At 71.6% G+C, this 112,029-nt stretch carries 110 protein-coding genes, 1 tRNA gene and 3 pseudogenes (1 of these 114 only partly in view); 65 read left to right on the plus strand and 49 right to left on the minus strand.

Going from position 1 to position 112,029, the window contains the following annotated elements; all coding sequences use genetic code 11:
* Positions 1-258 precede the first annotated feature (258 nt).
* The 3 genes from AB0J06_RS08180 to AB0J06_RS08190 form a co-directional block, all read right to left on the minus strand.
* On the minus strand, positions 259-1,143 hold the full coding sequence (locus tag AB0J06_RS08180) for a type IV toxin-antitoxin system AbiEi family antitoxin (RefSeq protein WP_357425997.1): 885 nt from the start codon (positions 1,141-1,143) through the stop codon (positions 259-261).
* 134 nt (positions 1,144-1,277) lie between these two features.
* On the minus strand, positions 1,278-2,087 hold the full coding sequence (locus AB0J06_RS08185; RefSeq protein WP_357425999.1) for a class I SAM-dependent methyltransferase: 810 nt from the start codon (positions 2,085-2,087) through the stop codon (positions 1,278-1,280).
* A gap of 4 nt (positions 2,088-2,091) precedes the next feature.
* The gene (locus AB0J06_RS08190) at positions 2,092-2,871 is read right to left on the minus strand and encodes an SDR family NAD(P)-dependent oxidoreductase (protein WP_357426001.1); all 780 of its coding nucleotides are present in this window, start codon (positions 2,869-2,871) and stop codon (positions 2,092-2,094) included.
* A 167-nt stretch (positions 2,872-3,038) separates the two neighbouring features.
* On the opposite strand from AB0J06_RS08190, the gene mshA reads away from it, so the two are divergent.
* The 4 genes from mshA to AB0J06_RS08210 all read left to right on the plus strand — a co-directional run bounded on the left by mshA (position 3,039) and on the right by AB0J06_RS08210 (position 7,155).
* Positions 3,039-4,430, plus strand: coding sequence for a D-inositol-3-phosphate glycosyltransferase (gene mshA, locus AB0J06_RS08195; RefSeq protein ID WP_357426003.1), 1,392 nt, complete (start codon positions 3,039-3,041; stop codon positions 4,428-4,430).
* Complete coding sequence (locus tag AB0J06_RS08200; protein ID WP_357426241.1) at positions 4,427-4,951, plus strand: YbjN domain-containing protein; 525 nt, start codon at positions 4,427-4,429, stop codon at positions 4,949-4,951. The genes mshA and AB0J06_RS08200 overlap by 4 nt, the downstream gene beginning before the upstream one ends.
* Before the next feature lie 87 nt (positions 4,952-5,038).
* Positions 5,039-5,695, plus strand: a complete 657-nt coding sequence (locus AB0J06_RS08205; RefSeq protein WP_357426005.1) for a hypothetical protein — start codon at positions 5,039-5,041, stop codon at positions 5,693-5,695.
* Positions 5,696-6,009: 314 nt separating this feature from the next.
* A complete protein-coding gene (locus AB0J06_RS08210) occupies positions 6,010-7,155 on the plus strand; it encodes a CaiB/BaiF CoA-transferase family protein (RefSeq protein WP_357426007.1) in 1,146 nt (381 codons plus the stop codon).
* 64 nt (positions 7,156-7,219) lie between these two features.
* Here the strand turns inward: AB0J06_RS08210 and AB0J06_RS08215 are convergent, their stop codons facing one another.
* A complete protein-coding gene (locus tag AB0J06_RS08215; protein ID WP_357426009.1) occupies positions 7,220-8,497 on the minus strand; it encodes an MFS transporter in 1,278 nt (425 codons plus the stop codon).
* 86 nt (positions 8,498-8,583) lie between these two features.
* A complete protein-coding gene (locus tag AB0J06_RS08220) occupies positions 8,584-10,011 on the minus strand; it encodes an MFS transporter (RefSeq protein WP_357426011.1) in 1,428 nt (475 codons plus the stop codon).
* Positions 10,012-10,165: 154 nt separating this feature from the next.
* On the opposite strand from AB0J06_RS08220, the gene AB0J06_RS08225 reads away from it, so the two are divergent.
* Positions 10,166-10,915: a phosphoglyceromutase gene (locus AB0J06_RS08225; RefSeq protein ID WP_357426013.1), complete on the plus strand. Its 750-nt coding sequence runs from the start codon at positions 10,166-10,168 to the stop codon at positions 10,913-10,915.
* Between the two features lie 45 nt (positions 10,916-10,960).
* Here the strand turns inward: AB0J06_RS08225 and phoU are convergent, their stop codons facing one another.
* A complete protein-coding gene (gene phoU, locus AB0J06_RS08230; protein WP_357426015.1) occupies positions 10,961-11,608 on the minus strand; it encodes a phosphate signaling complex protein PhoU in 648 nt (215 codons plus the stop codon).
* A gap of 209 nt (positions 11,609-11,817) precedes the next feature.
* Between phoU and AB0J06_RS08235 the strand changes: the two genes are divergently transcribed.
* Both AB0J06_RS08235 and AB0J06_RS08240 read left to right on the plus strand, forming a co-directional pair.
* A complete protein-coding gene (locus AB0J06_RS08235) occupies positions 11,818-13,122 on the plus strand; it encodes an ATP-binding protein (protein WP_357426017.1) in 1,305 nt (434 codons plus the stop codon).
* Positions 13,123-13,158: 36 nt separating this feature from the next.
* Complete coding sequence (locus tag AB0J06_RS08240; RefSeq protein WP_357426019.1) at positions 13,159-13,842, plus strand: response regulator transcription factor; 684 nt, start codon at positions 13,159-13,161, stop codon at positions 13,840-13,842.
* A 58-nt stretch (positions 13,843-13,900) separates the two neighbouring features.
* Here AB0J06_RS08240 and AB0J06_RS08245 read toward each other — a convergent pair whose 3' ends face one another.
* Positions 13,901-14,764 (minus strand): hypothetical protein, encoded by an 864-nt coding sequence (locus AB0J06_RS08245; RefSeq protein WP_357426021.1) that lies wholly within the window; start codon positions 14,762-14,764, stop codon positions 13,901-13,903.
* Positions 14,765-14,842: 78 nt separating this feature from the next.
* Between AB0J06_RS08245 and AB0J06_RS08250 the strand changes: the two genes are divergently transcribed.
* Together AB0J06_RS08250 and AB0J06_RS08255 are read left to right on the plus strand one after the other, a co-directional pair.
* Positions 14,843-15,787: a Ppx/GppA phosphatase family protein gene (locus AB0J06_RS08250; RefSeq protein ID WP_357426023.1), complete on the plus strand. Its 945-nt coding sequence runs from the start codon at positions 14,843-14,845 to the stop codon at positions 15,785-15,787.
* A 75-nt stretch (positions 15,788-15,862) separates the two neighbouring features.
* Positions 15,863-16,666 carry a sugar phosphate isomerase/epimerase gene (locus AB0J06_RS08255; RefSeq protein WP_357426025.1) on the plus strand — a complete coding sequence of 268 codons (804 nt, stop codon included), beginning with the start codon at positions 15,863-15,865 and terminating at the stop codon, positions 16,664-16,666.
* 95 nt (positions 16,667-16,761) lie between these two features.
* Here AB0J06_RS08255 and AB0J06_RS08260 read toward each other — a convergent pair whose 3' ends face one another.
* Positions 16,762-17,310, minus strand: a complete 549-nt coding sequence (locus tag AB0J06_RS08260) for a CGNR zinc finger domain-containing protein (RefSeq protein ID WP_357426027.1) — start codon at positions 17,308-17,310, stop codon at positions 16,762-16,764.
* A gap of 164 nt (positions 17,311-17,474) precedes the next feature.
* On the opposite strand from AB0J06_RS08260, the gene AB0J06_RS08265 reads away from it, so the two are divergent.
* The 6 genes from AB0J06_RS08265 (at position 17,475) to AB0J06_RS08290 (ending at position 22,880) form a co-directional block, all read left to right on the plus strand.
* On the plus strand, positions 17,475-18,395 hold the full coding sequence (locus tag AB0J06_RS08265; protein ID WP_357426029.1) for a proline dehydrogenase family protein: 921 nt from the start codon (positions 17,475-17,477) through the stop codon (positions 18,393-18,395).
* A 56-nt stretch (positions 18,396-18,451) separates the two neighbouring features.
* Positions 18,452-19,768 (plus strand): hypothetical protein, encoded by a 1,317-nt coding sequence (locus AB0J06_RS08270; RefSeq protein ID WP_357426031.1) that lies wholly within the window; start codon positions 18,452-18,454, stop codon positions 19,766-19,768.
* Positions 19,769-20,109: 341 nt separating this feature from the next.
* Positions 20,110-20,322, plus strand: a complete 213-nt coding sequence (locus AB0J06_RS08275) for a helix-turn-helix domain-containing protein (protein WP_357426033.1) — start codon at positions 20,110-20,112, stop codon at positions 20,320-20,322.
* A 235-nt stretch (positions 20,323-20,557) separates the two neighbouring features.
* Complete coding sequence (locus AB0J06_RS08280) at positions 20,558-20,659, plus strand: AURKAIP1/COX24 domain-containing protein (protein ID WP_007465623.1); 102 nt, start codon at positions 20,558-20,560, stop codon at positions 20,657-20,659.
* A gap of 92 nt (positions 20,660-20,751) precedes the next feature.
* Positions 20,752-21,849 (plus strand): NAD-dependent epimerase/dehydratase family protein, encoded by a 1,098-nt coding sequence (locus tag AB0J06_RS08285; RefSeq protein ID WP_357426035.1) that lies wholly within the window; start codon positions 20,752-20,754, stop codon positions 21,847-21,849.
* Entirely contained in the window at positions 21,846-22,880 is a 1,035-nt protein-coding gene (locus AB0J06_RS08290; protein WP_357426038.1) for a lysophospholipid acyltransferase family protein, read from the plus strand. The genes AB0J06_RS08285 and AB0J06_RS08290 overlap by 4 nt, the downstream gene beginning before the upstream one ends.
* 47 nt (positions 22,881-22,927) lie before the next feature.
* On the opposite strand, the gene AB0J06_RS08295 is transcribed toward AB0J06_RS08290, so the two are convergent.
* From AB0J06_RS08295 to AB0J06_RS08310, 4 genes and pseudogenes are all read right to left on the minus strand, one after another.
* Complete coding sequence (locus tag AB0J06_RS08295; protein ID WP_357426040.1) at positions 22,928-24,082, minus strand: hypothetical protein; 1,155 nt, start codon at positions 24,080-24,082, stop codon at positions 22,928-22,930.
* Positions 24,079-24,957, minus strand: coding sequence for an HAD-IB family hydrolase (locus AB0J06_RS08300; RefSeq protein ID WP_357426042.1), 879 nt, complete (start codon positions 24,955-24,957; stop codon positions 24,079-24,081). Before AB0J06_RS08300 ends, AB0J06_RS08295 begins: the two co-directional genes overlap by 4 nt.
* Before the next feature lie 409 nt (positions 24,958-25,366).
* Positions 25,367-26,236 (minus strand): annotated as a pseudogene (locus tag AB0J06_RS08305) (DUF5667 domain-containing protein); the annotation flags it as partial.
* Positions 26,237-26,482: 246 nt separating this feature from the next.
* The gene (locus AB0J06_RS08310) at positions 26,483-27,367 is read right to left on the minus strand and encodes an ECF subfamily RNA polymerase sigma factor, BldN family (RefSeq protein WP_357426243.1); all 885 of its coding nucleotides are present in this window, start codon (positions 27,365-27,367) and stop codon (positions 26,483-26,485) included.
* Positions 27,368-27,946: 579 nt separating this feature from the next.
* Between AB0J06_RS08310 and AB0J06_RS08315 the strand changes: the two genes are divergently transcribed.
* Genes AB0J06_RS08315 through AB0J06_RS08325 form a run of 3 tightly spaced genes read left to right on the plus strand, consistent with a single transcriptional unit; the run spans position 27,947 to position 30,517 of the window.
* Complete coding sequence (locus AB0J06_RS08315) at positions 27,947-29,581, plus strand: AMP-binding protein (RefSeq protein WP_357426044.1); 1,635 nt, start codon at positions 27,947-27,949, stop codon at positions 29,579-29,581.
* Positions 29,574-29,828 (plus strand): glutaredoxin family protein, encoded by a 255-nt coding sequence (locus AB0J06_RS08320; protein WP_357426046.1) that lies wholly within the window; start codon positions 29,574-29,576, stop codon positions 29,826-29,828. The genes AB0J06_RS08315 and AB0J06_RS08320 overlap by 8 nt, the downstream gene beginning before the upstream one ends.
* Before the next feature lie 32 nt (positions 29,829-29,860).
* Positions 29,861-30,517: an HAD hydrolase-like protein gene (locus AB0J06_RS08325; protein ID WP_357426048.1), complete on the plus strand. Its 657-nt coding sequence runs from the start codon at positions 29,861-29,863 to the stop codon at positions 30,515-30,517.
* Here AB0J06_RS08325 and AB0J06_RS08330 read toward each other — a convergent pair.
* Positions 30,502-30,597: pseudogene (locus tag AB0J06_RS08330) on the minus strand (DNA-binding response regulator); the annotation flags it as partial. The gene AB0J06_RS08325 and the pseudogene AB0J06_RS08330 sit on opposite strands and share 16 nt — an antisense overlap.
* 453 nt (positions 30,598-31,050) lie before the next feature.
* Between AB0J06_RS08330 and AB0J06_RS08335 the strand changes: the two are divergent.
* The 5 genes from AB0J06_RS08335 to hemB are packed head-to-tail and all read left to right on the plus strand — an operon-like array spanning position 31,051 to position 36,749.
* Entirely contained in the window at positions 31,051-31,845 is a 795-nt protein-coding gene (locus AB0J06_RS08335; protein ID WP_357426050.1) for a redox-sensing transcriptional repressor Rex, read from the plus strand.
* Positions 31,842-33,176 carry a glutamyl-tRNA reductase gene (locus AB0J06_RS08340; RefSeq protein WP_357426052.1) on the plus strand — a complete coding sequence of 445 codons (1,335 nt, stop codon included), beginning with the start codon at positions 31,842-31,844 and terminating at the stop codon, positions 33,174-33,176. The genes AB0J06_RS08335 and AB0J06_RS08340 overlap by 4 nt, the downstream gene beginning before the upstream one ends.
* Positions 33,173-34,138 carry a hydroxymethylbilane synthase gene (gene hemC / locus AB0J06_RS08345; protein WP_357426054.1) on the plus strand — a complete coding sequence of 322 codons (966 nt, stop codon included), beginning with the start codon at positions 33,173-33,175 and terminating at the stop codon, positions 34,136-34,138. Before AB0J06_RS08340 ends, hemC begins: the two co-directional genes overlap by 4 nt.
* Complete coding sequence (locus AB0J06_RS08350) at positions 34,135-35,715, plus strand: uroporphyrinogen-III synthase (RefSeq protein ID WP_357426056.1); 1,581 nt, start codon at positions 34,135-34,137, stop codon at positions 35,713-35,715. Before hemC ends, AB0J06_RS08350 begins: the two co-directional genes overlap by 4 nt.
* Positions 35,716-35,765: 50 nt before the next feature.
* On the plus strand, positions 35,766-36,749 hold the full coding sequence (gene hemB, locus AB0J06_RS08355) for a porphobilinogen synthase (RefSeq protein ID WP_357426058.1): 984 nt from the start codon (positions 35,766-35,768) through the stop codon (positions 36,747-36,749).
* A 163-nt stretch (positions 36,750-36,912) separates the two neighbouring features.
* On the opposite strand, the gene AB0J06_RS08360 is transcribed toward hemB, so the two are convergent.
* The 3 genes from AB0J06_RS08360 to AB0J06_RS08370 form a co-directional block, all read right to left on the minus strand.
* Entirely contained in the window at positions 36,913-40,158 is a 3,246-nt protein-coding gene (locus AB0J06_RS08360; protein WP_357426245.1) for a lamin tail domain-containing protein, read from the minus strand.
* A gap of 218 nt (positions 40,159-40,376) precedes the next feature.
* Positions 40,377-41,408 carry a GNAT family N-acetyltransferase gene (locus AB0J06_RS08365; RefSeq protein WP_357426247.1) on the minus strand — a complete coding sequence of 344 codons (1,032 nt, stop codon included), beginning with the start codon at positions 41,406-41,408 and terminating at the stop codon, positions 40,377-40,379.
* Positions 41,409-41,480: 72 nt separating this feature from the next.
* Positions 41,481-42,755 (minus strand): lytic murein transglycosylase, encoded by a 1,275-nt coding sequence (locus tag AB0J06_RS08370; RefSeq protein WP_357426060.1) that lies wholly within the window; start codon positions 42,753-42,755, stop codon positions 41,481-41,483.
* A 56-nt stretch (positions 42,756-42,811) separates the two neighbouring features.
* Here AB0J06_RS08370 and AB0J06_RS08375 point away from each other — a divergent pair, with 56 nt between their 5' ends.
* On the plus strand, positions 42,812-43,030 hold the full coding sequence (locus tag AB0J06_RS08375) for a zinc ribbon domain-containing protein (RefSeq protein ID WP_357426062.1): 219 nt from the start codon (positions 42,812-42,814) through the stop codon (positions 43,028-43,030).
* Between the two features lie 295 nt (positions 43,031-43,325).
* Positions 43,326-46,535 carry an adenylate/guanylate cyclase domain-containing protein gene (locus AB0J06_RS08380; protein WP_357426063.1) on the plus strand — a complete coding sequence of 1,070 codons (3,210 nt, stop codon included), beginning with the start codon at positions 43,326-43,328 and terminating at the stop codon, positions 46,533-46,535.
* 59 nt (positions 46,536-46,594) lie between these two features.
* On the opposite strand, the gene AB0J06_RS08385 is transcribed toward AB0J06_RS08380, so the two are convergent.
* Both AB0J06_RS08385 and AB0J06_RS08390 read right to left on the minus strand, forming a co-directional pair.
* Positions 46,595-47,125 carry a phospholipase gene (locus AB0J06_RS08385; protein ID WP_357426065.1) on the minus strand — a complete coding sequence of 177 codons (531 nt, stop codon included), beginning with the start codon at positions 47,123-47,125 and terminating at the stop codon, positions 46,595-46,597.
* A gap of 198 nt (positions 47,126-47,323) precedes the next feature.
* On the minus strand, positions 47,324-48,982 hold the full coding sequence (locus tag AB0J06_RS08390) for a family 10 glycosylhydrolase (RefSeq protein WP_357426067.1): 1,659 nt from the start codon (positions 48,980-48,982) through the stop codon (positions 47,324-47,326).
* Between the two features lie 227 nt (positions 48,983-49,209).
* Here AB0J06_RS08390 and AB0J06_RS08395 point away from each other — a divergent pair, with 227 nt between their 5' ends.
* Positions 49,210-50,223, plus strand: coding sequence for a potassium channel family protein (locus AB0J06_RS08395; protein ID WP_357426069.1), 1,014 nt, complete (start codon positions 49,210-49,212; stop codon positions 50,221-50,223).
* 119 nt (positions 50,224-50,342) lie between these two features.
* Here the strand turns inward: AB0J06_RS08395 and AB0J06_RS08400 are convergent, their stop codons facing one another.
* The 3 genes from AB0J06_RS08400 to AB0J06_RS08410 form a co-directional block, all read right to left on the minus strand.
* Entirely contained in the window at positions 50,343-51,407 is a 1,065-nt protein-coding gene (locus AB0J06_RS08400; protein WP_357426071.1) for a 2-oxoacid:ferredoxin oxidoreductase subunit beta, read from the minus strand.
* On the minus strand, positions 51,400-53,247 hold the full coding sequence (locus AB0J06_RS08405; RefSeq protein ID WP_357426073.1) for a 2-oxoacid:acceptor oxidoreductase subunit alpha: 1,848 nt from the start codon (positions 53,245-53,247) through the stop codon (positions 51,400-51,402). Before AB0J06_RS08405 ends, AB0J06_RS08400 begins: the two co-directional genes overlap by 8 nt.
* A gap of 242 nt (positions 53,248-53,489) precedes the next feature.
* On the minus strand, positions 53,490-54,209 hold the full coding sequence (locus tag AB0J06_RS08410) for a hypothetical protein (protein WP_357426075.1): 720 nt from the start codon (positions 54,207-54,209) through the stop codon (positions 53,490-53,492).
* Between the two features lie 175 nt (positions 54,210-54,384).
* On the opposite strand from AB0J06_RS08410, the gene AB0J06_RS08415 reads away from it, so the two are divergent.
* Entirely contained in the window at positions 54,385-54,762 is a 378-nt protein-coding gene (locus tag AB0J06_RS08415; RefSeq protein WP_357426077.1) for an NADH-quinone oxidoreductase subunit A, read from the plus strand.
* Between the two features lie 28 nt (positions 54,763-54,790).
* On the opposite strand, the gene folP is transcribed toward AB0J06_RS08415, so the two are convergent.
* On the minus strand, positions 54,791-55,660 hold the full coding sequence (gene folP / locus AB0J06_RS08420; protein ID WP_357426079.1) for a dihydropteroate synthase: 870 nt from the start codon (positions 55,658-55,660) through the stop codon (positions 54,791-54,793).
* A 163-nt stretch (positions 55,661-55,823) separates the two neighbouring features.
* Between folP and AB0J06_RS08425 the strand changes: the two are divergent.
* The 4 genes and pseudogenes from AB0J06_RS08425 to AB0J06_RS08440 form a co-directional block, all read left to right on the plus strand.
* Positions 55,824-56,171: pseudogene (locus tag AB0J06_RS08425) on the plus strand (DivIVA domain-containing protein); the annotation flags it as partial.
* 671 nt (positions 56,172-56,842) lie between these two features.
* Positions 56,843-57,340: an SRPBCC family protein gene (locus AB0J06_RS08430; RefSeq protein ID WP_357426249.1), complete on the plus strand. Its 498-nt coding sequence runs from the start codon at positions 56,843-56,845 to the stop codon at positions 57,338-57,340.
* Between the two features lie 61 nt (positions 57,341-57,401).
* Complete coding sequence (locus AB0J06_RS08435; RefSeq protein ID WP_357426081.1) at positions 57,402-57,992, plus strand: DNA-3-methyladenine glycosylase I; 591 nt, start codon at positions 57,402-57,404, stop codon at positions 57,990-57,992.
* A gap of 5 nt (positions 57,993-57,997) precedes the next feature.
* Positions 57,998-58,642 (plus strand): hypothetical protein, encoded by a 645-nt coding sequence (locus tag AB0J06_RS08440; RefSeq protein WP_357426083.1) that lies wholly within the window; start codon positions 57,998-58,000, stop codon positions 58,640-58,642.
* Between the two features lie 47 nt (positions 58,643-58,689).
* On the opposite strand, the gene AB0J06_RS08445 is transcribed toward AB0J06_RS08440, so the two are convergent.
* Together AB0J06_RS08445 and AB0J06_RS08450 are read right to left on the minus strand one after the other, a co-directional pair.
* A complete protein-coding gene (locus tag AB0J06_RS08445) occupies positions 58,690-59,481 on the minus strand; it encodes an enoyl-CoA hydratase-related protein (protein ID WP_357426085.1) in 792 nt (263 codons plus the stop codon).
* A complete protein-coding gene (locus tag AB0J06_RS08450; RefSeq protein WP_357426087.1) occupies positions 59,478-60,302 on the minus strand; it encodes a PaaX family transcriptional regulator C-terminal domain-containing protein in 825 nt (274 codons plus the stop codon). The genes AB0J06_RS08445 and AB0J06_RS08450 overlap by 4 nt, the downstream gene beginning before the upstream one ends.
* Before the next feature lie 188 nt (positions 60,303-60,490).
* Here AB0J06_RS08450 and AB0J06_RS08455 point away from each other — a divergent pair, with 188 nt between their 5' ends.
* Both AB0J06_RS08455 and AB0J06_RS08460 read left to right on the plus strand, forming a co-directional pair.
* On the plus strand, positions 60,491-60,658 hold the full coding sequence (locus tag AB0J06_RS08455) for a DUF3117 domain-containing protein (protein WP_007455245.1): 168 nt from the start codon (positions 60,491-60,493) through the stop codon (positions 60,656-60,658).
* 137 nt (positions 60,659-60,795) lie between these two features.
* Positions 60,796-62,274 (plus strand): leucyl aminopeptidase, encoded by a 1,479-nt coding sequence (locus AB0J06_RS08460; protein ID WP_357426251.1) that lies wholly within the window; start codon positions 60,796-60,798, stop codon positions 62,272-62,274.
* On the opposite strand, the gene AB0J06_RS08465 is transcribed toward AB0J06_RS08460, so the two are convergent.
* A complete protein-coding gene (locus AB0J06_RS08465) occupies positions 62,264-62,884 on the minus strand; it encodes an O-methyltransferase (protein WP_357426253.1) in 621 nt (206 codons plus the stop codon). The genes AB0J06_RS08460 and AB0J06_RS08465 overlap by 11 nt on opposite strands.
* A 323-nt stretch (positions 62,885-63,207) precedes the next feature.
* On the opposite strand from AB0J06_RS08465, the gene AB0J06_RS08470 reads away from it, so the two are divergent.
* Both AB0J06_RS08470 and AB0J06_RS08475 read left to right on the plus strand, forming a co-directional pair.
* Positions 63,208-64,527 carry a trypsin-like peptidase domain-containing protein gene (locus AB0J06_RS08470; RefSeq protein ID WP_357426089.1) on the plus strand — a complete coding sequence of 440 codons (1,320 nt, stop codon included), beginning with the start codon at positions 63,208-63,210 and terminating at the stop codon, positions 64,525-64,527.
* Between the two features lie 72 nt (positions 64,528-64,599).
* Positions 64,600-65,037, plus strand: coding sequence for a preprotein translocase subunit TatB (locus AB0J06_RS08475; protein WP_357426091.1), 438 nt, complete (start codon positions 64,600-64,602; stop codon positions 65,035-65,037).
* Between the two features lie 144 nt (positions 65,038-65,181).
* Here the strand turns inward: AB0J06_RS08475 and AB0J06_RS08480 are convergent, their stop codons facing one another.
* The 3 genes from AB0J06_RS08480 to AB0J06_RS08490 form a co-directional block, all read right to left on the minus strand.
* On the minus strand, positions 65,182-66,330 hold the full coding sequence (locus AB0J06_RS08480; RefSeq protein ID WP_357426093.1) for an Mrp/NBP35 family ATP-binding protein: 1,149 nt from the start codon (positions 66,328-66,330) through the stop codon (positions 65,182-65,184).
* Between the two features lie 257 nt (positions 66,331-66,587).
* Positions 66,588-67,175 carry a DUF1003 domain-containing protein gene (locus tag AB0J06_RS08485; protein WP_357426095.1) on the minus strand — a complete coding sequence of 196 codons (588 nt, stop codon included), beginning with the start codon at positions 67,173-67,175 and terminating at the stop codon, positions 66,588-66,590.
* The gene (locus AB0J06_RS08490; RefSeq protein ID WP_357426097.1) at positions 67,168-68,451 is read right to left on the minus strand and encodes a CBS domain-containing protein; all 1,284 of its coding nucleotides are present in this window, start codon (positions 68,449-68,451) and stop codon (positions 67,168-67,170) included. Before AB0J06_RS08490 ends, AB0J06_RS08485 begins: the two co-directional genes overlap by 8 nt.
* Before the next feature lie 32 nt (positions 68,452-68,483).
* Between AB0J06_RS08490 and AB0J06_RS08495 the strand changes: the two genes are divergently transcribed.
* Entirely contained in the window at positions 68,484-69,356 is an 873-nt protein-coding gene (locus tag AB0J06_RS08495) for a PhzF family phenazine biosynthesis protein (protein ID WP_357426099.1), read from the plus strand.
* A gap of 16 nt (positions 69,357-69,372) precedes the next feature.
* Here AB0J06_RS08495 and AB0J06_RS08500 read toward each other — a convergent pair whose 3' ends face one another.
* Positions 69,373-69,888: a hypothetical protein gene (locus tag AB0J06_RS08500; RefSeq protein ID WP_357426101.1), complete on the minus strand. Its 516-nt coding sequence runs from the start codon at positions 69,886-69,888 to the stop codon at positions 69,373-69,375.
* Between the two features lie 54 nt (positions 69,889-69,942).
* The gene (locus AB0J06_RS08505) at positions 69,943-70,641 is read right to left on the minus strand and encodes an HAD family hydrolase (RefSeq protein WP_357426103.1); all 699 of its coding nucleotides are present in this window, start codon (positions 70,639-70,641) and stop codon (positions 69,943-69,945) included.
* A 145-nt stretch (positions 70,642-70,786) separates the two neighbouring features.
* Between AB0J06_RS08505 and AB0J06_RS08510 the strand changes: the two genes are divergently transcribed.
* Positions 70,787-71,764 (plus strand): DMT family transporter, encoded by a 978-nt coding sequence (locus AB0J06_RS08510; RefSeq protein ID WP_357426105.1) that lies wholly within the window; start codon positions 70,787-70,789, stop codon positions 71,762-71,764.
* Between the two features lie 70 nt (positions 71,765-71,834).
* Here the strand turns inward: AB0J06_RS08510 and AB0J06_RS08515 are convergent, their stop codons facing one another.
* A complete protein-coding gene (locus AB0J06_RS08515) occupies positions 71,835-72,707 on the minus strand; it encodes an SDR family NAD(P)-dependent oxidoreductase (protein ID WP_357426107.1) in 873 nt (290 codons plus the stop codon).
* A gap of 87 nt (positions 72,708-72,794) precedes the next feature.
* On the opposite strand from AB0J06_RS08515, the gene AB0J06_RS08520 reads away from it, so the two are divergent.
* Positions 72,795-73,751, plus strand: coding sequence for a CoA ester lyase (locus AB0J06_RS08520; protein WP_357426109.1), 957 nt, complete (start codon positions 72,795-72,797; stop codon positions 73,749-73,751).
* 195 nt (positions 73,752-73,946) lie between these two features.
* On the opposite strand, the gene AB0J06_RS08525 is transcribed toward AB0J06_RS08520, so the two are convergent.
* The gene (locus AB0J06_RS08525; RefSeq protein WP_357426111.1) at positions 73,947-74,558 is read right to left on the minus strand and encodes a DUF4190 domain-containing protein; all 612 of its coding nucleotides are present in this window, start codon (positions 74,556-74,558) and stop codon (positions 73,947-73,949) included.
* Between the two features lie 140 nt (positions 74,559-74,698).
* Here AB0J06_RS08525 and AB0J06_RS08530 point away from each other — a divergent pair, with 140 nt between their 5' ends.
* The gene (locus AB0J06_RS08530) at positions 74,699-75,565 is read left to right on the plus strand and encodes an SDR family NAD(P)-dependent oxidoreductase (RefSeq protein WP_357426113.1); all 867 of its coding nucleotides are present in this window, start codon (positions 74,699-74,701) and stop codon (positions 75,563-75,565) included.
* A 22-nt stretch (positions 75,566-75,587) separates the two neighbouring features.
* Here AB0J06_RS08530 and AB0J06_RS08535 read toward each other — a convergent pair whose 3' ends face one another.
* Positions 75,588-76,085 (minus strand): DUF4190 domain-containing protein, encoded by a 498-nt coding sequence (locus AB0J06_RS08535; RefSeq protein ID WP_357426115.1) that lies wholly within the window; start codon positions 76,083-76,085, stop codon positions 75,588-75,590.
* 158 nt (positions 76,086-76,243) lie between these two features.
* On the opposite strand from AB0J06_RS08535, the gene AB0J06_RS08540 reads away from it, so the two are divergent.
* The gene (locus AB0J06_RS08540; protein WP_357426117.1) at positions 76,244-77,443 is read left to right on the plus strand and encodes an acyl-CoA dehydrogenase family protein; all 1,200 of its coding nucleotides are present in this window, start codon (positions 76,244-76,246) and stop codon (positions 77,441-77,443) included.
* Between the two features lie 95 nt (positions 77,444-77,538).
* A complete protein-coding gene (locus AB0J06_RS08545; RefSeq protein WP_357426119.1) occupies positions 77,539-78,729 on the plus strand; it encodes a serine hydrolase domain-containing protein in 1,191 nt (396 codons plus the stop codon).
* Between the two features lie 22 nt (positions 78,730-78,751).
* Here AB0J06_RS08545 and AB0J06_RS08550 read toward each other — a convergent pair whose 3' ends face one another.
* From AB0J06_RS08550 to AB0J06_RS08560, 3 genes are all read right to left on the minus strand, one after another.
* Positions 78,752-79,159: a CoA-binding protein gene (locus AB0J06_RS08550; protein ID WP_357426121.1), complete on the minus strand. Its 408-nt coding sequence runs from the start codon at positions 79,157-79,159 to the stop codon at positions 78,752-78,754.
* 51 nt (positions 79,160-79,210) lie between these two features.
* On the minus strand, positions 79,211-80,296 hold the full coding sequence (locus tag AB0J06_RS08555) for an Rv2578c family radical SAM protein (protein ID WP_357426123.1): 1,086 nt from the start codon (positions 80,294-80,296) through the stop codon (positions 79,211-79,213).
* 65 nt (positions 80,297-80,361) lie between these two features.
* A complete protein-coding gene (locus AB0J06_RS08560; RefSeq protein ID WP_357426125.1) occupies positions 80,362-81,384 on the minus strand; it encodes a LacI family DNA-binding transcriptional regulator in 1,023 nt (340 codons plus the stop codon).
* 154 nt (positions 81,385-81,538) lie between these two features.
* Between AB0J06_RS08560 and AB0J06_RS08565 the strand changes: the two genes are divergently transcribed.
* The 3 genes from AB0J06_RS08565 to AB0J06_RS08575 are packed head-to-tail and all read left to right on the plus strand — an operon-like array spanning position 81,539 to position 84,653.
* Positions 81,539-82,690, plus strand: a complete 1,152-nt coding sequence (locus AB0J06_RS08565) for a Gfo/Idh/MocA family oxidoreductase (protein ID WP_357426127.1) — start codon at positions 81,539-81,541, stop codon at positions 82,688-82,690.
* Positions 82,691-82,722: 32 nt separating this feature from the next.
* The gene (locus AB0J06_RS08570) at positions 82,723-83,838 is read left to right on the plus strand and encodes a dihydrodipicolinate synthase family protein (protein WP_357426255.1); all 1,116 of its coding nucleotides are present in this window, start codon (positions 82,723-82,725) and stop codon (positions 83,836-83,838) included.
* A gap of 11 nt (positions 83,839-83,849) precedes the next feature.
* Entirely contained in the window at positions 83,850-84,653 is an 804-nt protein-coding gene (locus tag AB0J06_RS08575) for a sugar phosphate isomerase/epimerase family protein (protein WP_357426129.1), read from the plus strand.
* A gap of 91 nt (positions 84,654-84,744) precedes the next feature.
* Here the strand turns inward: AB0J06_RS08575 and trxA are convergent, their stop codons facing one another.
* Positions 84,745-85,107 carry a thioredoxin gene (trxA, locus tag AB0J06_RS08580; RefSeq protein ID WP_357426131.1) on the minus strand — a complete coding sequence of 121 codons (363 nt, stop codon included), beginning with the start codon at positions 85,105-85,107 and terminating at the stop codon, positions 84,745-84,747.
* A gap of 565 nt (positions 85,108-85,672) precedes the next feature.
* Between trxA and AB0J06_RS08585 the strand changes: the two genes are divergently transcribed.
* The 12 genes from AB0J06_RS08585 (at position 85,673) to AB0J06_RS08640 (ending at position 95,454) form a co-directional block, all read left to right on the plus strand.
* Positions 85,673-86,191: a MaoC family dehydratase gene (locus tag AB0J06_RS08585; RefSeq protein WP_357426257.1), complete on the plus strand. Its 519-nt coding sequence runs from the start codon at positions 85,673-85,675 to the stop codon at positions 86,189-86,191.
* A gap of 109 nt (positions 86,192-86,300) precedes the next feature.
* Positions 86,301-86,834 carry a hypothetical protein gene (locus AB0J06_RS08590; RefSeq protein ID WP_357426133.1) on the plus strand — a complete coding sequence of 178 codons (534 nt, stop codon included), beginning with the start codon at positions 86,301-86,303 and terminating at the stop codon, positions 86,832-86,834.
* Between the two features lie 114 nt (positions 86,835-86,948).
* Complete coding sequence (locus tag AB0J06_RS08595; RefSeq protein ID WP_357426135.1) at positions 86,949-87,572, plus strand: RNA methyltransferase; 624 nt, start codon at positions 86,949-86,951, stop codon at positions 87,570-87,572.
* Positions 87,573-87,695: 123 nt separating this feature from the next.
* On the plus strand, positions 87,696-88,382 hold the full coding sequence (locus AB0J06_RS08600; protein WP_357426259.1) for a DUF6758 family protein: 687 nt from the start codon (positions 87,696-87,698) through the stop codon (positions 88,380-88,382).
* A gap of 104 nt (positions 88,383-88,486) precedes the next feature.
* Positions 88,487-88,645, plus strand: a complete 159-nt coding sequence (locus AB0J06_RS08605) for a hypothetical protein (protein WP_175543471.1) — start codon at positions 88,487-88,489, stop codon at positions 88,643-88,645.
* 6 nt (positions 88,646-88,651) lie between these two features.
* Positions 88,652-89,527 (plus strand): PH domain-containing protein, encoded by an 876-nt coding sequence (locus AB0J06_RS08610; protein WP_357426137.1) that lies wholly within the window; start codon positions 88,652-88,654, stop codon positions 89,525-89,527.
* Positions 89,528-89,634: 107 nt separating this feature from the next.
* On the plus strand, positions 89,635-90,324 hold the full coding sequence (locus AB0J06_RS08615) for a SigE family RNA polymerase sigma factor (RefSeq protein ID WP_357426139.1): 690 nt from the start codon (positions 89,635-89,637) through the stop codon (positions 90,322-90,324).
* Positions 90,321-91,496, plus strand: a complete 1,176-nt coding sequence (locus AB0J06_RS08620; protein WP_357426141.1) for a hypothetical protein — start codon at positions 90,321-90,323, stop codon at positions 91,494-91,496. Before AB0J06_RS08615 ends, AB0J06_RS08620 begins: the two co-directional genes overlap by 4 nt.
* A gap of 59 nt (positions 91,497-91,555) precedes the next feature.
* The gene (locus tag AB0J06_RS08625) at positions 91,556-92,851 is read left to right on the plus strand and encodes a hypothetical protein (RefSeq protein WP_357426143.1); all 1,296 of its coding nucleotides are present in this window, start codon (positions 91,556-91,558) and stop codon (positions 92,849-92,851) included.
* A gap of 34 nt (positions 92,852-92,885) precedes the next feature.
* Entirely contained in the window at positions 92,886-93,770 is an 885-nt protein-coding gene (locus tag AB0J06_RS08630; protein ID WP_357426145.1) for a PHP domain-containing protein, read from the plus strand.
* Positions 93,771-93,844: 74 nt separating this feature from the next.
* Positions 93,845-94,459, plus strand: a complete 615-nt coding sequence (locus AB0J06_RS08635) for a MarC family protein (protein ID WP_357426147.1) — start codon at positions 93,845-93,847, stop codon at positions 94,457-94,459.
* Positions 94,460-94,608: 149 nt separating this feature from the next.
* Positions 94,609-95,454 (plus strand): PD-(D/E)XK nuclease family protein, encoded by an 846-nt coding sequence (locus AB0J06_RS08640; RefSeq protein ID WP_357426261.1) that lies wholly within the window; start codon positions 94,609-94,611, stop codon positions 95,452-95,454.
* A gap of 72 nt (positions 95,455-95,526) precedes the next feature.
* Here the strand turns inward: AB0J06_RS08640 and AB0J06_RS08645 are convergent, their stop codons facing one another.
* Together AB0J06_RS08645 and AB0J06_RS08650 are read right to left on the minus strand one after the other, a co-directional pair.
* Positions 95,527-96,396: an oxygenase MpaB family protein gene (locus AB0J06_RS08645; RefSeq protein WP_357426149.1), complete on the minus strand. Its 870-nt coding sequence runs from the start codon at positions 96,394-96,396 to the stop codon at positions 95,527-95,529.
* 43 nt (positions 96,397-96,439) lie between these two features.
* Positions 96,440-96,865: a Fur family transcriptional regulator gene (locus tag AB0J06_RS08650; protein ID WP_357426151.1), complete on the minus strand. Its 426-nt coding sequence runs from the start codon at positions 96,863-96,865 to the stop codon at positions 96,440-96,442.
* Positions 96,866-97,087: 222 nt separating this feature from the next.
* Between AB0J06_RS08650 and AB0J06_RS08655 the strand changes: the two genes are divergently transcribed.
* Complete coding sequence (locus AB0J06_RS08655; RefSeq protein ID WP_357426153.1) at positions 97,088-97,567, plus strand: DUF2231 domain-containing protein; 480 nt, start codon at positions 97,088-97,090, stop codon at positions 97,565-97,567.
* Between the two features lie 9 nt (positions 97,568-97,576).
* Here AB0J06_RS08655 and AB0J06_RS08660 read toward each other — a convergent pair whose 3' ends face one another.
* Positions 97,577-97,897 carry a translation initiation factor 2 gene (locus AB0J06_RS08660; RefSeq protein WP_357426155.1) on the minus strand — a complete coding sequence of 107 codons (321 nt, stop codon included), beginning with the start codon at positions 97,895-97,897 and terminating at the stop codon, positions 97,577-97,579.
* Positions 97,898-97,984: 87 nt separating this feature from the next.
* Between AB0J06_RS08660 and AB0J06_RS08665 the strand changes: the two genes are divergently transcribed.
* On the plus strand, positions 97,985-98,164 hold the full coding sequence (locus AB0J06_RS08665; RefSeq protein ID WP_357426263.1) for a hypothetical protein: 180 nt from the start codon (positions 97,985-97,987) through the stop codon (positions 98,162-98,164).
* Here the strand turns inward: AB0J06_RS08665 and AB0J06_RS08670 are convergent.
* The 3 genes from AB0J06_RS08670 to AB0J06_RS08680 form a co-directional block, all read right to left on the minus strand.
* Complete coding sequence (locus tag AB0J06_RS08670) at positions 98,161-98,649, minus strand: flagellar biosynthesis protein FlgA (RefSeq protein WP_357426157.1); 489 nt, start codon at positions 98,647-98,649, stop codon at positions 98,161-98,163. The genes AB0J06_RS08665 and AB0J06_RS08670 overlap by 4 nt on opposite strands.
* A gap of 151 nt (positions 98,650-98,800) precedes the next feature.
* Positions 98,801-99,145 carry an FmdB family zinc ribbon protein gene (locus AB0J06_RS08675; RefSeq protein ID WP_357426159.1) on the minus strand — a complete coding sequence of 115 codons (345 nt, stop codon included), beginning with the start codon at positions 99,143-99,145 and terminating at the stop codon, positions 98,801-98,803.
* Between the two features lie 106 nt (positions 99,146-99,251).
* Complete coding sequence (locus tag AB0J06_RS08680; RefSeq protein WP_357426161.1) at positions 99,252-99,866, minus strand: 5-formyltetrahydrofolate cyclo-ligase; 615 nt, start codon at positions 99,864-99,866, stop codon at positions 99,252-99,254.
* Between the two features lie 85 nt (positions 99,867-99,951).
* On the opposite strand from AB0J06_RS08680, the gene AB0J06_RS08685 reads away from it, so the two are divergent.
* From AB0J06_RS08685 to AB0J06_RS08710, 6 genes are all read left to right on the plus strand, one after another.
* Entirely contained in the window at positions 99,952-102,204 is a 2,253-nt protein-coding gene (locus tag AB0J06_RS08685; RefSeq protein ID WP_357426163.1) for a diguanylate cyclase, read from the plus strand.
* Positions 102,205-102,213: 9 nt separating this feature from the next.
* Entirely contained in the window at positions 102,214-103,176 is a 963-nt protein-coding gene (locus tag AB0J06_RS08690) for a UTP--glucose-1-phosphate uridylyltransferase (RefSeq protein ID WP_357426165.1), read from the plus strand.
* Positions 103,173-104,492 carry a gephyrin-like molybdotransferase Glp gene (glp, locus tag AB0J06_RS08695; RefSeq protein ID WP_357426167.1) on the plus strand — a complete coding sequence of 440 codons (1,320 nt, stop codon included), beginning with the start codon at positions 103,173-103,175 and terminating at the stop codon, positions 104,490-104,492. The genes AB0J06_RS08690 and glp overlap by 4 nt, the downstream gene beginning before the upstream one ends.
* The gene (locus AB0J06_RS08700) at positions 104,492-105,127 is read left to right on the plus strand and encodes a GNAT family protein (protein ID WP_357426169.1); all 636 of its coding nucleotides are present in this window, start codon (positions 104,492-104,494) and stop codon (positions 105,125-105,127) included. The genes glp and AB0J06_RS08700 overlap by 1 nt, the downstream gene beginning before the upstream one ends.
* A 166-nt stretch (positions 105,128-105,293) precedes the next feature.
* A complete protein-coding gene (locus AB0J06_RS08705; protein WP_357426171.1) occupies positions 105,294-106,118 on the plus strand; it encodes a hypothetical protein in 825 nt (274 codons plus the stop codon).
* Between the two features lie 307 nt (positions 106,119-106,425).
* Positions 106,426-106,499, plus strand: a tRNA-Ala gene (locus tag AB0J06_RS08710).
* 358 nt (positions 106,500-106,857) lie between these two features.
* Here AB0J06_RS08710 and AB0J06_RS08715 read toward each other — a convergent pair.
* The 5 genes from AB0J06_RS08715 to AB0J06_RS08735 form a co-directional block, all read right to left on the minus strand.
* On the minus strand, positions 106,858-107,472 hold the full coding sequence (locus tag AB0J06_RS08715; RefSeq protein WP_357426173.1) for a PGPGW domain-containing protein: 615 nt from the start codon (positions 107,470-107,472) through the stop codon (positions 106,858-106,860).
* Between the two features lie 500 nt (positions 107,473-107,972).
* The gene (locus AB0J06_RS08720) at positions 107,973-108,125 is read right to left on the minus strand and encodes a hypothetical protein (RefSeq protein WP_357426175.1); all 153 of its coding nucleotides are present in this window, start codon (positions 108,123-108,125) and stop codon (positions 107,973-107,975) included.
* Positions 108,126-108,518: 393 nt separating this feature from the next.
* Positions 108,519-109,019, minus strand: coding sequence for a hypothetical protein (locus AB0J06_RS08725; RefSeq protein WP_357426177.1), 501 nt, complete (start codon positions 109,017-109,019; stop codon positions 108,519-108,521).
* Between the two features lie 178 nt (positions 109,020-109,197).
* Positions 109,198-110,019 carry a poly-gamma-glutamate hydrolase family protein gene (locus tag AB0J06_RS08730; RefSeq protein WP_357426179.1) on the minus strand — a complete coding sequence of 274 codons (822 nt, stop codon included), beginning with the start codon at positions 110,017-110,019 and terminating at the stop codon, positions 109,198-109,200.
* 58 nt (positions 110,020-110,077) lie between these two features.
* On the minus strand, positions 110,078-110,674 hold the full coding sequence (locus tag AB0J06_RS08735; protein ID WP_357426181.1) for a hypothetical protein: 597 nt from the start codon (positions 110,672-110,674) through the stop codon (positions 110,078-110,080).
* A gap of 417 nt (positions 110,675-111,091) precedes the next feature.
* Between AB0J06_RS08735 and AB0J06_RS08740 the strand changes: the two genes are divergently transcribed.
* On the plus strand, positions 111,092-111,397 hold the full coding sequence (locus AB0J06_RS08740; protein ID WP_357426183.1) for a hypothetical protein: 306 nt from the start codon (positions 111,092-111,094) through the stop codon (positions 111,395-111,397).
* A gap of 249 nt (positions 111,398-111,646) precedes the next feature.
* Here AB0J06_RS08740 and AB0J06_RS08745 read toward each other — a convergent pair whose 3' ends face one another.
* Positions 111,647-112,029 carry the 3' portion of an HNH endonuclease family protein gene (locus AB0J06_RS08745; RefSeq protein WP_357426185.1) on the minus strand. Its footprint extends 271 nt past the window's final position, so only the last 383 of its 654 coding nucleotides appear in the window; its start codon lies beyond the right edge, outside the window; its stop codon occupies positions 111,647-111,649.

Consider the following 112,029-nt stretch of genomic DNA (forward strand, 5'->3'; position numbering starts at 1 on the left):
TTGGGTGTCCGGGCCACCCACTCCGCCCTCGGCGCCGCCGCCGGCGAGGTCGATGGGCCCGAGCTGACCTGGCTCGATGGGGCCCTCCCGCCCCCGCCCCCCCCCGGCCTCCCTGCCCCCTCCTCTCGTTGATCATGGTCAAACGCGCCATCGCGATGCCCGATCTGTCGCGAGTATCCCCATGATCAACGGGGCGGGGCGGGGCGGGGCGGGACGGGACGGGACGGGACGGGGCGGGGCGGGGCGGGGCGGGAGGGATCACCAGGAGAGGCCGCGACTGCGTAGCGCGGCACCGACGCGGTCGATCAGGACGCGGCTGCCACCGCTCAGATCGCTGGACCCGGCGCGCAGCAGAAGCCAGCCTCGCGCGGCGAAGGCGGAATAGCGGTCGATGTCGCGGAGGAACTGATCCCTCGCCGCGTGTTGCCGTCCCTCGTACTCCAGCGCGACCCGGGCTTCGGGCCATCCGAGATCCGCGTGCGCGATGTAGTTGTCGAGTTCGACCGGGCACTGCGGCACGGCCGGCGGAAGGCCGGCGGCGTGGAACCGGAGCCGCAGAATGCTCTCCGGCGGGGACTGGGCCGCATCGGTGAGGAAGGGCAGCAGTTCCCGGGCGATCCGTACCCCGCGAGCCCGCTGTGCGGCCGCGACCCGCTCGCGGAGCACCTCCGGTGTGACAAGACGGGCCCTGAGCATCGCGTCGCCGACGATCACCAGTCGCTCCCGGTCGCCGGCCCGCGCGATGTCGAGGAAGGTGCGCGCCGGCGAGGTCACCATCAGGGCGCGGACGTTCCAGTAGTCGTCGGGCGGTAGGGCCGCCACGTGGATCACGAAGTCCTTGCGTTGCAGCCAGTATCCGGGTGGCACGGTGACGTGGGGGCGACGTGGGTTGTGGTCGCGGTGCGGCGGTAGCCCGTACCACCAGACAGCCGTCTCGTGGCTCGCGGCCGACGCTCCCGGGGTGGCGGTCATGAGCATCCGCAGCCACTCCGCCGTGTCCGCCGGCGCCTCTTCCGCCGGCACCCAGAGATTGTGCGCGACGCTGACGAAAGCCCGGCGTCGGACGCCGGCGCGGACGCGATCGAGTCCGAGAAGTTCGTTCGGCATCGGCACCGGGATCGGCGGGAACGGGAAGTCGGCCACGACGCCGATAGTCGTCGATTCCCGAACCCCCCACACCCCCTCACACCCACCCTGTGGATAACTCCCGCTCCACCGCGTTGATCATGGGCATACGCGCGATCAGTGAGTCCCAATTGTCGCGCGTATCCCCATGATCAACGCGGTGGAGGGGCGGGGGCGACAGTCGGCCAGGGGACGGTCAGCTCACCGAGCCGCCATCGCGCCGGGCGGTCCAGCACGGGCCAGCCCGCGTCGCGGAGCGCGGCGACGGCGCGCAGCCACCGTTGCCGGGGACCGAACGTGGCGTACGGCGCGGCCGCACGCCAGGCGTCGTCGAGCGCGCGGATCAGGCCGTGCACCGGCTCGCCGGGCACGTTGCGGTGGATGAGCGCCTTGGGCAGCCGCTCGGCCAGCGCCGCGGGGCTCTCCAGCGTCGAGAGCCTGGCGGCGAGGGTGAGGGTGCGCGGCCCCGACGCGTCGAGCAGCACCCAGGAGGCGACCCGACCCAACTCGTCGCAGGTGCCTTCGACCAGCAGCCCGCCGGGCGTCAGCGCGGACGTCATCGTCGACCACGCCGCGGCCACCTCCGCCTCGTCGTACTGGCGCAGCACGTTGAACGCCCGCACGAGCACCGGACGCAGCCCGGCGAGCTCGAAACCACCGCGGGCGAAGGTGAGCCACGGTGGGTCGGCGGCGGGCGCCGCGGCGGCGACGCGTACCGGATCGATCTCCAGCCCGACCACCCGGACGTCGGGGCGGACGGCGCCGGCCAGCCGGGCCCGAAGCTCGATCGCGGTGATCGGCGTGGCGCCGTAGCCGAGGTCGACCACGAGTGGATCGGGGGCGTCGATGATTACGTCATGGCAGGTCGCGGCGATCCAGTTGTCCACCCGGCGGAGCCGGTTGGGGTTGGTCGTGCCCCGGGTGACGACCCCCTGTGGGCGACGCGGCGCGGGAGGGGGCACTGGATCATTCCGCGGTGGCGGCGGTCACCCGGTGCACCTTGTGCTGCGCCGCCTGCGCGAGCGGGCGGACCACCAGCCGGTCCACGTTGACGTGGTGGGGGCGGGTGGCGCACCAGGCGATGCAGTCGGCGACGTCGTCGGCGACGAGGGGCTCCGCCACGCCCTCGTAGACGGCCGCGGCCCGGCCCGCGTCGCCGGCGAAGCGCACCAGCCCGAACTCGTCGGTGCGGACCATCCCCGGATCGATCTCGATCACCCGGACCGGCCGGCCCGACAGTTCCAGCCGGAGCGTGCCGGTGAGCGCCGTCTGCCCGTGCTTCGCCGCGGTGTAGCCGCCGCCGCCCTCGTAGACGGTGAAGCCGGCGGTAGAGCTGACCACGACGACCGTCCCGGCGCCCGAGGCGTCGAGCGCCGGCAGCAGCGCCTGCGTCACGCGCAGCGTGCCGAGGACGTTCACCTCGTACATCCACTGCCAGTCGGCGACGGAGCCGGACGCCACCGGGTCCAGTCCGCGCGCGCCGCCCGCGTTGTTCACCAGCAGGGTGACCGGCCCGGGAAGCGCGGCGACGGCGTCGGCCAGCCCCGCCACGGACTCGTCGGACGTCACGTCGCAGGGTACGGCGGTGGCCGTGCCGCCGGCCCCGGCGATCTCCGCGACCAGGGCGGTGAGCCGCTCCACCCGGCGGGCCGCGGCGACGACGTGGAAGCCCTCGGTGGCCAGCCGGCGCGCGGTGGCCGCGCCGATCCCGCTGGAAGCGCCGGTGACGATCGCGATGGGGGTCATCCCGCCATTCTTTCCCAGCCTCGCGGCAGCACCGGGAGAGAGGTGGGTCACGTCCCGTATGCAAGTCGGGTTCGTGATCGGGAAGATGTGACGCGGTCTGACGGTTGTTGCCGGAAGCCCACTGTGCCGCGGTCCCTTCGCGGCCCGAAGCCCGGGCCTCTACCGTCATGGCGGAAGGAGCAAATGTGGCGGATGTGCAGAGCGGCCGGATCTGGCCTGGACGCGCGCAGTCCTGGCCCACCCCGCGGCGCATCGCAACACTCTCCGTACACACCTCGCCACTGGATCAGCCGGGCACCGGCGACGCCGGCGGGATGAACGTGTACATCGTGGAGGTGGCCCGACGCCTGGCCCGGGCGGGCGTCGAGGTGGAGATCTTCACCCGCGCCACCGCCGGTGGCCTGCCCCCCGTCGTGGAGATGGCGCCCGGCGTGCACGTCCGGCACGTGATCTCGGGTCCGCTGGAGCCGTTGGCGAAGGAGGATCTCCCCGCCCAGCTCTGTGCCTTCACCACGGGGGTGCTCCGCGCCGAGGCGGCCCGTGCTCCCGGCTTCTACGACCTGATCCACTCGCACTACTGGCTGTCCGGGCAGGTCGGCTGGCTCGCCAAGGAGCGATGGGGCGTGCCGCTCGTGCACACCGCGCACACGCTGGCCAAGGTGAAGAACGCCCAGCTCGCCGCCGGGGACCGCCCGGAACCCAAGGCGCGGGTCATCGGCGAGGAGCAGGTGGTCGCCGAGGCGGACCGGCTGGTCGCCAACACCCAGGTCGAGGCACATGACCTGATGGCGAGCTACGACGCCGACCCCGAGCGGGTCGCGGTGGTGGAGCCGGGTGTGGACCTGGATCGTTTCCAGCCGGCCGCCGCCGGTCGCGAGACGGCGGCCCGGCTCGCCGCCCGCCGCCGGCTCGGCCTGCGCGAGCAGGGGTACGTGGTCGTGTTCGTCGGGCGGATCCAGCCGCTCAAGGCCCCGGACGTGCTCCTGCACGCCGTCGCGGCGCTGCGCGCCCGGGACCCCCGGCTCGCCGAGCAGATGACCCTCCTCGTCGTGGGGGGCCCGAGCGGCAGCGGGCTCGACCGCCCGTCCGCGCTGATCGATCTCGCCGCGACGCTCGGCGTCTCCGACGCGGTCCGGTTCCTGCCGCCGCAGACCGGTGACGACCTCGCCGCCCTCTACCGGGCGGCCGATCTGGTAGCCGTCCCCTCGCACAACGAGTCCTTCGGACTGGTCGCGCTCGAGGCGCAGGCCTGTGGCACCCCCGTGGTGGCGGCCGCCGTCGGGGGCCTGGTGACCGCGGTGCGGGACCAGACGAGCGGGGTGCTCATCGACGGGCACGACCCGGTCGACTGGGCCCGGGTCCTCGGCGGTCTGCTCGCCGCGCCGGCGCGCCGGGCTGAGCTCGCTCAGGGCGCGGTCGCCCATGCCCGCAATTTCTCCTGGACCCGCACTGCCGATGGGCTGCTCGCCGTTTACCGTGGGGCGGTGACAGATCACCGGAACAGGATCACGTCCGAGTTGGCCGGTGGCGCCGCCGCGCTCGGAGCCGGCGCGTGGTGAGTCCGCGCGAGGCTGTGGCCGCGCTGATCGAGTCGGTCTGCGCGGAGCGTGAGCTGGGCTGGGAGAAGACGGGGGAGACCTCGTACGCGGTCACCCTGCCCGGCACGCACAAGCTCAAGACCGTCTGCAACCTGATTGTCGGCGAGCACGCGCTGCGGGTCGAGGCGTTCGTGATGCGGCAGCCGGACGAGCGTCGCGAGGAGCTGTGGTCGTGGCTGCTGCAGCGCAACGCCCGGATGTACGGCGTGGCGTTCTCGACCGACGCCGCGGGCGATGTCTACCTGACCGGTCGGTTGGGGCTCGGCGGGGTGAGCGAGGACGAGCTGGACCGACTGCTGGGCGCCGTCTTGAGCTATGCCGACGAGTCGTTCGACACGATGCTCGAAATCGGCTTCGGCGCGGCTATCCGGCGCGAGTGGGAGTGGCGGGTCAAGCGCGGTGAGTCGCTGGCGAATCTGCAGGCCTTCGCGCACATGTTCGAGTCGTCGGCCACCGAGCGGACGGGTTTGGACCGACCCTGACGGGTATTGCTCGCGGTAGCGGCGGAAACGTCCCACAGCGGGTTCGCCGCCTGCCGAGGACGGACTGTCGAGGGAGCGTGAGCACCCATGGCTCAGCGAAACCGGTCGGGTCGCGGCAGTAACGCCGCACACACGACAACAAGCCAGCCGGGCAATCAGACGCCGAATACACCGCCGATCAGAGAGAGCGACGTCGGCCGGCTCCGGGTGGACGAATTGCGCTCGCAGTTGCGGGAACGCGGCGTGAGCGGCACATCCGCACTGCGCAAGGACGATCTGGTGAAAACACTGGTCAGAACCTTGCAACAGGACGGCGGGTTCTCGCCGGACGGGAGAGCGGGCACCGCGCCGGAGAAAGGCGCGGGGCGTGACGGCGACGGCGGTGTCCGCACGGGTCCGCGTTCGTCCCGCTCACTGAAGTACGCGCAGCAGATCACCTCGCCGGACCAGGAACCCGAGCGCCTCGGACGCAGCCTGGTGACGACCAACCACGACGTCATCCGGCGCTGGGGGGAGGCGCGCGGGGCGACGCCGGCCACCGCCGGTGCCGACCGTGGTCGGCCGAGCGTGCTCCGGTTCGATTTCCCCGGCTACAACGGAGGTGGGCTGCGGCCGGTCTCCTGGGAGGACTGGTTCCGGACGTTCGACGAGCGCGGACTCAACTTCATTTATCAGGAGCAGAAAACCGACGGTCGACAGAGCAACTTCTTCCGGATCGAGTCGCCCGAGCGTGAGGACGCCTGAGCGCGAATAGCCGGCGGCCGCAACGTTCCACATGCGCTAAACGCGTCAGCGATGTGACGGGCAGTACATGATCTACGCTTGTGTGCTGATTCCCCGGAGAACTAACGTGTTCCGCACGCGCCACGCTCGAAAAACGTTCGGGGGAACGGCGAATCGTCCAGATTCGCAATCGAGTCGCGGTGTCGGGGGAATGGTGGCGCTTGGGCCGTTGGGGGACGGCGGCCACCTGAAACCGGCGGCGAGCGCGGGCGACGCTTACGGGGGTGAGCGTCGCCCCTCGCCGTCGGTCCGCGAGCCGCCTAGAGTCTGCTGCCATGACCGGACCGCTGACTGGCCTCACCGTCGTCGAACTCGCCGGCATCGGCCCTGCCCCCTTCGCCGGAATGTTCCTCGCCGACCTCGGGGCCGAGGTGATCCGGGTGGACCGTCCCGGCGGTCCGGGCCTGCCGGTCGAGCCGCGGCACGACCTGTTGGGGCGCGGCAAGCGTTCCGTCGCGGTCGACCTCAAGCACCCCCGCGCCGCCGGGCTCCTGCTCGCCCTGGCCAGCCGGGCCGACGTGCTGATCGAGGGCTTCCGGCCCGGCGTCGCCGAGCGGCTGGGCATCGGCCCCGCCGCGTGCCACGCCCGCAATCCCAAGCTCGTGTACGGGCGGATGACCGGCTGGGGGCAGGACGGACCGTTGGCGCAGACCGCCGGCCACGACCTCACCTACCTGGCCCTGACCGGTGTGCTCCACGCGATCGGCCCGGGTTCGGGTGCGCCGGTGCCGCCGCTGAATCTGCTCGGCGACTACGGCGGCGGTGGGATGCTGCTCGCCGCCGGAGTGCTCGCCGCGCTGTGGCAGGCGGAGCGCACCGGCACCGGCCAGGTGGTGGACGCGGCGATCGTGGACGGCGCCGCGCTCCTCGCCACCCAGGTCTACGGACTGCTCCACGGTGGACAGTGGCAGGACCGGCGCGGCGCCAACCTGCTCGACGGTGGTGCCCCCTTCTACAGCGTCTACGAGACGGCGGACGGCGGGCACCTGGCCGTCGGGCCGCTCGAGCCCCGCTTCTACGCCGAGTTCGTCGAGCGGCTGGGCGGACTCGGCGCCGACGCGCCGGAGCAACTCGATGTGGCGCAGTGGCCCCGGCTCCGCAAGGCGATCGCGACCCGGATCGCCACCCGCACCCGTGCCGCGTGGGTCGAGATCTTCGAGGAGAGTGATGCCTGCGTGGCGCCCGTACTCTCCATGCGCGAAGCGCCCGAGCATCCGCATCTCGCCGCGCGCGAGGTGTTCGTGGACGGGCATGGCGTGCGACAGCCCGCGCCCGCGCCGCGCTTCTCCGCGACGCCGGCGGGCCTGCCGGCGCTCCCCCCGCCCCGCCCCGGCGAGCACAGCCGCGCCGTGTTGACCGACTGGGGCGTGCCTGACGTGGCGGCCCTCATCGCGGCGGGCGTGGTGATCGACGCGCCGTGAGCCGGCCGCTCCGCCACGCCGTGCGGCGCGGTGGGCCGCCCGCGCCCGGTGACCGCCGGGTCGCTCAGGCCGTCTCCGGGATCTTCTGTCCGGTCTTGGTGCCGCGGTCCAGCGTCCCGGTGGCGGCCCGGATCGCCGCGACGCGTCGCTCCCGGCGCGGTCCGGCGAGCAGGTGGCCGCCGACGGCGAGAAAACCCACAGCGGCGGTGGCGATCCAGTGCCAGTCGCCGAGGTACTGCAGGCTCACGCCACCAAGAGCGGGGGCGATGAACGCGGCGAGCGGGAAGGTCAGGAAGAAGACCGCCTGGTACCGGCCGCGCAGCGCGGCCGGCGCGAGTTCCGCGTTGATCTCGGCGTTGGGCGGCGCGGCGAGCATCGAGCCGACGGTCCAGACCACCGCCGCCGCGAGGTAGGCGGGGGTCCGGTCGGCGACGGCGAGCGCGCCGTAGCCGACCGCGAGGAGCCCGGCCGAGACGGCCAGCACGACGTGTTTGCGGTGCCCGTCGATCAGGCGTGGCACGAAGAGCTGACCGACCACGATGAGCGCGCCGGCGGACGCCACCACCATCCCGTACGCCGACGAGCTCAGCCCGTCCGCCCGCATCGCCAGGGGCATGATCGTCGAGGTCTGTGCGGTCAGCACGGCGAGCACGAAGGTCAGCCCGACGAAGAGAACGAACGTGCGGTCGGTGAGTGCCGTACGTAGTCCCGGCGGGGCGGCGATGCCCGGGACACGCGGGGTCCGGGGCCCGCGGACCAGCGTCTCCGGCACCCGGGCGGCGATGATGAGCGCGGTGGCCAGCGTGGCGGCCGCATCGACCAGGAACAGGGCCAGGTAACTCGCCTCGGCGAGCAGCCCGGCGAGGAACGAGGCGGCCGCCATCCCCAGGTTGAACGCCCAGAACTGCAGGTTGAACGCGCGGGAGCGTTTATCCGCCGGCACGATGTCGACGATCGCGGCGACGAAGGCGGGGCCCGGCATGGAGTGGACGATCCCGATCAGCGCGGCCAGGACGGCGATGGTCGCCAGGTTGCCGGCGAACGCCATCGCCACCATGAGCGTGGCGGCCGCGGCGTGCGACCAGAGCAGCGTGGCGCGTCGTCCCCAACTGTCGGCGAGGACGCCACCGAGGAGAACGCCGGCGGCGCCGCCGATCCCGTACGCGCCGACGACCAAGCCGGCGAGCGCGTTGCCGGCGCCCCGGACGTCGGTCAGGTAGAGCGACAGGAACAGCATCGCGAACGCGCCGGCCCGGTTGATCAGCAGTCCGCACCAGAGGTACCAGTAGGTCGCCGGGAGTCCGCCGGCCGTGTCGTGCAGCCACGTCCGTACGGTGCGCACGCATCCTCCAGTGAAGGTTGTTTCCCGTTGCTCGCTCGACCCTCGACCGTAGGAAGCTACCGGGGATCACGCCACGGTTTGACCGATCACCCGACTCGGCTCAGGTCGCCGGCGAGCTCGGCCGGCGTGCGGGTGGGCGCGGTCGCCGCCCCGGCGGCGGCCGGCGATGTGACCGCCGCGGTCTGCGCGGGCCGCGCTGGCTCCGGCTGCGCGATCTTCTGCTGGATGTGCGCGGCCGGGTCCAGGCCGGCACTGTCCCGGCCGGGGTTGAGCGCGGTCGCGAGCGCCTCGGCGCGCAGTTCGGTCACGCGGCGCTCCCGCGCCGGACCGGACATGAGCTGCCCGACCGCCACCACGACGCCGATCGCGCCGCAGGCCAGCCAGAGGGCGGAGTCGCCGGCCCCGTCCCGGAGAAACCCGCCGGCGATCGGTGCGAGGAACCCCGCCACCGACCAGGACAGGGACATGACGCCCTGGTAGCGGCCACGCACGGCGGCCGGGGAGAGCTCGGCGATCAGTGTCGAGTTGGACGGCGAGTTGAGCATCTCGCCGAGCGTCCAGATCACCACGGTCAGGGCGTACAGCCAGGCGTTGTCGGCGACCGCGGTCAGCCCGAAGCCGACTCCGAAGATCACTGCGGCGAGGGCGAGCACGTGGGAGCGGCTGCGGCCCCGGATCAGCCGGGGGATGAAGAGCTGCCCGACGACGATCATCACGCCGTTGAGCGCGATCACCGAGCCGTAGGTGGAGGCCGGCAGCCGGTCCTCGCCCATCGCGATCGGCAACATCGAGATGTGCTGCAGGAAGACCAGCGCGGTCAGCAGATTCAACACGACGAAGCCGAGGAAGACCCGGTCGGTGAAGACGGCGCGCAGCCCGCCCCGGTCGGCCGTGTCCGTGGCTTTCCCGGACCGGGCGGCGCGGGCCGGACGCGTCTCGCGGATCTTGAGGAAGATGATCGCCGCGGTGAGCAGCGTGGTGGTCGCGTCCACCACGAACAGGAGCAGGTAGTCGAGCTCGGCGGCGAGTCCGGCCAGCACGGCCGCGCAGGCGAACCCCAGGTTGATCGCCCAGTAGTTGAGGGTGAAGGCACGCAACCGGTCACGTTCCGGCACGACGTCGATCATCATCGCGGAGAAAGCCGGGCGTGCGGCCTCGGCGAACGCGCCGAGCAGCAGGGCACCGGTGGCGACGAGCCACAGGCGCTCGGCGAACCCGAGCGCGAGCATCATCGCGGCGGCGCCGACGTGTGCGGTGAGCAGGGTCGGCCGCCGGCCCCACCGGTCGGCCAGCACACCGCCGAGCATCGTGCCGACAGCGCCGCCGGCACCCCACATCCCGATCACCAGGCCGGCCTGCACGGCTGAGAAGCCCCGCGCGGTGGTCAGGTAGATGGCGAGGAAGACGAGGATGAATGAGCCCAGCCGGTTGATCAGCGTCCCGGTCCAGAGATACCAGAAGGTGGCCGGAAGACCACCCGTCGTGTCCCGGAACCACCCCCGTACGGTCCGCACGCTGAGCCCCCTCGACTTCGTAATGACCGACAACCCTCTAACGCCTTACAACCTAATCGGCCGGCATCTCGCGGGTCACTCGGATTTCCACGTGGTGGTCGTCACGTCGGGCCGCGCGGTCGGGCCGGTTGGCGCATCGGGCAGGATGAGGGACATGACTGTGGGGACGTTGGTGCTGCTGCGGCACGGCGAGAGCGAGTGGAACGCCAAGAACCTCTTCACCGGCTGGGTCGATGTGGACCTCAACGCCAAGGGTGAGGCCGAGGCCCGGCGCGGCGGGGAGCTGCTGCGCGAGCACGATCTGCTGCCCGACGTGGTGCACACCAGCCTGCTCCGACGCGCGATCCGCACCAGCGAGCTGGCGCTGCACGCCGCGGACCGGCACTGGATCGCCGTACGCCGGTCGTGGCGGCTCAACGAGCGGCACTACGGCGCGCTGCAGGGCAAGAACAAGAAGGAGACCCTGAAGCAGTACGGCGAGGAGCAGTTCATGCTCTGGCGCCGGTCGTACGACACCCCGCCGCCCGCGATCGACGACAACGACGAGTGGTCGCAGGCGGGTGACCCGCGCTACGCCACCCTTCCGCCCGAGCTGATGCCGCGCACCGAGTGTCTCAAGGACGTCGTCGCCCGGATGCTGCCGTACTGGTACGACGAGGTCGTCCCGGACCTGCTGGCCGGCCGGACGGTCCTGGTCGCGGCGCACGGCAACTCGCTGCGTGCCCTCGCGAAGCACCTGGACGGGATCTCCGACGAGGCGATCGCCAAGCTCAACATCCCGACCGGCATTCCGCTCCGCTACGACCTCGACGCCAACCTGCGTCCCGTGACGGCGGGCGGCACCTATCTCGACGCGGCGGCGGCCGCCGCAGCCGCGGCCGCCGTGGCCAACCAGGGACGCTGACGCACACGAAGGGGCCCCGTTCGCGGGGCCCCTTCGTGTCGACGCTCAGTTGTTGAGGGTCTCGCCCGTGATCAGATAGACGACGTGCTCGCCGGTGTTGACCGCGTGGTCGGCGTACCGCTCGTAGAAGCGGCCGAGCAGCGCCCCGTCGATCGCGGTCTCCGCGCCGTACGGCCAGTCGTCGCTCAGCAGCAGCGCGAACAGGTCGCGGTGCAGATCGTCCATGGCGTCGTCGTCGCGGTCGAGTTCGGCCGCGAGAGCCGCGTCGGGCTTCGAGAGCACCGCACCGATCTTCTCCGCCATCCGGTCGGCGACCTCGCCCATCTCCGTGAAGACCCCGCGGAGCTCGGCCGGCACGGCCGGCAGGGGGTGCCGGCGCAACGCGGTCTTCGCCACGTGGTCGGCGAGGTCGCCCATCCGCTCCAGGTCGGCGGCGACGTGCAGCGCGGTCACCACGGCGCGCAGGTCCTTGGCGACCGGCGCCTGTCGGGCGAGCAGGTCGCAGACCCGCTCCTCCACCTGCCGGTTGAGGCTGTCCACCTCCGCGTCGCGCTCGATGACCGACTCCGCCGCCGGCCGGTCGGCCGTGAGTAGCGCCTTCGTCGCCTTGCGCATCGCCGCGCGGACGGCTTCGGCCATGTCCACCAGCAGTTGGCTGACGGTGTGTAGCTCGGCCCGGAACTCCTCGCGCATCATCACGTCCTGTAGTTGGTGGCGCCGCCACGCTTCGCCAGCGCGACGGCCACTATGAGCAGGTGCGGGACCACGGTAGGGCCGCCGGACGGCGCGAAGGTGAACTGCGGTGAACGGTGCCGGGCCGCGCGGTGAACTTTCCCTGACACGGGCCTGTTTTGTCCAGTTCTGGGCGGTCGGCAGGTTAACAATGACCCTACGATCGCCACGTGGACTGGGCGGTCGTGGCCGGCGTAGCCGGGGGTGCGGTGGGTGGCGTGGTCGCCACGGTCACCGTCGCACGGTTCATCATGGCCCACCCCGGCCGCCGCCACCCGACACCAGCCGGTGGCCTCTCACGCCTCGTGGGAGGCCGGGCAAAGGGGAGGCTCGCGATCACCGAGGACCAGCAGGGCCTGCGCTCCGGCCTGGCCCGCAAGAGCCTCGACTCCCTGCGGGTGGGTGTCGTGGTGCTCGACAAGGACGACGTTCCGGTCCTGGTCAACCCGTCCGCCCGAGCGATGGGCCTGCTGCGGGTCGGCGCGACCCCGGGGACCGTCGCCGCGCACCCGATCGTCCGGACCCTCGCCGGCCAGGTGCGCCGCACCGGCGTGCGGCGGGAGGTCGAGCTCGATCTGCCCCGGGGACGCGAAGGCGGGGCGCAGGACCCGCTCGGGGTGCACCTGCGAGCGGTCGGGCTCGGTGGCGACCACGTCGCGATCGAGGCGGCCGACGTGACGGAGGCGCACCGCGTCGCCCGCGTACGCCGTGACTTCGTGGCCAACGTCAGTCACGAACTGAAGACCCCGATCGGCGCGCTGCAACTCCTCGCCGAGGCGTTGCTCGACGCGACCGATCCGGCCAGCGCGGTCGCCGACCCGTCCGAGGACGTCGCCGCGGCCCGGCGCTTCGCCGAACGGATCCACCACGAGTCCAACCGGCTGGGCAGACTCGTCACCGAACTGCTGGAACTGACCCGGCTGCAGGGCGCGGAACCGTTGCCGGTGCCCGAGCCGGTCTCCGTCGACTGGGTGACGGCCGAAGTGATCGACCGCACCCGCACCGCCGCCAGCGCTCGCGGCATCGTGGTCGCCATGGAGGGGCAGCGCGGGCTGACCGTCTACGGCAACGACGGCCAGATCGCGACGGCGGTGGCCAACCTGGTGTCGAACGCGATCACCTATTCCGCGGAGGAGACCCGGGTCACCCTGGGTATCGGTCGGGACGAGCGGTACGTCACGATCGCGGTCACCGACCAGGGCATCGGCATCGCCCCGGACGACGTCGACCGGATCTTCGAACGGTTCTACCGCGCCGACCAGGCCCGCTCGCGCAGCACCGGCGGCACGGGGCTCGGGCTCGCGATCGTCAAGCACATCGCCACCAACCATGGCGGTCGGGTGGACGTGTCGAGCAGGCTGGGTGGAGGGTCGACGTTCACCCTGCGGTTGCCCGTCATCCGGCCCGACGCAGCCCTGCCGTCATCGTCGTCCGATGAGATCGAATCCGGCCCGGCCGGGCTTCCGCAGACCTGAGCCATCAGGCCGAACACGGGAAGGAAGGAAAAACAGTTGGCCCGCGTGCTCGTGGTCGAAGACGAGGAGTCGTTCTCGGACGCCCTCTCCTACATGCTCCGCAAGGAGGGTTTCGAGGTATCGGTCGCGGCGACCGGGACCGAGGCGCTCACCGAGTTCGACCGGACCGGTGCGGACATCGTGCTGCTCGACCTGATGCTGCCGGAGATGTCCGGCACCGAGGTCTGCCGGGAGCTGCGCCAGCGTTCGCGGGTGCCGATCATCATGGTCACCGCCCGCGACAGCGAGATCGACAAGGTGGTCGGCCTGGAGCTCGGCGCCGACGACTACGTCACCAAGCCGTACTCGCCGCGCGAGCTGGTCGCCCGGATCAGGGCCGTGCTGCGGCGTCAGACGCCGGAGATCGCGGAGGACGACGCGCCGACGCTGGCCGCCGGCCCGGTCCGGATGGACGTCGACCGGCACGTGGTGACCGTGGGCGGCGACGCGGTGCAGTTGCCGCTCAAGGAGTTCGAACTGCTGGAGATCCTGCTGCGCAACGCGGGCCGGGTGCTGACCCGGGGCCAGCTCATCGACCGCGTCTGGGGCGCCGACTACGTCGGCGACACGAAGACGCTCGACGTCCACGTGAAGCGGCTGCGCTCAAAGGTCGAGCCGGAGCCGTCCGCGCCGCGGCACATCGTCACCGTCCGCGGGCTGGGCTACAAGTTCGAGCCGTGACAGACGAAGGAAGGGCCCTTTGTCCGGCGAAAGCCATGACAAAGGGCCCTTCCTCGCGTTACGACTGCGGTGGCGTGGCCGGCTCGCGGCCGCCGCGCGCGAGCGGGGGCGTGCGCCGCGGCGTCGCCGGATGCGGCGCCACGAGACCGCGCCGGGCCCGCGCTGCGCAGAGCTCGGCGAGCTTGCCGTACGCCGTCTTGCCGATCAGGGCGGTCAGCTCCGGTTCGTACGACACGTACAGCGCTTCGCGCCCGACATGCGCCTCGGGCGCAGAGGTGCACCACCAGTGCAGATCGTGACCGCCCGCGCCCCAGCCGCGGCGGTCGAACTCGGTCAACGTCGAGACCAGCACCTTCGTCCCGTCCGGCCGCTTGCTCCATTCCTGGTCGCGGCGGACCGGCAACTGCCAGCAGACGTCCGGCTTGTACTCCAACGGATGCACGCCGTCGCGCAGAGCCTGGGCGTGCAGCGCGCACCCGCCCCCGCCGGTGAAGTTCGCGTCGTTGAGGAAGACGCAGGGGCCGTCGTCGGACTGGGTGGCGGTGCGGCGCGCCGGGTTCTTCCCGTCGATCGAGTCCAGCTCCGTGTACTTCTTGAACCCGCGCCGGTAGTGCTGCCACGTCTCCGGAGTCAACCGCTTGGCGGCGGAACGGACCCGCTGCTCGTCGTCGGAGTCGGTGAAGAACGCGCCGTGCGAGCAGCAACCGTCGGCCGCGCGGCCGGGGACGATGCCGTGGCACGCCTTGCCGAATACGCAGGTCCACCGGGAGAGCAGCCAGGTGAGATCCGCGCGGATCAGGTGCTTCTCGTCAGCGGGATCGAGGAATTCGACCCATTCACGGGGGAAATCAAGGGAAACCTCCCGACTGCGGGGTTCATCGGGCTCTTCGACCAGTACGCGTAGCTCGTCACGGCTTACCACCCGGCCAGCGTACGCCGGACACGACTGGCGTGGCCGATGAACGTGGCGGCGCCGGTCGGCTGGCCTAGGGTTCTGTCCATGCGACTGGGTGTCCTCGATGTCGGTTCGAACACCGTCCACCTTCTGGTGGTGGACGCCCATCACGGCGCGCATCCGTGGCCCGCCCATTCGGAGAAGGCGGTGCTGCGCCTTGCCGAGCAGATCGGACGGGAGGGCGAGCTCAGCGATGCCGGCGCGGACGCGCTGGTGGAGTCGGTCGCCAACGCCAAGGAGGCGGCAGCCCGGCTGCAGGCCGCCGACCTGATCGCCTTCGCCACCTCGGCGGTCCGCGACGCGACGAACTCCGCCGAGGTGCTGGCCCGGGTCCGCGCCGAGACCGGCGTGCACCTGCAGGTGCTCTCGGGCGCGGACGAGGCGCGGATGACGTTCCTCGCGGTGCGCCGCTGGTTCGGCTGGTCCGCGGGGCGGCTGCTGGCCCTCGACATCGGGGGTGGCTCGCTGGAGATCGCCGCCGGCATCGACGAGGAGCCGCAGCTCGCACTCTCGGTGCCGTTGGGCGCCGGCCGGCTGACCCGCCGGCTGCGCGCCGCGGGCCCGGCCACCGCCGGGCCGCCGCCGGCGCGGGCGGTCGAGGAGCTCCGGGAGTACGTCGACGCGACGCTCGATCCGGTGGTGGAGAAGATCGTCGGCGTGGATTGGGACCGCGCGGTGGCCAGTTCGAAGACGTTCCGGACCCTGGCCCGGCTCGCCGGGGCGGCCCCGTCGGGCGCCGGGCTCTGGGTGCGGCGCACCCTGACCCGCACCGGGCTGCGGCAGGTGATCGGCTTTATCCGGCACATTCCACCGGGCCAGCTCTCCGAGCTGGAAGGGGTGAGCGCGAGCCGGGCGGACCAGCTGCTCGCCGGGGCGGTGGTGGCCGAGGCGGCGATGCGCCGGCTCGACGTGGACACCCTCGAGATCTGTCCGTGGGCGCTGCGCGAAGGGGTGATTCTGCAGCGGCTGGACCATCTCGAGGGGACGTGACCTGACCCGCAGATAAGGTGGATTTGAGGCAGCTCGTCCCGGTGGGCTTCGCGGGGTGGGGCTACCCTGGCACACGTGACTTCCCGAGTCCCGGTCCTCCTGTCCAGTTCATCGGTCTTCCCCGAGCCGACGGCGGCGGCCTTCGAGATGGCCGCGACCCTGGGTTACGACGGCGTCGAGGTGATGGTCTGGACCGACGCGGTCAGCCAGGACGCGGGTGCGCTGCGCGGCCTCGCCGACCACTACGGGGTGCCCGTTCTCTCCGTTCACGCGCCGTGCCTGCTCGTGACGCAGCGGGTGTGGAGCCCCGACCCGTGGGAGCGGCTGCGGCGGGCCGCGGTGCTCGCCGAGACGCTGGGTGCCCCGACCGTCGTGGTGCACCCGCCGTTCACCTGGCAGCGCGACTACGCGCGGTCCTTCGCGACCGGGCTGAGCCGGCTGGTGGCGCACCACCCGGACGTGCGGTTCGCGGTGGAGAACATGTACCCGGTGCGGATGGCCGGCCGGCAGTTCGTGCCCTACGTGCCGGGGTGGAATCCCACCGACACCGGCTACGACTCCTACACCCTCGATCTGTCGCACTGCGCGGCCTCGCGCAGCGATGCCCTGGAGATGGCGGACGCGATGGGCGCCGGGCTGGCCCATGTGCATCTCGGCGACGGCACCGGTGAGGGGCGTGATGAGCACCTGGTGCCGGGGCGCGGCAGTCAGCCCTGCGCCGAACTGCTCGCCTCGCTGGCCGGTCGGGGCTTCACCGGCGCGGTCGCGGTCGAGGTCGCGACCCGGGGCGCCAAGAGCCGGGCGGTACGCGAGGCGGACCTGCGCGCCGCGCTGGAGTTCGCCCGGCAGCACCTCGCCGCCCCCGCCCCCGTCCGCTAGGGCCAGTTCCGGCCGCGCGGACGCTGTTCCCGCCGCGCCGGAGCCTTCCCGGCCGCACCGCCGCGTTCCCTGATACGCGGGCGCGCCGCGGTTCGTCAGGAGACGGCGGTGAGGGTCTGCTCCTCGGCGGCCCGCTTGCGCGCGCGGTGCGCCGCCACGTGCGACCGCGTCGCGCAGCGTTCGGAGCAGAAGCGGCGGCAGCAGTTGGACGAGGTGTCGAGGTAGACGTTGCCGCAGCGGTCGTCGGCGCAGACCCCGAACCGTGCGCTGCCGTATTCGCAGAGCCACACCGACAGTCCCCAGACGGCGCCCGCCAGGTATTCGGCGCTGACCGAGGCGCCCCGGCTGGTGACGTGCATGTGCCAGTCGCTGGCGTCGTGCCCGGAGATGCGTGGCTGCACCGGGAAGGCTTCCAACAGTGTGTTGAGCTCGGTCACCGCGTCGCCGTCGCGGCCCGAGGTGCCGTACTCGAAGACGTCCCGGAGGCGTTTCTGCGCGCGTCGGAAGGTTGCCACGTCGCGGTCGGCGATTTCCTCGCGCATCCAGGCGTTGTCTTCGGTGAAGATCGCCTTCAGGTCGTCGAGGTCGTCCAGCGGAGCGTTGACGAGGTCAACGGCGGTCCGCGCGTACGCATCGAAGTTCACCCGACAACCGTAGACGATTCATGCACCGTCTTGGGGATTCACATAGTGCGGTAGGAAGCGGGTGATCGGGATAGAGCTCCCAGAGCACGGAGCCCCGCCACCGTGGCACGCGCCGCCCTGACCGCCCGCAGGTCGGCGCGGGTGGCGGGCGCTAGGCTCGCCTCATGCTCCGATCGGTCATTCTCGCCGCCGCCCGGTCATCCCGGGTCGAGCGGCTCGTCGCGACGGCGCCGTTCAGCCGGGACGTCGTACGCCGGTTCGTCGCCGGCGCCACCACCGACGACGCGCTGCGCGCAACCCGCGAGCTCGCCGCCGGCGGTCTGGCGGTGACCCTCGACCATCTCGGCGAGGACACCGTCATCCCCGAGCAGGCCACCGCCGTCCGGGACGAATACGTCACCCTGCTCGGCGCGCTCTCCGCCGCCGGTCTCTCCGCGGGCGCCGACGTGAGCGTCAAGCTCTCCGCGCTCGGCCAGAAGTTCGACGACCAACTGGCGTACGACTACGCGCAGTCGATCTGCCGCGCCGCGAGCGAGGTCGGGACCACGGTGACCCTCGACATGGAGGACCACACCACCACCGACTCCACCCTCGACATCCTGACCAAGCTGCGCACCGACTTCCCGACCACGGGCGCGGTGCTCCAGGCCTATCTGCGCCGCACCGAGGCGGACTGCCGCGAGCTCGCCACCGCCGGTTCGCGGGTGCGGCTCTGCAAGGGCGCCTACAAGGAGCCGGAGTCGGTGGCGTTCCAGTCGGCGCTGGAGGTCGACAAGTCGTACGTGCGGTGCATGAACATCCTCATGTCCGGCGAGGGCTATCCGATGCTCGCCACCCACGACCCGCGACTGATCACGATCGGGGCGGACCGGGCGCGGTGGTTCGACCGCGCGCCGGAGGAGTTCGAGTTCCAGATGCTCTACGGGATCCGGCCGGAGGAGCACGCCCGGCTGGCCGGCGAGGGCTACACGGTGCGGGTTTACGTGCCCTACGGAGGCCAGTGGTACGGCTACCTGATGCGCCGCCTCGCCGAGCGCCCCGCCAACCTGACGTTCTTCGCCCGTGCGTTGAGCTCCAAGAAGTAGCGCATCCGGCTGAACGGCGGATTCCGTCGGTGGGTGGCGGGTCGTACCCTCCGGCAGTGACCGACGGGGAAGGTGGCCGGCCGCCCGGCCGGCGGTGCCGACTCTGGCTCGGCCTGGTGTCGACGCTGCTCGCCTGCGCCATCCTGGCCGGGCTGGCGGTGACCTATGCCGACCGGCTGCCCGTTCCCGCGTTCGCCGCCGGCAGGGGCACCCCCCTCCCGGCGCGCAGCCCCCACCCCGGTGACCCTGGCTCAGTCACGCAGGCCTGGCTGGGCGAGCGGATCGGCGAGCTCCTCAACCAGCAGGCCGCCGCCCTGCTCCGCGGCGACGAGCGCGGGTTTCTCGCGGTGGCCGATCCGGCGTCGCCCGCCGCCGCCGACCTGAAACGGCAGTACCACTCGCTGCGGGCCATGCAGGTGACCGCCTGGAAACCGCAGATCAGCACTGCGCCGGTGCGGATCGAGAACGGCCAAGGTGGCGTCGAGTGGCGGACGCTGGCGAGCTACGAGCACTGCTTCGTGCTGCCCTCCTGCCGTACCGGCCCCGTCGTGCAGGGGAGCCGCTGGGTCGCCGCGGCGGGACAACTGCGCATGGTCGCGGTCGAACCCTCGGTATCCGGACAGGACGGGCCGCGGCCCTGGGAGGCGAGCGACCTGGTCGTCGCCGTCGGGGCACGCACGCTGGTCGCGACGACCCCGGCGCACCGGTCGCGCCTCGCCGGGCTGCTGAAGGAGGCCGAGCAGGCGGCGGCGGTCGCCGATCGCTACGCCGCCGAGGGCTCGCCCCCGGACCGGTACCGCGTCTTCTACGCGGGCCGGACGGAGTGGGAGCGGTGGTACGGCGGCGATCGTCCGGGGTGGACGGCAGGCTACGCGGTGCCGGTCGGGGGGAACCACTACGAGGTGGTGCTCAACGGCGACCGGCTCCACAGCACGCTCGTCGGGGATCTGCTCCGACACGAGATGACGCACGCCGCCTCACTGCCGGGGCGGGGCTACCGCGACGGCGCCACCTGGTGGCTGGTCGAGGGGGTGGCCGAGCTGGCGGGCGCCGGCGGCCGACCGGTGAGCCGGTACGACGGTCTCACCGAACTGCGCGGGTTGCTCCGGACGAGCCGATGGAACGGTCGGCTGAACACGGCCGAACCCTCAGCCGCGGCCGACGCCGGGGAGGTGGCCGCCCGGTACGGGGTGGGTTACCTCGCCGTCCGCCATCTTGTCGACCGCTTCGGTGAGCGGCAGGTGCTGGCCTTCTTCAAGGCGGTGGTACACGGCGGGCGGACGCTGGACGAGGTGGCCCGGCAGGTGTTCGGTGAGGAATGGCCGGCGCTGCACGACGATTGTGTGACGTACGTCCGCGCGGCCGCCGGGTAGACGGCGACGGCCGTGCCGGCCGCGCGGCACAGACCTGAGATAGTGGGCGTGCTCCCAGTGCGGAGCCCCGTGCGCGTCCGGAAGCGTTTCGGGGCTCCCGTCCGGTGGTTCCGGTGGTGCCGCCGGGACCACCGGACGCCGCAGGCCGTACCCCTTCCGCGCACCTGACCGGGGCGGAGCGCCGCGGTGTGGCGACTTGACTGATCGTGATCAAGTAGCCGAACGCGTCGCGGCGGTCACAGCGGCACCGCTACCGTACTGGTAACACGCGCGTTGCCCGCTTCGGCGCGGAAGCATCCCGTCGGGCGGCACGTGCCGGGGATGGGATGGGTCGGTGAGCCATGACCGGATCACCACAGTCCGAGGGCAGGCTGTCGGAGGTCAAGTTCCTCACGGTCGCCGAGGTGGCGACCGTGATGCGGGTGTCGAAGATGACCGTTTACCGCCTGGTGCACTCCGGTGAGCTCACCGCGGTGCGGGTCGGGCGGTCGTTTCGGGTGCCGGAGCGCGCGGTGCACGAATATCTGCGGGGGGCGTTCCAGGAGTCGGCCTGACGGCCGGTCCGCGGAACGCGAACGGCGACCCGGCCCGGCCGCACATGGTGACTGAGGTCCATGGGGTCGCGTTGGTGCTGATGAGACGGTCGGGCTACCCTGGAGCCCGACCGTGACCACACCCCGGGTGGTTCCACGCCCCCATGCGGGTCCGGTCCGCTGTCCAGATCGGTTGCCGGCGTCACGTCACCGTGACTTCCGGTCCGACCCGCACGTTCGTTGAAAGGGCTGTCGTATGGGCTCTGTGGTCAAGAAGCGCCGCAAGCGTATGGCCAAGAAGAAGCACCGCAAGCTGCTGCGCAAGACCCGCGTCCAGCGTCGCCGTCTCGGCAAGTGAGCGCGGCCGGGCGCTGACCCGGCCCGCGAACTGCCGACTTCCTGTCGACCCCCGGAGGCCCATATGAGATCGCGGCACCTCTGCCTCGGTCCATGCCGGTCCGCCGGGGGGAGACGTTGACCGTCGACCGGTCCCCGGACGCTCCGGGGACCGTCGTCGTCACCGGCATCAGCCGGCCCCTCGGGGCGCGGGTCGCCGCCCGGCTCGCCGCCGACCCGCGAATCCGTCGGGTCGTCGGCGTCGATGCGGTCGAACCCGGGCCCGAGCTCGTGGCTCTGCTCGGCGGTGTCGAGCGGGTGCTCGCCGACCTCGGATCGGCGAGCACGATCATCGCCGACCTGCACGCCGAGGCCGTCGTCCACCTGGCCGTGCTCACCGCTCCCGATCAGCAGCACGGTGGCCGGACGGCGATGAAAGAGCAGAACGTCATCGGCACGATGCAGCTTCTCGCCGCCTGTCAGCAGGCGCCGCGGCTGCGCAAGCTGGTGATCAGGTCGTCCACCGCGGCGTACGGCGCCTCGTTCCGCGACCCCGCGGTCTTCACCGAGGAGACCGAGCCGCGTGAGGTGCCGCGCGGCGGGTTCGCCCGCGACATCCTCGACATCGAGGGGTACGTGCGCGGCTTCCGCCGCCGCCGTCCCGAGATCACCGCCACCGTGCTGCGCTTCGCACCGTTCGTCGGATCGACGATCGACACGACGTTGACCCGCTACTTCGCCCAGCCGGTCGTGCCGACCGTGCTCGGCCGTGACCCCCGGCTGCAGTTCGTGCACGTCGATGACGCGCTCGAGGTGCTGCACCGGTCGGTGACCGAGGAGCATGGCGGCACCTACAACGTGGCGGGCGCCGGGGTGCTGGCGCTGTCCCAGGCCATCCGGCGCGCGGGTCGGGTCGCCGTGCCCGTTCTCGAGCCGGGGCTCTCGGCTGCCGCCGGGTTCGCCCGCAGCCTCAGCGTCGGGCGCTACGGGTTCGACCAGGTCGACCTCTTCGTGCACGGCCGCGTCGTCGACACCACCAGGCTGATCAACGAGTACGGATTCACCCCGCGCTCCACCGCCGCGGCCTTCGACGACTTCATCAGCGGACACGCTGGCGGGACGGTCGTGCGCGCCGATCAACTCGCGGCGGCCGAACAGGCGATCCTCGACGGAATCCGTCGGGTTCGGGCCGCGGTCGAGGAGCGATCATGAGCGAGCGAGGTGCGGAACCGCGACGCGGGCCGCGTTCGGACAACACCGCCCGGGACGGCTCGCCGCCGGTCAACGGCAAGCGGATCGTCCTCCCTCCGGCCAATCCCGGCGACGCCATCGCCGACGGCGCATCGCGCAACGGGCAGCGGCCGGCGCCGCCGATCGATCCGGCCGTGGCCGACCAGCCGGGCGACGTCTGGGACCGGCGGATCGCGTCGGGGCTCGCGTTCCTGCGGCGCCGTCTCGCCGGCCAGTACGAGGTGGACGAGTTCGGCTTCGACGCCGACCTGAGCGAGCACGTGTTCCATCCGATTCTCCGACTGCTCTACCGCGACTGGTTCCGCACCGAGGTGTTCGGGGTGGAGAACCTGCCGAGGAACGGGGCGGGGCTGGTCGTGGGGAACCACTCCGGCACGGTGGCGTTGGATGCCCTGATGCTCTCGGCGGCGCTGCACGACCGGCATCCTGAGCGGCGTCATCTGCGGTTGCTCGGCGCCGACCTGGTTTTCCGGATGCCGGTCGTATCGGAGTTGGCGCGCAAGTCCGGCGGCACGGTCGCCTGCAACCCGGACGCGGAGCGGCTGCTCGGCGACGGCGCGCTCGTCGGCGTCTTTCCGGAGGGTTTCAAGGGCGTCGGCAAGCACTATTCGCAGCGATACAAGCTGCAGCGCTTCGGCCGGGGTGGTTTCGTCTCGGCGGCGCTGCGCACCGGCACTCCCATCATTCCCGTGGCGATCGTCGGCGCCGAGGAGATCTACCCGATGCTCGCCGACGTCAAGCCGCTGGCCCGACTGCTCGGCCTGCCCTATTTCCCGGTCACGCCCACGTTCCCCTGGTTGGGGCCGCTCGGGATCGTGCCGTTGCCGAGCAAGTGGCTGATCCAGTTCTGTCCACCGATCCCCACCGCGGACCTGATGGACCAGGCGGACGATCCGATGGTCGTCTTCAACCTCTCCGACCAGGTGCGCGAGACGATCCAGCAGGCGCTGCACCGCCTCCTCGAGCGGCGTCCCGACCCGTTCGCCCCCTGACCGCCCCGGTCACGGACGAGCGGGCTGGGGTGGACGGCCGCGGCCGGTCAGTCGAGGGCGCGCAGGTCGAGCGCGTGCCACGTCATCGTCTCGTTGTCTCCGGTCGACCACCACAGCACGCCGGCCCGGGTGAGCACGCTCCCCACCCCCTCCGCCACCACGACCGTCCGCTTGCGCCCGATGTCGTAGAGCGCCAGCTGCTGTTTCGTCGACACGGCGGTCTGCGCGTCGGCCAGCGACAGCACCTCGAAGCGGTCGAGCAGCGCCACATCCATCACCGAGGCCGTCGCGGTGCCTCCCGCGACCTGCCGCCGGTCGGAACCATCGGGCCGCATCAGGTCGAGCCGCGAGGGGCCGTCGCCGGCAAGGATGAGCACGCGGCACCACGTCGCGCTGCAGGTGACCAGCTCGGTCGGCGCCGCGTTCACCTTGATCAGCTTGTCCGCGACGAGGTCGCGGAGCTGAACCGGCCCGGTCTGCCCGCTGCCGGCGCTGACCAGCCACGGCCACGCGGAGAGCGCCCACTGCCCGGGCTCGGTGCGCGTCGTGACGTCTCCGCCCGCGAGTGCCACCGAACGCAGCTCGGTCGCGCCCTGCGTCGCCGCGGGGGGCACGGCCAGCCAGTAGACCCGGCCGTCGTTCGCGACCATGTCGTACTGCGAGTTGAAGAAGGCGACGTCCCCGGTGTCGGCGGTCAGTCGCCGGGGCGGGACAGCGGTCCGGATGTTCCCCGCCCAGATTTCGGTGTGGCCCAGGCCGGCGCCGTCCGAGACCAGTTCGGCCCAGGCGAGGTCGTCGCCGGTGACGACGAATCCGACGTACTGCGGGGAGGCGGCGATCGGGAGACGACGCAGCTCCCGGAGCCGGCCGTCGGCGCCGCGCAACACCAGCCGGAGCTGGCTTCCGTCCGGGCTGGGGGCCGTGCCCACCGACGCGCCCGCGTCCAGCATGAACAGTGGAGCGTAGGCGGGCCCGTCCGACAGGGCACCGGGAATCTCGGCCGGTTTCGCGTCGGGCCAGACCCGGGCGAGCGTGAGAGTCTCCGCCGCGGCGGGCCGCACCGGGCGGGTCGACGGAAGTGCGATCAGCGCGCCGGCGGCGGCCAACGCGGCGACGAGACCGACGGCACGCCAGCGACCTCCCCGGCGGACGGGATCCGGGGCGTCGCCGTCGGCAGCGGCGGGAGCGACCGTCACCGTCATCGGCCCAGCCGTCGGCGGCGGCGCAGCGCAAGGCCGGCGGTGACCGCTCCGACCACGAGGCCGGCGGCGGCCGTCGACGGTACGGCGATCTTCGCCGCCTTACGCCCGGTGCGGAAGTCGCGGATCTCCCAGCCCCGGTCCCGCGCCTCGCGGCGGAGCGCACTGTCCGGGTTCACGGCCACCGCGTGCCCCACCGCGGAAAGCATCGGGATGTCGTTGGACGAGTCGCTGTAGGCCGTGCAACGGGTGAGGTCGAGCCCTTCGACGGAGGCGAGCTGGGCGATCGCGTCGGCCTTGGCGGGACCGTGCATGAGGTCACCGACGAGCCGACCGGTATAGGCGCCGTCCTCGATCTCGGCGACCGTGCCGATCGCGCCGGTCAGCCCCAACCGCTGCGCGATGACCCGACCGATCTCGACCGGCGCCGCACTGACCAGCCAGACCCGCTGTCCGGCGTCGAGGTGCAGCTGAGCCAGCGCGCGACTGCCACCCCAGATGCGCGGCGCCATCAGCTCGTCGAAGATCTCCTCGCTGAGGCGCTCCACATCGTCGACCCGCCAGCCCGCCACAAAGGCCAGCGCGGCCTCCTTCGCCTGCGACATGTCGCCGGCGTGTTCGGTGGCGAGCACCCGGAACCGCAGCTGTTGCCACGCGAAACGGGCGAGGTCGCCGCTGGTGAAGTACTTGCGGGCGGCGAGGCCACGGGCGAACCAGTAGATGGAGGCGCCCTGCATCATCGTGTTGTCCACGTCGAAGAAGGCCGCCGCTGTCGGATCCGGGGGGACGGCCAGGGCCTCCTCCAGCTCGGTCGCGGCCCAGCCGGCGGTGTGACCGTACGCGTCCGTGCTGACGGTCACCTTTCGGGTGCGGGCCACGCCCGGACCTCCCTCTACTCGAACAGTTCGACGCCTTCCGCGAGGGTAGCCGGCTCCGCCGCCACATACCTGCGTTGCGTCCCGCGGGGCGCCGGCGCGCCGTTGACGCCGCCCTACGCGGCACCGGGGCTTCTGACAGGAATGTCAGAAGCCCCGGTCGACGCGGTGCTCATTCAGCTCAGTCGAGAATGTCACTCAGCAGCCGGCCGAGGCCGCCGAGCACGCCCTCGTCGGTGCTGTCGCTCGGCTGGTCGTCGGGGCTCGGCGCGTTGCTCGGCGGGGTAGTCGCGTCCGAACCCGGCGTCGGGCTGTCGGTCGTCGCCGTCGGCCCGGCCTTCTCGGCGGTGTCCGCAGCCGGCGGGGTCTGACTCTGCTGCCGCTGCGCGCGGGACGGCGGGGCCGCCATCGCACAGCTTCTCGGCAGCGGCCCGAGCTCATCGGTGCCGGCCGAGGCCTCCGGGCCGCAGGAGAGCGTGTGCCGGAGCTGGTCGCCGCGGTCGTGGATCGAGTCCAGCAGCGCGAGCGAGGCGAGAGCCCGCTTCCGGTTGGCCTCGGTCGCCCCGTCGACCAGGCCGGCGACGACCGGTCGCTGCCCGGTGAGGAACGTGTCGATCGCGTCGAGCGCGGCCTTGTCCTTGCGTTGCATCGCGGACGTCGTCATCAACTTCACGCCCTGGCGGGTGTCGGCGTCCATGTCGTTGAGGACCGCCCCGAAGCCGACGCTGTCGTGTCGTACGGTCTTTGCCTCGGCGAGCCGGGTGCGCGCGAAGTCGAGGGAGAGCTGTCCGCGGGAAAGATCTGAACTCGCCAGCGCGAGTTGGGCGCGCTCGGTGGAGCGCTTGACCCCGTAGAGGGCGTCGCCCGGCACGGCGTTCTCGCTCGCCGCCGACATCCCCGAGACCGCGATGGCGCCCGCCACGACGCCGACGACGATGGCGCCGCGGGCGCGTGCCCGTTGGGCGGTGAGCCCCGTGCGGGAGCGCTGGCGTCCGCTCCGGCGCACCTCGGCCTCGGCCTCGGCCTCCGGCTCCGCCGTCACGCCGATGCCGTCACGCTCGGCCGTGGCGATCAGCATCGCCCGCAGGCCGGCGCGGAAGTCGGGCTCGGCTTCGGCCTCGATCGAAGGCCGGAGTGCGGATACGCGGTGCCCGACCGCCACAAGCTCGGCAAGATCCTCGTCAACGCGGTCGCGCACATGGTGACGTCGGCCGCCGTCGGCCTCGTCAAGAAGTTGCGCGAGGCGCTCGGCCCGTCGGCGATAGAAGATGAGCGTGCTCACTGCGGACACCTCCCTTCGCTGGTCACGACTATGCGGCCGGCGTGCTCGCCGGCCGGTGCGACCGAGGCCCGGCCCGGCCCGGCGTAGCCGGACCCGAGACACGTGCCCGGCGTGTCCTGGCCTGCGGAAATCCCAGGGCCACCGCCGGTCGCATCCCAACAAACGGGCGATGGATGGCACCGGTTACGGGTGACTCCGCAAAATAATTACGAAGAGTGAGGGTGATGCCGGCACGGGCCGGACCGCTCACGACTGGAACCCATCCGGAAGCAGCCGGGCGAGGGCGCGGACGGCCCGGTACTGCAGCGCCTTGATGGCTCCCTCGTTCTTGCCCATGGACTGTGCGGTTTCGGCGACCGAGAACCCCTGCAGGAAACGGAGCACGATGCATTCCTGCTGCTCGGGGTTGAGCTGCTTCACCGCTGTCAACAAAGTGACATTGGTGATGTGGTCCACGACGGCCGCCTCGGGGCTCCCCTCCGGCCCCCGATCCTCGCGGTCCGCGTCGAGAACATCACCGGTAGTAACTTCCAGTCGGTAGCGGCCCGACTTGAAGTGGTCGGCCACGAGGTTGCGGGCGATGGTCACGAGCCAGGCGCCGAGGTCCCGTCCCTGCCACGTGAAGCTGCCGATCCGCTTGAGGGCGCGCAGGAACGTGTCCGAGGTGAGGTCCTCCGCCAGTTGCCGGTTGCCGACCCGGAAGTAGACGAAGCGGAAGACGGTGTCGACGTACCGGTCGTAGATCAGGCCGAAGGCCTCGGCCTCGCCCGCCTGCGCGCGCTCGACCAGCGTCCAGACCTCGGTCGCCGGATCCGACGGGTGCGGACGGTCCGGATATCCGGTCGGTGGTTTACCTGACCCCGTCGACTCCTCCGTCGCCGGCACCGCCGGCAGGATGGCCGTGTCGGTGTCGGCGGCGCGGGGGCGCACGACGGGCTCGGTCGGCGTCTGGACGGGGCCGGGCTGGGTCGGCATGACCGGCCGGGCCGGAGCGGCGACGCGTCCTCCCACGGACTTGGCGTTGCTCCCGGGCGGCGTGTGCCGGGACGGCGTCTCGTTGGGGTGCGGTCGGTTGCGGATCCGCTTGCTGTTGCCGTCGCCGCGTACCGCCAGGCTCACCATCTCGTTCATCGACCCTCTCAGGGCGTGCAGTCCATCGGTGAGGGCGTTCCGTGCTGACTGCACGTCGTGGCTGACAAACTCGCCGGCGTGGGCGTATCCCGTCACTGACCCTCCTCCGCCCACCCGCGGGCGAGCGCGGCGCGGCCCGGGGACCCGGCACCGTTTCTGCTGGGATGGGCGCTCACGCTGTCGCGTTCCGACAACGCTCTGGCGGGGTGCGCCACATGACGACACACACCCTCGAGGTGCTGGTGCGGTGTCTTAACGGGCACAGCGGCCTCCTCGGGCTGAGGGGTGTCGACTCACAGCAAAACGGGTGGCCCGACCCTCGTGATGATAGGGCCAACGTCACCCACACGTGTGGAGTCCGTTACACAGAGCTGAATCATTTCCTTAACGCAACCTTTCGTGTCGCACACCCTGTGCGGCGGTGGCTACTAAACGGCGCGTTCGACTCATCCAGGCAAGGCCGGATCACCGGAACGGGCGGGGACCCGCTCCGTTCGGCGAGTCGCGCCTGCGCCATGAGGACCCGGCACCGAGCCAGGAGGATGAGCCGGGGCGTCCGCTGTGTCAGACTCATCGATCGTGCAGCAACCCCCCACTGCCCCCGATATCGACCAACCCACCGGCAATCTCGCCGAACGGGTACGTCGCGCAGCCGCCACCGGCGCCCACCGACCGGCCCTCATCTGGCACGACCGGACGATCACCTGGGGCGAACTGGACATCCGGATCGACGAGGTCGCGTACGCGCTGGCCCAACTCGCGCCCCCAGACGACGGCCAGCCGCCCCGGATCGCGATCGCACTGCCCAACTCGCCCGATTTCGCCGTCGCGTTCTTCGCCACGCTGCGGGCCGGGCTGGTCGCCGTACCGGTGAATCCGGCCTTCACCGCGCGCGAACTGCGGCACGTGCTCGCGGATTCCGGCGCCGCGCAGCTGATCTGCACCGAGCAGGTGCGCGAACTGCTCACCGGGTTCCGTGACGACCTGCCGGCGCTCTCCGCCGTGCACACGGCGCTGCCCGCCGCGCCCGGCGGGCCACCGCGTCCCGCCGCCGTCACCGACGCCGGAGACCTCGCCGTCCTGCTCTACACCTCCGGCACGGAGGGCTGGCCGAAGGGGGCGATGCTCTCGCACCGCGCCCTCCTGGCGAACCACGCGCAACTCGCCCGCATCGAACCCCCCGTCGTCGGTCGCGACGACCGGCTACTGCTCGCGCTCCCGCTGTTCCACGCCTACGGGCTGAACAGCGGGCTCGGCGCCATCGCCTACCACGGCGCCTGCGGCGTGCTGATCGACCGGTTCGATCCCGCCGAGGCGCTGGCCGCCATCGGCCGGCACCAGGTCACCGCCGTCATCGGGGTGCCGTCCATGTTCGCCGCGTGGTCGTCGTTGCCGGCGGCCGCGCCGATGACCTCGCTGCGGGTCGCGGTCTGCGGCGCCGCGCCGCTCGAGGCGCCCGTCGCGGCGCGGTTCACCGAGCTGACCGGGCAGCCCGTCTTCGTCGGGTACGGCCTGACCGAGACCGCGCCGGTGCTCACCTCGACCCTGGCCAGCCCGCAGGCCAAGATCGGCTCGATCGGGCGGCCGATCCCCGGGGTCGAACTGCGGCTGCTCGGCCCGGATGGCGGGGAGCTGTGGCGGGACGGCGCGGCCGGCCCGGAGTTGGACGACGAGGACGGCTGGGACCTCGACGTGGAGTCCCTCGGCACGGACCCCGGCGAGATTGTCGTCCGCGGCGCCAACCTCTTCTCCGGCTACTGGCCGGACGGGCGGGACGGGCCCGACGCCGAGGGCTGGTGGGCGACCGGCGACATCGCCTACGCCGATCTCGACGGGGACCTGTTCCTGGTCGACCGGTTGCGGGAGCTGATCCTCGTCAACGGGTTCAACGTCTATCCCCGTGAGATCGAACTGGTGCTGCAGACACACCCCGGCGTGGCCGAGGCGGCGGCCCTCGCGGTGCCCGATCCGCAGACCGGGCAGGCGGTCAAGGTCTATCTGGTCCGGACGCCGGGGAGCACGGTCGCCGAGGAGGAGGTGTTGCGGCACTGTGAGCGCAACCTCGCCCGGTTCAAGTGCCCCGGCTCCGTGGAGTTCGTCGACACCCTGCCCCACTCGGCGATCGGCAAGGTGCGCAAGAGCATGCTGAGGACCGCGTCGAACGCGGAGCCCGGCGCGAGCACGCGACCGGAGGAGCGCGGTGCAGGTGAGTGACGCCCGACTGACCCTGATCACCCGGCCCGGGTGCCATCTCTGCGACGACGCCAAGGAGGCGATCGCACGGGTGGCGGCCGCCACCGGGGACGAATGGGTCGAGGTGGACGTGACCGGCGACCTCGAGCTGGAACGCGAGTACGGAGAGCGGCTGCCGGTCGTCCTCCTCGACGGCAGGGAGCACGGGTACTGGCGGGTGGAAGAGGAGCGGTTGCTGCGCGACCTGCGCTCATCCGAACCGCGGTGACCCCGCGCGCGTCCGCCGCGTATGGTGCCCCGATGGCATCGGCACCCACCCACCTCGTCTGGGACTGGAACGGCACCCTGCTCAACGACCTGAACCTGGTGGTCTCCTCGACCAATGTCGCGTTCGCCAGCGTGGCCGGCCCCACTGTCACCGCCGCCGAGCACCGCGTCCAGTTCCGTCGCCCCGTCTCCGCCTACTACGCGGAGGTGCTGGGACGGGCGGTGGACACCGACGAGTTCGGCCGGCTCGACATGATCTTTCATGACGCGTACCGGAACGGGCTGACGACCTGCGAGCTCGCCGACGACGCGACGACGGCGATGCAGTCGTGGAGCGGCACCCAGTCGCTGCTGTCGATGTGGTTCCACGACGAGTTGGTGCCGGTCGTCGAGGCGTACGGCCTGGCCGCGTCGTTCCGGCGCGTCGACGGGCTACGGGCCGCCGTCGGCGGCGACCGCAAGGCGGAACATCTTGCCCGGCATCTCGATGCGCTGGATGTGGACGGACGCTCGGCGGTGCTGATCGGCGACTCGCTCGACGACGCGGACGCCGCCGAGTCGGTGGGGGCGGGTTGTGTGCTCTACGCCGGCGGCTTCACCGACCCCGATCGGTTGCGCGCGTCGGGGTGGCCGGTGGCCGACACCCTGACCGGAGCCGTGGCGCTCGCCGCGGCTCAGCCGCGCAGGTAGGTCAGGACGGCGAGCACGCGGCGGTGCTGCTCCTCATCGGGAGGCAGCCGGAGCTTGGTGAAGATGTTCCGCGCGTGCTTCGGCGGGCCTGTTCACGGTAGGGCTGCCCCTACCGTGCGATGGGCACGCGCCGGACGCGGGCGGCATCTCGTCCGTGTGCCCCGTCGTCGGACGGGGCGTGTGGTGGCGGCGCGGTGCGGACGCCATTGTCGGGCTACTGGAGCACGGGTAGTGAGCGGCGACAATTGGCAGGCTGGGAGCGCGACCGCGCATACTCGCGGTCAGACAAGTCGGAATTAGGCAATAATCGCGAAACCGGGCCCGCTCCGCTGCTTCCGGGGATCATGCGAACGGAGGGCCTGGTGAACCGCTGCCGCGATCGATCAAGATCGCGATTTGTGCACGCCTTCACAAGCGAATACTCTGATACCCCGACGAACCCTGCTAGCACAGCCGGTTACGGCAGTCGCCGCAGGGGCACCCGCAGCGACCGGCCGGGCCGGCAGGTCGAGGATCGCACCGCACGGAGTCACATGAGTCAGCACCGCCCAGGCGCGTCCGGCCGAGCCGGTGCCGTTCCGGCGCTTCCGGACCTCCCTGAGGCGACGGTGGCGCGGCTGCCCGAATATCTGCGAGCCCTGCACAATCTCGCGGAGTCCGGCCACGACACCGTCTCCAGCGAAGGACTCGCCGCCGCCGCCGGAGTCAATTCCGCGAAATTGCGCAAGGACCTTTCGCATCTCGGCTCCTACGGCACCCGTGGTGTGGGTTATGACGTCGATCTCCTGATCGAGCAGATCGAATACGTGCTCGGACTCACACAACGCCGGGCGGTCGCCCTCGTCGGCGTCGGTAATCTCGGTCACGCTCTCGCCGGCTACGCGGGCTTCGCCAGCCGCGGATTCCGCATCGCGGCCCTTATCGACGCCGACCCCGCCCAGGTCGGCGAGGAGATCAACGGGCTCGTCGTGCGCCACATCGACGAGCTGGAGCAGATCGCTTCCGAGGAGTCGATCGCGATCGGAGTGATCGCCACGCCGGCGGCCGCCGCGCAGGGCGTCGCCGACCAGTTGGTCGCCGTCGGCGTCACCAGCATCCTCAACTTCGCGCCCTGCGTGCTCGGCGTGCCCGAGGGAGTCGATGTGCGCAAGGTCGATCTGGCGATCGAGCTGCAGATCCTCTCCTTCCACGAACACCGCAAGGCGTCGCTGACCGCGTTGCCGGGAGTGTTCGCCGGCACCGGCACGGAGGACGCGGCGGCCAAGGGCCTGCGCCGCCCGGCCGGCGGCACCAAGCCCGCCGGGACAGCCGAGGCGGTCGGCTCGTGAACCTTCTCGTCGTCGGCGCGTCCTACCGCACCGCCCCGGTCGCCATGCTGGAGCAGTTGGCGGTCGCCCCCGGCGAGCTCACCGCCACTCTGGGCCGACTGCTCGCCCAGCCATACGTCCGCGAGGCCGTCGTCGTCTCCACCTGCAACCGGGTCGAGGTCTACGCCGCGGTCACCGGCTTCCACGGTGGTCTCGGCGACGTCTGCGCGGTGCTCGCCGCCCAGGCCGGCGCCGCCCCGGCCGAGCTCGCCAACCACCTCTACGTGCACTACGAGGGCGCGGCGGTGGAGCACGCCTTCCGGGTCGCCGCCGGCCTCGACTCGATGGTCGTCGGCGAGGCGCAGATCCTCGGCCAGCTCCGCGACGCCTACCACGCGGCGACGGAAGCCGACTCCGCCGGACGACTGCTCCACGAGCTGATGCAGCAGGCGCTGCGCGTCGGCAAGCGGGCCCACGCCGAAACCGGCATCGACCGCGCCGGCCAGAGCGTCGTCACCGCGGCGCTCGACGTCGCCGCCACGCAGTTCGACGGCGGCCTGACCGGACGGCCCGCGCTCGTCGTCGGGGCCGGCGCGATGGGAGCCCTCTCCGTCGCCACGCTCTCCCGGCTCGGCGTCGGGTCGCTCGCCGTGACCAACCGTGGCACCGACCGGGCCGTCCGGCTCGCCGAGGCGTACGGGGCCACCGCCCTCCCCATCGACGAGCTCACCGCCGCCCTGTCGACCGTGGACGTCGTGGTCGCCGCCACCGCCTCGACCGAGCCCGTGCTGACCCGTGAGGTCGTCGCCGCCGCGCTCGAGCGGCGACGTGCGGGCGGGGACCGGGCGCGCCGCGACGCGCCGCTGGTCCTTCTCGATCTCGCCGTGCCGCGCGACGTCGACGCCGCCGTGGCCGATCTGCCCGGCGTCCTCGTGGTCGACATCGACGGCTTGGCCGACGCGGTGACCGAGGCTCCGGCCGCCGCCGACACGGCAGCCGTGACGCAGATCGTCGTCGCCGAGGTGGAGGCGTTCCTCACCTGGCTGCGCGGCGCCGACGTCGCCCCGACCGTGGCTGCTCTGCGTGGCCGTGCCGACGATGTGGTCACCGCCGAGCTCCGCCGGCTGGCGCAGCGTCGGCCGGACTTCACCGACGAGCAGCGGGCGGACGTTGCGCACACCGTCCACCGGGTGGTGCAGCGGCTGCTCCACTCGCCGACGGTGCGGGTACGCCAGCTCGCCGCCGAACCCGGCGGTGACCAGTACGCGGCGCTGCTGCGGGAGCTGTTCGACCTGGAGGTGCCCCAGACGTCCGGCGCCGATGTCGTGCCCGATCTCGGAGGTGAACGGTGACCGCGCTACGTCTCGGCACCCGGGGCAGCGCGCTGGCGATGGCCCAGTCCCAGCACGTCGCCGACGCGCTGCGCGCGGCGACCGGGCGCGACGTCGAACTGGTCGAAATTGTGACCGCCGGCGACCGCTCCACCGCGCCGGTGGCCGCGCTCGGTGTCGGGGTCTTCGTCTCGGCCCTGCGCGACGCGCTCGGCGCCAAGGAGATCGACTTCGCGGTCCACTCGTACAAGGACCTACCCACCGCGGCCCACCCGGGCCTGCACATCGCCGCGGTGCCGCCGCGTGAGGACCCGCGTGACGCGCTGATCGCGCGCGACGGACGGATTCTGAACGAGCTGCCGCCGGGCGCCACGATCGGCACGGGGGCGCTGCGCCGCATCGCGCAACTGCACGCTCTCGGCCTGCAGTTGCAGGTCACGCCGATTCGAGGCAACGTTGACACCCGGATCCGCCGCGTTTCCGGCCCGGATGCCGATCTCGACGCGGTCGTGCTCGCCCGCGCCGGACTGGCCCGGCTCGGACGCGCCGACGAGATCACTGAGACCCTCGACCCGATGCTGATGCTGCCGGCCCCCGCCCAGGGTGCGCTCGCGGTGGAGTGCCGGGCCGATGACACCGACCTGGTCGAGCTGCTGGCGGCACTCGACCACGCACCGACCCGGGCCGCGGTCACCGCGGAACGGGCGTTGCTGGCGACCCTGGAGGCTGGATGCAGTGCACCGGTCGCCGCGTTCGCCGAACTCGCCGAGGGCGACCACGGTGACGAGATCTATCTGCGCGGGGCGGTGATCAGCCCGGATGGCGCTCGCGACATCCGACTGTCCCGCACCGGTACGCCCGCCGACGCGGCGGAGATCGGCAAGGCACTCGCCACCGATCTCCTCGACGCCGGCGCCGACACGATCCTTGTCGCGCCCATGCCTTCCGGCGCGCAAGCCCAGCAACTGGGGAGCACAGAATGACCCGCACCCGTAAGCCCGTAGGCCGTATCGCGTTTGTCGGGGCAGGTCCCGGCGACCCGGGCCTGCTGACTCGCCGGGCGCATGACGCCCTGGTCGAGGCCGACCAGGTGATCTACGACCGTGGCGTGCCCGAGTCCCTGCTCGACGCGATCCGCGGCGAGGCCAAGGACGACGCGCAGTTCAGCCCCGCCGAGGGGGTGCCGGGCGATGTCGCCAAGATGCTCATCTCGGCCGCCCGTTCCGGGCTCTCCGCCGTGCATCTGGTCGCTGGCGACCCGTTCGGTCACGACGCCGTGGTCAAGGAGGTGCAGGCGGTGGCCCGCACCGCCGTGCACTTCGAGGTCGTCCCCGGGGTCGGTCAGGCCGAGGGCGTCGCGACCTACGCCGGCGTGCCGCTGCCCGGCGTACGGACCGTGGCCGATGTCGACGACGTCGCGGCGCTCGACTTCGAGGCGCTGGCGGCGGCGATCGGTCGTGGCTCGCTCGCGCTCGCCGTGGACGCCGGTGATCTGGCGGCCATCCGCGACGGCCTGCTCGCCGCGGGCGTCGACGGTACGACCGCGGTGGGCGTGACCGGCGACGGCACCGGAGAGACGCAGTACACGACGACTTCCACCGTCGACAGCTTCGTCGCGGCCGCGCTCGGCTTCACCGGTCGGGTCGTGCTGACCGTCGGTGGCGGGGTGACCCAGCGCGACAAGCTGAGCTGGTGGGAGAACCGTCCGCTCTACGGGTGGAAGGTGCTCGTTCCCCGCACCAAGGAGCAGGCCGGCGTGATGAGCGCCCGGCTCCGCGCCTACGGGGCGATCCCCTGTGAGGTGCCGACCATCGCCGTCGAGCCCCCGCGCACGCCGGCCCAGATGGAGCGGGCCGTGAAGGGCCTCGTCGACGGACGCTACGCGTGGGTCATCTTCACCTCGGTCAACGCGGTGCGCGCGGTGTGGGAGAAGTTCGCCGAACACGGGCTCGACGCCCGTCACTTCGGCGGCGTAAAGATCGCCTGCATCGGTGAGGCGACCGCGGACGCCGTACGTGACTTCGGCATCCAGCCGGAGCTGGTGCCGGCCGGCGAGCAGTCGTCGGAAGGCCTGCTGGCCGAGTTCTCGCCGCACGACGAGGTCCTCGACCCGGTCGGCCGGGTGCTGCTGCCCCGTGCCGACATCGCGACCGAGACGCTCGCCGCCGGGCTGACCGAGCTAGGCTGGGAGGTCGACGACGTGACCGCCTACCGGACGGTCCGGGCGGCTCCGCCGCCGGCCGAGATCCGCGACGCGATCAAGTCGGGTGGCTTCGACGCCGTGCTCTTCACCTCGTCCTCGACCGTGCGCAATCTGGTCGGCATCGCCGGCAAGCCGCACGCCCGCACCGTGGTTGCGGTGATCGGTCCGAAGACGGCGGAGACGGCGACGGAGTTCGGCCTCCGGGTCGACGTGCAGCCGGCGCACGCATCGGTGCCGGATTTGGTGGAGGCGCTCGCGTCCTACGCCGTGGAGCTGCGGGAGAAGCTGGCGGCCATGCCGGCGAAGCAGCGCCGTGGTTCCAAGGTGCAGGGACCGACCGCCTTGAGGTTCCGCTGAGCTTGCGAAGCGGAGCGGCTAGCTGAGCCGCTGAACCGTTAGGAGTCGTGATGTCCTACCCGGAGGTGCGCCCGCGCCGCCTGCGACGCAACGCGCCCCTGCGTCGGCTCGTCGAGGAGACGCGGGTCGCGCCGGCCGAACTGGTGCTGCCGCTCTTCGTCAAGGAGGGGCTGACCGAGCCTCGTCCGATCGCCTCGCTCCCCGGTGTCGTGCAGCATTCCCGCGACTCGCTGCGTAAGGCGGCGGTCGAGGCGGTGCAGGCGGGAGTGGGCGGCCTGATGCTCTTCGGAGTGCCGACCACCCGTGATGAGACCGGTTCGGCCGGTCTCGACCCGGACGGCATCCTCAACGTCGCGATCCGCGACGTGGCTGCCGAGGTCGGCGACGCGACCGTCGTGATGAGCGACCTCTGCCTGGACGAGTTCACCTCGCACGGGCACTGCGGGTTGCTCACGCCGGACGGCGCCGTGGACAACGATGCGACGCTGACCGCGTACGGCGAGATGGCGGTCGTCCAGGCCGCCGCCGGCGCGGGCGTGGTCGGGCCGTCCGGGATGATGGACGGGCAGGTAGGGGCGATCCGGCGGGCGTTGGACGCCGCGGGCTACCAGGACACCGCGATCCTGGCGTACGCGGCGAAGTACGCCTCGGCGTTCTTCGGTCCGTTCCGGGACGCGGTGGAGTCCACGTTGCAGGGCGACCGTTGCACCTACCAGCAGGACCCGGCCAACCTGCGCGAGTCGCTGCGCGAGGTCGAGCTGGATGTCGCCGAGGGCGCCGACATGGTGATGGTGAAGCCCGCGCTGCCCTACCTGGACGTGCTCGCGGCGGTCCGCGCCGCGGTGGACGTGCCGGTGGCGGCCTATCAGGTCTCCGGCGAGTACGCGATGGTCGAGGCAGCGGCGGCCAACGGCTGGATCGATCGCGAGCGCGTCATCATGGAGTCGCTCACGTCGATCCGGCGCGCCGGCGCGCAGATCATCCTCACCTACTGGGCCGTCGAGGCCGCTCGCCTGCTCCGCGACCGCTACTGACGGCGACCGCGCCGCGCGGTCGCCGGACATCCCGACGTTCGGCGACGCACCGGCCAGCACGGCACCGGCTGGCGCGGAACTGCGCGGTTGTTGCCCCTCGCTAGCGCGACGGCCCGCCACCCCGTTCCGGGGTGGCGGGCCGCTTCGCGGTCAGGTCATGCCGCTAGTCGTTGTTGGTGATCGTGCCGATCGCCACCGCGTCCGCGAGGCGCAGGCCGGGGACGCCGGCGACGAGGAACGACAGCTTCTCGTCCGACTCACGCTTGCGGTCACCGCGGACCGAGACGGTGAAGGTGAGCGACGTCTCGCCGGCCGCCAGCGTCTTGCATCCGGCGTACGGGTCGTAGTCCGAGGCCGGTGACGCGGTGATCCGCAGCGTCGTGGCGCAGATCAGCGCCGGCTGGGACAGCGGCCGGGACGTCCGAACCGTGAACACCATCGGCGTCGCGCCGTGGTCACCCTCGACCACCGACACGTCGCCGACGGTCAACGACGGCCGGGACCGGAAGCGGGCCACCTGCGGATCGTGGTCGCTGGATCCACGCGAGCCATCGCCGTCGTAACCCGGCGTCCAGTCCGCGTTGATGTGCGCCGCCCGCATCTGCACCAGGTCGCCGTAGAGCGGCCCGTTGACGAAGAGGTGGTCCAGCGTCTGCACCTGCCCGCCGAAGACGTACGAGTACGCCGCCGATGGGGCCTCCGCGGCCAGGTTGTCCCAGAGGTTGCGCAGCCCGGCGTCGTAGAGCGGCGCCAACTGGTCCGACGGCGTCGGTGACGCCGCGGTGGCGATCGGGTCGTCCGGGCGGGGGAAGACGTTGAGATCGCCGCCGTAGATGACCCGGGCGTTGGCGTCGGCCGCCTCGATCGCGCTGACGATCGCCGCGCCGTACGCCGCCTGCTCCCGCCGCTGTCCGACCCGGGCGTCCGGGGTCGACGAGTAGTGGTTGCTCAGCGCCCACAAGGTGAGGTGCTCGGTCGAGCCCGGGGCCGCGAGGACGTTGAACTTCGCCACCTGCGGCGCCCGCGTGAAGACCTTGGTGCCGTCAACGCCGGTCGAGCGGTCCAGGTCGGCCGGGAGTTCGGCGTTGAGCGTCTTCGGGTTCTGCACCTCGGCGTTGCTGGCCAGGCCCGCTGCCCGGTACTGCACGGCCGGAGTCGAGCCGAGCACGGCGTCGTTGTCGCTCGCCGCGGCGAGCGACAGCCGATCGGTCCGGTACAGGAACGCCGAGGTGATGCCGCGGGCGTCCGCGCCGGTCCGGTCGTACGCGGCGGCGTAGCTCGGACCGCCCGCGGCCGACGCGGCCAGCGCCAACTCCTGGAGGGTGTCCGGGGCGCCGTCGGCGTTGTCGGTGTCGCCGCAGACCAGCGCGGATCCCGAGACGGAGCAGATGTCCTGGTCCTCCGCCTCCTGAACGAGGATCAGATCAGGGGAGTGCAGGTCGTTCTTGATCTGGTCGGCGAGCGCGGTGAGGGCGCTGTTGTACTCCTCGGCGCTGGCCGGGACATAGTCGAACGGTGGGCTGACGCCGGTGCAGCCGGAGTTGCCCGTGAAGTCGCAGCCGTCGAACGGGTCGTCGCGGAAGTCGTACAGGTTGTGCACGTTGTACGTGGCGACGGAGAACTCCTCCGAGCGCTTCGCCGGCTGCGGCGGGTGGTTGGCCGCCGGGTCGGGGCCGGCGCCGAAGGACGCCCGCTCGACCTGGATGCCGTACTTGCTGAAGGAGTAGGAGACGGCGCCGACCGCGTCGGTGGTCAGGGTGTCGAAGCTGTGCACGGGGGGCAACATCGCCGCGCTGTCCTGCGCGGTCCACTTCACCCCGGTCGTACCCAGCATGATCCGCTGCCCGTTGCCGTCGTCGAAGCGCTGGCCGGGGTTGTTGTCGAGCGGGTGCGCGTCGCGGAAGGTCCGCCGGGCGTACGGGTCGGTGCGCTTCAGCAGCGCGTCGTCCCGGTCCACCAGCCAGATCTCGGAGTCCGCCGTGGACGCGAAGGTGCTGCGTGGGCTGATCGCGCCGCTGCCGGCCCGGACCCGCATCCGGGTGCCCTCGTTGCGCTCCCAGAACCGGTCCGCGGCGGCCAATTCGGCCGGCGGGGTCGCGTCGGTGATCTGGACTCCGGTGCTGACGTCGACACCGGAAGCCAGCTTCTGGACCAGCGAGGCGCCGGTGAGCTGGGTCAGGAAGGAGAACTCGGCGACGCGGGCCCGCAGGACCACCTCGTCGCCGACGGTCGGCACGTAACCGCCGATGAGCGAGGTGTTGCCGCCCATGAAGACGAAGATTCCGTCCGAGCTGGTCGGGTCCGCGTCCGCGGCGCCGAGACGGCTCTGCAGGAAGAAGCCGTACTGCGGCGCGCCGGCCGAGGTGCGCGCGAGCGTGCGCTGGGTGATCACGCCACGCACGTCGTACAGGATGCTGCTGCTGCCGTTTCCGGACGCCGGGGCGAGCGGCGAGCGGTCGCCGCGGCCCGACTCGGTATCCGTGGTCGGGCCCTGCACGTCACCCACCGTGAGCACGGTGGTCACCTGGATCGTGAGGGAGCACGTCGAGGTGCTGCCGTCGGTGTCGGTCGCGGTGATCGTCGCGCCGTACGAGCCGGCGGGCAGATCGGCCCTTGCCGTGATCGTCGCCTGCGCCGTGCCGCCCACGCCGGCGGCGGGGGAGAAGCCGGTACGCGAAATGGAGCCGTGGGCCGGTGCGGGCGTGACCGCGGTGACGGCGAGGTCGACGACGGTGTCGTCGGGGTCCGTCGCGGTGACAATCCGCTCCGCCGCCGTTCCCACCGGGGTGGCCAGGGGGCCGCCGCAGGTGAGCACCGCGGGCTCGTCGACCGGGCCGCCGCCTTCCATCGCGTGCGCGCCGAGCCCTTCGAACGTGTCGATGGCGAACCCGGCCCACTGCGTGGCCGGGTCGAAGGCGTCGGTCGGATCGGTGTCGCCGGCGGCGACCGGGGAGAGCCGGCGGAGGGTGTTGTCGGCGGTGCTGGTCACGCCGGCGCCCCACTCGGTGCCGGGGTCGACGCCGACCTGGCCGAGCGAGTCGATGACGGCGCCACCGGCGCCGCCCTTGCGCAGCACGATCGCGTCGTCGCCGTTGAAGAGGGCGGCACCGGTCGTCTGGTCGGCTTGGGCGAGGACCGCGGCAGCGGCCGAGGAGTGCGCGAAGACGAAGACGTCCCCGCTCGCCACCGTGCCGGTGAGCGCGATGTTCGTCGACGTGGACGCGCCGTTGAAGTAGAGCTGGAGCAGGTATTGGCCGGCGGCCAGATCGACGGCGGCGCCGGTGCCGTTGTAGAGCTCGATCGCCTTGTTGTTCGAGGATCCCTCGACGTACTCGGAGATCAGCAGTTCCGTGGGCGCGGCGTTCGCCGCGGTCGGTGCGAAACCGATGGCGGCGACGGTCGCGGCCATGCCGGTCGTGACCGCGACGAGCGATCGGAGCGAGCTCCGCCGCCGCGATCGGCCGGTCGGCGGGAGAAATATGGCGCGCAAACGGCGCATGGAGCCTCCACAGGGGGCGGGCAGGGTTCAACGAACGTTAAGGCGCGCTTCTGTCCGCCGTCTATCCCCCAGGGGGCTGTGTGATGAACCTTCCGGGTCAGATCATCCCCGGCAGGTCCCGCCCCCGATCAGCTCGGGCGCTCCGCGTCGAGCCGGTGCGCGATCTCCGCCACGTCGGCGCCGAATTCCCACCAGTCCCGGTCGGGTTCGAAGCCCAGCTCGGCATTGACCTTCAGCATCGACTCGTTCGCCTGGGCGTTCCAGGTCTGCACCTCGGCCAGCTTCGGCTCCGCGGCGCGCAGCTCGAAGAGCATCCGGGCCTTGATCGCGCGGTCGATGCCGTAGCCGCGATGGCGCTGCGCCACGATCGTGTCGTACTGGTCGGCGCGGGTCGGGTGCTGCGCCGGCACGACCACCTCGGTGAGGCCCGCGACCTCGCCGGTCTGCTCGTGGATCGCGAGGACGACGTACGGCTTCATGCCGCGGCGGTGCAGGCACGCCAGGCTGTCACGCAACCGCTGCGAGTCGTATGAGCTGGGGCGTAGCTCCAGATCGCCGTCCTCGACGTCGCGCGTCTCCGCTTTCGCGCGCGCGTAGGCCTCGATCATGTACGGGTCGTCGGGGCCACCCGGGTGGAACTCGATCCGGTAGCCGGCCGAGACCCCCCGGGCCATTTCGCCGAGCGCCAGCCAATCCACTGAGGACAACTGGAGCACGCTCCGCGTTTCGACGTATTCCCTCGTGAAGCCGAGCGACTCGTAGAACGACACCGCCGGCGTGCCGCCGATGACCTCGACCCCGAGCGCCGAGAAGCCCTCGTGATAGACCCGGCGGGCGGCCGTGGCGAGCAGTCGCCGGCCGACTCCCCGGCGCCGGATGCTCGGATGCACCAGCACCTCGACGACTCCGATGTCACCGAGCAACAGCAGGTTGACGTATCCGAGGATCCGCCCTGGTAGCCCGTCCGCGTCCGGGTCCTGCTCGGCGACCCACGAGATCCGCCGTTCGCCGGGCATTGTTTCGGCCAGATATTCCCGCAGGAAGCTGTTCTGCCACAGTGGATCGTCGGGCAGATCAGTCATGAACACCGCGTTGAGCGTGTCCAGCACCGACTGGAGCTCGGCGGACGACGCCGTCCTGGCATCCCACTCGCGCACCATCACGGGTCTAGCTTGCCGCTATCCGCAGCTGGGCGGAAGTGCCTGGTGCGGAAATGTGCCGAGAGAATAACGCTACGTGCGACTGCGCCGACCGTACTCGTTGGCGGTGTCGAACACGTCCTGCGCGTATGGGCGGACGTCATTGTAGGAGAGAATGGCCTTCCACCAGTCCTGCGCGACGGTGAGGTCCCGCCCCTGCTTGCACAGGTAGTTGCCGGCTGCGAGAGCGGCGTCATGGATGTTGTTGGGGTCCTTCACGCCGTTGTTGTCGGCGTCGGCGCCTATCTCCCGCCAGGTGGTCGGGATGAACTGCATCGGGCCGATGGCGCGGTCGTAGATGAGGTCTCCGTCGATCTCGCCCCGATCGGTGTCGGTGATCTGTAGCGTCCCACCCTGGCCGTTGAGGGCCGGACCGACGATCTTGGGCGATGCCTGGCCGTCGGGTTGCAGTGTGGCCGTGTTGGCCCGACCGTGCTGTGATTCGACCTTGCCGATGGCGGCGAGGGTGGTCCAGGTGAGCCGGCAGCCGGGCGTGGTCTGTTTGAGGACGAGCTCGGCGTAGCCGTACGCCGCCAGGGCGACCGGCGAGACGTCGAGCCGCGCGGAGAGCTGCTGCGCCCAGGCGGTCAGCACGTCGGCAGGGCGACCGCCGGTCACCGGCGCGACTCCCGGGCCCACGCCGGGCATTCCACTCGGAGTCCCGGTCGGCGCTCCGCTGGCGCCCACCGGCAGGCCCGGCTCGCCCGGAGCCGGCTGAGCCGCGTCCGGAACCGAACTGGCCGGTTCGGGCTGACCGGAGGCCGGCCCCGCGTCGCGGGCGGTGGCCGGGACCACGATCGCGCCGGCGACGCCGGCCGTCGCGACGAGGGTGAGCAGGAGCAGTCCGGGCAGGATCAATCGGCCGCTCGGCCGGCGGGACCAGTCGGCGACGGCGCGTCGCGTCCGGGTTGCCGCCTGGCGGGGCGGCGGGAGCCGACGGATGGCGTGCGCGAAGGGCACCCGGAAGCGCCCGCGTCGGCTGCTGACCGGGACGGTGGCCCCGGCGTCCGCTCCGGCGGCAATCGCCGCCGTCGCCGCGCCTGCCGTGGAATCGCCGTTCGCGGTGGACGGGGTGTCACCGCTTGTCGTGGACGGGGTGTCGCCGCTCGCGGTGGACGTGGCGTCGCGCGGGTCGGCGGTGGTCGCGGTGGGGTCGTCGGTCGTGGGCGCGGTGCTGGCCGCCGGCGCCGTCTTCGACGAGGGCGCAGGCCGGGGCGCGGGCACCACGGGCGCGGTCGGCGGGCTCTCCGGCGGAGGCGTCGCGGAACGTAGTCGTCCGGCCGCCGCGGTCTCGTCCCCATTCACCACTCGTCGAGTATCACCCATGAATGCACGGACGTCAGGGGCCGCCGTAGGCTTGTCGCATGCCCCGGTACGAGTTTCGATGCCGCGCCTGCGGCGACACTTTCGAGGTCCACCGTCCGATGGCGGAGGCGTCCGCGCCGGCGTCCTGCCCGCAGGGACATGACGACACCGTCAAGCTGCTCTCCGCTGTCTCGGTGACCGGGCGGGGTGCCGCCGGGGGCGGGGGTCCGATTTCCGCGGGTGGGGGCGGTTGTTGCGGCGGCGCCTGCGGTTGCTGATGTACGGGCAACCCGCGGCCTCCGTGTAGATTGTGGATAGTTGTCCGGTATTCACGACTCCATGATCATCCGGAAAGCGTGGAAGTCTGTCCAGTTGTGCCACAACCGGGCCCACCCGGCGTCGTTGCGTCAGCCATAGCAACCCTGGTGGTATGCCGCGCGTTGAGTGAGACTTACTGGCATCGTCCCTGGTTAAGCCCTTGAGGCGGATCCGCCTGGACCGTTTCTACGATGCGCCCGGGTGCGAACGTACGGCAGCATGGATGACGACTTCCAGGGGGGCGGAGGTTCGCGGGTGTCGGCACGAATGCATCTGCCGAGTGGACTGGTGACCTTTTTGTTCACCGACATCGAGGGCTCGACGCGGCTGGCCCGGATGCTCGGTGCTGGCTACCTCCCGGTCCTGAGCGAACACCGCCGGCTACTGCGCCGCACCCTGGCCACAAGTGACGGCGCCGAGCTGTTCACCGAGGGCGATTCCTTCTTCGTGGCGTTCTCCGATGCCGCCGCGGCGATCGAGGCGTGCGTCTCCGCCCAGCGGGCGCTGGCCGATCACGAGTGGCCCACCCCGGAATCCACCCCCCGCGTGCGGATGGGACTGCATACCGGCTACGCCGAGCCGATCGGTGGCGAGTACGCCAGCCCCGAGGTGCACCGGGCAGCCCGGATCGCCGCGGCGGCGCATGGCGGACAGGTGCTCTGTTCCGCGGCGACGGCACGGCACGCCGCACCGCTGCCCGCCGACGCGTCCCTGCTGGACCTGGGGTTGCACCGGCTGCGGGGCTTCGACGACCGGGAGCGCCTCTTCCAGCTCGTCGCGCCCGGCCTGGAGCGGCAGTTCCCGCGTCCCCGCACGGCCGCCGCGGCCCCGCACAACCTGCCGAACCATCCGACCGCTTTCGTCGGGCGGCAAGCCGAACGCGCCGAGCTGGACACACTGGTCCGGGAGCACCGGTTGGTGACCGTGGTCGGCGCCGGCGGCGCCGGTAAGACCCGGCTCGCGGTCGAGTTGTCCACGCGGACCGTCGAGTCCTACCCCGACGGGGTCTGGTTCGTCGACATCGCGACGGTCACCGATCCCGGCCTGGTCGCCTTCGCGATCGCCGCGGTGCTCGGCCTGCGTCCGGAGCCGGGTCGGCCGGTTCTCGACACCCTGGTCGAACACGCCGCCTCGCGGCGGATGCTGCTGCTCCTGGACACCTGCGACGCCCAACTGCCGGCCGCTACCGATGTGATCACGCGGCTACTCATCGGTGGTAGCGGCGTACGCGTCCTCGCGACCAGCCGGGAGCCTTTCGGGGTGCCGGGCGAGGTCGTGTGGCGCATTCCGCCGCTCTCGGTCGACCCCGGCCCGGGCGGCGGCCCCAGCGACGCCGTGGCGTTGTTGCTGGACCGCACGTCGGCGGCGCGGGGCGGACGTCGTCCCTCACCGGCCGAATCGGCCGATCTGCAGCGCGTGGTGGCCCGGCTCGACGGACTGCCGCTGGCGATCGAGTTGGCCGCGGCCCGACTGCGGGTGCTCTCCGCCGGGCAGCTCGCCGAGCGGCTCGACGACGTGCTCGGCACGCTCGACGCCGGCCGCGGTGAACCGGGCGGCGACGATCCCCGGGGGCACGATTCGGGCGGCGACGATCCCGCTGATGACGGTCCCGGGGGCCGTGATCCCGGTGTTCACGGTTCCGCGGCGCACGATCCCCGCGGCCGTGAGACTGGACGTCACCATCCCGGCCGCGACTACCCGTCCGACGACGCGGGACGTCGCAGGCCGCCGCGCAGCGCCGACCGGTGGAGCACCGCGCCGCGCGACGCGAACGGCGCGCTCTCCCCGGCCGCCGGGAATGTCGTGGTGCCGCAGCAGCGGTCGCCCCGTTCCGCGGCTCAGCGGCACGTCACGATGCAGGCGACCGTCTCCTGGTCCTACCGCACCCTCGGTCCGCGCGCGGCCCGCCTGCTGCGGTGGCTCGCCGTTTTCTCCGGGCCGGTCGACCTGGCCACGGTGGAGTGGTTGCTCGAAGACGACCCGCTGGACCCGCTGGCCGTGCTGGTCGACAAGTCGATGATCCAGGCCGAGCCGCACGCGTCCGGCAGCACCTACCGGATGCTCGACCCGATCCGCGGCTACGCCGCGCGTCGCCTCGTCGAGGCCGGCGAGGAGCGGGCGGCACGGGACCGGCACGTCGCCTGGTCGCTGCACGCTCTGCGGCAGGCATACCTGGGCCGGGACGGGCAGCCCGTCACCCTGTCGCTCTACGCGCTCGATCCGCTCGCGGACGAGGTACGCGCGGGGCTGCGCTGGACCGCCACCGGGGGCAGCGCCCGTCGCGGCCTGCAGCTCGCGAGCGGCCTCGACCAGTGGTGGCGCGAGCGTGGGCTGGCCCGTGAGGGCCGCCTCTGGCTCTTCCGGCTCTACGGCCGGATCGCCGAGACCGGCGAGCCGATTCCCGAGGCGGAGCTCGCCGCAGCGTACCACATGCACTCGCTGCACGCCGGCGCGGACGGTGAGTTCGCCGAGGAGTTGCGGTTCTCGCAGCGCGCCGAGGCGGCCGCGCGGCAGGCCGGCGACGCCGCGCTGCTCGCCCGGGTACTCGCCGGCCGGGGCTCCTCCCTGATCGACATGGGACAGCTGGTGGAAGCGGAGCGGGTCTGCCGCGAGGTGATCGACCTGGCCGCCGCCGACGGCGTGCCGGGCGACGCGTCGTTCGCCGTCTACAGCCTCGCCGAACTGCTCTGGCGTCGCGGTGCGCTGGACGAGGCCGCCGCCGTGCTCGCGGCCGCCCGGCCGGTCGAGGCGACCCGGCCGGTCGAACGGGGTCGGCGCACGGTGGACATGCTGCTCGGCATGGTGGCGCTGGCCCGTCGCGACCTGGTGGCGGCGCACGATCACCTCGTGGTCGCGCTGCGGTCGCGGATGACGTACGGCTTCCACCGTCGCGCCTGCGACACGCTCAACGCGATGGCGGTGCGCTGCGCCCTCGGCGGGGACCCGATCATGGCGGCGCGGTTGTTCGGGGCGGCGCAGGCCACCCGGTCGGTGCTGCGTGGCACGCCCGGCATGTTCGGCGCCTACTGGGCCGACGAGCAGGCGGCGGTGCGGTCGGCGATCGGCGACGCGGCGTTCGACGCGGCGTACGCCGAGGGCGGCGAGATGGGGCTGGAAGAGGCGGCGGCGGTCGCGCTCGCGGTCGAGCATCCGGATCTGGCGGTCGGTTCACGCCGTTTCGCGGATCAGTCCAGCCCCGGTCGGGAGAGCGCGGCCCGGCGTGGCGCGCCGTCGAGGCGGGACGGCGCGGTGGTGCGGGACATCACGTCCCGCCGCGACCACGGGTCGTGGCGTGAGCCCGCGTCCTTCCGTGAGACGGGGGCGCTCCGGGATGCCCCGGCCCGGCCGGACCCGGCCGCGCCCCGCGACACGGCCGCGGTGCGCGACGCCTCTGCCCTGCGCGACTTTCCGCCGCTGCGCGACACCCCGTCGATCAACGGTGTACCCGCGCGATTCGATCTGTAGATCGGGCGAGACACTCGTTGATCGACGGGGTGTCGATCCGGCAGCTGGTCGGGCGGTGATCAGTGCGCGGTCGCCCGGCGCTCTCCGTCGGCCTTGAGCTGCGCGGCCCGGTCGAGCTCGGCCTGGGTCAGCGCGGGTGCGCCGAAGGCCCGTACCGCCTCGTAGTAGGTCCAGGCGAGGCTGGTGCAGGCCGGCCTGACGGACGAACTGTAGGTCGCGCACTTGCGCTTGAGGTCCTCGTAGAAGGCGCTGTCCAGCCGGTTCTTGTTGCCGGGGAACTGGCCTGCGGCCTTGTAGTTCCGGTAGCCGAAGTCGTGGCGGTAGCAGGCGAGTGTGAAGTCGAAGCCGAGGGGGTTGTCCGGACTGGACGAGCAGTAGTCGGTGGACCAGTCGAAGGCGTACGCGGCCCAGGCGCCCTGGTTGGCGCGGGCGGAGTTCCAGGCGTTGAAGCTGCTGGCGCTGGTCTGGGTCCAGCTGGAGAGGACTGCGGGCTTGTCCGGCGGAGCGGCCGCGGCGGGGCCGGCCAGTCCGAGGGCGGTGAGCAGGGCGAGTGCGGTGGTGGCGAGCAGGGCGGGTAGCCGACGGGACATTGCGTTACCTCCGGGGCGGCGGGCCCGTTGTGCGGGCATCAGGGGGGATAACGGTTGGTTACTGGCGGGTACGCCTGCCGACAGTCTGGCGGTATCTCCCGTCGTCGATCTCGCACTCTGGTAATGATTTGTTAACTAGTGCGTAAAAAGGCGGGTGCCCCGGGGAATCTCCCCGGGGCACCCGTCGATATTGGTCGGTCAGTGCGCGAAGCGGGGCGGACTCCCCACGCTCTCGTTCCAGAGCCGGTCGACCGCGCTCACCACGTACGTGTAGTCCTTGCCGGGCTCCGCCGTCCGATCCACGAAGGACTGCGACCGGTCGTCGGTCGCCCGGACGGTCGCCACGATCCGGCGCGCGTCCGCCAGCTCACAGCGGCCCGGCAGGGTCGCGCCGTCCACCCGGTAGATCACGAAGGACGTCGCCTTGCCGAACGGCCCGAGCCCGTCGGCGGGCTGCCGCCAGGTGAGCCGTACCCCGTCGCCCTGCCGCGCCGCGCCGGTCAGCACCGGGAACATCAGCGGCTTGCTCGGCAGATGCGGCATGGCCGGCACCAGGGCGGGCCTGGTGTAGTGCTCGGCGGCGTAGATGCCGGTGGCACCCAGCTTGTTCGCCCGCACCTGCACCGCGCTGAAGTGCACGTTCCCCGTCACCTGCGGGTGGTCGCGATTGAACGTCAGGTGCCGGGACATCTCCGCCGGGTCCTGCCAGGCGGCCGGCTGTGCCGGCTCGGCGATCTTGTAATCCGCCTGCCCGATGTAGAGCTGCACGTGGGTGCCCTCGACGACCCCGGCCCACCACGGCACCAGCTTGGCGTAGTCCGCGACGGCGAACCCGATGTGCCAGTAGACCTGCGGCACGATGTAGTCGATCCACTCCTGGATCACCCACTTGCGGGTGTCGGCGTAGTTCGCGTCGTACGACTGGGTGCCGTTGGTGTCGGAGCCCAGCGGGTCCGCCGCCTTGTTGCGCCAGATCCCGAACGGGCTGACGCCGAACTTCACCCACGGTTTGGCCGTCTTGATCTTCTGGCCCATCTCCTGCACCAGCAGGTCGATGTTGTGCCGCCGCCAGTCCGCCCTGCTGGCGAAGCCCGCGCCGTACTGCGCGAACGTGGCCGCGTCCGGGAAGTCCTGCCCCGCGACCGGATAGGGGTAGAAGTAGTCGTCGAAGTGCACCCCGTCGATGTCGTACCGGGTCACCGCGTCCATCATCGCGGTCTGCACGAACTGCCGTACCTCGGGAATCCCGGGGTTGTAGTAGAGACGGGAGCCGGCGGCGTTGACCGGGTACGCGACGGCCCAGTCGGGGTGCTGCCGGGCGGGATGCCCGGCCGCGAGCTTGCCGGGGTCGGCGCCGGCGCCGTCCGGCATGGAGATCCGGTACGGGTTGAACCAGGCGTGGAACTCCAGGTTCCGCTTGTGTGACTCGTCGACGAGATAGGCCAGCGGGTCCCAGCCGGGATCCCTGCCCCGTACCCCGGTCAGGAACTCCGACCAGGGCTCATGGGGCGACGGCCAGAACGCGTCGGCGGTCGGCCGGATCTGGACGACGACCGCGTTGTGGTTGAGCCGCTGCGCCAGGTCGAGCCATCCCTGATATTCGGCCTTCTGTGCCGCGATCCGGTCCGGTGCCGTGTAGGACGCCTTCGTCGGCCAGTCGATATTGACGACCGAAGCGATCCACATCGCCCGGAACTGCCGTTTCGGCGTCGCGGGATCGGGGCTGCAGGTGGGGCCGGCCGAAGCCGCGGAGGGTGCCGCGCCGGCGGCGGGCGCCGCGGCGGTCGCGGTGGCGAGGCCGCCGAGCAGCACCGCCGTGATCAGTGCGGCCCGGAGCCGGGCCGGTCGTACGCTCATGGTTGGTCCCTTCGGTGAGGGGGAGCGACGTACGGGTCGCCGGTCGGCAACAAACACCACCGGCCTGCATTACCTAGAAGGAAATTTTCACAGGTCGGAGGTCGAGCGCAAGGCTCCCTTCGGACCGCATCGCGGCAGGACACGGGGGGAGCGTGTCAGCGCCCCGTGGATCACTGCGGCTATGTTGTGCTCGTGCATGACGATGACGAGGCGGTGCTGAGCACCAGGTGATCCACTTTCCCGCCGTACACCAAGGTCCTCTTCGTGCCTTGTCCGCGCGGCTTCTGGCGGCGCTCGGCCTTGTGCTGAGCATTGTCGGCGTGGTCTATCTCGACCGCGACGGCTATCGCGACGTCAACGAAGACGGGGTCAGCCTCCTCGACTGCTTCTACTACGCCGTCGTGACCCTGTCGACCACCGGGTACGGCGACATCACCCCGGTCTCGCACTCCGCGCGTCTGATCAACGTCCTGGCGATCACGCCGGCACGCGTGCTGTTCCTGATCATCCTGGTCGGCACCACGCTCGAAGTGCTGACCGACCAGTTCCGTAACAACCGGCGCGTGAACCGGTGGGGGAGCAAAGTGAAGGACCACGTCATCATCTGCGGCTACGGCACCAAGGGGCGCAGCGCGATCTCGGCGCTCCTCGAAACCGGGTTCGACAAGCGACGCGTCGTGGTCGTCGAGCGCAGCGGGGTGGCGCTGCGGCAGGCGACCGCGGACGGCTTCGTCGCGATCGAGGGCTCCGCGACGCGGTCGAGCGTGCTCATCGAGGCACACGTCAAGAGCGCCACGGCCGTGATCATCGCGACGGACAGTGACGACGCCGCCGTGCTCGTCACGTTGACCGTCCGTCAGCTCACCGCCGGCAAGGTCCGGATCATCGCCGCCGTACGGGAGGCCGAGAACGCGCCGCTGCTCAAGCAGAGCGGCGCGCACCAGGTCATCGTCTCCTCCGCGACGGCGGGACGGCTGCTCGGGCTCTCCACCTCGGCGCCGCCCCTCATCGACGTGGTGGAAGACCTGCTCACGCCCGGTCAGGGGATGGCGCTGGCGATGCGCTCCGCCGAACGGAGTGAGGTCGGGATCGCGCCGCGCGAACTGGACGCGCTCGTCATCGCGTTGATCCGACGTGGCCGGGTGGTGTCGCTGGCGGAGCCTGCGAGCATCGCTGTCGAGACCGGCGACATGCTGGTCTATGTCCGCGACGACCGCGGATCGTCGCCCGCGCTCACCTGACCGCGCCATCCTGGCCAATCGCGCCCAGCCAAGCGAGAAACCCCGCCGATCAAGGAGTTGTCCTTGATCGGCGGGGTTTCTCGCGTGATCGGCGGGGTGGAGCCGTCGACGCCGCGTCGCTACAGAATGGTCCAGGTGTCGCCGCCGGCCAGCAGGCCGGCGAACTCCTCTTCCGGCGTTCCGGTCGACTTCCCCTTCGCGACCTCGAGCTGCGACTGCACGAGGCTGTCGTACGACGGCCGGGCAACGTTGCGGAACACACCGATCGGAGTGTTGCGCAGGTCGAAGCCGGGCAGCCGGGAGAGCGCGAAGGCGTACGCCGGCTCGGCCACGCCCGCGTCGTGCACCACGATCTCCTCTGGCCGCACGGAGGACGTCGGACGGACCTCCAGCCCGAAGCCGCCGGGCGGGTGAACGACACAGAACTGTCCGTCCCTGCCGAAGGTGATCGGCTGCCCGTGTTCCAGGCGGATCAGGTAGTCGTCGCGCGTCTCCGGGTCCTTGAGCTGGTCGAAGGCGCCGTCGTTGAAGATGTTGCAGTTCTGGTAGATCTCCACGAACGCGGAGCCCTCGTGCTCGGCGGCCGCCCGCAGCACCGACTGCAGATGCTTGCGGTCGGAGTCGATCGTGCGGGCGACGAAGGTGGCCTCGGCGCCGAGCGCCAGCGACAGCGGATTGAACGGCGAGTCCGCCGACCCCACCGGCGTCGACTTGGTGACCTTGCCGATCTCCGACGTCGGCGAGTACTGCCCCTTGGTCAGCCCGTAGATCCGGTTGTTGAAGAGCAGGATCTTCAGGTTGACGTTGCGGCGCAGCGCGTGGATCAGGTGGTTGCCGCCGATCGACAGCGCGTCGCCGTCACCGGTCACCACCCAGACCGACAGGTCGGGGCGGGACACCGACAGCCCGGTCGCGATCGCCGGCGCACGGCCGTGGATCGAGTGCATCCCGTACGTGTTCATGTAGTACGGGAAGCGCGACGAGCAGCCGATGCCGGAGACGAAGACGGTCCGCTCCCGCGGGATGTTGAGCTCCGGCATGAACGACTGCACCGCGGCGAGGATCGCGTAGTCGCCGCAGCCGGGGCACCAGCGCACCTCCTGGTCGGACTTGAAGTCCTTGGTGGTGAGCTTGAGCGCGACCGGCGTGCCGCCGGCGTGCCCGTTGGACGCGGTCTCAGGCATTCTTGACGACCTCTTCCAGCATGGTCTCCAGTTCCGCGGCGGTGAACGGCAGGCCGCGGACCTGGTTGTAGGGGATCGCGTCGATCAGGTAGCGGGCCCGGATGACGTGGGCGAGCTGACCGAGGTTCATCTCGGGGATCACGACGCGGTCGTAGGCGCGGAGCACCTCGCCGAGATTGGCCGGCATCGGTGACAGGTGACGCAGGTGCGCCTGGGCGACCGGCAGGCCGCGCTGACGCAGACCACGGCAGGCGGCGCCGATCGGCCCGTACGTCGAACCCCAACCGAGCACCAGCACCCGGGCGTCACCGTCCGGGTCCTCGACCTCGATGTCCGGCACGGGAATCGCTTCGATGCGCGCCGCGCGGGTGCGCACCATGAAGTCGTGGTTGGCCGGGTCGTACGAGATGTCGCCGGTCTTGTCGGCCTTCTCCAGACCGCCGATGCGGTGCTCCAACCCGGGCGTGCCCGGGATGGCCCAGGGCCGCGCCAGTGTCTCCGGGTCGCGCAGGTAGGGCAGGAACGTCTTGCCGTCCTCGCCGTTTGGCGCGGTCGCGAAGTCGACCCGCAGGTCGGGAAGCGAGTCAACGTCGGGGAGCAGCCAGGGCTCGGAGCCGTTGGCGACGTAGTTGTCCGAGAGCAGGATCACCGGGGTGCGGTAGGTCAGCGCGATCCGGGCCGCCTCGAGCGCCGCGTGGAAGCAGTCGGAGGGGGAGCGGGGCGCGATGACCGCGACCGGCGCCTCGCCGTGCCGGCCGTACAGGGCCATGTTCAGGTCGGCCTGTTCGGTCTTGGTCGGCATGCCCGTCGAGGGGCCGGCGCGCTGCACGTCGACGATGACCAGCGGCAACTCCAACGCGACCGCGAGCGAGATCGTCTCGCCCTTGAGCGCCACGCCGGGGCCCGAGGTGGTCGTCACGCCGAGTGCGCCGCCGTAGGAGGCGCCCAGCGCGGCGCCGATCGCCGCGATCTCGTCCTCGGCCTGCATCGTCGTGACGCCGAACCGCTTGTGCTTGCTCAGCTCGTGCAGGATGTCCGACGCCGGGGTGATCGGGTAGGCGCCGAGGAAGACCGGCAACTTCGACCGGACGCCGGCGGCGACGAGCCCGAGTGAGAGCGCGGCGTTGCCGGTGATGTTGCGGTAGGTGCCCGGGATCATCTTGGCCGGCTTCACCTCGTAGCGCACCGAGAAGTCCTCGGTCGTCTCGCCGAAGTTCCAACCGGCCCTGAACGCCGCGATGTTGGCGCTGACCAGCTCCGGGCGGGCGGCGAATTTCCGCTCGAGGAACCGCAGCGTCGACTCGTAGGGTCGCGAGTACATCCACGAGAGCAGACCGAGGGCGAACATGTTCTTGGCGCGCTCGGCGTCCTTCTTCGAGACGTCCTGCTCGGCGAGCGCCCCGACGGTCATCGAGGTGAGCGCGACGGGGTGCAGCGCATAGCCGTCGAGCGACCCGTCCTCCAACGGGCTCACCGCGTAGCCGACCTTCGTCAGGTTGCGCTTGGTGAACTCGTCGGTGTTGACGATGATGTCGGCGCCGCGCGGGAGATCCGCGAGGTTGGCCTTGAGCGCCGCCGGGTTCATCGCCACGAGGACGTTGGGCGCGTCACCCGGGGTGAGGATGTCGTAGTCGGCGAAGTGCACCTGGAAGCTGGAGACCCCGGGCAGCGTGCCGGCGGGGGCGCGGATCTCGGCCGGGAAGTTGGGCAACGTCGAGATGTCGTTGCCGAGCTGAGCGGTTTCCGATGTGAACCGGTCGCCGGTGAGCTGCATGCCGTCCCCGGAGTCGCCAGCGAAACGGATGACCACCCGATCCAGTTGGCGGACCTGCTTGGTCACGTGAGCTGACCTCCTTGCGAGCCGGCGGCGGCGGGGTTCGCACGTCGATGGGCCGGCCCGCTCCGTTCTTCACCCCAGAGCCTACGTCGGGCTGAGTGGTCTGCCATGTGCCGGGTCCGATGGGTGGGAGTGCGAAGTGAAGACATTCGCGCTATTTCGAACCCACCTACGAGGCCCAGATATACATCGACGTTACCCACATCACGCCCGTGCGCACTGTCGGATTCCCGCGTTCGGTCGGGTCAACCCCGGATCGCCGGTGCGCCGTCGGGGCGCGGGTCGTCGCGGAACCTCCGCCGCAGCGAGGCCGTCGCGAACACGAGCGCCGTGACCACGACCAGGATCGACACCACGATGAGCCCCCGGGTGATCCACGGACCGCTCGACTGCCCGCCTTCCGAGGCGAGCGGGGCGAACGGGGGGAGCGCGCCCTGTGAGGCGGTCGCCACCGGTTCGGGGGTGGCGTCCCGGGTTGGGGCGGTGACGCCGGCAACCGGCTCCGGGCTCGCCGGGCGCTGCTCGTTGGCCGCGAGGTCATCGGTGCTGACCTGGCCCACGGGGCCGGGTGCGGCGGGCCGCGCCGGCGTGGCCTGCCGGGTGGGCGAGGGCGGCGCGGGGCGTGCCGGGCCCGGCCCGGGGCCCGGGCCGGTCGGCTGATGCGTCGGTGCCGGGCCGCTCGGTGTGGTCGGCTCGGGCGCCGGCTCCTCCGGGTCGGGTTCGGCCGGCGGCGGGTCGGCTGGTGGCGGGTCGGCTGGTGGCGGATCGTCCGGCGGGGGGTCGGCCGGCAGCCCGGCGTCGGGTTCGGCCGCCGGCTCCGTGGCCTCCGCGGTCGCGAGGTGCGACAGCCGCCCCGCGCCGTGTGCCGGGCCGGCGCCGAATGCGAGGACCGCGAGCGCGCTCACGGCACAGGCGCGCGCGATCGCGTACGCCGGTACGGGCCGCCGGGACTGCGCCGATGCCATCGAACCTCCGGCCTGGGTCAGGGTTTTCCCATACTCGGTGACGGTTGTCGTACAGCACTAGTCCGGCGGGGAAACAAATGTGTAACACGTACGAGCCGTGGCCGCATGTTGACGGCGTGGCCTGGCCCGGGTCCGGGACCGGCCGTGGGCCGGGCGAGACCGGTAGGCTCCGGCCATGAGCGGTTACCTGGGGTCATACGCGACGCTCGGGCTCCTGCTGCTGGTCAGCGTCGTCTTCTTCGTTGTCGCGTTCGGCGCCAACCGGATCTTGCGCCCGGCCCGGCCCGCGGATCCGCCGGGCAAGCGCGAGACGTACGAGTGCGGCATCGATCCGGTCGGCGGCGACTGGGCGCAGGCGCAGATCCGCTACTACGTCTACGCCTTCCTCTACGTGCTCTTCGCCGTCGAGGCGGTGTTCCTGTTCCCCTGGTCGGTGGTCTTCGACCGGCCCGGTTTCGGCCTCGTCACGGTCGCCGAGATGGGGATCTTCGTGGCGGTCCTCGCGCTCGGCATCCTCTACGCCTGGCGCAAGAACGTCCTGCGCTGGACGTAGCGCGGCTCGGCGCCTTCCGGGCCGACGATCAGGCGAGGGCCCGGCGGGAGACCGCCGGCGGCCGGTCGCCGCGGATCGAGGCGACCACGTCGAGCACCCGGCGCGTCTCGCGGACCTGGTGCGCCCGGAACACCCGCGCGCCCAACCAGGCCGACACCGACGTCGCGGCCAGCGTCCCCTCCAGCCGCTGATCGACCGGCGCGTCGAGCGTCTCGCCGATGAAATCCTTGTTGGAGAGCGCCACCAGCACCGGCCAGCCGGTCGCCGTCATCTCGTCCAGCCGCCGCGTGATCTCCAGCGAGTGCCGCGTGTTCTTGCCGAAATCGTGCGCCGGGTCGATCAGGATCCCGTCCGGGCGCACCCCCAGCTTCACCGCGCGGTCGGCGAGACCGGTGACGGTCGCGAGCACGTCGGTCACGACGTCGTCGAAGGCGGCCCGGTGCGGTCGGGTTCGCGGCGTGAGTCCACCCGCGTGCGAGCAGACCAGTCCCGCGCCGGTCTCGGCGGCGACCTCGGCGAGCGCCGGGTCCGCCCCCGACCAGGTGTCGTTGAGCAGGTCGGCGCCGGCGGCCACCGCCTCGACGGCGACCTCCGCCCGCCAGGTGTCGATCGAGATCACCACGTCCGGGAAAGCGGCGCGCACCGCCGCGATCGTCGCGACGGTTCGCCGGATCTCCTCCGCGGCGTCGACCGCCGTGCCGGGTCCGGCCTTCACCCCGCCGATATCGATGATCTCCGCGCCGTCCGTCACGGCCTGCTCGACCGCGCGCAGGGCGGCGTCGGCGGCGAAGGTCGCGCCGCGGTCGAAGAACGAGTCGGGGGTGCGGTTCACGATCGCCATCACGGCCAGGTCCCCGTCCGCGAACGTGCGCCGGCCCAGCCGTAGCGGTCGCACCATCGAGCCCCTCCTCACCTCGGCGGTCCCGTCCGACGCTAGCGGCATGATCGCGCGATGGGGAGCGCAGGGCGGGCGTCGGCGCGGCGGACGCGGCGTCGGCGTGGGACGGAGCCGTCGGGGTGGCGGGGTCGCCGCGAGGGGTCCGCCATGCCACGATCGCTCCATGGGTCAGCTTCTGCTCCTCCTGGTCGTGGCGTTGACCGTCGCGGCGGTCGTTTTCGGGGTTACCGTCCTGGTCACCGGCCGTGATCCCGGGCTCGCGCCGGTCGAGCCCGACGGTCGGGCGGTGCCGCTGCCCGGCACCCGGCCACTGGTCGAGACCGATGTCGCGGAGGTGCGGTTCGACACCACGTTCCGGGGGTACCGGATGGTCCAGGTCGACCAGGCGATGCGCCGGGCGGCCTACGACATCGGCTACAAGGACGAGTTGATCGGAGTGCTGGAGGCGGAGGTCACCGCGTTGCGGGAGGGGCGGGCCGCCGAGGCCGACGTGCTCCGCCGGGCACGCGAGGCGGCGATCGCACCGGAGCGCCCGGAGCCGGAGACGGTTCCCGCCCGCGCCGCGTCCGGGCCGGTCGTCTCCGATCCGGTCACCGCCGACACGGGGCCCGATCCCGCGGCTCCCCAGGGCGCGCCGGACGTGACCGGCTCGACGGCCGTCGGTGTGCCGGAGCCGGGCACCACCCCCGGCGCGCGGACCGAACCGGCCAGGAGCGGACCGGCTGCGACCGGAGCCGCTGCGACCGAACCCGCTGCGACCGGACCTGCTCGGGTTGAACCCGCTGCGACCCCGCCGGCCACGGCCGCCTCCGAGGCGCGCACCGATCAGCAACGGGTCGCGGCCGACGCGGAGCCGATCGTCGCCCACCCCGTGCCGACGGCCGCCGGGCCGACGGCCGCCGGGCCGACGGCCGCCGAGCCGGCGACCGCCGACCCGGCCGGTGACCCCCGCGAGCAGCGGTCCCAGCCGGCGACGAACGGGGTGACCGTCCCATCGGTTCGGGATGACGCGGAGCCCGCGATCGACGAGGGCGGGATCGACTCGGTGACGAAGGCGGAGACGCCCGAGGACGGGCGGGTCAGCCGCCCGCGACCCGATCAGCCGAAGGACGACGCCGAACGGCCCCACGCGGCCCCGACCGTCGACGCCCGCGCGGAGCGTCCGTGAGCGAGCGGCCCGGCATGAGCGGGCAGGGCGAGGCCGAAGGGGTGCGCGAGGCCGCTCAGCCCGGGGCGGCAGAGGTCACCGCGACCGTCATCGTCAACGCGCCGGCGCCCCGGGTCTTCGCCGCGCTGACCGCGTGGGAGCGGCAGTCGGACTGGATCCCGTTCACGACCGTCCGGGTCGTGCACGGGGACGGCGGCGAGGGGAGCCGGATCGAGGCGGTCACCGCGCTCGGTCCGGCGGTGCTCCGCGACGAGATGCGGGTCGTGCACGTCGATGCCCCGTACGAGGTGCGGGTGGTGCACGACGGGCGCGTGTTGCGCGGGCCCGGAGTGATGCGCTGCACGCCGATGGACCGCGACCGCACCCAGGTGGTGTGGCACGAGTGGTTCCACCTCCCCGGCGGGGTGCCGGGCCGCGTCGCGTGGCCGCTGCTCTGGCCCGGCTCCAAGTTCGGCCTGACCCGCGCGCTGAGGAAGTTCGCCCGCCTGGTCGAGTTGGGTGACCTTCCGTAGCCGAGCCATCGGTCGGTGGAGCGTCGGTGTCGGTGTCGGTGCCGTCGCCTACCGTTGGCGGGTGACTGATCTGCTCATCGGCGCCGACGGACTCGCCCGCTGCGCGTGGGGTGCGAGCACCCCCGACTACGCGGCCTACCACGACGAGGAGTGGGGGCGGGTCCTGCACGGGGACGATGCCCTCTACGAGCGCCTCACCCTGGAGGCGTTCCAGTCCGGGCTCTCGTGGCTCACCATCCTGCGCAAGCGGAAGGCCTTCCGGGCGGCCTTCGACGGGTTCCGCATCGAGACCATCGCCGGGTACGGCGAGGCCGACGTGGCGCGGCTCCTCGCCGACGCCGGCATCGTCCGCAACCGCGCGAAGATCGAAGCGGCGATCACCAACGCGCGCGCCGCGCTCGATGTGCCCGACGGGCTGGCCGCGCTGCTCTGGTCCCACGCGCCGGCGCCGCGCGCGCAGCGGCCGATCTCCCTCGACTCGGTACCCGCCGTCACGCCCGAGTCGACCGCGTTGGCCAAGACCCTGAAGAAGCGCGGCTTCCGCTTCGTGGGGCCGACGACGGCATACGCGCTGATGCAGGCGACCGGCATGGTCGACGACCATCTGGCCGGCTGCCACGTGAAGCCGCCGGCGACGGCCGTGATGGGATAAGACCCATGAGCGAGATCAGCCAGCTCGGTGCGCCGGCCCCCCGCGTCGGCGACGAGCCAGAGCGGGCGGCGGGCCCGGGCGCCTGGGCCGTTGTCATTCCGGGGCACCGGTTCGAGGCCGAACGCCTCTTCCACCACGACACCCTGGAGCTGACCGGCCTCGACGGGCAGCCCCGCCCGGCCGCCGGCGACGAGGTCCTGGTGGTGACCGACGGAGAGCAGCCCGTCGTGGTCGCGTTGGGGCGCGTCGCCGCGGGATACGACGGGCGGGAGGGGCCGGACGCGGGAGAGCCTCGCCCGGACGACGGCTCGCTCGTGGTGACGTACACGTGTCGCGCCTTCGACGAGCCGGCGCCGGCCGGCGACCTCCGCCTGGACGGGTCGCTGACCCGCCTCGACCCGGCCATCTACCGCACGTTCGCCGGCCGGCTCGCGCCGACGACCGACAAGACGACCTGGCTGGTCAGCCTCGACCTGCCGATCGAGGCGCCGTCGCCGGCCGAGGCCGTACGCCTGTTCTGGTCCTACGTCATGGAGCTCGGCCCCCGGGAACTGCCCACGTTCGTGTCGCCGGCCGGGGACGAGCTCGCGATGCAGGCGTTCGTACTGGGCGAAGAGGCCAACCAGGACCCCGAGGAAGACGACGACTAGGGCCGTTGCCGGCGGGGTGCGCGGCGTCAACCGCGGCGTGCCCCGCGTCAGCGTCCTTCGTAGACGGGCTTCTCCTTGTTCACGAACGCGGTGGTGGCGTTGCGGTGGTCCGCGGTCACTCCGCAGACCGCCTGCGCGCGCGCCTCGCCGGCCAGCGCCTCCGCCAGCGTCCCGGCGGCACCGATCGCGAGCTGTCGCTTGATCGCGCCGTAGGTGACCGTCGGCCCGGCGGCGAGCCGCGAGGCGAGCTCCTGGGCGGTCGGCAGCACCAGCTCGTCATCCTCGACGAGGCGGGTGAGCAGCCCGAGGCGCTGCGCCTCGTCGGCGCGCACCGGCTCGGCGAGCATCAGCAGTTCGGTGGCCTTGGCCTGACCGACCAGCCGGGGCAGCGACCAGGACGCCCCGGTGTCGGCGGCGAGACCGACGTTGGCGAACGCCATCAGGAAGCTGGTGCGCGGCCCGCCGATCCGGAAGTCGGAGAGGAACGCGAGCGACGCGCCCGCCCCGGCGGCCATGCCGCGCACGGCGGCGACCACCGGCTTCGGCAGGTCGGCCAGGCCCGCGGCGATCGGGTTGTAGTGCCGCGCCACCGTGCCGAGTGGATCGGAGTCCCCGTTCGCCAGCGTGGCCGCGTGCTCCCGCAGGTCCTGGCCGACGCAGAAGGCGCGGCCGGCGCCGGTGAGCACCACCGCCCGGCAGGACTGGTCGGTCGCGAGCGCGGCGATGGTGTCGCGCAGCGCCTCCTTCAACGCGACGTCGAGCGAGTTCATCGACTCCGGCCGGTTGAGGGTGAGGGTGACGACGGCATCGGTGCGGTCGATGAGCAGTGGCTCGGTCACGAGTGGGGACCTCTCTGTTTGACGGGTCGACTGCAGGCGTCGAGGCACTGCTCGACGTAGCGGTCGGCGGCGGGGCGCAGTCGGGCGGCGTGCCGGTCGAAGAAGGCCGCGGCGCTGGTGCCCGGCCAGCGTTCGGGGAGCAGCGCCGGGGGAAGCTGCGGGTCGCGGAAGAGGAAGCTGCGCCAATCGTGCACCAGGCGGAAACGCGCGGCGTACGCCTCCTCGTCCCCGCTACGCACGGTGATCGGGGAGAGCAGTGGCCGCTGCAGTTCGACGAAGCGTTCGTAGGCGGCGCCGATCTCGTTGAGGTCCCAGGCGCGGCGCACCACGCCCATCGCACCGGGCGTGCCGGCGGCATGGGTGGCGGTGAAGCGTTCGTACCGCACGCCCGCCTCGGTGAGCAGCCCGTCGACGTCCTCCCCGGGGCGGGTGGCGACCCAGGTGCGCTCGTCGAGCATGCCGTAGCCGAGGTAGGTCAGGTTGGCGCCGAGGCGCTGCCGTTCGCGACGGGATGCCGGTGCGTCCAGAACGAGGAGATCGAAGCGGTTGTCCCAGCCGACCTTGCCGGTGCGGTAGATCCGGGCCGCGGCCTCATCCAATCTGCGGCCCGCTTTTGCGGTGAGTAGATAGCCCGGTCCGGCGGCGAGTCGGAGTGGGTGCAGCCATCCCTGCCGCACCATGCGCGATACTGCCGTGCGGACCGCGGGTGGCGCGATGCCGAGCGGTGCGAGCAGCCTGACCAGGGCGGCAACGGGTGCGCGGCCACCCCGTGGACGGAGGTGGTCGCCGTACAGGTCGAAGAGCGCCGACCGTGCCTGCATGACGGGACATTGTGACATTCTTCGACAAGATAAGCTAGATCTTGTCACATCAATGCAAACCCGGTTTGGGTCAAGCGGTGTTCATCAGGGAAAATCGTTGGTCGGCACCGCGGGCCGTGAGCGCGGTGAGGCTGACGAAGTGGCTGTGGGGCAACCCCGGCCCTGGTGTAGGTCTGAGGGGAGACAAGATGGCGGCGATGAAGCCGCGGACGGGCGACGGTCCGCTGGAGGTCACCAAGGAGGGCCGGGGCATCGTCATGCGGGTTCCGCTGGAGGGTGGTGGCCGGCTCGTCGTCGAGATGACTCCGGACGAGGCCAACGCGCTCGGTGACGCGCTGAAGGCCGCCGCCGGTTAAACAATGGTGCGGACGGTCCTGAACAGCCCGTGGGCAGGACCGTACGACGCTTGACCAGCCCGCCGGTACGGCATTCGCCGTGCCGGCGGGCCGGCTACGGTGCGAAGAACAGCACGATCTTCTGGAGGTACGCCGGAGTGCTCGCCATCCGTCTCGTGGTGGATCCGGCCACGTCCGACACCGTTGTCCTGCCGGTCCATCCGGGCGGCGACGCCGCTGCCGCGACGACAGCGGTCACTGCGCTCCACCTGCCCGCCGACGCGCTCGCCGAGGCCGCCGCGCTGCTGGCCACGGCGGAAAACGCCGACGCCGCGGGGGCGGTACAGCCCCTGCCCCGACCCCTGCGAATCCCGTCCCGGTTGCTGCTGGTCGGCATCGGCACCGGCGACGAGGCCGCCTGGCGGAGCGCCGGAGCGGCCCTGGCGCGCACCTGCACGGGTGAGACTTCCGTCACGATAGCGATGCCAGTCGATGCGTCTCCGCGGGCCGTGCGCGGGCTCGCCGAAGGGCTCTGGCTCGCCTCGTACCGGTTCCGGATGCCCGACGCCGACACCGACCCGCCGACCCTGCGCGAGATCGCCGTCGCGGTCGCCGATGCCGCCCCGTACGAGGGCGCACTCGCCGCGGCCCGGACCACCGCGCGGGCCACCCGGTTGGCCCGCGACCTGACGAACACGCCGTCCTCGCTGAAGAATCCGGCCTGGTTCGCGGCCGAGGTGGAAGCCGCGGCCGCCGAGCACCCCGGCCTGAGCGTCACCGTCCGGGAGCCGGCCCAGTTGGCCGCCGAGGGCTTCGGCGGCATCCTCGCCGTGGGACGTGGCTCGGCGCGGGGACCGCGCCTGGTCGAGCTCGCCTGGCGGCCCGAGGAAGCCGGCGCCACGCCGAAGCACGTGGTGCTGATCGGCAAGGGCATCACGTTCGACACCGGTGGCATCTCCATCAAGCCGCGCGACGCGATGAAGCTGATGCGCAAGGACATGGGGGGTGCGGCGGCCGTCATCGCGGCCACCATCGGCGCGGCGGCGCTGCGCCTGCCCGTACGCGTGACCGCCCTCGCGCCGCTCGCCGAAAACATGGTGAGCGGTTCGGCGTTCCGCCCCGGCGACGTGATCCGGCACTACAACGGCGTCACCAGCGAGACCACCAACTCGGACGCCGAGGGCCGGCTCGTCCTCGCCGACGCCCTGGCGTACGCCGTCGACCGGCTCGCCCCCGACGTGCTGATCGACCTGGCGACGCTCACCGGCGCCAACGCGGTCGCGCTCGGCAAACGCACCGCGGCGCTCTACAGCGAGAACGGGGAGTTGGCGGGCTCGGTCGTGGCGGCCGCCGACGAGGCCGGCGAGAGGGCGTGGCGGATGCCGCTCGCCACGGACTACGTCGAGTATCTCGGCAGCGAGTTGGCCGATCTCTACAGCGCCCCGGATCGCGGTGCCGGCTCGGTGACCGCGGCGCTCTTCCTGCGGGAGTTCACCGGTGCGCTGCGCGACCGATGGGTGCACATCGACATGTCCGCCCCGTCCTGGGCGGAGGGTAACGACGGCGAGCTCACCAAGGGCGCCACCGGCTGGGGCGCGCGGACCCTGCTGCGGTGGCTGGCCACCGTCACTTCTTGACGGCGACCAGCAGCCCGTCGCCCGTCGGCAGCAGCGCCGGAACCCACTCCTCCGACTCCCGGACCGTCTTCACGAGCTCGCGCACCGTCACGGTGTCGACGTCGCGCGCCGCCGGGTCGCCGATCCGGCCGCCGGCCAGCGCGCCGCTCACCGCGAGCACCCCGCCGGGACGGAGCAGCCGCAGCGCCGCGTCGACGCACGCGCCGTATTCGGCGCAGTCGGCGTCCACGAAGACCATGTCGTAGACCCCGTCGGCCAGCCGGGGCAGCACGTCGAGGGCCCGGCCGTTGATGATGCGGGTGCGCGACGGTGCGAACCCGGCCTCCATGAAGATGCGGCGGGCGATGCGCTGGTGCTCGTTCTCCACGTCGATCGTGGTCAGCACCCCGTCATCGCGCATGCCGCGCAGCAGCCACAACCCGCTGACTCCGGTGCCGGTGCCGATCTCCACGACGGCACGGGCGCTGCCGGCCGCGGCGAGCAGCCGCAGCGTCGCGCCGGCCCCCGCGGTGACGGCGTGCAGGCCGAACTCGTGGGCGAGGCCGCGAGCGGTCTGCAGGACGACGTCCTCGGCGACATACGTCTCCGCGAACTGGAGTGCCTGCGCGATCGTGGCGCTGACGGATCTGGCGGCCGTGCCGATAGCGCACCTCCAGTGGGGTCGGGCGGGGGTTTCCGGTAAGAGCCTAGAGGTGCACGTGCCCCATGGCGGCCGCGACATGGCCAGCCGGGTGTCGCGTCGATCAACCGCCGCGCCCGGTCGGGCTCTGCGCCCGGCCCGCTCCGGGCATCGAGCAAACACGGCCCGGCGTTCCGTGCCTTCGACATCTGCTGAATGCTCTTCGATTATCCGTGTAATCCTGGATGCGGAGCACGGCCATCGGACCTGCGTCCGCCGACGGCGCTCCGGGGACGGACTGGGAGGCAGCAAACGTGACCGACGGCTGGAAGTGGCGCCAGCCCGACGGGTCCGCGACGCCGGCGTACCCGCCGCCGTCCGGGGGTCCGCCGGCTCCGCCGGGCGGTGGCGTGAGTCCCGCCTCGTCGCCATGGTGGTCCGACGCCCTGAGCGACCCCTGGCGCGACCCGCGCACGCCCGCCGCGGTGGTGGTGCCCATCCCGCCCGCCGACCCGGCCGTGGCGCCGGAGCCGGTCGTCGACCCGGACGCGCCCGCGCCACGCCGCCTCGGCCCGGTCCTCCTCGTGTCGCTCGTGACCGCGCTGCTCGCCGGGACGCTCGGCGGCGGCCTCGGCTACGCCCTGGCCGTGCGCGGTGGCATCGGGTCGGGCGGTGAGCTGGGCGCTCCCGCCTCGGGTGCCCCCGCACTCGCCAACCGCCCCGCCGATTCGTTGGCCGGCGTCGCCGAGCGGCTGCTTCCCAGTGTCGTGACGGTCCAGGTCAGCGGTGGCGGCGGCTTCAGCGTCGGTTCGGGATTCGTGGCCACCGCCGACGGCTACGTCATCACCAATGACCACGTGGTCGAGGCGACGGCGCGGTCAGGCTCCGCCACCGTGGTCTTCAGCGACGGCACCACCGCGTCGGCCAAGGTGGTCGGCAAGGACCCGGAGTCGGACATCGCGGTGATCAAGGTAGGCCGGGGCGGCCTGGTCCCGGTCGAGTTCGGCGACTCGGAGGCGATCGCCGTGGGTGACCCGGTGCTGGCCATCGGCTCGCCGCTGGCGCTCGCCAACACGGTGACCGCGGGGATCGTCAGCGCGCTCGACCGGACGATCCAGGCGGGCGAGCCGGGTGGCCAGGTGCGCTACTACGCGGCCATCCAGACCGATGCGGCGGTCAACCAGGGCAACTCCGGTGGTCCGCTCGTCGACTCCGCGGGCAGGGTCGTCGGCGTCAACTCGGTGATCAAGTCGCTCGCCCCCGATGACCAGCAGGCCGGAAACATCGGTCTCGCCTTCGCTATCCCGATCAACCAGGCGAAGCGCGTCACCCGCGACATCATCGACACGGGGAGGGCCCGGCGGACGGTGATCGGTGCCACGGTGACGGACGCCGCGCGGACGGGTGGCTCGGGAGTGCGCCTCTCCTCGGTTTCGGACGGGGGTCCCGCCGCGGGTGCCGGCCTGCGTGCCGGAGACGTCGTACTCAAGATCGATGGGCATCCGCTGGCCGAGGCGACCGACCTGATCGCGCTGGTCCGCAAGTACGCCCCCGGCGCGGTGGTGACGGTCGAGTACCGGCGGGGCAACAGCAACCAGAAGGCCTCGGTGACACTCGCGGCGGACGCCAAGTAACCCGGACAGCCCTTGCCGAGGTGGGCCGCGGCGTGCGTACTCTTGCGCGTACGGCAGAGGGAGGCGCGGGGCATGTTCGAAAACCTCAACTGGTGGGAGATCGGGGCCCTCCTGCTCCTCGCGCTGTTGATCTTCGGCGACCGGCTTCCCGCCGTCATCTCCGACGGCCTGCGCATGGTGCGCAACCTGCGCAACATGGCGAGCAACGCCACCAGCGACCTGAGCCGCGAACTCGGCACCGACATCCAGCTCGAAGACCTGCACCCGAAGGCGTTCATCCGCAAGCACCTGCTCAGCGAGGAAGACGAGGAGGCGCTGCGCAAGCCGTTGCGTGGGGTCTACGACGACGTGCGCGCCGATCTGAGCGGGGTGCACAACGAGCTGAAGGACGTCGCGTCCGCAGCGGACCTGCGCTCCTCCGCGCGGTCCGGCGGCGCGGGGGTGGGCGGATCCGACAGCGGTTCGGCGGTTGGCGGACGCGCGCAGACCTTCGACCACGACGCCACCTGACGCCCCCGCCGCCTGCGTCTCATCCCGTGGGACACCGTGCGGTCGACCGCGGCGACAGCCCTTGATCGGATCGGCACAGACAAAACGATCCGGACCGGCGGTGGCCGGTCCGGATCGTCGCGTGCAGAACGTGGTGCTGTCGCGTCAGCGACCCGCGGGGCGCAGGCCGAGCGACTTGCCGAGCAGTGACTCGCGGCGGACCGCCAGGCGCTCGGCGACAGCGTCGAGCGCGATCGCGGCGGGCGCGGTCGGCTCGGCCACCACGATCGGCGTGCCGCTGTCGCCCGCCTCGCGGACGCGGGTGTCGAGCGGGATCTGGCCCAGCAGCGGCACCTGTGCACCGATCAGACGGGTCAGCGACTCGGAGACGGCGGCGCCACCGCCGCTGCCGAAGATGTCCATCCGCTCGCCGTTCGGCAGCTCCAACCAGGACATGTTCTCCACCACGCCGACCAGCCGCTGGTGCGTCTGCAGCGCGATCGCGCCGGCCCGCTCGGCCACCTCGGCGGCGGCGGTCTGCGGCGTGGTGACCACGAGGATCTCGGCGTTGGGCAGGAGCTGCGCCAGCGAGATGGCGACATCGCCGGTGCCCGGCGGCAGGTCGAGCAGGAGCACGTCCAGATCGCCCCAGTAGACGTCGGCGAGGAACTGCTGCAGGGCGCGGTGCAGCATCGGACCGCGCCAGACGACGGCGGCGTTGTCGGCGGTGAACATCCCGATGGAGATCAGCTTCACGCCATGCGCCTGTGGCGGCATGATCATGTCTTCCACGCGGGTCGGTCGCGCCTCCGTCCCGAGCATCCGCGGCACCGAGTGGCCGTAGATGTCGGCGTCGATCACGCCGACCGACAGGCCGCGGGCGGCCAGCGCGGCGGCGAGGTTGACGGTAACGCTCGACTTGCCGACGCCACCCTTGCCGCTCGCCACCGCGTACACGCGGGTGCGGGAGCCGGGCTGGGCGAACGGGATCACCGGTTCCTCGGTGGCACCGCCACCGCGCAGCGTGCTCTGCAGCGACTGGCGCTGCTCCGGGCTCATCACGCCGAACTCGATCTCGACGCCGGTGACGCCCGGCACCGCGCCCACCGCGCGGGTGATGTCCGTGCGCAGCTTGTCCTTGAGCGGGCAGCCCGCGACCGTGAGCAGCAAGTGCACGCGTACGACGCCGTCGGCGCCGATCTCAGCGGAGCGCACCATGCCCAGGTCGGTGATGGGGCGGCGGATCTCCGGGTCGTCGACGGTGGCGAGGGCGGCCTGGACGGCCTCCTCCATGGTGCTCACGGGTGCTGACATGCCCGCCATGTTACGTCGCTGGCATGCCGCCACCGCCGCTCACCACCGCCGGTGTGAGCGAGTCGATGCGGGATTATAGGGGCGCGGGCCGCCCGAGCGGCGGGTTCAGAAAATGTCGTAGCGGCGCTGGACGCCGTACCGCTCCTGATGCAACGATCGTTGAGTAACGCCGCGCGCCTAGCCCCTTGAGGCGCGCGGCGATAACTTTTCCCCGGTCCGTGCCCGATCCCGACCGGTCTCGCGCCGGCGGCGCCGCGTCAGTCGCGCGCCGACCCGCCGTACGGCTCCAACCCTGTCGTCTCCGCCCGCTGGCCGGAGTACCGCAGCTCGTGCTGGCTCTGCTTGAGCTCCAGCCGGTGCCGTCGCTGGGCCTGCTCGTCCAGCTCCTCGGCGAGCCGTCCCAGCTCCGAGCGGAGGAAGTCGCGGGTCGCCACCTCGCCGAGCGCGATCCGCAGCGCCGCGATCTCCCGCGCGAGGTATTCGGTATCGGCCTTCTGCGCCGTCGCCCGCCGCCGGTCCTCGTCGACAGCGAACCGGTCCCGGTCCGCCTGCCGGTTCTGCGCGAGCAGGATCAGCGGGGCCGCGTAGGACGCCTGGGTGCTGAAGAAGAGGTTCAGCAGGATGAACGGGTACGGGTCCCAGTGGAGCCCGAAAACGCCGGCGAGGTTCACCGCGATCCAGACGATCACGAAGATGGTCATGTACGCGATGAACTGGGGGGTCCCCATGAACCGCGCGAATGCCTCCGCGAAGTGGCCGAAGGTCTCCCCGCTGACCCGGGGCAGGCGTACCCGTCGCGGGTCTCTGGGCTGGTCGAGTCGGGCGTCGCGGAGCTGATCAGCCATGACCGCCTCCGGTGCCGGTGCCCGGCGTGATGGGGAGGGGGGCGTCCCGGTCCCGCCAGTCCGGTGGCAACGAGTGGTCCAGGACGTCGTCGACGGTGACCGCGCCGACCAGACGGTTGGCGGCGTCGATGACGGGCATGGCGACGAGGTCGTACGTGGCCATCCGCCGGGTGATCTCGGGCAGCGGGGTGGTGGGTTGCAGCGGGTCGATGTCGTTGTCGACCACGCCCCCGAGGATCTCCGCCGGCGGCTCGCGGAGGAGCCGCTGGAAGTGCACCATGCCGAGGTACCGGCCGGTGGGGGTCGCCATCGGCGGCCGGGTCACGAAGACCTGCGCGGCGATGGCGGGGGAGAGCTGGGGCTCGCGGATGCGGGCCAGCGCCTCGGCGACCGTCGCGTCCGGTGTCAAGATCACGGGTTCGGAGGTCATCACGCTGCCCGCCGTGCCCGGGCTGTATTTGAGCAGTTGGCGCACCGGATCGGCCTCGTCGGGCTCCATCAGGTCGAGCAGCACCTCCTGCTCGGGCGGGGGCAGCTCGCCGAGGAGATCGGCCGCGTCGTCGGGATCCATCTGCTCCAGCACGTCGGCCGCCCGTTCGCGTCCGACCGCGGTGAGGATCTCGACCTGGTCGCGCTCCGGCAGCTCCTCCAGGACGTCCGCGAGGCGCTCGTCGTCGAGCGCCGCGGCGACCTCGTTGCGCCGGCTGTCCGGGAGATCCTGCAGGGCGTTTGCCAGGTCGGCCGGGCGCATCGTGTCCATCAGGGCCAGGAGGTTGGCGATCCCCTGCGCGTCCGACGGTCCGATCAGGCCGCGCACCCGGTCCCAGTCCAACTGGTGTACGTGGCCACGTCGGGTGAGCCGTCCGGTCTGCTCCCGCACGGCGACGCGGGTGAGCGACCACTCACCGCGCCGGCTGCGTTCCATCGCCACGTCCACGACGACCCCGGGTCGGTCGATCTGCTCGATCACGACGCGGCGGTCGAGCAGGTCCTCGAGGACCAGCAGCTCATTGGGGCGCTTCTCGAAGCGGCGCAGATTGAGGGTGCCGGTGCCGAGGACGACCGCGTTGGGGTCGATCGAGGTGATCCGGGTGATGGGCAGGAAGATCCGTCGACGCATCGGCATCTCGGCCACCAGACCGACGACCTGCGGGGTCCGGTTGGTCGTGCGGAGCCGCACGACGGCGTCGCGGATCCGCCCGACCTGGTCGCCATTGGGATCGTAAACGGCGAGGCCGGCTAATCTTGCTATGTACACCTTGCTCGCCGTAGTCACCGGTCAAGCCTAAGCGCCTAGGGTTAATGACCATGTCGACCTTGGCGTACGAGATCGTGGACGTGTTCACCGACCGGCCGTTCGCGGGCAATCCGCTCGCCGTCGTCTTCGGCGCGGAGGCGCTCGCCGCGGAGCAGTTGCAGGCGATCGCCCGGGAGTTCAACCTCTCCGAAACGATCTTCATCCTGCCGGCGACCGAGGGCGCCGCGAGCTACCGGGCCAGGATCTTCACCCCGGGCCGCGAGCTGCCGTTCGCTGGTCATCCCAGTGTCGGCGGCGCGGTGACCGTCGTTCGGCGCGGTCTGCGTGAGCCGGGCCAGGTCGTTCAGGAGTGCGGTGCCGGCCTGCTGCCGATCGAGGTGACCGCCGACGGCAGGGCGATGCTCACCGGCGGGACGCCGACGGTCGGGCTGGAGTTGGACCCGGCCGTCCTGCTCGGGATCGTCGGGCTCGGCCCCGAGGACTACGCCGGACCGCCGCCGCGCGTCGCCGGCTGCGGGCTGGAGTTTCCGTACCTCTCGGTCCGACCCGACGCGGTGGCACGGGCCGCGGTCGATCCGACGGCCGCCGCCCTAGCGGGCGTACCCAAGGTCAGCGTTTTCGCCTGGGACGCCGCGCAGCGCACCGTCCACGCGCGCGTCTTCTGCCCGGGGGTGGGGGTGCCGGAGGACCCGGCCACGGGTTCGGCGGCGCTCGGCCTCGGCGTGTGGGCGGTCGCCAGCGGGCTGCTCCCCGCGGAGGGGCGCTCGTCGTACGTCGTCCACCAGGGTCTGGAGCTCCACCGGCCGTCGCTGTTGGAGTGCACGGTGACCGCGACCGGCGGGGCGGCGGTGGGCGCGACGGTCGCCGGCCACGTCGTGTCGATCGGCCGTGGCGAGATCACCGTGCCGCCCTTCGTCGGCTAGCGCCGGTCGGCGCAGCTCAACGGCGGCGGACCTTGTGCAACCGGAACGGCTTCCTGGTACGCCGCACCGCGGGCGTCTCCCGCGGCGGCTCGGCGAGCGACCCGTCGGGCAGCGACTCGCCCGCGGCGACCGGCGCGCCCGCCGGGCTGAGGTGGTTGAGCGCGCATCCGGTGGCCGCCCACCGCTCGACCAGCTCGGTCGCGGTGCCGGTCGCGTTGAGCCGCTTGGCGGCGACCTGTGGCGCGAGCGTCGACCACTGCTCTGTGCCGGGCAGGATCCGGGCCACCGCCGCCGGCCAGGTCACGATGCGACCGCCGTGGTCGCCGCGGAGCGTCACCGTCGCCGCCGCCGCGTCGGCCAGGCCGGGCGCCGACTGCTCGCCGGGGCCGCTGACCACGTAGAGCGCGCCGTCGAGGGGGAGGCACCACAGTCCGAGGGCGGGCCTGTCGCCGACCGCGATCCACGCCACGGCGGCCTTCTTCATCGCCTCGTCGGTCAGGGGCGAGGCAGGCTCGTCAGTCACGTCCTGCATCCTGCCGTACGACGGCGCGCACCGCCTCCCACCTCCGGCGTCGGACGGCGACGGTCAGACCAGGGCCGGGAAGCGGTCGACCAGCGCCACGGCGTCGCTGAGCGAGGTGATGGTCGCGCCGCTCCAGCCGGTATCGGCGTTGAAGGCGAGGTGTCCGACGAGGTCCGGGGCGGCCAGCCGGGCGGGTGTCATGCCGATCGCGCCGGCGCCGGTCAGCTCCCGGCTCCCCCCGTCGCCGACGTACAGGCAGCGTTCCGGTGACACTCCCAGCCGTTCGCACGCGGCGAGGTAGATCGCCGGGTCCGGCTTGCAGTGCCCGACCTCGATCGAATAGACCGCGGTGTCGAGAAGCGGCGCCACCGGCAGGCGGGGCAGAAAGAGCGGCAGTTCGTGGGTGCAGTCGCTGATCACCGCGGTGCGTAGCCCGCGTTGCCGCAGTGCGCGCAGGGTGGCCACGGCGTCGCCCCGAAGCGCCGTGTCCGCGCGGACGGCCTCGACGCGCGCCCCGGCCGCCGCCTTCAGCGCCGCCGGCGACGGATCTCCGCCCGCCTGCTCCGCGACCCACCGCAGGGTCTCCTCCGCAGAGCCGAACCGGCCCCGCGCACGGGCGTGGAAAGACCGGTCGAGTACGCCGACCAGCGCGCCGGGATCGCATCCCAGAGTCCGGGCGATCTCGACGTGGTGTGGTCCTCGAGTGACGGCGCGGGTCAAGGTGCCGAAGAAGTCGAAGAGCACCGCGCGGTATGGGGGCACGGGGGATCAGCCTCCGGGGGTGGGAGAGGATCCCCCAGGCGGGGACCCCCGCGAAGCGTAGCTAGTCGTTCACGATGCGTACATCACCCGGTCGATCATCATGCGTGAGATGTATGCAACAAGCGATGAGTCAGGATGATTCAGCGTGACCAACCGTTACCCACCGTCACCGCACGGAGCGCCGCTCGACGCGCTGACCACCGGCGCCATCGCCCTGGCCGTCGCGGCGGTGTCGTCGTCCGGTCCGCTGATCGCCTACGCGGCCGCGCCGGCGCTCGCCATCGCGTTCTGGCGCAACGCGCTCGCGGCGGGGGCGCTCGGCCCGTTCGCGCTGCTGCGACGACGTGGCGAACTCGCCTCGCTGATCCGCGGCGGGAGCCGTCGGCAGGGCGGCTACTGCGTGCTCGCCGGGGTCTCCCTCGCCGCTCATTTCGCCAGCTGGACGCCGAGCGCCAAGCTGACGTCGGTCGCGACGGCGACGGCGCTCGTCGCCACGCAACCGGTCTGGCAGGGCTTCATCGCGCTCTGGCAGGGCAAACGGCTGCCGACGGTCACCTGGGTGGGCATCGCCGTGGCGGTCGCCGGCGCCGCGCTTGCGACCGGAGCCGACTTCGGCGTCTCTCGTCAGGCCTTCACGGGTGACCTGCTCGCCCTGCTCGGTGCGATGACGGCGGCGATCTACACCGCGTTCGGCGAGCGGGCGCGCACGGCGGTCAGCACGACCACGTACACCACGATCTGCTACGGCGTGTGCGCGCTCGTCCTGCTCGTCGGTTGCCTGCTCGGCGGCGTACGGCTCGTCGGCTTCGACGATTCGACCTGGCTGGCGATCCTCGGCCTGGTGGTCGGCGCGCAGCTTCTCGGGCACTCGATGTTCAACTACGCGCTGCACCGGGTCTCCGCCACCAGCATCAGCGTGCTGATCCTGCTGGAGGTGCCCGGCGCGGCCCTGATCGGCTGGCTCTGGCTGGGGCAGATGCCGCGCCCGGCGGCGCTGCCCGGCCTGGCGCTGCTGCTGGCGGGGGTGGCGATCGTCGTGATCGGCGGCGCCCGGTTCGGCCGGCGCACCGTGCCGCCGCCGCTACCTCCGGAGCCGGAGTCGGAGCGGGTCCCCGCCGCCTGACCGGTCGGCGGCGCGCGTCCAGCCGACCGATGACACCGCATGGCGCCGGCTGTCCCGGCGACGGTTCCTCTCAGCTCAACCCGACGGCGCGTTCGCTCGCCTCCCACAGGCGGGCGGCGAGTTGCGGGTCGGCGGCCTTGGCCAGCGGCGCCCGCAGCCGGCGGTTCACGTAGTAGCCGCCGTTGGTCAGCCCACGGGCGTCCTGCTCGGCCAGCCAGACGAGGGTCTGCGCCCCCTGCGCGGGGGTGCGGAGAAAGGGTGCGAGTTTCATGCCCAGCGCGACGAACGTGCTGTCCGAAGCGAAGCGGGTCCGGACCACCCCGGGGTGGAAGGAGGTGGTGAGCAGGGCCGGCCAGCGTCGGGCCGCTTCGGCGGCGAAGAGGATGTTCGCCTGCTTGCTGGTTCCGTACGCCCGCATCGCCCGGTAGCCGGCGAGTTGCCGGGAGAGGTCGGCGGGATCGAGCGCGCCGCTGCGGTGGGCGGCGGACGCGGTGACGACCACCCGGCCGACGCGGTCCCGGAGCAGACAGGTGAGCAGGAACGGCGCCAGGTGGTTCGCCTGCATCGTCAGTTCGAAACCGTCCACGGTGGTCATCGGACGCATCAGGATCGCGCCGGCGTTGTTGGCGAGCACGTCGATGCGGTCGTACGCCGCGCGCAACTCCCCGGCCAGTGTGCGTACGTCGTCGAGGACCGCGAAATCGGCCCGGAACGTCGCCGGTGGCTCCCCACTGACCTGCGCGACGTCGTCGGCGGCGGCGGCGAGCCGGGCCGGGTCGCGCCCGACCAGCACCACCTCGTCGCCCCGAATGGACAGGGCGATCGCGGCGGCGAGCCCGATCCCCGAGCTCGCGCCGGTCACCACGGTCACCCGCCGCCGGTCCGCCCGGCCCTGGGCGGACGGCTCAGTGAGATCTTCCACAGGTTGGTTCTCGCCGGTCATGCGGCGAGGTTACCGTGACGTAACAACGCCTTATCGATCCCTAAGCCGGGCTGAAGACAGCCGCCGGCAGCAGATTGGAGCCGTCCGATGGCCGCAGTTGGTCGTCCCCGCCGGTCGTGCCTCGCCGTGCCCGGGTCGAGCGTGAAGATGCTCGACAAGGCGCAGGGGCTCCCCGCGGACCAGGTCTTCCTCGACCTGGAGGACGCCGTCGCACCGCTGGCGAAGCCCGACGCGCGCAAGAACATCGTGGCGGCGCTCAACGACGGTGACTGGGGCGGCAAGACCCGGGTCGTACGGGTCAACGACCTGACCACGTCCTGGACCTACCGCGACGTGGTGGAGGTGGTCGAGGGCGCGGGCGCGAACCTCGACTGCATCATGCTGCCCAAGGTGCAGACCGCGGCCCACGTGGAGTGGCTCGACCTGACCCTGACCCAGATCGAGAAGACGCTCGGGCTGCCGGTGGGCCGGATCGGCATCGAGGCGCAGATCGAGAACGCCGCCGGTCTGGTCAACGTGGACGCGATCGCCGCGGCGTCGCCCCGCGTCGAGACCATCATCTTCGGCCCGGCCGACTTCATGGCCTCGATCAACATGAAGTCGCTGGCCGTCGGCGCCCTGCACCCGGACTACCCCGGCGACCCGTACCACTACATCCTCATGCGCATCCTGATGGCTGCCCGCATGCACGACAAGCAGGCGATCGACGGCCCCTTCCTGCAGATCCGGGACGTCGACGCCTTCGCCGAGGTGGCGAAGCGCTCCGCGGCCCTCGGCTTCGACGGGAAGTGGGTGCTGCACCCGGGCCAGATCGAGGTGGCCAACGAGGTCTACTCGCCCGCGCAGGAGGACTACGACCACGCCGAGCTGATCCTCGACGCCTACGAGCACTACACCTCGGAGGCGGGCGGCCGGTTGGGCGCGGTCATGCTCGGCGACGAGATGATCGACGAGGCGTCCCGCAAGATGGCGCTGGTGATCTCGGCCAAGGGACGGGCGGCCGGCATGAGCCGGACCACCAGCTTCACCCCGCCGCAGGCCTGACGGTCCTCGTCAGGGCGCGGCCGTGTCCCGGCCGCGCCCTGCGTGGGATCCGCTCCGTCACCGCGATGCGCCCGCCGCCACGATGAGTCCGAAGAATCCCAGGTAGGCCCTCACCCTCCTCGCCGGACCGGCGGATCTCCGCGCGGGCACGGTTGCCGAGATAGCTGCCCGTCGTCTCCTCGTCGGACGTCGGCGTCAGTCGGCGTAGCTGGTGGACGGATCCTGGTTGCTCAGCCAGACGGCGAAGACCACGATGGCCACTGTGGCCAGCACCGCGATCACGGTGGCGATCCAGCCCATGATGATGCCGGCGAGCGCCATTCCGGCCCCGGCTTCCGGCTGCCCGACCTGCTCACGGCTGCGGATCTGCCGGCGGGAGACGTGCCCGAGGATCGCGCCGACGATGCCGATGTACCCGCCGATGCCGTAGCCGCAGAGCCCCATGACGGCGATGATGGACACGACCATCGACGCGATGGAGAGACCGTTGGTGGGCGGCGCGGCCATCACCGGGTAGCCGTAGGGCGGGTATCCGGGGGCGGGCGCCGGGTAGCCCTCGGGGCCGCTGAACGGTGCGCCGTAGCCCGGCTGCCCGAACTGCTGCGTGCTGGCCGGCTGCCCCAGCATCTGCTGCTCAGCCACCGGCTGGTAGTTCTGCGGCTGGTAGTTCTGCGGCTGCTGCTGACTCCCGGGCTGATCGGTCACCGGCTGTGCGGCCATGGGGTAGGTCGGATCCGGGGATCCCGTCGGCTGCTGCGCCGGCCAGGAGGGGTCACTCCAGTTGCCGGGCTGCTCGGGGTTGGTCATCGAGTCTCTCCGTTTGACGCAGGGATGCGACGACAGGGTAGTCGGCCCTGGCCACCACGGCGGACGACGTGCGGGGCCGTACCGGACGCCACTTCCGCACGTCGTTGCCCGAACCGCTTCGACCGGGCAGGATCTCGGTCATGGGATTCGACGCGCGTGCCGGTGAGGCGTCCGGCAATTCACCTCACCGCGACGACACGCGTCCTGCCGACGCCGATCGCGGCGCACGCTCCACCGAGGACCCGGTGACGCTTCGGCTCGACGGGCGGGTCGCCCTGGTGACCGGGGCCGGCAGCCCGGACGGGATCGGCTACGCGACGGCGCGGCGGTTGGGTGACCTCGGCGCGCGGGTCGCGATCGTGTCGACGACCCGGCGGATCCACGAGCGAGCCACCGAGTTGGGCGCGACCGGGTTCGTCGCGGACCTCACCGATGAGGCGGAGGTGGGTGCGCTCGCCGATGCGGTCGCCGAGCAGCTCGGCGATGTCGAGGTGCTGGTCAACAACGCGGGGCTGGCGAGCCGGGCGAGCCCCGAGGTGCTGCGCCCGGTCGCGCAGTTGACGTTCGACGAGTGGCAGGCGGAGATCAACCGCAACCTCACCACGGCCTTCCTGTGTAGCCGCGCGTTCATCGGCGGCATGGCCGAGCGCGGCTGGGGTCGCATCGTCAACCTCTCGGCGACCGCCGGTCCGGTGAACGCCCTGCCGACCGAGGCGGCCTACGCCGCGGCGAAGGCCGGCGTGGTCGGGCTGACCCGCGCGCTCGCGATGGAGATGGTCGCCGACGGGGTCACCGTCAACGCGGTGGCGCCGGGCACCATCTACACCGCGGCGTCCACGGTGGCCGAGCTCAAGCAGGGGCTGGGCACGCCGATCGGCCGCCCCGGCACGCCGGACGAGGTGGCCGCGGCGATCGCCTTCCTCTGCTCGCCCGCCGCCTCCTACATCACCGGCCAGATGCTGGTGGTCGACGGCGGTAACAGCGTGAGTGAGGGGCAGTTCCGCTGACCGGAGTCGTGCGGGGCGGCCCTCAGTAGCCGCCGCCCCCGCTCGTGCTCGCCCCGAAGACGCCCAGCGCGGCCGCGCCGCAGCAGACGACGACCGAGATTCCGGTGAAGATGTAGCTCAGCACGAGGCCCCACGTGGCGAGTTGGTCGCCCTGCTCACCGGTCTGCCGGATCTGCTTCTTCGCGAGATGGCCGAGAACGATCCCGGCGGGTGAGAAGACGAAGGCGAAGACCAGCGACAGAATCGCCATCACGTTGGTGCCGCCGGTCTGGTAGCCGCCGGGCTGGTAACCCGGGGGCGGGTAACCGCCGGGCTGGTAACCGGGGTCAGGGTAGCCGCCGGGCTGGTAACCGGGAGTCTCGTAGCCGGGCTGCTGGTGGTAGCCCTGCTGTGGGTCCGGCTGTCCGTACGGCGGTTGCGGCTGGTACGGATCCCCGCCGGATGGTTGCGGCGGGTAGGGGTCGGGGGCGCCACCCGGCTGGTACGGGTCCGGGCCAGCACCTGGTGAGGGGTTGTTCATGCGATTTCTCCTCCTTTATTCGCGGACGCTACTGGCTCGTGAACCTTTTCACACCGGATGTAGCGACCGCCCACCTTGGCGTCGCTCCAGCGCGGAGACGATACTGATCGAGCGTTTGGTTACTCGCCAGTAAACCCGCCGATCTCCGGAGGCTGATCATGGCCCGCCTAGCCCAGACACCCGGCCTGACAGAGGTCCAGCGCTCGATCCTCGAGACCGTGCGGGAGTTCGCCGACAAGGAGATCATCCCGCACGCGCAGCGGCTGGAGCACGCCGACGAGTACCCGGCCGACATCATCGACGGCATGCGGGAGATGGGGCTCTTCGGGCTCACCATCGACGAGGAGTACGGCGGCCTGGGCGAGTCGCTGCTGACGTACGCCCTGGTGGTCGAGGAGCTGTCGCGTGGCTGGATGTCGATCTCCGGCATCGTCAACACCCACTTCATCGTCGCGTACCTGGTCTCCCAGCACGGTTCGCCCGAGCAGAAACAGTCGCTGCTGCCCAGGATGGCCACCGGCGAGGTCCGCGGCGCCTTCTCCATGTCCGAGCCGGGCTGCGGCTCCGACGTCGCGGCGATCCGTTCGAAGGCCGTCCGCTCCGGGGACAGCTTCGTGCTCGACGGACAGAAGATGTGGCTGACCAACGGTGCGCAGTCGTCGGTCGTCGCCACCCTCGTCAAGACCGAACTCGGCGCCGACTCGGTCTACGGCAACATGACCACGTTCCTGCTGGAGAAGGAGCCGGGCTTCGGCGAGACCGCCCCCGGCCTCACCATCCCCGGCAAGATCGAGAAGATGGGTTACAAGGGCGTCGAGACGACCGAGATGGTCCTCGACGGGGTGACCGTGCCGGAGTCGGCGGTGCTCGGCGGGGTCGAGGGCGGGCTCGGCCGCGGCTTCTACCAGATGATGGACGGCATCGAGGTCGGCCGCGTGAACGTCGCGGCGCGCGCCTGCGGCATCTCGATCCGGGCCTTCGAACTCGCGGTCGCCTATGCCCAGCAGCGGCAGACCTTCGGGGCGCCGCTCGCCAAGCACCAGGCCATCGCGTTCAAGCTGGCCGAGATGGGCACGAAGATCGAGGCCGCGCACGCCCTCATGGTCAACGCGGCGCGGCTGAAGGACGCGGGCGCCCGCAACGACGTCGAGGCCGGCATGGCCAAGTTGCTCGCCTCGGAATACTGCGCCGAGGTGGTGCAGGAGGCGTTCCGCATCCACGGCGGCTACGGCTACTCCAAGGAGTACGAGATCGAGCGCCTGATGCGGGAGGCGCCGTTCCTGCTCATCGGCGAGGGCACCTCGGAGATCCAGAAGACGATCATTTCGCGGGGTCTGCTCAAGCAGTACAAGCTCTGAGCAATTAGGGGTAGATCTCCTGCCTCGGCAGGAGTCGCCGTCCGGGCGGAGCGGGCATGCTTACGCATGTCAATTCTTCGATCCCGGGAGGCCTGATGACGACTCGTCGACTACTGCTCCGCACCGGCGCCACGGCGGCGGTGGCCCTGACCGCGGGCGCGGTGAGTGGCACGTCCGCGGCCGCCGCGCCGGCGGCGCATCCCCGTCGTGATGCCCTGCACCAGGCGCTCGACGACGTGGTGGCGACCGGCGCGTCGGGCGCGTTGGCCGAGTTGAGGGACGGCGACGGCGTGTGGCGGGGCGGCAGCGGAGTCGCCGAGCTCGGCCACTCCCGACCGGTGCCGGCCGACGGGCGCTTCCGGGTCGGCAGCGTCACCAAGACCTTCGTCGCCACGGTGGCGCTCCAGCTGGTGGGGGAGGGCCGCCTCGGTCTCGACGATCCGGTCGAGCGGTGGCTGCCGAAGACGCTTCCGGCCGGTGACCGGATCACCGTGCGGCACCTCCTGCAGCACCGAAGCGGCCTCTACAACTACACCGACGAGGTGTTGTCGAGGGTGGAGGACTTCATCCGCGACCGCTACCGCACCTACCGGCCGCGTGACCTGGTGGCGCTCGCCGCGGACGAGCCGCTGCTCTTCGAGCCGGGCATGTCCTGGTCCTACTGCAACACCAACTACATCCTGCTCGGCCTGGTGATCGAACGCGTCACCCGGCGCGCCTACGGCGGCGAGATCGCCCGGCGGATCCTGCGTCCGCTGCGCGCGTGGCGCACCGAACTTCCGGGCACCGATCCGTTCATCGCGGGCCCGCACGCCCACGGCTATCTGCCGGTGGAGCGGGACGGCGGGATCCAGCCGGTGGACATCACGGCGATGAACCCGTCGGTGGCCGGCGCCGCCGGCGAGATGATCTCTACTGCCGCGGATCTCAACCGGTTCTACCGCGCGCTGCTGACCGGACGGCTGCTGCGCCCGGCTCAACTGCGGGCGATGACGACGCAGCTGGCCGGACCGCTTGAGTACGGCCTCGGCATCTTCCGGGTCCCGCTGCCCTCCGGCACGATGCTGTGGGGCCACACCGGGGGCATTCCCGGCTATGTGACCTATGCGCTGACCACGGAGGACGGCGGAGCGCAGCTCGCGATCTCGCTCAACCCGTGGGGCGGAGACCCGTCGCCGGCGCTGGAGCAGCTGGTGCTGACCGCCTTCAGCGGGACGGCGCCGACCACCCGATCGGCGACGGCGACGGCGGCGGTGCGGATCCCCCTGCTCGACCGGGGGTGGTGAGCGGGGACGGTGAGGGTGAGGCCTATGCCTGGCGGGTCAGCCCGCCGACGGCGCGTTCGACCGCCAGGCACAGGTCTTCCACGTAGTCGATGCCGGCCTCCATCGCGATCCGCCGCGCCTCGGCGGAGACGATGCCGAGCTGCAGCCAGATCGCCGGAGCACCGATCGCCACCGCCTCCCGGACGACGGGCAGGGCGTCCTGCGCGGGGCGGAACACGTTGACCAGGTCGACGGGGTGCGGGATCTCGGCCAGCGACCGGTAGACCTGCTCGCCGAAGATCTCGTCCGCGTACGGGTTGACCGGGATCACCCGCCAGCCGTGCCGCTGCATCTGCAGCGGCACGCTGTGTGCCGCCTTGCCCGGGTCACGGGAGGCGCCGACGACCGCGATGACGGCCGAGTCGGCCAGGATCTGCTGAGGGCTTCGCACCTGGCGACTCTAACTCCGTGGGCAGGTCGGGGCAGCGCCACGAGCGGACGCCTAGAGCAGGGTCAACTGCTCGCCGCCCGGATCCGGTGCCCGGGCGGGACGGGTGCGCAGGGTGCGCGACTCCTCCGGCGAGGTCGGCACCTGACGCGTCTCGCCCGGCTCGGCGCGGTGCAGTCCGTGCCGCCGACTTGCCATCCGCACCCGCGCCACGATCTCCCGCTGGTAGCTCTGGGGCAGGTAGGAGCCGTCGCGGTAGAGCTCGCGATAGTGGGGCACCAGCCGCGGGAACTCCCGGCCGAGCCACGCGGCGTACCACTCGCGGGCGCCGGGGCGCAGGTGCAGGGGGAGCGGCGTGACGCTCACGGCGCCGGCGGCGGCGATCGACGCGACCGTCTCCTCGATGGACTCGTCGGTGTCGGTGAGCCCGGGCAGGATCGGCGCCATCAGCACGCCGACTGAGAACCCGGCGTCGGTGAGGGTGCGGACCGCATCGAGGCGTCGACGCGGACTCGGCGTGCCGGCTTCGACCGACCGCCACATCGCCTCGTCGAGGAAGCCGACGGAGAACGAGATCCCGACCCGCGTGACCTCGGCAGCCTGGCGGAGCAGCTCCAGGTCGCGCAGGATCAGCGTGCCCTTGGTCAGGATCGAGAAGGGGTTGGCGAAGTCGCGGAGCGCCGCGATGATCTGCGGCATCAGCTTGTAGCGGCCCTCGGCGCGCTGGTAGCAGTCGACGTTGGTGCCCATCGCGATGTGGGCGCCGCGCCATTTCGGCGCGGCGAGCTCGCGCCGCACCAGCTCACCGGCGTTGACCTTGACGATCACCTTGCTGTCGAAGTCGAGCCCGGCGTCCAGGTCGAGGTAGGTGTGGGTGTTGCGCGCGAAACAATAATTGCATTTATGGGAACAACCCCTATAAGGGTTAATAGTCCACTCAAAAGGGACACGTGACGCGCCAGGCACGCGGTTGATGATCGATTTTGCCTGTACCTCGTAGAACGTCATCCCGGCGAAGCCGGGGGTGTCGAAGGTGCGTGTGACGGCTCCGGGCAGCGCCAGCGGCAGGGGTGGTGCCGCTGGCGCTGCCTCCGGGGGGAGGCTGGGGTCGGGGGGAGCCGACAAGTTGTCCCAGCGCATGGCCACTATTCGAACACGCGTACGAGTAATCCGCAACGACGACACGCCGCGACGTGCCGATCGGGTCAGCGCGGGAGCGGACCGGTGCTCTCCCGGCGGACGAGTTCCGCCCCGACCTCCTCGATGCGCGGCTCTCGTCCGTCCACCGGCTCCTGCAGTGCCAGCGTCATCGCCCGGGCGCCCATGTCGGCCAGCGGCAGGCGGACGGTGGTGAGCGCGGGAGTGACGTCGCGGGCCACCGGCATGTCGTCGAAGCCGGTGACGCTGATCTGGCCCGGAACGTCGATGCCCCGGGCCCGGAGCAGCGCCAGCACGCCGATGGCCATGGGGTCGTTGAGCGCGGCGATCGCCGTGATCTCCGGTGCGGCGTCGAGCAGCGTGGCCGCCGCGGACGCCCCACCGTCGCGGTCGAAGTCGCCGTACGCGACCCGGCGGGCGGGGAGCTTCTGCCCGTGCTCGCGCGCGGCGCGGCGCAGGCCGGCAATCCGATCGGTGGTCGTGGTGAGCAGCTTCGGTCCGGCGACGACCCCGATCTCGGTGTGGCCGAGCGCGTAGAGCTCGGCGCCGAGCAGGTAACCACCCATCTCGTTGTCCGGCACGACCGCGTCGCCGGCGTGGTCGTGGCGTCCGATCACCACGGCCCGGCCGCCGGTGCTCTCGTAGGCCCGCAGCTTGCTGTTCATCGTCTCGGTGAACTTCTCGTCGTGGTAGCCGGAGCCGGCCAGCACGATCGCGGCCACCTGGTGGGCGCGGAGCAGCTCGACGTACTGCAGCTCCTTCTCCGGGTCGCGGTAGCTGTTGCAGATGATCACCAGGCGCTCGTTCTCCGTCGCGACGCGCTGGAGCCCTCGCGTGATCTCGGCGAAGTACGGGTCGGAGACGTCGTGCACGACCACGCCGACCGCGCTGCGATGCGAGCGGGCGAGGAGTTGAGCGTGCGCGTTCGGCACGTACTGCAGCTCCTCCACGGCGGCCAGCACGCGCTCGCGGAGCGCCTCGGTGACCGGTTTACTGCTGCCGTTGATGATGCGCGAGGCGGTCGCGGGTGAGACGCCTGCCCGCCGCGCGACGTCGGCCAAGGTGGCCATGCGGTCCAGCCTTTCCCCGGCGGCCCGGAGCCGGTTGCCCGTGAGAATAGCGTGACACGCGTCGTTATAGAGGAAAGCCCTTGCCGAAGCTGCCCCCCGGCCAGTAACGTCCCGGGGAAAGCGCTTACCTGACGAGGCCTGAGGAGGCAGCGGAATGGCCCGTACGACCATCGGGATCGTGCTCAACGGGGTGACCGGACGCATGGGTTACCGCCAGCACCTGGTCCGGTCCCTGCTCGCCATCCGGGAGCAGGGCGGTCTGCCCCTGCGTGACGGCACCCGGCTCTGGCCGGAGCTGATCCTGGTCGGACGGAACGAGACGAAGCTCCGCGAGATCGCCGAGCGGCACGGCCTCACCGAGTGGACGACCGACCTCGCCGCGGCACTGGCCCGGCCGGACGTGCAGATCTATTTCGACGCCCAGGTCACCGCCCAGCGCGAGAAGGCGCTCCGGCTGGCGATCGAGGCGGGCAAGCACATCTACACCGAGAAGCCGACCGCCGAGGACCTCTCCGGCGCCGTCGAACTCGCCAAGCTGGCCGACAGCGCGGGCATCAAGCACGGAGTCGTGCAGGACAAGCTCTTCCTTCCCGGTCTGCGCAAACTGGACCGCCTCGTCAAGGGCGGGTTCTTCGGCAAGATCCTGTCGATCCGCGGCGAGTTCGGCTACTGGGTGTTCGAAGGGGACTGGCAGCCGGCGCAGCGTCCCTCCTGGAACTACCGCACCGCCGACGGCGGCGGCATCGTCGTCGACATGTTCCCGCACTGGCACTACGTGCTGGAGCAGATCTTCGGCAGGGTCAACGCGGTGACCGCGCACGTCTCGACGCACATCGACAAGCGGTGGGACGAGAACGGCGAGCCCTACGAGGCGACGGCGGACGACGCGGCATACGGGATCTTCGAGCTCTCCGGCGGCGTGGTCGCCCAGATCAACTCGTCCTGGACCGTCCGGGTCTACCGGGACGAGCTGGTCGAGTTCCAGGTGGACGGCACCGAGGGCAGCGCCGTCGCGGGGCTGCGCAACTGCCGCATCCAGCACCGCTCGACCACCCCGAAGCCGGTCTGGAACCCCGACCTGCCCGCCACGGAGGACTTCCGGTCGCAGTGGCAGGTCGTGCCGGACAACGACGAGTTCGACAACGGCTTCAAGGCGCAGTGGGAGCTCTTCCTGCGTCACGTGGTCGAGGACGAGCCGTACACCTGGGACCTGTGGGCCGGCGCGCGTGGCGTGCAGCTCGCCGAGCTGGGCCTGCAGTCCGCCCGTGACGGTCGGCGCATCGAGATCCCCGAGCTGGAATCGTGACGTCCTCCGTCAACCTGCCCGACGGCCGCTTCATCTTCAGCGGCGCGGGCCGGGAGTTCGCCGTCGCCGGGGCGGGCTTCACCTCCCGGACCGCGTACGCGGCCGCGCACGTGGTGGCCGACCCGACTGCCGACAACGTGCCGGGTGCCCCCGCCGAGCTCGACTGGGAGGCGACGCTCGCGTTCCGGCGCCACCTGTGGAAGCACGGCTTCGGGGTGGCCGAGGCGATGGATACCGCGCAGCGGGGCATGGGGCTGGACTACGCCACGACCCGCGAGCTCGTGCGGCGCAGCGCCTGCGAGGCGCGTGACGTCGGCGGGAAGATCGTCGCCGGCGTCGTCACCGATCAGCTGCCGCAAGGGCCGGCCTCCCTCGACGACGTGCGCAAGGCCTACGCCGAGCAGCTCGACGACGTGCAGGAGGCGGGCGCGCAGCCCGTACTCATGTGCAGCCGGCACCTGGCCGCGGCGGCCGGGTCGGCCGACGACTACCTGGCGGTCTACGGCGAGCTGCTGCGCCAGGCGGACTCGCCGGTGGTGCTGCACTGGCTCGGGTCGATGTTCGACCCGGCGCTCGCCGGCTACTGGGGCACCTCCGACCTGGACGCGGCGACCGAGACGGTGCTGACGCTGATCGGCGAGCACGCGCCGAAAATCGACGGCATCAAGGTTTCGCTGCTCGATGAGGAGTTCGAGGTGGCGCTGCGCCGGCGGCTGCCGGCGGGGGTGCGGCTCTACACGGGCGACGACTTCAACTATCCGGCGCTGATCCGCGGCGACGACCGGGGGCACTCGGAGGCGCTGCTCGGCATCTTCGCCGCGATCGCGCCGGCGGCCGCGGCGGCGCTGCGGGCGTTGGACGCCGGCGATCTGGCGACGTACGACCGGATCTTCGCGCCGACCGTGCCGCTGTCGCGTCACATCTTCGGCACGCCGACCTACTACTACAAGACCGGCATCGTGTTCCTGGCCTGGCTGGCCGGGCATCAGGACCACTTCACCATGGTCGGCGGTCTGCACAGCGGCCGGTCGCCGTGGCATCTGATCGAGCTTTTCCGACTCGCCGACGCCGCCGGGCTGCTGCCCGACGCCGAGTTGGCGGCGCACCGGGCACGGGCCTGGCTGACGACGGTGGGGGTGACCCAGTGACGGGTGACGGCATGCGCAGGTTCTCGCTCAACCAGGCGACCACGAAGTACTGGCCGATGGAAGACCTGGTTGCGGGCTGCGTGGACGCCGGGGTGACCGGGGTCGGGCTGTGGCGGGAGGAGACCGCCGCCTACGGCCTGGAGAAGACCGCGGCGCTCGTGCGCGACGCCGGGCTCGCGGTCACGTCGCTGTGCCGCGGTGGCTTCTTCAACAGCCCCGACTGGTACGACGAGAACCGGCGCGCCATCGACGAGGCGGCCACGCTCGGCGCCCCGGCGCTCGTGCTCGTCTCGGGTGGCCTGCCGCAGGGGAGCCGCGACATCGACGGGGCGCGGGCCCAGGTCGGTGCGGCGATCGGTGAGCTGGTGCCGCACGCGCTGAGCGCGGGTGTGCAGTTGGCGATCGAGCCGCTGCATCCGATGTTCGCTTCCGACCGGTGCGTCGTGGCGAGTCTGGGGCAGGCGCTGGACCTGGCGGCGCCGTACCCGTCGGAGGCGGTCGGCGTGGTGGTTGACACCTACCACGTGTGGTGGGACGACCAGGTATGGACGCAGATCGAGCGGGCCGGTCGGGAGAAGCGGATCGCGTGCTTCCAGGTCGCCGACTGGATCACTCCGCTGCCCGAGGGCGTCCTGCTCGGACGCGGCCTGCCGGGCGCGGGCTCGGTGGAGCTGCGTCGGTTCCGCGAGGCGGTCGACGCGACGGGCTTCGAGGGTCCGGTCGAGGTGGAGGTTTTCCACGCCGACGTGTGGGCCCGGCCGGGACGCGAGGTGCTGGACGCGGCGCTCGCCGGATACCGGGAGCACGTCGCCTGACCTGCGCGACGCAGCGGTGACACGGCTCCGGCCGGATACCTCCGGCCGGAGCCGTGCGCCGTGGTGGTGCGCCGGATCGGATCGGCCCAGCTCAGTGGTTGTGGGCGGCGAGCTGCTTGCGCACGTCATCCATGTCCAGCCCGCGCACCTGCTCGATCAGCGACTCGAGCGCCGACTCGGGCAGGGCTCCGGGCTGCGCGAACACGATCACGCCGTCGCGGATGGCCATGATCGTCGGAATCGACCGGATGTCGAACTTGGCGGCGATCTCCTGCTGAGCCTCGGTGTCGAGCTTGCCGAACACGATGTCCGTGTGCTTCTCGGAGGAACGCTCGTAAACCGGGGCGAACCGCAGGCACGGGCCGCACCAGCTCGCCCAGAAGTCGACCAGGACGATCCCCTCCTCGCTCGTCTTCGAGTCGAAGTTCGCCGTGGTCAGTTCAACGGTCGCCATTGATCTCTCCGATCGCAAGATTGGCTTACGCCACCAAGAACCCATCCGTACCGTCAGGCATTCCCGGCGGTCGCCGGCTGAAACGCCGCCCGCGTGGTATCCGGGTCGGCGCGGTATCGACGGCGATGGTTCGACCCTCGGCGGCGCGGAGTGTCGGATTACGGCGGACGCAGTGACCGCAAGTAATGGGAGCGTTTCCAAAGCGGGCCGGATCGGCGCCGGGAGGAGTTTCCCGAGCTCCGCCTGAAGAGGGCAAACATCGGCGACGATGATCACGTGGGGGAAGTTGTCCTCTTACGGGCCGTGACGTAACAAAATGGTAACTGTGGCCCCGGTCTCCGGTCGCGCTCTTTCCACCGCTCCGGCCGTCCGGCAGAATCATGGTCAATAAAGCGTGGGCGGCGGGTGCCGGGGAGGGCCCCGCCGCTCATTGCGTCCGGCCCCGTTTTCGGGCCTGCCGCGGCGCCCGTGTGGCGAATCCGGGCCGATCGAACCCCGCCGTCATCCTTAACCCTCGGTAAGGCATGCTGTGCCCTACTTCATCGCCGCCTCCGAGGAGTTCACGATGCAGTTCGGCCGGTACTACGAAGAGTTCGAGGTCGGCGCGGTCTACCGGCACTGGCCGGGTAAGACCGTGACGGAATACGACGACCACCTCTTCTGCCTGCTCACCATGAACCACCACCCGTTGCACATGGACGCGCATTACGCCGAGTCCACCACCCAGTTCAAGCGCAACGTCGTGGTCGGCAACTACATCTACTCGCTGCTCCTGGGCATGTCCGTGCCGGACGTCAGCGGCAAGGCGATCGCCAATCTTGAGGTCGAGTCGCTGCGCCACGTGGCGCCGACCTTCCACGGCGACACCATCTACGGCGAGACCACGGTGTTGGACAAGCGAGAGTCGGGCTCGAAGCCCGACCGCGGGATCGTGGCGGTCGAGACCAAGGGCTACAAGCAGGACGGCACGATGGTGTGTGTCTTCCGGCGCCGGGTAATGGTTCCGAAGCGGGAGTACGCGGCCGCGGCGGTGCCGGAGGGCGTCGACCCCGAGCGGCCGAGCTTTCCCGAGCCGCGGGCCTGAATCGATCCGGTCGGACGGTGGGGTTCGTGTGCGCCGCCGAAGAGGGATGCAAGGATCACAAGCGGCGCAGTGGTGGAAAGTGGGCATATGCTCGCTTCGGGAGGTCGCTATGCCGCGTCGTTCTTCCTCGGGAGACCCGCCCGGCGCCGGCCGGGCCCTCGGCCAACTGTCCATACCGGCGTTCTCGGCCCCGGAATGGGAACTGCTGACCCGACTGCCCGGACGGGTGATCGTGGTGGCCACCTCGATCGAGGTTGACCGTCCCCGGCGAACTGTCGCCGAAGGGCTCGCCGGGCTCGCGGCGATCGCGGCCGGGCGTGCCTTCGACAGCGACCTGGTGCGCGCAGTCGTCGCCAGCATCTACACCGAGTCCGATGAGGACCGCCCGGTGAACGGGCGGGCTGTCGACCCGGACGTCGATCTCGCCGCGCTGCTCACGAGCTGCCGGCAGGCGGTCCGCGTGCTCGTCGAGCGGGCCGACCCGGCCGACTCCGCGGCGTACCGGCAGTGGGTGCAGTGCGTCGCGGCCCGCGGCTTCGACGCCGGCCGTCCCCGCGCGCTTCCCCCGTTCGGCGTCGCCCAGTTGGCCGCCGCCGAACGGCAGTTCCTCAACGATCTGGGTATCGCGCTCGCGCTGGCCTGACGCCCGACCGCGCCACGCCGCACCGCTCGTCCCGCCGCCGCCCCAGGCGACAGTCGTCCCGCTGCCCCTGCCGCCCGGCAACGGTCCGCCGCCGCGCCGTACCCTCTGCAGATCGTGGAGGGTGACCAGGTGGACGTCGGTGTCGGACCATGGCCGGGTCCGTGGCCGGACGACCCTCGCTACGACCCGGACCTGCTCGACCAGGGCGACCGCCGCAACGTGGTGGACCGTTACCGCTACTGGCGGCGGGAGGCGGTCGTGGCCGACCTCGACGAGCGCCGCCACGAGTTCCATGTCGCGATCGAGAACTGGCAGCACGACTTCAACATCGGCACTGTCGTCCGCAACGCGAACGCCTTTCTCGCCGCCGAGGTGCACATTGTGGGGCGGCGCCGCTGGAACCGGCGGGGCGCCATGGTGACGGACCGCTACCAGCACGTCCGGCACCACGAGGCGATCGAAGACTTCGTGACGTGGGCGCACCAGCACGCGTTGTCGGTGGTGGGCATCGACAATCTGCCCGGATCGCGCCCCATGGAGACGGTCGTCCTGCCGCGGCGCTGTGTGCTGCTCTTCGGGCAGGAGGGGCCCGGCCTGTCCGAGGCGGCCCGCGCCGCCTGCGACGCGCTCTTCTCCATCGCCCAGTACGGCTCCACCCGCTCCATCAACGCGGGGGTGGCCAGCGGAATCGCCATGCACGCCTGGATCCGCGCGCACGCGGGGCCCCCGCCGGGCTGAACCCCGCCGGGCTCGGTTTCCGCCGGCGGCTGTTGAGGCACCTGCGCCACGCGCGGCAGGTGACCGAAAAGGGCGGTTCGCTTGACTTGTGGCGAGTGGCGCAGCACCGTAGGTGGTGTGGGTGTGGCGACGAGTTGTCCACGTTGCGGCCGTGATGTTCGGCCGCCGGACCTGATGCATACCGACTGGCGCTGCGATGGCTGCGGTCCGGTGCCACCGCTGCACGCCGCCGAGCACATCGGACCCGAGATCGTCGACACCGTCGCCGCCCGGGTCGCCGCCGGACCGACCGGCCACGGCGGGCAACCCGTTCCTCTGTGGTGCCCGTGGCCGCCGCTGCCCGGCTGGACGATGACCGGTGTCGCCTGGGCCGGTGACGACCGCACCGGCGTACGGGCCACGGCGGCCACGTTCAGCGGCCCGGCGCCCCTCGGTGGCGGGCCCGCCGACCTGATGCTCGTGGCGGAGGAGCCCGGAGTCGGCCTGGGCATGCGCTTCGCCGGCATCGCGGGACCGGATCCGGGCGCTCTGCTCGCCGACGTGATGACGGACGCGACGGGTGGCGGCACGGGAGCACACGCGAAGATCAGGGCGGGCGGTCACCCCACTCCACTGTGGGCGGTGCAGTCACCGGTCGACCGCAGTGCCTATGCTGGAGAGGCTCGTGGGATGTGGCTCTATGCGATAGCGTGGCCAGCGAGCGCGGGCTATCTCCTCGCGGAGGACGTGATTTTGCACGATCTCTCCGAGTGGGTGCCGCCCGAGCTCGTGTACGGAGCGCCTTCTCCGTACCTGCACGGAAAAGCGTGAGCTCTTTTCCCGCGATGGGGTGACCACCGCAAGGTGTATGACTGTTATTCTGGTTCTGCCGTGACGATCGTCTCGGCGCGCCACACGGAGGGGGCTGGCCCGCAATGGTCAAGAAGATCCTCACCTGGGGCGGAATCGCCTTCCTGATATTTTTCATCGCGTTCCGGCCGGACTCGGCGGCCGACGTGTTCAAGTCGCTCGGCGCGGGCATCATGGACATAGCGCAAGGTTTCGGCGACTTCTTCACGAGCCTCGTCGCCTAGCCGTCGATGGGCAGCCCGTCCACGGAGCCTCCAGACCCAGACGAGGAATCCGCCCGTCGCCGAAGGCAGCGGGACACGGAGCCGATCCCTCGCCTGCAACCTGACGAGGGCCCGGGCTACGGCGACCGCCCCTCCTACTCGGACGGCCCGTCCTACTCCCGGACGGTTTACGGCGGCGATCAGGGCGGCGGCACCAACAAGGTGGACGAGGAGCCGATCCTCAGCTACGCCCCACCGGACATCTCGGCCGAAGAACTCGCCGGTCTGCAGATCGACTCATCCGGCAACATCGTCCGCCCGCGGCGTGTGCTCCCACTCGAGGACGAGCCGACGTCGCTGGTGGCCCGCTACCTCTTCCCGACCGAGCGGTTCCGGGGCGAGTGGAAGCGGCACTGGATCCATCTCACCACACCGCTGCTCGTTGGCATCTTCGCCACCTTTGTTCTCGGCTACCTCTCCGGTTACCTGGCCGGTCAGCAGGTCAGCGGGCTGACCACCGCCGTCGTCCTGATCTGGTTCGTGGTTCTGGGATGGGTGGCCTGGCGCATCGCCGACTGGTATTTCGACCGCTTCATCCTGAGCAATAAGCGGGTGATGGTGGTCAACGGCATTGTGACCCGCAAGGTCGCGATGATGCCGCTGCTGCGGGTCACCGACATGAAATACGAGCAGTCACCGCTCGGCCGGTTCCTCAACTACGGCACTTTCGTTCTTGAATCCGCTGGTCAGGACCAGGCATTGCGCGAGATCAAGCACCTGCCCAACCCCAACGAGCTCTACCTGCGGGTCGTCGAAGAGATGTACGAGCCGCAGGCGGTCGAGGCGCGCTTGGGCAAGGAAGAAGCCCAGCGCAAGAAGGAAGAAGAGGAAGACGGTTCGTGATGCTTGCTGTCCGATCATCGGACGACAAGTTGGACCCATCCACGATGTAGCTCGCATGCCGACTGTGAAAACGTTGCAATTGGCAAGCAGTCACGGGGAGGCGTCAAGTGGCGGCGACGCACACGATGGAGGAGGAGTTCCGCGAATTCGTCGCGGCCCGCTCCGCCGCCCTGCTGCGCACCGCCTACCTCCTCGCGGGTGACTGGGCCACCGCCGAGGACCTGCTGCAGACCGCCCTGACCAAGACCTACCTGGCCTGGAAACGGCTGGGCGAGATCGAGGCGGTGGAGCCGTACGCGCGCCGCGTGCTGGTCAACACGGCGACCAGTTGGTGGCGGCGGCGCTGGCACGGCGAGCGTCCGACCGAGGTCCTCCCCGAACGGGCGGCCCCCGACCGCATCGAGGAGCAACTCGAGCGCGACGCGCTGTGGCGGCACGTGAAGGCGCTGCCGGCCCGTCAGCGCGCCGTGCTGGTGCTGCGCTTCTACGAAGACCTGTCCGAGGCGCAGACCGCGGCGCTGCTCGACATCTCGCCCGGGACCGTCAAGAGCCAGACGTCCCGCGCCCTCAACACCCTGCGACAGCGGCTCCACGCCGAGGGCGGCGAACTGGGCCGCCGGCGTCAACAGCAACCGACCATCCCATCGCCGCGCCGGACCCCGGCACCGCGCACGATCGCGTCCCCGCCGCTACCGCAGCCCGCGGACCCGCTCCCACCACCTGCCGCCACACCCGCGCCGGCGCCTGCGGGCACATCCTCGCGGCCGGCGTACGCGGCGGCGATGGAAGAGCGGTGACCGTGCTCGAGGAGGCGATCCGGGAGGTCTTCACGTCCCGGGTCGAGTCGCCCCCGGTCGCCGACGACATCGCCGGGCGGGTGATCCGGCGCGGTCGGGCGCTGCGCCGTCGCCGCAGCGTCGGGTCCTCGGTGGCCGCGACGCTCGCGCTCGCCCTCACCCTGACCGGGTCCCTGTGGCTACGGGGCTGGTCGATGGCGGAGAACGCGCCGACCGCCGGGTTCGCGGCCGGCTTCGACGGCGGGCCCGACACGACCGCCCCGACGGGTGGCCTCCCCACCGGGCTGCTGCACAGCACGAGGATCGGACTCGACCTGCGGGTCGGTGATCGGCTCTGGACGGCGGACGGCCGGAAGCTGGCACTCGACGGGGTCGGCGAGATACGCCGCGTGTACCGCGTCCCGGCGGGCTGGGTCTACGCAGGAGCCACGGAGATCCGGCTCCTGCGCGAGGACGGCAGCTCGATCGGATTGACCACCGCTGCCTCGACCTGGATCGTCAGCCCGGACGGGGGTCGACTGGCCCTGGTCGCCGACACCGTGCTGCAGGTGGGCACGATCGGCCCCGCCGGCCTGACGCTCGCGGCCAAGGCCGCCGTACCCCTCGGGGCCGCGCCTGTCGCGTTCCTCGGCGAGCGCATCGTCATCGCGGGCCCGTCCGGGCAGTCGACCGGTTACGACTACCTGAACCCGGGCAAAACCTATAAGCCCACCTGGAACACCGAGGTGGCCGCGGTCTACGGGCCGCACCGCGACCGGGTCGTGGGTCTGGTCAGGCGCCCCGATCGGCAGGACACCTGCCTCGCCGCGATCGAGGCGAAGTCCGCCGGACTGCGGGTTGCCCGCACCGGCGCGTGTCTGCCCGATCTGCACCCGGCCGAGTCGGAGGGACTCCTGTCGCCCGACGGCGCCCGGCTCGTTGAGCCCGGTCGGGACGCCCTCACGCTGCTCGACGTCGACCGGGCACTCCTCGGCCAGCGCGTCGGCGTCGTCTGCCCGCTCCGCACCACCGTTCCGCCGGCCTGGGTCGACAGCGCGACCGTCATCGGCGCCGATGAACGCGGAGCGGTCAGGTGCGGCACCGACGGCACGCAGGAGATCGTTCCGGTGCCGTCCGACATCGGGGCGGGGTGGCGGCTCGTGCCGAGGCTGACCCCGGTCGCGGCCGGCTAGATCCTGCCACGGATCTTTGCGATGGCAACCTTCCGCCGCGGCAGCGGCGTCCATTCGTCGTGACGTCGCCCGAACTGGAAATGGCGCTACGGGAAACCCTGTCCCGCCAAGCCGGGCCGTCACGTGCGGTCCCCGATCTGGCCGGCCCGGCCATCCGCGCCGCCCGCCGGATCCGGCGACGCCGCTCGGCAGCCGCTGCGTCGGTGGTCGCGGTCGCTGTGGCCGCCGCGACCGTCAGCGGATGGCAGCTCGCCGGGTCCGCCGCTGACCGCGGCGCGCACGTGCCGGTCGTTGACGCGGCGCGCGCCGTCGCGCCTCCCGCGATGACGCCCACCCCGACCCCGACCCCGAGTGCCGAGCCGCTCGCCGCCGCCGGCCACCTCACGCCGCAGCCGCTCGCCGCCATCCGGACCCCCCCGGTCGACCTGGTCGTCGCCGCGCGTCTCGACACGACCGACGGGGAGCGGATGGATCTCTCCGTGCTCGGCACGGTGACGCAGGCGCGGCGGGGCGACGAGGGCTGGTTGGTGGTCGCCACGGCCCCCGCCGGCCGACCCGCGCTCTGGTTCGTCACTCCGGCCCACCCCCCGAAGCCGCTGCTCCCCACAGCGGACGCGGTGGCTCTCGCCCCCGACGGTCGGCACGTGAGCTGGCTGGCGACCGGCCGGACCTCCGTCGCCGCGGTGACCGCCGGCCGGCTGACCGGCATCCGGCAGACCCCGGTGCCCCCGCGCAGCCGACCGATCGGGTTCGTCGGTGACGGGGTCCTGCTGACCCGTCAGCTGTCCGGCGGGGAGATCGAGGGCTACGACATCTGGTGGCCGGAGCGCGGCCCGTACCAGCCGGCCTGGAACACGTCACTGATCGGCGTCTACGGCCCGCTGCCGGACGGGCGTACCGTGGTCGCCCAGGTCGCCGGGGAAGCCGGACGCCCGTGTCTGGCGCTGCTCGACGCGGATCGGGGACTGCCCGTGGTCAAGCGCGCCTGTGCGTTGCCGCTCGCCGCCGGTGGCCCCGGCACCGTCTCCCCGGACGGGCGCTGGCTGATGGCGAACAGTTCCCCGTCGACACCCGCCGGCGCAGCGACCGCCTTTCCGGCCCCGACGGCGCTGCTCGTCGAGTTGCCCACGGCGTTCCGACCGCGTCCCGCCTCGCGGAAGGCGGGCCCCCGGCTCACCGGCGCCGCCGTCTGGACCGACCCGGGCACGGTGATCCATCCGGGCGGTGCGGCGGAGTTGGTCCGGGTCAGCGCGGACCGGCTCGCCGACGGTGACCCGACCGCGGTGGAACGCGTTCCGGTGCCCGGCGCCCGTCCGGATGACCAGTTGATTGTCGTGCCCGGCGCGGCGGGCTGACCTGGCCGCACGTCCCGCGGGTAACGTGCGGACGATGTCCGTCCCGCCGTACCACCCCGCCGGATCGAGTCCCGCCCGCATCGATCTGCACGCCCACTCCACCGCGAGCGATGGCACTCTCACCCCGTCCGACCTGGTGGTCGCCGCGGTCGATGCCGGACTCGACGTCGTCGCGATCACTGATCACGACACCACCGCCGGGTGGGCGCCCGCGGTCGCCGCCCGGCCGGCGGGGCTCACCCTGGTGCGGGGCGCGGAGCTCTCCTGCCGGTGGTACGGGGTGGAGCCGTCGATCTCGCTGCACCTGCTCGCCTACCTCTTCGACCCGACCGAGCCGAGCCTCGTCGCGGAGCTGGCCCGGCTGCGGGCCGCCCGCGAGCTGCGCGCGGAGCGGATCGTGGATCGGCTGCGCGCCGACGGCGTCGACGTGACCTGGGACGAGGTGCTGCGCTACGCCGCCGGGGGGAGCGTGGGACGACCGCACATCGCGCAGGCGTTGATCCGCGCCGGCCTGGTCGCAACGACGACCGAGGCGTTCGCGCCGCACTGGCTCGGCGACCGCTACCGGTTGCCGAAGGACGACATGGACGTCTTCACCGCCGTACGCCTGGTGCGGGCCGCCGGAGGGGTGCCGGTCTTCGCGCACCCGCGGGCCAGCCGGCGCGGGCGGGTCGTGCCCGACGCGGTGATCGTGGAGCTCGCCGCGGTCGGGCTCTTCGGACTCGAAGCCGACCACGAGGACCATTCGCCGGACGAGCGCGCGCACGTGCGCGCGCTCGCGGCCGAGCTCGGGCTCGTGGTGACCGGCTCGTCGGACTTCCACGGCACGAACAAGACGGTGCGGCTCGGGGCGCACACGACCGCCCCGGAGGTATACGAGCGGATCGTGGCGGCCGCGTCCGGGGTACCGGCCGTGTGAACGCGGGTCCGGGTCAGCGCATCGCTTCCGGGACTTCCTGATCGGGTCCATGAAGTCCCGGATAGGTTGATTGTGTGGATCTGAAGCTGTTCGGCGAGGTCTTCGTCACGCTACTGGTCATCATGGATCCACCCGGGATGCTGCCGATCTTCGTCGCGCTCACCGGGTCGCTTCCGCCCCGCGACCGATACCGCGCTGCCTGGCAGGCGGTGGCGCTCGCGCTCGGGGTGATCGTGGTCTTCGCGGTGGCCGGGCAGACGCTCCTCGCCTACCTGCACATCAGTCTCCCCGCCCTGCAGGCCGCCGGCGGCCTCCTCCTCATCCTCATCGCGTTGGAGCTGTTGACGGGCAAGGCGGACGACCCCGGCCACCAGACCACGTCCAACATCGCTTTGGTGCCGCTCGGCACCCCACTGCTGGCCGGGCCGGGCGCCATCGTCGCGACGATGCTCTTCGTCCAGCGCGCGGACGGGCCCCCCTCCCAGCTGGCGATCGCCGCCGCCATCATCGCGGTGATGCTCGTGGTCTGGCTGGTGCTCCGCTTCTCCGGCGGCATCGTCAAGGTGCTCCGGCCCGGCGGCATCGAGGTGCTCACCCGCATCGCCGGTCTGCTGCTCGCGGCGATCGCGGTCCAGCTCATCGCCGACGCGGTGGGTGCCTTCGTGACCGCATACCTGCAGAAGGGCTGAATGAACCCGTCCGTCGCCAGGGGGCGGAGGCGGGGCACGGTCCTGTCGGACCCGGGTGGCAGGATCGGCCCGTGCCCAGGCCATCCTCCTCAGCCAACCGCGCCCCCCGACCCCGGGCCGACCAGCCCGAGCAGCTCGGCTTCGCGGGCATGCCGGAACGGCTCTTCGTCTGCACGCCCAGCAAGCTCGGCGCCTACGCCGACTGCCCGCGCCGCTACCGCTACTCGTACGTCGATCGCCCCACGCCCCCGAAGGGCCCGCCGTGGGCGCACAACTCGCTCGGCGCGAGCGTGCACACCGCCCTGCGCAACTGGTACGACCTGCCCGCCGAGCGTCGCCGCCCCGAGGCCCTGTCGACCCTTTTGAAGGCGACCTGGGTGCGCGAGGGCTACCGCGACACGGAGCAGGAGCGGGAGGCCTTCCGGCGCGCCCTGGACTGGCTGGGGTCGTATGTGGAGACGCTGGAGCCGGGCGACGACCCGCTCGGCGTCGAGCGGGTCGTCGCCGTCAAGACCGCGGTGCTGGCCTTCAACGGCCGGGCCGACCGGATCGACTCCCGCCCCGGACCCGATGGTCCGCAACTCGTCATCGTCGACTACAAGACGGGCCGCACCGGTCTCGACGCGGATGACGCCCGCGGATCGCAGGCGCTCGCGCTCTACGCGTACGCCGCGGAGCGGGTCTTCCGGCGCCCCTGCCGCCGGGTCGAGCTGCACCATCTGCCCACCGGCACCGTCGCCGCCCACGACCACACCGCCGAGTCGATCGCCCGGCAGGTCAGCCGCGCTGAGGACACCGCCCGCGACATCATGGCCGCGGAGCGCGCGGTGGCCGACGGCGGCGATCCCGATGCGGCCTTCGCGGCGACGCCGGGGACGCTCTGCGGCTGGTGCGACTACCGTCGCCACTGCCCCGCGGGCGCGGACGCCCCGACGAAGGAACCGTGGGCGTCGGTGGAGCGGACGCTGAGCCCGCAGCCCGCGATCGACGAATAGCCACCCGGCGGCGACGGTCAGGCGCCCGGTCGGCGACGGTCAGGCGCCCGGCGGCGACGGTCAGGCGCCCGGTCAGTCGCGTGCGGCGGCCACCGGGGCGTGGCGGGCGGCCCGTGCCATCGCCGCCTGATAGATCGGCCCCTCCACGAATCGGCGTGGAACCGCGTTGAGCGCGAGCCGCAGCGTGCGGACGGTCAGCGCCGCGGAGAGGTCGGTGGTGGGCAGGCCGGGGGAGCCGTACATCCGCCGGGCCCAGGGCGGCAGCAGGCCGAAGGCAGCGCCGGCGAGTCCGAGGTACGCGAACCGCGGCGGTCCCAGGTTGAGGGTGAGCCGCCACGGCAGGCTCAGCTTCCACGGCAGCGGCGGCGCGGTGAGGAAGAAACCGGTCTCTGCCGCGTCCCGGGTCATCCGCAGTTCCGGCCGGATCTCCCGGTAGTACTCCTCGACCTCGGCCGCCGTCCCCGGGACGGTTACCGGGTCCAGTCCGATCAGCGCCGCGACGCGTCGCTGCTCCGTGTAGTACGCGTCGACCTCGTCCCCGGTCAACGCCAGCCCCGCCCGGCGCGCGGTGGTCACGAACGACTCGACCTCGGCCACGTGCACCCACCGGAGCAGGTCGGGCTCGTCGATGCGGAACTCGTCGCCGGTACGCGGGTCGACCGCCCGCATCCGGGCGTGCCGCTTGCGGATGCGCTCCCCGGCCGCGCGCGCCTGTGCGGTGGTCCCGTAGATCGTGGTGGCCACGTAGGTCGAGGTGCGCACGAGCCGACCCCATGCGTCGGAGCGGAAGTTGGAGTTCTGCGCGACGCCGGCGACCGCCCGCGGATGAAGTGCCTGCAGGTAGAGGGAACGGAGACCGGCGACGATCAAAATCGGCTCGCTGTGCACCTTCCAGGTGACCGAGCCCGGTCCGAACAGCCCGAGGTCTTCCTCTGCGTCCATGCCACCAAGGTTGCCATGGTCCCCGGGCCACGGTGGCGGCGCATCACTCGTCGGCGCGGCGCTCCGCCTGGCAGGCCGGGCAGAGTCCCCAGAACGTCACCTCAGCCTCGTCGACGGTGAAGCCGTGGACGGCGTCGGGTTCGAGGCAGGGCGCCGCGCCGAGCGCGCAATCGATATCGGCGACCTCGCCGCAACCGCGGCAGACGACGTGGTGGTGGTTGTCGCCGGTGCGGGCCTCGTAGCGTGCGGGGCTGCCGGCCGGCTCGATGCGTCGGGCGAGACCGGCGCGGGAGAGGGCGCCGAGCACGTCGTAGACCGCCTGGGTGGAGACCGAGTCGAGTCGGTGACGCACCCGGGTGGCGATCTCGTCGACCTCGAGGTGTCCGCCGCCCGAGAGGACGCCGAGAACGGCGAGGCGTGGCCGGGTGACCCGCAGCCCCCGCGACCTCAGCAGTTCCTCGTCCGACACCCAGTCATCACAACACGCCGACCAATGCCCTTCAACCAGCAGTCGTGTCGGAGGTCGGGCCGAACACCACGGGCGTCTCGTCGATCGGTGCGCGTTTCTGTGCCGATCGGCTGAACCGGACCGATCTCAATTGCGTGTACCCGGTTGCGGGGGGCCGCTCGCTTGGGCCCCGCGCCATACCCTGGCGTGGCGGTTCAATGCTTCCCCTCGAGGAGGACGTCGATGTTCGACGAGTTCATGGGCATGCCGATGCATCCGCTGCTGGTGCATGGCGTGGTGGTCTTCGTGCCGTTGCTGGTACTGGCGGCGCTGGCCTACGCCCTGGTGCCGCGGGTGCGCGACCGCGTCGGCTGGGCCGCCGCGCTGCTCGCCATCGCGGCTCCGGTCTCGGCCTTCCTGGCCACGCAGTCGGGGGAGGCGCTGGAGCGCCGTCTGGTGGCGAAGGGTTATCAGGGCGAGGCTCTCGCGAAGATTCAACAGCACGCCGAGTACGGGGACATGACGTTCTGGTTCTCGCTGGGCCTTGCGGTCGCCACCGGACTGCTGCTCTGGGTCACGAGCGGCAGCCGCCGCGTGTCTGGCCTGCCGTCCTGGGTGGGCCTAGTACTGACCGTCGTGATCGTGGTGTTGGCCGTCGTCGCCAGCATCTACGTCTTCCTGGCCGGGGACTCCGGCGCGAAGATGTTGTGGAGCGAGGTCTGATCGCGGCGATCAGAAGAGCACCCGCGAGCAGAGCAGACAGACGACGACGAGCAGGACGGCGCCGGCGACCAGCCCCACGCCGTAGGTCAACGTCCGGGCGCTCTGCTCGTCGGCTTCCACGGCCGTCTCGTCCTGCGCCGGCAGTTGCCGCGGCGGCGGTGGTTGCATCACCACGGGTGGGCGCCAACCCGGTGGCGGGGGCGCGCTCGGCGGGGGTCCGGCGTACGAGTGATCGTCGCGCGGCGGGGCCGGTGGGCCGGGCGGGGCGTCGGGGCCGTCAGGCCGGCGCCAGAACCGGTCGTCCGTCGGCTCATCGCTGCGGGTCGTCACGCCGAACGACGCTACCAATTGCCGTGGACGGACCGGGCCGAGTGCCCGTGCCGGTCCGGCGCGGGTACGCTGCGGAGCGTGAACGGGGTGGATGGGGACCGGGCGCCGGGCGCGGCCGGGGACGATGACCGGACGGTCGACCTGAGCCACGACGGCCTCGGCCTGTTGCCGGAGCAGAGCTCGGACGACACGGACCGGGGTTGGGGTGAGAGCCCGTCCTCGAACGACGACCGGCTGCTCGCCGATCGTCCGCCGCACTGGGGCTAGCCCGTCTGTACGATCACCCCGAAACGGGTGTTTTCCGGCATTATGCTGGTCCTTCGTGCCGCCTCCGGCTTCATCGCCAGGTAGATCGCGGCACCGCCGGCCGCCTCCACGCCCGGCACCGCCAGCACCAGCGCGCCGGCGGCGACGACCAGCGGCTCGACCGGCGCGCGGCTGCCGGCACCGGGCAGAGCGAGCAGGTCCACCCGGTCGCCCGGCCTGACCACCGCGAGGGCGGCGGGCTCGGCCAACCGTACGGGCAGCCCGACCGAACCGGCGGGGAGTGGCCGACGGCCTCCGTCGGGGACGGGGGACGCGCCGGGGACCGCCGCGGGACAGGACGCGACCGGCTCCCGCGCGTACAGGACGCCTGCCGCGGTCGCCAACAGAGCCGCGACCAGCGCCACCCGTAACGCCGTCACCGGTCGGGGCAGGCGCGGTCGCCGCAGCGGGCCGAGCGGACCGTCCCGGACGTCGGGTGTCACCATCACGCCTCCCGTCGACAGCGCGGTGGCGTGCCTCGCATGCCTACCGGTGGCAGCAGGTTAAGCAGTGCCGGGCCGCGCGGCGGTATGCCGGCGGCCCGTCTGTGGATAACCCGGAGGCCTGTGGACAGCCGCCGCGGTAGGACTTGATCTGCTAGGAGGCGCTGCTCGAGGAGGAAGCGCCGGACGAGGCGGCGGGGGCGGCCGACTTCGGCTTGGAGCCGGAGTCGCCAGTCGAGCCGTTCGCCGCTGCCGGCTTCGCCGCGGGCTTGCTCTCGGCGGGCTTGCTCTCAACCGTCGAGGTGGCGCCGGACGAGCCGTTGGCGCGTGAGTCGGTGCGGTAGAAGCCCGAGCCCTTGAAGACGATGCCGACGGAGTTGAAGACCTTGCGTAGCTTCCCCTCGCACGCCGGGCACTCGGTCAGCGGCTCATCGGCGAAAGATTGCACCGCCTCGAGCTGATGGCCGCAGGCGGTGCAGGCGTACTGGTACGTGGGCACGGTCTCCTCCGAATCTTGCCAAGTGGTTGGCACTCGACGCATTCGAGTGCCAATGGTGCGTCATGAAACCCTCCCCCGTCCACCCGGGCAGCGATGGTCACACTCGTCAGGGCGACAGCGGACGCAGCCCACCGGGCATGATCACCGCCCGGACACGGTGGTCGTGGGCCTCCGCGGGTACGGTTTCGACCAGTTCGCCGTCGTGGAGCAACGCCACCGTGAGCACCCCGCGCCCGACCCGCGCCAGCGCCCGGTCGTACGACCCGCCGCCGCGGCCCAGCCGGACGCCGCGCCCGTCCACCGCCACCGCCGGAACGACGACAAGCTCGGCGTCCCCGATCGCGGCCGCTCCGAGCCGTGCGCCGGCGGGCTCGCGCAGGCCACGCCCGGCGGCGGGCAAGGGCGATCCCGGCACGTAGCCGGCCCAGTCCAGATCGAGATCGGATCGGAGCACCGGCAGCAGCACCCGCCCGCCCGGCCCGACCGCGGTCGCGAGCACGTCGGGCAGGTCGGGACCGCCCGGCTCGCTGCCGACCGGCGCGTATCCGGCGACGCAGCGCGGCGCGAAACGCCGTATGAGATCGGCCACCGCCACCTGGACCTGCGCGGCGGCGGCGGCGCGCGCCTCGGCCGGCAGCGCCCGGCGGCGGCGGAGGATATCGGCGCGGAGCCGCGCCTTCGCTGGTCGCGCGGCATGAGAATCATCGCGAAAATCCGACACGCAACACCCCTGCGGCAACGTCTGCGAAACATGCGACTTGTGTCAGCATCGCAGCAAGGGGTGCGGATCCGCCGGGGGGCAACGAGTGACGCTGCGTGGACGGTTGACCGCGGCGTTTCTCGCTGTCGTGCTCGGCCCGGTGCTCCTCGGCGCCTTCTTCGTCGGGGCGACCGTCGCCGCGGTCAGATACAACCGCTCAATGGAGCGACTCGACCTCGCCGCCACGAGCGTGCGCACCTCGGTCAACGCCCTCTGCCAGCAACTACACGCCGCCGCCGACGCCGTCGCCATGCTCGCAGACCCGTCGCGCGTCGCCGTGGCGGCCAACCAGGTCGTCTCGCGCGGACTCGCCTCCGCTGTCGTGGTCACCCGCCCCGACGGCAAGCAACTCTTCGCCACCCCCGCCCGGCCGCCGCTGCCGTGGGCCGACTGCGCCGCGGCCGGCGGGACGGCCGGCCCCGAGGCGATCAGCGTGCGCGTGGAGATCCGGGACGCCGGCGGAGAGCCACTGGGCGAGGTCGTCGTCGCCCGGCGCCTCGACACCCCGTTCGTCACCCGGCTGGCGGCCGCGACGGGCGCCGCCATCACGCTGCTGCCCGGCGACGCCACGCCACCCGACTCGCTGCGCAGCACGGAATCCGCGGACGTGCGCGACGCCGTGGTCGCCGCGGCACAGCGCCTACGCGGCGACCGGACGGCCGACACCGACGTCGGCCGGTACGTCCGACGGGTCGGACCGTCCCCCGGACAGCCACTCCCGCTGGTGCTCTCCGTGCCCCGCACCGTGCCGCAGGGGCTGTACGCGGTGCTCATCGTCACCGTTCTGCTCGCCGGCCTCCTCGCCGTGCTGGCCGCCTGGTGGCTGGCCCGCTCCACCACCCGACCCCTCGCCGAACTCGCGCACGCCGCCGACCGGGTCGCCGACGGTGACCTGGCCGCCCGCGTGCCGGTACGGACCAACGACGAGGTGGGACAGCTGGCGAGCGCGTTCAACCGGATGACCCGGGAGACCCAGACCTACGTGCAGGCGCTGACCGTCAGCCGGGACCAGTTGCGTGGGCACCTCGCGATCCTCGGCGACACCCTGTCCAGCACCCATGACCTGAAGCGGATCCTGCAGGTGATCCTGCAGACCGCGCTCGTCGCGACCGGCGCCCGGGCCGGCGCGGTGCTGGTGCTCGACCCCGCGACCGGCCTGCTGGTCGGGCAGTACGCCGAGGGCCTGGACGGCAGCCTCGGACTGCCCGCGCCGACGCAACCCGCCGACGCGCTGCCCGCCGTCGACGCCGGATCGGACGCCGCCCCCGCTTCCGACGCCGGCACCGACCACGAACCGGAGACGTTGACGGTGCCGATCGGCACCGGACTGCTCGGTACGGTCGCGGCGAGCGGTGAACCGCTGCGGGGACGGGTGGACCGCGACGGTCCGGTGCTGTCACCGGAGGAGCCGGCCTGCCACACGTACGTGGCCGTGCCCTTCTCGGTTCCCGGGCAGCCCGTCGACCCGCCGCCGGCCACTCCCGGCGCGTCCGCCGCACCACCCGCCGCCGAGCCGCCGACCTCGCTCGGGGTGCTCGCCCTCTACGACCGGCTCGGCTCCGACGAATTCGACGACGCGGACCTGAGCACCCTGCGCACCTTCGCGGGCCAGGCGGCCGTGGCGGTCGACAACGTGCGCGTGCACCGGGAGGCGCAGCGCCTGTCGCTGACGGACCCGCTCACCGGGCTGTGGAACTACCGGCACCTGCAGGAGTCGATCCGGCGGGAGGTGGAGCGCGCCAACCGCTTCGGCCGGATGCTGACCGTGCTCGCCCTCGACCTCGACTTGTTCAAGGAGGTCAACGACACGCACGGTCATCCGGCCGGAGACAGCGTGCTCGCCGAATTCGCCGAGCGGATCCGCGCCGAGATCCGCGAGGTGGACCTCGCGTTCCGTAACGGCGGCGAGGAATTCGTGGTGCTGCTGCCCGAGACGGACGCGCACGGCGGAACGGTGGTGGCCGAACGGCTCGGAGCGGCCATTCGCGACACGCCGATCGTGGTCGAGGGGAACGGCGGGAACGACACCGTGAGCATCGCGGTGACCGTCTCCATCGGAATCGCCGTCTACCCCGACCACGCCGCGACCGGACAGCAGGTGCTCGACGCGGCCGACGACGCGCTCTACGCGGCGAAGGCGGCCGGACGGAACACGTACCGGCTGGCGGTCGCGCGACCGGGCACGGACGACGAGGAGGTCGCGGTCCCGGCCGGCGCAGACGGCCAAGAAGGTGACCTTCCGCAGGCCGGCGGCGCGTCTTTCGGGGCACAGCCGCCGAGACAGAGCCGTGGCCGATAGTCTCGCGGCATGTCGGAGGATGCAGCCACCCAAGCAACGACGACCACCAGTCCGACGAGCGGACGGCGGGCGGTGAAGGCCGTTATCCCGGCCGCCGGCCTCGCAACCCGCTTCCTACCCGCGACGAAGGCCGTGCCGAAGGAGTTGCTGCCGCTGGTCGACCGACCGGTGCTGCAGTACATCGTCGAGGAGGCGGCGCAGGCCGGCATCGGCGACGTGCTCCTCATCACCGGACGCGGCAAGACCTCCATGGTCGACCACTTCGACCGTCAGCCCTACCTGGAATCGCGGCTGGAGGAGAAGGGCGACACCAAGCGGCTCGAGGCCGTCCGGCGCCCCAGTGAGCTCGCCGAGATCTACACCTGCCGCCAGGGCGAGCCGCTCGGGCTGGGGCACGCAGTGTCCTATGCCGAGTCGCACGTCGGCAACGAGCCGTTCGTGGTCCTGCTCGGTGACGAGTTCGTCGACAAGGCCGACCCGCTGCTGCCGGCCATGATCGAGCTGCAGGCCCGCACCGGCGGCATCGTGCTCGCCTTCATGGAGGTCGCGCTGGAGGAGGTCAAGCGGTACGGCATCGCCTCGGTCGCGCCCGCCGACGAGGAACTGGGCGGCGCCACCGAGGTGGTCCGGGTGACCGGGTTGGTCGAGAAGCCGGCGCCGGAAGACGCGCCGAGCCGACTCGCCGTGCTCGGCCGTTACGTGCTGCCCGGTCACATCTTCGAGGCCATCAAGCGCACCAAGCCGGGCAGCGGCGGGGAAATCCAGCTGACCGACGCGATGGCGATGCTGCTGGCGGAGGGGACGCCGGTCCACGGCATCGTCTACCGCGGCACCCGTTACGACACCGGCGCTCCGCTCGGTTACCTCCAGGCCGTTGTGCAGCTCGCCGCCGAGCACGAGGGCCTGGGAGAAGAATTCCGTGGCTGGCTCCGCCAGTTCGTCGAGAACATGCCCGAGGTGCGCGCTACATGACAGCTACCGCCGACGCCGAGAAGGCGGCTCTCGCCGAGCTGACGCCCCTCGCCGACTACCTGGGCAGCGTGTTGCGCAGACTGCGCGCGCTGCCCCCGCTCGAGATCGACCTCACCCAGGCGTACGGGAACCTGCTCGCCGAGGATGTCGTCGCGCCGCACTCGTTCCCGGCCTTCGACCAGGCCGCGATCGACGGCTACGCGGCGCGCTGGGAGGACATCGCGAGCGCCGGTCGGGGCGGCCAGTTCGGCCCGATCGGCGGGGTGTCCGACGGGCCGGGCCGACCGGTGCGGCTCAACGTCGTGGGTGACCTGGGGGCGGCGAGCTGGCGCCCCGTCCGGCTCACCCCCGGCACCTGTTTCTCGGTCGCGGCGGGTTCGCCGCTGCCGGCCGCCGCCGACGTGGTCGTGCCGATCGACTGGACCGACCAGGGCATGGCGGCCGTGGAGATCTTCCAGGCGCCGAAACGTGGCTACGGGCTGCGCCGCACCGGCGAGGAGCTTCCCGCCGGCGCGGTGCTGGCCCGGGCCGGCACGTACGTCACACCGGCCATGATCGCGGTCTTCGCGGCGACGGGGATCGGCCACGTCGTGGTCCGTCCCAGCCCGCGTGTGGTGATCGTCGCGACCGGCGACGAGCTGGTCGACGTCGGCCGGGGCAGCCAGCCCGGCCAGGTGGTCGACGCCAACTCGCACGCGCTCACGGCCGCCGCGGCCGAGGTGGGTGCACTGGCCTACCGCGTCGGCATCTGCGACGACGATCCCGAGGGGCTGCGGGGGCTCCTCGAGGACCAGACGTTGCGGGCCGACCTCATCATCACCAGCGGCGGCACGGGCACCGGACCCGGCGACATGGTGCGCCGCATCCTGTCCCGCCGCGACGGCGGCCGAGCCGGACCCGTCACCTTCACCGAGGTGGCGCTCTACCCGGGCACCTCCCTCGGATTCGGCACGGTCGGCGCCGAGGAGGTGCCGGTCGTCTGCCTGCCCGGTGAGCCCGGCGCGGCCCTGATCGGCTTCGAGGTCCTGGCCCGCCCGGCAATCCAGCTCCTCGCCGGCGCCGAGCCCGTGTTCCGGCCGAGCGTGCGCGCGCACCTGCTGGAGACGGTCTCCTCGCCGACGGGGTTGCGGGAGTTCCGGCCCGCCCACGTGGCTGAGCGGCGTGGCGGCGGCTACACGGTGCAGCCGTTGCGCGGCGGGCCGTACACCCTCTCGGGTCTGGCCGAGGCGAACGGACTGCTCGTACTGGGGGAGCGGGTGACCACCGCAGCAGCCGGATCCACCGTCGACGTGTTGATGCTGGACCGGCGACGGTGATGCGGTCGGCGCCGGGGTGGCCGGTGGAGCTCGCCGACGGTCCGGTGCTGCTCCGCCCCTACCGGCGGTCCGACGCGACGGCCTGGTCGCAGGTGCGCCGCGCCAACCAGGCCTGGTTGGCGCCCTGGGAGTCCTCCCCGCCGGGTCCCTGGGTCGAGCTCAACTCGCCGAGCGCCTTCCATTACGTGCACCGTGACCAGCGGAGGTCGGCGCGGCGCGGAGAGAGCATGCCGTTCGCGGTCTGCCTGCGCGAAGGCGGGCAGGAGCGGCTCGTCGGCCACCTCAACCTGGGCAACATAGTGCGGCGGGCGTTCTGCTCGTCGTACGTCGGCTACTGGATCGACGCCGCCGTCGCCGGGCGCGGGGTGATGCCGACCGCGCTCGCGCTCGCCGTCGACCACGCCTTCACCGTCGGTGGACTCCACCGCGTCGAGGTCAACATCCGGCCGGAGAACGGGCCGTCGCGGCGGGTGGTGGAGAAGCTCGGCTTCCGCGAGGAGGCGTACCACCCGCGCTACATGCACATCGACGGTGCCTGGCGGGACCACATCGGATACGCCCTCACGAGCGAAGAGGTCCTCGCCGAGGGCGGCCTGCTGGCGCGCTGGAAACGGCACCGCGCCGCCGCTCGTTGATCTTTTCTATTCGCCGCGGTCGGCGCGGCGCACAATTTTCCCGCTCCGCCGCCCGTAACCTGAAGTAACTGGGACGTACGGCAACCAACAGCCCATTGTTCCTCCGGAAATCCCTGACCAGGGAGCGGGCGGGCCGGCCGGTTGCCTCTTGCAGGTGACGGGAGGGGTGAGGGTGCCGACCTCGGTGCTCCTCGCCGTCCTCGCCGCCGCCGGGTTGCTCGCCCTTGCACCGGCACTGGTTCGCCGGTACGACGCGACCGAGCGCCTGGTCGCGGAGCGGGCGCAGTCGACGGCGCGGGTATTGCAGCGCCGCCGGCGGCGTCGTACTGTCCCGGGCCGGCGTCCCGTCAACCCGCCGCGCCTCGTCGTCACACTCCGCGCCGGGGTGCCGTCCGCGACGCCCGTCTCCGGCACGCCGGCTTCCGCCCCGGTCTCCGGCCCACCGGGCTCCGGCCGCCGCACGGCGTGGCTGCGCTCCGTTCCCCGCAACGGGGGACGGTCCCGGCGTCGCCCGCCCGCCCGGCACCACACTCCCGCCGTCTACCGCCGACGTCGCGTCTTCGCCGCCCTGCTGCTGCTCAACGTCGTCGAACTGGTCGGCGTGGTCGTGGTCAGCTCCGGCTTCTGGATCAGCTTCTCGGTCACTGCGACGCTCCTCGCCATCTACATGGTCCACCTGCGTAACCGGGCGATCCTCGGGCGACGCCGTCGGCGCGAGGAGGCGCGGGAGGCGGCGTGGCTGGCGGCCCGGCAGGCGGAGGTACGCCGGGAGCAGGCCCGCCGGGCGGCGGCCCGCCGCGAGGCGCAGCGGCGGCTGGCGGTCCAGCGCGAGGCCGTGCGGCGCGCCGCGATGGGGCTGGACCGACCTCGCGACCTGCCCGCTGCGGCGGCGGGCGGCGGCGTGGCCGGTTCCGTCTCCTACCGCCGTTCCGGTGGCCTGCGCGGTCGCGCGTACGAGGCGGGCCGCCCCGGCTCCGCCCACTCCGCCTAGCCCCTGCCCCGCCGCTCCGCCCCCGGCACTCACCCGTCCCGCTCCACCCCGCGGCACTCACCCGTCCCGCTCCGCCCCCGGCACTCACCCGTCGATCAAGGGCGTTTTCACATGGTTCGATCTCCGATCGTGTGAACATGTCCTTGATCGACGACGAACTCCTTGATCGGCACGACGTGGCACCGGGCCGAAACGCGGCACGCCGGGGCTGGATTCGCGGTCGTGCCTGCGGACCTGTTAACCTAGGCGCCGGCTCGCCGCCGGGAACGTTGGAGGCGAGCTACCCAACCGGACTGACGTCCGGTGGGGGGCTGTGGCGCAGTCCGGTAGCGCACCTCGTTCGCATCGAGGGGGTCAGGGGTTCGAATCCCCTCAGCTCCACCCCAGGTCAAAGGCCGTTTCCCGCAGTGGGAGACGGCCTTTTTCAATCTGGTACAGCAGTGAAGCTCACGTCCGAGTTGTTTGCCGAGGCGCTTGAGCGCGGTCCGGGTGGCTTTGGACGGCGCCTCGCCGTAGACGTTCATGGTGAGCGCGATCTGGGTGTGTCGCAGGATCTGCATGTCGACCCGGGGGTGGACGTCGAGCGCCACCAGCAGGGAGGCCCAGGTCCGTCGGGTGGTGTGTACGGAGATCTCCCGCACGCCCGCAGCGTACTGTCCTGGACGAGGTGCGCAGAAACTTACAAGCGAGGGGTCGAGGCTGCCATTGGCTCCCAGTGTGAACCTTCGAGCCGGTCAGCTCAGTCGAGCCACCACGCCCACACGTCACGGCCGAACGGCGTCAACCCTACTGCGAGGATGATCGCGCAGATCACGGTGCCGGTGGCGAGTACCCAGGTATGAACGGCGGACAAGTGAGTGCGTTGTCGGGTGAGGATTACGATGCCGGCCACGGCAAAGAGGAACGCCAGGGGAACGGTGAAAGCGATCATGTACCAGGCGATGCCGCCGAGGAACGCGACAGGATGGGTCCAGTCGCCTGCGGCGAACGGATAGGGCGCGGTGTTGTCTTCGTCGGGCGTGCCTCGTTTGAAGTACCACGACAGCTGTAGGGAGTAGAGGTCGCCGAGGATGAGCTGCAGGGTTGCAATGGCCCCAGCGAACCACCGAGCGGCGCGACCCCTCTCTTTCTTCTTGGCTGCGGCCATGTCTGCCTTGGCCTTGTTCAGGGCGTTCCGGGCCCACACGTACTTCCGGGCCAGCAGCGCGAAACCGGCGGCGATGACCACCAGGCCGGGCCCGGGTGCCACCATCATGATCACACCGGCCATGACGAGCAACCACCCGGCGACGGTAATGACCGCGTTGCGGCTATAGGACCAGACGGCACTGGCGGTAGGACGAATCGGCGACACGCAAGCATGGTCAGCCCGTTGCCAAGCCGTCTGAGGATGTATGGCGATGATGACAACCATTAGTGACCGCAGGTGCCGAGTCAGAAGGTGCCGTCGCGTGACTGCCCAGCGAGGAGGCAGCGAACACCTGAGCGAGGGACGCGACCAGTAGTCGGCGAAGCAGGGCAACCCTGCGCGTACCACCGTCTCCTGACGCTGCGCGACACCCGTGGACAACCCGTACCCGGCTCCCCCGGCGGGGGTCGCGGGCCGCGGGCTGACGGTCAGCGGCCGACGCGAATGCGGTCTGCCGCGTACAACTCGCGGGAGCCGTCAGCGGGGAAGACGGGGAGAAGGCCTTTTCACGGTGAAACCTCGGCTCGATCGGGGTGCCGGGCCGGGTGGTGAAGACGAGTCCCGTCTCGTGCCAGTCCTTCCCGGCTTCGTTGCGGCGTGTGTCCTGTTCCTCGCGGCGGGCTCGTAGGGCTGCCGCGCAGATGTCGGGCAGCGGCAGCGTTCCGTCAGACGACTCGGTGTTGGTCCCGGTGCAGGAGCTGCCGGCGGACCCGTTGGAGCTGGAAGGCCACCGCCAGCTCCCCGCCGTCCAGGTCGACGTCCTCCCAGCGCAGACCCAGCACCTCGCCCCGGCGCAGACCGAGGTCGAGAATCAGCACGTACGCGCCGTAGAGCGCATCATGGTCAGCGCGGGCGGCTTCCAGGAACTGGCGAACCTCGGCCTGCTGGTGCAGCTTGACGGTGCGTTGGCGCTGATCGTCGGCCGGGCTGTTTCGCCACGCACGGCCAAGCTGGCCTGAACCGTGGCGGATACAGCAACGAGTACAGCAACCGCACCGGCCGCGGCCGGTGCGGCCAGCCGAAGGGCGGCACGCTGCACCGGTTCGACCACTCCCGACCGTTCTGCCGGCACTCCGTAGGTTCAGGACCTTGGTCGCACGCGTTGTGGTCCGTACCTGGTCCGCGAACGGGACTGCAAAAAGATCGTGCGGGTGTCGCTGGCCATCTAAGGGGCTGGACCCGCAGGCGGGTCGGCGTGCGTACGCTTATCATCAGGCGTGTTTCCAGATGATCAATGGAACGCGCGCGACCATCATCTCGATGTTCGAAAGCGTGATCTCGATTCGCGCGAGAGGCTGCTCGACGCGCGGCAGACGAGACTCGCGCATCTTGAACGCAGCCTGACGGACCGACGCGATCGCTTGGACGAGCGTGAACGCGTGATAGCCGAGCGCGAGTTGGCCGCCGACGAACGCGAGCGCACCGCGAACGAGCGTGACGTCATGGCCAATGGACGCGAGTTCAACGCCACGGCCCGTGAGGGTGTGCTTGACAAGCGTGACCGGGCCGGCAACGGAGAACCCGCTGACCCGGCGGACCGCATTGAGCAGACGTTTGCCCGTGAGGTGGCTCGACTGGAACGGAGCAATGCCTTCCTGGACCGTTCCCGGGCCGCCGTCAAGCGGGCGCAGGCACGGCTCGAGAGCCTTCGCGCGGCACAGAAACAGACTCAACAACCGCCGGGCGATGCGCAGGACCAGACCTAGCGTCACTGGCAGTACAGCAGCGAAGTGCAGCAACGAGCGCGTAACCAAGCCGGACGCCTCCGTGACGAACCGCGGGGAGGGGCGTGATCGGCACCGGGACCAGACAGATCGGCCGCCCGAAGAGGTCAGGGCGAGGCCTCCAGCGGGTCTGGGTGTTCCTCGACATGATCCTTGTGCCCTTGAACTACCTGGCTTCGTGGCGTGCGATGGCCGCCCGGGTGGCGGCGACGAAGGTCCAGAACGCCGCAAGCGTGGTGTTCTTGCGCTGTGCTCCAGTATTGGTGCCGAACATCGCGAGCCGCATCGGCGTCGTCATCTCCAGCTGCGCGCCCGTGCCCAGCAACGTCCGGTTGACGATGTTCCGCGGGTCGTTGCCATTGAGCGAATCGTGGTCGACGGCGTCGATCGCGGGAACTCCCGCGGCCGCGTACTCCTGGAGCAGGTAGCTCTTCAGCGTGTTGTCCAGCCCGCCGACCAGCACCATCTCGGTGCCGTCGGGCAGATCCACCTGACTCGTCGTGCAGCCGTGCAGGGCGAGGCCGTGCCACGCCCCGGCGCAGAGCGAACGGGCGTACGGGTCGTCGCAGTGGATCGAGGTGACGTGAAGCTCGCCGTTGTTCGACGCGCGGAGCCCTTCGAACATCCAGTAGTCGTACACGCGTCCGTTGGCGGGGGTGACGGCCAGCGTCGCCGGGTGGTAGCCGGCGATGGCGAGGCACAGCTCGGACGTGCCGACCTCGATGCCGCCGCCGTGCGGGGCGATGACCGCCGTCTGCGGGAAGGGCACGTTCTGGACCAGGTCGTCGTCGACCGTGCCGTGCCGCCGGCACCGGCGCGCGTAGTCGGTCCCCTCGACGAGGTTCGGATCCGCGTAGAGCGCGGTGTTGGACGGGTACCTGTCCGCCGCGGCGGCCGCCGGCATCAGACCCGCCGCGCCGAGGTACGGCCCGCCGACCGCGGCGGTCGCCAGCACCGTGAGCAGACTTCTTCTCGATGCACCGGCCATCGGTCCGCGCCTTTCCGCCGATTGGTGATCATCGTGATTCTATCGGCGCACCACGACATCACCTGCCGCCGCCCGTGTCGTCGGACTTGCGCCCGCTCAGGAAGAACGCGCCGATGCTGCCGGCCAACGTGGCGAAGACGATCACCGAGTACGCGGCGAGAACGATTTCGAGCACCTGGCTCAGCGGCGCGGTGGAATCGAGGGGTTCCTGGCTGATCGTGGTGAATGCGGTGTCATGTAGCGCGTCGGCGTAAGAGGTGTAGGCCCCGGTCGCGTACAGGAGATGGCTTGCGGCCAGGAACACCAGAAGGGTCAAGACGGTCAGCCGGGCGATGCGTCCGGACAGCACGCTGGCGGCCGAGTTCGAACCGCCCACGACGGAGGAGGTGATTCCCCGTCCGACCGCACCGACGCGGAAGACCTGCAGTATCCGGATGAATTGCAGGAACGGTACGACGAGCAGGATGATCTGCCACCAGTTACGGCGGAGGAAGCGTCGCCGGTCGGGCGCGGCCCACATCCGCAGAATGAACTCACCGATGAAAACGGCCCACAGCAGCCAGCTGGCGATGGTCAACGTCAGCGACAGCGGACGGTTGTCCGCGAGCGGTTGAGCCAGGACCACCAGCAGGAACAGCAGCCCCAGCAGGCTCATCGGCCGGGCCAGGCGGCGCGCGAGCCGCGTCGACCGGTCGTGTCCCGCGCGTTCCTCGTCCTGTGCCGCTGGCATGGGGTGTCATCGGGCGTCGGTGACGAGCGGGACGATCTGGCCGGGGTCCCGGCTGCTGATCCGCATGGTTCTCCTCCAGGAAGCCGAATGACACACCCGTCCTACGGCGCCCGGATGCCCCTTCTGCTGATGCCCATGCCCCGCAGCCCGTTACCACGTGCCGCGGCGTGGGCGGGGGACGTGCCCGTGACCGGCGCGGAAACCGCCACCGTGGCGGACGTTCGTGGCGTTCTCGTGCTCTTCGGCAACGGCCCCGATGCGGCCGTGGTTTTCGTTAGCGGTCACGGGGGTCGGGTACCGCAATAGGGACAGGCTGGGCACGCGAAGACCGGAGGAGGAGACATGACGACGGCAAATCCAGCCGCCCGCGCGCAGATGGCGGACGTCAACGCCGGACGGCGCGCGGGTGTCGCCCAGGCGGACGAGACGAAGCCCGCGCTCAAGAGCACCGAGTTCTACGTGTACCTCATCGCCGTCGGCGCGGTAATTGTCGCGTCGCAGCTGGTCGGGGTAATGGACAACGGGGTGGACCCGTTCCGGGCGGACAAGGCCTGGTGGTTCATCACACTGCTCACCATCGGGTATATGACAAGCCGTGGGCTGGCCAAGGCGGGCAGCCATTGGCGGCACACCGAGAGCCGCGAGTAGCCGCGGTGATGGTGGCGGGCCCGCTTGCGAGCCGGAAGGGCGCCCGCCGTTGATGCAACGCCCGCCGTTGATGCAACGCCCGCCGGCGCTGTCGCGTACGGCGGGCCACTCGGTTCCACAGCCTTGCGAAACGTGCGGCGGTGAGTTGGTCCTGCGTCGCGGCGGCGGAGTGCTCCCGTCGGGCCGTCGACGGGTCACCGCCGGCGTGAGCCGGGACGACCCGACCCCGCCGACGGCATGACATGAAGATCAGTACGCGTGCGTCACGGTGATGTTGACGCTCGGGCACGAGTTGGCGTAGCTGGTCAGGGTGTTCTTCTCGGCGGTGTCGACGCTGAGCCGCCAGCGGGTCTTCACGGCCACCCACTCGCCGATGTAGCGGCACTTCTCGTACGTCGGGAGCCAGGTCGCCGGGTCCTGGTCGCTCTTCGCCTGGTTGACGTTGTCGGTGACCGCGACGAGCGGGCGGCTGTCGCCGAGGTCGTTGGCGTAGGACTGCCGGCGGGAGGTGGTCCAGCTGCGCGCCCCGGAGTCCCAGGCCTCGGCGAGCGGGACCATGTGGTCGATGTCGAGGTCGGAGGTGACGGTCCAGTAGGCCGCGTCGTAGTAGGAGTACCAGCGACCGCCGCTCA

Origin of the sequence: Micromonospora sp. NPDC049679, assembly GCF_040659735.1 — a bacterium.
Classification (GTDB): domain Bacteria; phylum Actinomycetota; class Actinomycetes; order Mycobacteriales; family Micromonosporaceae; genus Micromonospora_I.

Bases quoted from the DNA above. Each gene is read 5' to 3' on its own strand.
- AB0J06_RS08190 (WP_357426001.1), bottom strand. From the start codon at position 2,871: ATGACCCCCATCGCGATCGTCACCGGCGCTTCCAGCGGGATCGGCGCG.
- mshA (WP_357426003.1), top strand. From the start codon at position 3,039: ATGGCGGAAGGAGCAAATGTGGCGGATGTGCAGAGCGGCCGGATCTGG.
- AB0J06_RS08205 (WP_357426005.1), top strand. From the start codon at position 5,039: ATGGCTCAGCGAAACCGGTCGGGTCGCGGCAGTAACGCCGCACACACG.
- AB0J06_RS08210 (WP_357426007.1), top strand. From the start codon at position 6,010: ATGACCGGACCGCTGACTGGCCTCACCGTCGTCGAACTCGCCGGCATC.
- AB0J06_RS08225 (WP_357426013.1), top strand. From the start codon at position 10,166: ATGACTGTGGGGACGTTGGTGCTGCTGCGGCACGGCGAGAGCGAGTGG.
- phoU (WP_357426015.1), bottom strand. From the start codon at position 11,608: ATGCGCGAGGAGTTCCGGGCCGAGCTACACACCGTCAGCCAACTGCTG.
- AB0J06_RS08250 (WP_357426023.1), top strand. From the start codon at position 14,843: ATGCGACTGGGTGTCCTCGATGTCGGTTCGAACACCGTCCACCTTCTG.
- AB0J06_RS08265 (WP_357426029.1), top strand. From the start codon at position 17,475: ATGCTCCGATCGGTCATTCTCGCCGCCGCCCGGTCATCCCGGGTCGAG.
- AB0J06_RS08275 (WP_357426033.1), top strand. From the start codon at position 20,110: ATGACCGGATCACCACAGTCCGAGGGCAGGCTGTCGGAGGTCAAGTTC.
- AB0J06_RS08280 (WP_007465623.1), top strand. From the start codon at position 20,558: ATGGGCTCTGTGGTCAAGAAGCGCCGCAAGCGTATGGCCAAGAAGAAG.
- AB0J06_RS08285 (WP_357426035.1), top strand. From the start codon at position 20,752: ATGCCGGTCCGCCGGGGGGAGACGTTGACCGTCGACCGGTCCCCGGAC.
- AB0J06_RS08290 (WP_357426038.1), top strand. From the start codon at position 21,846: ATGAGCGAGCGAGGTGCGGAACCGCGACGCGGGCCGCGTTCGGACAAC.
- AB0J06_RS08295 (WP_357426040.1), bottom strand. From the start codon at position 24,082: ATGACGGTGACGGTCGCTCCCGCCGCTGCCGACGGCGACGCCCCGGAT.
- AB0J06_RS08310 (WP_357426243.1), bottom strand. From the start codon at position 27,367: ATGAACGAGATGGTGAGCCTGGCGGTACGCGGCGACGGCAACAGCAAG.
- AB0J06_RS08325 (WP_357426048.1), top strand. From the start codon at position 29,861: ATGGCATCGGCACCCACCCACCTCGTCTGGGACTGGAACGGCACCCTG.
- AB0J06_RS08335 (WP_357426050.1), top strand. From the start codon at position 31,051: ATGAGTCAGCACCGCCCAGGCGCGTCCGGCCGAGCCGGTGCCGTTCCG.
- AB0J06_RS08350 (WP_357426056.1), top strand. From the start codon at position 34,135: ATGACCCGCACCCGTAAGCCCGTAGGCCGTATCGCGTTTGTCGGGGCA.
- hemB (WP_357426058.1), top strand. From the start codon at position 35,766: ATGTCCTACCCGGAGGTGCGCCCGCGCCGCCTGCGACGCAACGCGCCC.
- AB0J06_RS08360 (WP_357426245.1), bottom strand. From the start codon at position 40,158: ATGGCCGCGACCGTCGCCGCCATCGGTTTCGCACCGACCGCGGCGAAC.
- AB0J06_RS08365 (WP_357426247.1), bottom strand. From the start codon at position 41,408: ATGGTGCGCGAGTGGGATGCCAGGACGGCGTCGTCCGCCGAGCTCCAG.
- AB0J06_RS08375 (WP_357426062.1), top strand. From the start codon at position 42,812: ATGCCCCGGTACGAGTTTCGATGCCGCGCCTGCGGCGACACTTTCGAG.
- AB0J06_RS08385 (WP_357426065.1), bottom strand. From the start codon at position 47,125: ATGTCCCGTCGGCTACCCGCCCTGCTCGCCACCACCGCACTCGCCCTG.
- AB0J06_RS08390 (WP_357426067.1), bottom strand. From the start codon at position 48,982: ATGAGCGTACGACCGGCCCGGCTCCGGGCCGCACTGATCACGGCGGTG.
- AB0J06_RS08400 (WP_357426071.1), bottom strand. From the start codon at position 51,407: ATGCCTGAGACCGCGTCCAACGGGCACGCCGGCGGCACGCCGGTCGCG.
- AB0J06_RS08410 (WP_357426075.1), bottom strand. From the start codon at position 54,209: ATGGCATCGGCGCAGTCCCGGCGGCCCGTACCGGCGTACGCGATCGCG.
- AB0J06_RS08415 (WP_357426077.1), top strand. From the start codon at position 54,385: ATGAGCGGTTACCTGGGGTCATACGCGACGCTCGGGCTCCTGCTGCTG.
- folP (WP_357426079.1), bottom strand. From the start codon at position 55,660: ATGGTGCGACCGCTACGGCTGGGCCGGCGCACGTTCGCGGACGGGGAC.
- AB0J06_RS08430 (WP_357426249.1), top strand. From the start codon at position 56,843: ATGAGCGGGCAGGGCGAGGCCGAAGGGGTGCGCGAGGCCGCTCAGCCC.
- AB0J06_RS08440 (WP_357426083.1), top strand. From the start codon at position 57,998: ATGAGCGAGATCAGCCAGCTCGGTGCGCCGGCCCCCCGCGTCGGCGAC.
- AB0J06_RS08450 (WP_357426087.1), bottom strand. From the start codon at position 60,302: ATGCAGGCACGGTCGGCGCTCTTCGACCTGTACGGCGACCACCTCCGT.
- AB0J06_RS08455 (WP_007455245.1), top strand. From the start codon at position 60,491: ATGGCGGCGATGAAGCCGCGGACGGGCGACGGTCCGCTGGAGGTCACC.
- AB0J06_RS08475 (WP_357426091.1), top strand. From the start codon at position 64,600: ATGTTCGAAAACCTCAACTGGTGGGAGATCGGGGCCCTCCTGCTCCTC.
- AB0J06_RS08480 (WP_357426093.1), bottom strand. From the start codon at position 66,330: ATGTCAGCACCCGTGAGCACCATGGAGGAGGCCGTCCAGGCCGCCCTC.
- AB0J06_RS08485 (WP_357426095.1), bottom strand. From the start codon at position 67,175: ATGGCTGATCAGCTCCGCGACGCCCGACTCGACCAGCCCAGAGACCCG.
- AB0J06_RS08495 (WP_357426099.1), top strand. From the start codon at position 68,484: ATGTCGACCTTGGCGTACGAGATCGTGGACGTGTTCACCGACCGGCCG.
- AB0J06_RS08500 (WP_357426101.1), bottom strand. From the start codon at position 69,888: ATGCAGGACGTGACTGACGAGCCTGCCTCGCCCCTGACCGACGAGGCG.
- AB0J06_RS08515 (WP_357426107.1), bottom strand. From the start codon at position 72,707: ATGACCGGCGAGAACCAACCTGTGGAAGATCTCACTGAGCCGTCCGCC.
- AB0J06_RS08520 (WP_357426109.1), top strand. From the start codon at position 72,795: ATGGCCGCAGTTGGTCGTCCCCGCCGGTCGTGCCTCGCCGTGCCCGGG.
- AB0J06_RS08525 (WP_357426111.1), bottom strand. From the start codon at position 74,558: ATGACCAACCCCGAGCAGCCCGGCAACTGGAGTGACCCCTCCTGGCCG.
- AB0J06_RS08530 (WP_357426113.1), top strand. From the start codon at position 74,699: ATGGGATTCGACGCGCGTGCCGGTGAGGCGTCCGGCAATTCACCTCAC.
- AB0J06_RS08535 (WP_357426115.1), bottom strand. From the start codon at position 76,085: ATGAACAACCCCTCACCAGGTGCTGGCCCGGACCCGTACCAGCCGGGT.
- AB0J06_RS08540 (WP_357426117.1), top strand. From the start codon at position 76,244: ATGGCCCGCCTAGCCCAGACACCCGGCCTGACAGAGGTCCAGCGCTCG.
- AB0J06_RS08545 (WP_357426119.1), top strand. From the start codon at position 77,539: ATGACGACTCGTCGACTACTGCTCCGCACCGGCGCCACGGCGGCGGTG.
- AB0J06_RS08555 (WP_357426123.1), bottom strand. From the start codon at position 80,296: ATGCGCTGGGACAACTTGTCGGCTCCCCCCGACCCCAGCCTCCCCCCG.
- AB0J06_RS08560 (WP_357426125.1), bottom strand. From the start codon at position 81,384: ATGGCCACCTTGGCCGACGTCGCGCGGCGGGCAGGCGTCTCACCCGCG.
- AB0J06_RS08565 (WP_357426127.1), top strand. From the start codon at position 81,539: ATGGCCCGTACGACCATCGGGATCGTGCTCAACGGGGTGACCGGACGC.
- AB0J06_RS08575 (WP_357426129.1), top strand. From the start codon at position 83,850: ATGCGCAGGTTCTCGCTCAACCAGGCGACCACGAAGTACTGGCCGATG.
- trxA (WP_357426131.1), bottom strand. From the start codon at position 85,107: ATGGCGACCGTTGAACTGACCACGGCGAACTTCGACTCGAAGACGAGC.
- AB0J06_RS08585 (WP_357426257.1), top strand. From the start codon at position 85,673: ATGCAGTTCGGCCGGTACTACGAAGAGTTCGAGGTCGGCGCGGTCTAC.
- AB0J06_RS08590 (WP_357426133.1), top strand. From the start codon at position 86,301: ATGCCGCGTCGTTCTTCCTCGGGAGACCCGCCCGGCGCCGGCCGGGCC.
- AB0J06_RS08605 (WP_175543471.1), top strand. From the start codon at position 88,487: ATGGTCAAGAAGATCCTCACCTGGGGCGGAATCGCCTTCCTGATATTT.
- AB0J06_RS08610 (WP_357426137.1), top strand. From the start codon at position 88,652: ATGGGCAGCCCGTCCACGGAGCCTCCAGACCCAGACGAGGAATCCGCC.
- AB0J06_RS08630 (WP_357426145.1), top strand. From the start codon at position 92,886: ATGTCCGTCCCGCCGTACCACCCCGCCGGATCGAGTCCCGCCCGCATC.
- AB0J06_RS08640 (WP_357426261.1), top strand. From the start codon at position 94,609: ATGCCGGAACGGCTCTTCGTCTGCACGCCCAGCAAGCTCGGCGCCTAC.
- AB0J06_RS08645 (WP_357426149.1), bottom strand. From the start codon at position 96,396: ATGGACGCAGAGGAAGACCTCGGGCTGTTCGGACCGGGCTCGGTCACC.
- AB0J06_RS08655 (WP_357426153.1), top strand. From the start codon at position 97,088: ATGTTCGACGAGTTCATGGGCATGCCGATGCATCCGCTGCTGGTGCAT.
- AB0J06_RS08670 (WP_357426157.1), bottom strand. From the start codon at position 98,649: ATGGTGACACCCGACGTCCGGGACGGTCCGCTCGGCCCGCTGCGGCGA.
- AB0J06_RS08690 (WP_357426165.1), top strand. From the start codon at position 102,214: ATGTCGGAGGATGCAGCCACCCAAGCAACGACGACCACCAGTCCGACG.
- glp (WP_357426167.1), top strand. From the start codon at position 103,173: ATGACAGCTACCGCCGACGCCGAGAAGGCGGCTCTCGCCGAGCTGACG.
- AB0J06_RS08700 (WP_357426169.1), top strand. From the start codon at position 104,492: ATGCGGTCGGCGCCGGGGTGGCCGGTGGAGCTCGCCGACGGTCCGGTG.
- AB0J06_RS08730 (WP_357426179.1), bottom strand. From the start codon at position 110,019: ATGGCCGGTGCATCGAGAAGAAGTCTGCTCACGGTGCTGGCGACCGCC.
- AB0J06_RS08735 (WP_357426181.1), bottom strand. From the start codon at position 110,674: ATGAGCCTGCTGGGGCTGCTGTTCCTGCTGGTGGTCCTGGCTCAACCG.
- AB0J06_RS08740 (WP_357426183.1), top strand. From the start codon at position 111,092: ATGACGACGGCAAATCCAGCCGCCCGCGCGCAGATGGCGGACGTCAAC.